This window comes from Corynebacterium aquilae DSM 44791 (assembly GCF_001941445.1).
In the GTDB taxonomy this organism is placed as follows: domain Bacteria; phylum Actinomycetota; class Actinomycetes; order Mycobacteriales; family Mycobacteriaceae; genus Corynebacterium; species Corynebacterium aquilae.
Window position 1 is genome coordinate 57,672 of record NZ_CP009245.1, and the last position, 115,343, is coordinate 173,014.

Sequence of the window (115,343 nt, forward strand, 5' to 3'; positions counted from 1 at the left end):
GGGCGTGAGCTCGCCGAGCGCGGCATCGAACTGGTCTACGGCGGAGGCAATGTCGGCCTCATGGGCGCCTTGGGCACTTCCATCATCGAGGCCGGTGGCACCGCGACCGGTGTGATGCCGCAGCAGCTCGTCGACAAGGAAATGGCGCACCCCGATCTCACCACGCTGGAAATCGTCGACACCATGGCGGAGCGCAAAACCCGCATGGAAGACCTCGCCGACGGCTTCATCGTCCTGCCCGGCGGCATCGGCACCCTGGAAGAACTCTTCCAGGTATTCACCGGCCAGCAGCTCGACCACCATCAAAGCCCCATTGCGTTTCTGAACGTCTCCGGCTTTTATGATCCGCTGGTCAAGTGCCTCTACCGCATGGGTGAGGAAGGCTTTATTCAGGACAAGTATTTAAAGTCCCTCATCGTTGCCGATTCTGTGGCTGATTTGTTTGCCCAGCTGGAAAACTGGCGGGCGCCGGGGCCTAAGTGGGCTGACGCGGTCAGCTAAGGCGTCGCCTTTAAAGGCAGTTTAGCCCCACCGCACAGCCCCCTTTTTGTGGTCGCAAAAGCTAGGGTGCTGCCTAGTGGGTGCTGTGGGTTCCCCACGAAGGATTTTTTGTGGTGTGTGCTGTGCAACAGCTTCTATACTGGTTGCTACTTTCACTAGTCGCCCTGGGAAACAAAGGTGGTTGATCCAATGCACACCGCTGAAAAGGCAGAATATTTCTCCCGCGGGCCGGGCTTTTTTGACTGGTTGCTGTACGCCATCGCCGTGCTGCTGCTTGCGACCGGACTGTATGCGCTGTTTCCGCTGCCGCTGCTTGCCGCCGTGTGGGGTGGCTATCGCCTGCGCAACGCTATAGCGCCGGCGAAGAAGCAATGGGTGGTCTACGTCATCATCGGGGTGGTTTTGGCCATTGTGATGGCGTTGATGTTCCTGCTGCTCACCCCGGTGGGTGTGGAGCAAACCAGCATCGGGTCCACGTCGTGGGAACCGGCGCGCTAAACCTAGCCGGTGAGTAACCACCACTGGGCGCGGGTGGGGGATGAAAATGTGGGGCTGTCGGCATTACAGTGAACACCATGACCGATGTGAACCAGAACACCACCGCGGCGCGTGAGCCCAGCCGGCTCGACAAGGCCTGCGACGACTACATCGCAGACCTGTGCGCCATTGCCCCCACCGCGGCAACAGCCTTCGGAATTCCGGGCTTTGACGACCAGCTTGAAAACTTTAGCCCCGAATTCTTCGATACCCTCGCCACCCGCACCAAGGAGCTGTATGACCTGGCGCGCAGCTACCAGGACAGCGGCGAAGGCGATGCGGTTGACCAGGTCACTGCAGCAGCACTGGTCGATAGGCTCGGGGTTGAGCTCGAATTGCATGAGATGGGCGAGGACGAGCGCTGCCTCAACAACATCGCAAGCCCCCTGCAATCCATTCGCGATACCCTCCTGCTGATGCCGACGGAGACCCAGGAGGATCAAGACAACCTGGCCGCCCGCATCGAAAAAATCCCCGCCGCACTCGATGGATACCAGCAGTCCCTGCTGCTGGCGGCCTCCCGCGGCCACATCGCCCCGGCTCGCCAAATCCGGGAGGTCATCACCCAAGCCAAAGACCTCACCGGCGCGGACTCCATGATCCAGGGTGATGCCGCTCAGCAAGCTTTCGGCGAGTTCGCCTCCTGGCTTGAAACTGAGCTGCTTCCCAAAGCACCCACCCAGGACGGCGTCGGCCGCGAACGCTACCAAGTCTTCTCCCGCCAGTTCGTCGGCGCGGCCGTCGACCTGGATGAGGCATACGAGTGGGCCACCGTCCGCCTGGAGGAAATCACCAACGCCCAAAACGCCATCGCCCGCGATCTCTATGGCGACGGTGTTGACGCGGCGGGAGCGATGAAGCGCCTCGATGAGGAAGAGCGCTACACCCTTTTCGGTACTGACGCGCTGAAAACCTGGATGCAGGAAACCGCCGATAAAGCCATCGCCGATTTGGGCGGCACCCACTTCGACATCGACGAGCGCATCAAAACCATCGAATGCCTCATCGACCCTGCCGGCACCGGCGGTATTTTCTACACCCCGCCCAGTGAAGACTTCAGCCGCCCCGGCCGCATGTGGTGGTCGGTGCCTAAGGGCGAAGACACCTTCCACACCTGGCAGGAACTGACCACCGTCTTCCACGAAGGCGTGCCCGGCCACCACCTGCAGCTCGGTGCCACCATGTGTAACTCCGACACCCTCAACAAGTGGCGCAAACTCGCCTGCTGGAATTCCGGTCACGGCGAAGGCTGGGCGCTTTATGCCGAAGCACTCATGGATGAGCTTGGCTACCACGAAGACCCCGGCACCCGCATGGGCATGCTCGACGCGCAGCGACTGCGCGCCGCCCGCGTCCTCATCGACATCGGCGTCCACCTCGGCAAAACCAACCCCGACGGTGGGCAGTGGACCTATGAGTACGCGGATAACTTCTTCGCCAACAACGTGGCCATGGCGCCCGCCAACCGCCGCTTCGAACTGCACCGCTACTTCGGCTGGCCCGGCCAAGCGCCCTCCTACGCGCTTGGGCAACGCCTATGGCAGCAGCTGCGCGCCGACGCCCAGGCCCTAGGAATGGATACCAAAACCTTCCACGCGAAAGCCCTCGCCCCCGGCTCCTTGCCGATGGGCATCCTGCGCGACGTGGTTATCGGCACCACCAGATAGGTCTTGCTCGACCCCGACACACCCCGGTCACCCCGCACACACCAGGCGTGGGTGGCCGGGGTGTCGCATGGGTGCGGGTGAACTCACACCTTTTTATCTACCCCCGGTATGCATGGCGGGGTGAAAAAGGTGTTTGCCCAGCTCATGGGGGATTATGTGGGCAGGTGGTGGTCGCGCTGGGGGTAGGCGGCAGGGGCGAAAACCCGGCACGAGTGGCTAAGGGGTGGGAATAAAACACCCCGGGTGGTGCTTGTGCCAGGAGGAACACCCACCACCCATTGTTTACTTCACAAGGAGAACCCGATAGTGAGTACCCAGCAGTTTGATGTCGTCGTCGTAGGTTTCGGCAAGGCCGGCAAAACCATCGCCATGAAGCGCGCCAAGGCCGGCGACAAAGTCGCCCTCATCGAGCGGGATCCCCGCATGTTCGGCGGCACCTGCATCAACATTGGCTGCGTGCCCACCAAGAAGCTGCTGACCGAGATGGCCGCCTTCGAGCTGGTCGGCGGCGATAAGGACCAGGGTTTCGCGACCGCCGTTGAGCGCCGCAACGCCCTGATTGAGAAGATGAACGCCGCCAACAAGGGCATGGCCGACAATGCTGGTGTCACCGTCATCGTGGGCGAGGCACGCTTCGTTGGCGCCCACACTGTGCAGGTCACGGGTGGGGAAGATGAGCTGAAGATCAGCGGTGAGACCATCATCATCAACACCGGTGCCACCCCGGTGTGGCCGCCGATTCCGGGCATCGATGGCGAGCGCATCTTCAACTCCACCCAGATCCAGCAGATCGAGCGCCCCCAGCACCTCGTTGTCGTTGGCGGTGGCCCCATCGGTCTGGAGTTCGCCACCCTGTTCAGCGGTTTTGGTTCCCAGGTGACCGTGCTGGATGCCGCGGATCGCCCCTTGGCCCGCTTTGATGAGGACGTGGCAGCTATGGCTGCCGAGCTGATGGAAAAGCGTGGCGTCACCTTCATCAACGGCGCCCAGGTTACCGAGTTCGTTGAGGACGCTGACCAAGTCACCGTGCGCTACGAGGGTGGTGAGGTCACCGCCGATGCGGTACTGGTCGCCATTGGCCGTAAGCCCGCCACCGCCGGCCTTGGCCTGGAGGAAGCCGGCATTGAGCTTAATGAGCGGGGCGCGGTGAAGGTCGATGAGCACTTGCGCACCACCGCCGAGGGCGTGTACGCCGCCGGCGATGTCAACGGTGGCCCCCAGTTCACCTACATCTCCTTCGATGATCACCGCATCATCCTGGCCGACAAGTGGGGTGTGGGTAAGCTGCACTCCACCAAGGATCGCGTCATCCCCACCACCACCTTCCTCGAGCCGCCGCTGTCCACCGTGGGTGTCTCCCGCGCGGATGTTGCCGAGCGCATCGATGCCGGCGAGGTCGTGGAGCGCGTGGTGAAAATCGCCGAGGTTCCGATCCTGCCGCGCCCGAAGATCCTCGGCCAGCCGGAGGGCATGGCCCGCCTGATCGTGGAAAAGGAAAGCGACAAGATCCTGGGCGCCACCCTGTTCTGTATTGACTCCCAGGAGCTCATCAACACCGTTGCCCTAGCGATGCGCCACGATGTGACCGCCACCGAGCTTGCCGAGGGCATCTACACCCACCCGGCGACCTCCGAGGTGTTTAACGCCCTGGGCTAAAGTCCCGCGACGTCCTCTCCCCAAGCGTCGGCCGATCCACTGGATGTGGGTCTGGCCGGCGCTGTTGTGTGTGGTGCCCCTGCGGGGAAGCGAAAGAAAGATCAGGCCACGGCACGCGCGAGCGACACCGGGGGCGCCTATCTTCCTCCTCGGAACCCTCGCCGCCGGCGGCGAGCGGTCGCACAGCGCCGTGCGGGTCGTGGGTGGGGTGGTACTGCGCGCACTAAGTGGGGTGGGTGTGTGGGGTGGGTGTTTGGGGTTTGTCGACTGGTGGGGTGAAAAGATTTTGGGTAATGAGTTTTTGGGCGGTGAGTCTTTTGCGCCCATTTTCGTCACTGTTACTACTGTGGGCTATTTGTGGGGGACTCGACGATCGGCGATGCGGGGCGCCGGCGCGGTCACGCATGCTCACCCCGAGCCGGGCCGCCCCCGGGACTGTGGCCCTGTGGGTCCGAAGAAAGAATCGGAACTATCTCCACTGTGGTAGGTCTCCGTGGCGCAGAAGTTGCGAGAGGGTGTCGGGGGAGTGCTGTGGAGGAGTGCTGTGGGGGAGAGGTTTGGGGTTTTGGGGGGCTGTCTGACGCAGGATGTTCACAAGCAGAATCTTTAAAAAATCGCCTCGATAGGCAGTGAAGGCCTATATAGTGATGGACATCATAGGAGTAACCCGGTCGGGTAACTTACTACCGTTGAGAGGTAGAGCCTATCGCACTCACGGAGCAATCATTTTCAACACACGAACGGGTGAGGTTATGTGCATAGGTCTATGACGTGGGCAAATGTGAGAAAACATTAAGAAACTAAGGATTGCGTGCTCCTAATCATCAGCATTGGGAAACAAATATTCAAGAAAATGCCAGGTTATTGGCAAATTGAACTCAGTTCCCAGGATGGGTGAAACCTGAGAAAAAACCTAATTTTATTTAGGTTTTGTGCCAAGGAATTGCTAAAGTCTCTCCATCTGGAGACCACTGCGTTCGCTGTGGTCGACTGTCAGTGAGAAGGAGTTGACGGACGTGGCCACTACCCCCACGCGTTCGCGAGCGAAACAAAATACCCCCGTAGGTATGCTGCGCGACAGCAAAATTTACTCAGCTTTGGCCCTAGCCCTTGTATTATTAATGGCTTTGGCTGTGACGATGGTGCCTCAGGCGCGGGCCTTCATTCCCGCGACCTTCCCCGAGGCCAAAGTCGGCATGGCACCCACCGCCACCGCTGAACTCACCCACGCTCCGGCAAAGCCGAAGCCGGGGGACAAGGTGACCTACACCGGCACCTACACCGTCCAGAGCGCTGAGAAGGGCGCGGCCGGCTATGACATCAAGATCGTCATCACCGAAAACGCCAACGCCCCCTTCGACTCCGTCGACGCCTCCAAGCTGTCCGTCAACAAGGGCACCGTCACCGGACCCACCAAAGACGGCGACACCTACACCTATGTCGTCAAAACCAACGACATCACCGACTTCGAGGCAACCTTTACTGCTGACGCCACCGTCAAGCAGGACGCCGGCGAGGGCAAACTCGTGATGGCCAGCTCCTCCATCACCGTCACCCCCACCCCGCCGCTGTCCATCGGTGCTGAAACCGTGTCCAACCAGCTGGTCAACTCCGGCGACGTGTGCACCGGCTACGGCGAGCACATCGCGCAGGTTCCCCTGACCAAGCTCGGTGCTTGGCTCGCTGACATCAAGTTCGCCTACGACCCCTCCAAGGTCACCCTCGACGAACTGCCCGACGCCGCCACCCTGTTCGCCAACGGCGATAAGGCCGATGCCCGCAACTCCATCAAGATCGAAAACGTCCCCGAAGACGTCCTGCAGGCCATCAAGGATGGCGCCGTTGTCAAAAACGACGACTCCACCCCGCCGTGGGGCCCGGTCGACCCGACCCTGGCCGGCCTGACCTTCAAAGACTCCATCAACTGGAAGTACGACCCGGCACTGTGGACCGGTGAAGCGTGGCTGCAGCCCACCGCCAAAATCACCGTCCACCGCGGCTACAACTACCGTTCCTGCAAGAACAACATCGCAACCGACTTCGACCCGAACCGCCTGAAGGCCTTCGGCCTGCAGTTCGACCTCGGCCGCGCCGCAGTCGACGTCAACGAAACCACCACCGACACCTTCGTGCTCCCCGGGGAGCGCAAGCCGATTAAGTGGTGTGAAGAGCTCTACTACACCGACCAAATCAAGGGCGGCACCCCGATCGTGACCCCCGTCGGCCAGGTCAAGGTCGTCGACGGTGTTGTCGAATCCTCTGAGAACAACATCGCCTCCATGACCCAGTCCTACGGTGGCCTCGGTATCTCCGAGAAGGTTCCGGAATGGGTGTACTACATCAAGGACACCACCCTGATGCGCGTCCACCTCGGCGACAACGTCACCGAAACCGTCGGCGACACCGGCGCCTACAAGCCGCAGCTGACCTCTATCGCCTTCGATCCCACCGGCACCCTGTGGCACATGAGCCCCAGCGGCCAGCTGTACTACTGGGACAACAACGAAAAGGGTGAGCCCACCGGCTCCGCCATCAAGGCCGCCTACGTGGAACGCCCCGCTTCTTTCGGTGGCTACACCACCAAGGGCTTCGTGCAAGACATCGGCTTCCTCAAGGACGGCTCCCTGGTCTTCGGTACCGGCTACCGCAAGGGTAGGAGCTCCACCAACGTGGTCTACACCGTGCCCTCTAGCGATCTGAAGGAAGGCCGCACCTCCAACCTGACCGAGTGGGGCAACTACCCCCTCGACAACGCCATCCTCGGCATCGCCTTCGCACCCGACGGCAACCTGTACGCCTCCAACGGCTCCACCGCCATCAACACCTCCCGCAACCTCTACAAGCTGGAAAAGGGCGGCGCCGCCGTGCCCGTGGAATTCGGCTCCAACGCCCGCGCCTCCAAGGGCATCCTGGGCCTGACCTCCTGTTCCTTCGGCCCCCCGGACACTGAAGTCCCCGGCCCTGAGGGCGTACAGGTACAAAAGTCCGCCTTCGACCCGGTCACCGGCGGTATCGCCCAGCCCGGTGAAACCACCGCCAACCCGGTCGAAATCCGCCCCGACGGCCGCGTCACCGTCAAGTACGCCGTCACCGTCGCCAACATCGGCGCCGAAGCCAAAGACCCCGGCGAAATCCGTGACGAGTTCACCGCACCCACCGGCTTTAGCATCGTCGACATGTCCGCCCGCAAGGTCGGCGGCGACAAGGTTGACTTCTCCGCCGACAACCCCGTGTTCAACCCGGGCGCGATCGACGGTGAAACCGCAATCACCTACATCGTGACCGTCAACCTCAAAGCCGACAGCGTCGAAGCAGCAGCAACCGTCAACGGCGAATGCGACACCACAGGCGCCGGCAACCCCGGCGGCGGCTTCTTCAACAAGGTCAAAATGGTTGACGACGCCGACGGCGACAACAACAACGACGCCTGCGTGCCGATCACCCCGCTGAAAAAGGGCCACATCAAGCTGATCAAGAAGATCGTCGACCAGGACGGCAACGACCTGTCCGCCCCCGGCGCCGAACTTCCCGAAGGCTTCGACCTGGCCACTGAGCTCGGCAAGTTCCAGCTGACCACCCAGGGCTTCGGCGTTGAGGACAACGCCCCGCTGTCCGGTGCCACCGGCACCGCCGGCGTTGACGGTGTCGCCGTCGATCAGGACGTAGTCCCCGGCCGCTACGAACTGTCCGAAGGCTTCAACGGCCCGAAGGCAAACGATCGCGACTACTACAAGTCCGGCGACTGGGAGTGCTCCGAAGGCGCCTACGATGCCGAAAACGCATCCGTGATCGTCCCGGAAAACGGCCAGGCTGTCTGTACCGTGACCAACACCTACGTCACCCCCCGCGTGCACGTCGAAAAGCTGGCCACCAACCCGACCGACAACCCGCACGTCGGCGAAGCCGTCAACCTCAAGCAGGCTGAAGGCGCCGGCAAAGACGCCCCCTACGTTGGCGAGCTGAAGTACACCATCAAGGTCACCAACGACACCGATGGTGTGGCCAACTCCAGCTTCATCACCGATAGCTTCACCATGCCCGCCGGCCTGAAATGGCAGGAAGGCAAAGACGCTACCGTCGAGTTCCTCACCTCCGGCGGCAACGCCACCATCGAATCCACTAACCTCAGCTACGCGCTGCAGGAAAACCCGGATGCCCCCCAGGTGGACAAGTACATCGCCACCGTTGGTGAAAGCCAGTTCACCGGTGAACTGCGCCTGGCTGACGCGGTGAAAAACCTCGGCCCGAAGGGTTCGACATCTTCCACCGCCACCTTCACCATCACCATCCCCGTGCAGGAAGACACCACCCCGGCCGGCGAGGACTCCACCGCCTTCCTCGAGCACCAGGAGCAGCTGGGCGAATGCACCAGCGAAACCCTGGGCGAAAACTCCAAGGTTGTCGGTGAAGACCAGACCAAGGGTGCCGTCAACGTCATCAAGCTGGACAAGGAATACCCCGGCTACACCGACGTGACCGACCTGCCTGCCCGCGACAACGTTGCGTGTATCCCGGTCACTAAGGACTTCCCGGCTGAGTGGAAGGTCGAGAAGAAGGCCGCCACCGGCGACGGTTTCACCGACTCTGGTGACGCGTCCGTCGGCGCGGAGGTCACCATGACCCGCCTGCCCGATGGTGCCGGCTACCAGGCAGTTGCTACTTACCAGGTGGTTGCTACCAACGTCGGCAAGACCGCGGCTGCTGCCCCGGCTATTAGTGATACCCCGACCCTGCCGGCTGGTTTCACCCTGAACGAGGTGACCTACGCCGCGGAAAACGGTGAGGCTGTCGTGGTGGAGGATGCGAAAAACGGTGAGCCGTTTGCTATCCCTGCCGGATCTTCTGAGAACAAGATTGATCCGAAGGGCACCGTCAGCTACACGGTGACCGTGACCGGCACCATCTCCTTGGAGGCCGCTGCGGCCGCGAAGTGGGATGCCACCTACGGTGACTCCATCAACGACAAGACCCCTGGCCTTGGCGAATGTGAAGTCAAGGGTTCCGGCACCCCGGGTACTGGTTTCTTCAACTCCGTGTCCATCGAGGGCGACGAGGGTGAAGACGGAAACAACGACTCCTGCGTTCCGGTCAAGCCCCCGGCATCTCGCGTGGTGGTGGAAAAGACCGACGACACTGGTATCAACCGCCTCGAAGGCGCAGAGTTCGTGCTGTACAAGGCAGTGTGCTCTGACGGTCAGTGCACCAAGGGCGAGGCAGTTGAGGGTGCTAACCCCATGCCGAAGCTGACTGAGGGAATGCTTCAAGAGCTGCCTGCATCGGCCACCGATGTTTACGGTGCCGACGGCCAGATCGTTGAAGGTGCTGACAAGCTGCTGGGTCGCGCAGTGACCCCGGAGCTGTCGGTCGGCCAGATGTACTACATCCAGGAGACCAAGTCCCCGGGCCAGACCAGCGAAGATGGTCCGAACTACTCGCTGCTCCCGGAGCCGGTGCTGTTCAAGGTCTCCGGTGCGGGTAAGGCTATTCCGGTTGACGGCCTTGGTGATCCGGTTACCGCTGAAGAAGAAGGTATTTACAACGTGTCTGATTCCTTCTACTTCGGTGAGGGCAAGATCAGCGTTCACGATCCTCGCGTTGGTGAGTTGCCGAAGGCTGGTGGCATGGGCCACTGGACCCTGGCAGGTGGCGCAATGCTGCTGATCATGCTCAGCCTGTTCGCGATGTACCGCATGCCGGTAACCCGCCGCAAGGCCTAAGGCACGCAAGCGCCGGCGGTGTCCGATCCCCTCCATCAGCTCCTTGGGGGACCGGATACCGCACAGCGCGTAGCTGGCTTAAATTTTCTTTAAGCAAAACCTTCACAATATTTATGCGGGCCGTCAGGGCTGTGAGTTTGCAGTCCTTTCGATAGCCGACGGGTAGCAAAACTCGTATTGCCAATCGTGGCTACCTTTTAGTCATCTCAATCCGTCCGCAATCGTTGTGAAGCGATGGCCATTTGGTGGGCAACCTGCGGGGTTTAGACTGGTTCACCCAAACGGGTGTAGTGGAATAAACTGTGCGGGAAATCACAAATAGCCTTGCAAAGGGAAATCACTTCCCCAGGGAAACATAGATGTTGCATTGCGGACAAAATATGTAGTTTCGCCGCAGAACTCCCGCTGGCCTGGCACTTTATTAAGAAATCCTGAAAGCGTTTCTAAGCTTCATGAGAGTAGGAGATTAGCTACCTAGCCTTCCGGCTACCCCCACTTCACCCCTACCGCAGGTAGAAGCCAAGTAGCGCCCTTGCTAAACCTGGCATTTTCCTGTGTTGCCATTGTGTGTCGCCTGTTCACCCCAGTTAGACTTGGGACTCTGAACAGGTCATAGACCACATACAAGGAGCTGAAGTACGTGGCCCACACACCGATCAATGGCCGCCATGGCGATGAGCGCACCCCAGGTGCCTCCGCTTTCGGCGTGGCTAGAAGCACTATTTATGCAGCATTCGCACTCGCGGCAGTCCTCATCTTGGCTGTCGCGGTTTTGGCGATTCCGCGGGCGAATGCGTATATCCCGGTCCAGCTAGACGAAGCTGCGGTGGGTGACCAGCCCGCTCTTACGGCTTCTATGACTTACTCTCCTAATGACCCGACCCCGGGCGCAGGTAAGCCGGTCACCTTTACTGGTACATATACGGCCACGGCTCCGGCTGCTGGCAACCCGGCCAGTATCCTCAAGATTTCGGTGACTCAGAGTCCTTATGCACCGTTTAACTCTGCCCCTACTACTTCGAACTTGAAAGTAAATAAGGGGTCGGTCGAATCGGTGGAAAAGGTTGGTGATAACACCTGGGTTTACACCGTTAAGGCCAACGATGTTTCGGGATTTGAAGCAACCTTCACCGGAGAAGCAAAGGTCAAGGAGGATGCGCCGGGCGGGTCAGTCATCTCCGCTGATACTTCCTTCACTTTCGAGCCGGGCACCAACAAGGTCGGCATGACCGAAATTACTAAACAAGTTGTGCCTACGAACGGTGATGTTTGTACAGGTTATGCCAAATACACCTCGAAGATCCCCGCAGATAGCCTTGGCTCCTGGTTGGCGGATCTGAAATTTGCCTACAACCCGGCCGTTGCAACTCTGGATGAGCTCCCCGACAACCTGTCTGACCTTTTCGCTGCGGCCAGCGATCCTAATGCCCGCAACTCCATCAAAGTCACTTTCCCGCCCGCAGTTGCTAACTCCCCGGAGGGTGCTTCTTGGCTCGAGAGCCTGAAGTCCGGCGGTGTGATTGACAAGAACGACACCACCAAGCCTCTGTACGGTGTGGATCCTAAGCTCGACATTCCTGGAATGGTCTTTAAAGACTCCATTAACTGGAAGTACGATCCAAAGGTTTGGACCGGCGTTGATTCTTGGCTGGGCACGGGAGTTACCGTCGAAGTTCACCGTGGCTACAACTATGCGAATTGTAAGAACAATATTGCTACTGATGGCGACGTTTCTCGTCTGAACGCTTTTGGTGTTCAGTACGACATGGGTCGTGCGCAACTCAAGGAACGCGTGAATGCTTCTGGCGCCTTTATTCTTCCGGGCGGGGATAGCCAACAGGGACCCTGGTGTACGGACATTGGTTACGTCTACAAGGCGAACAACAAATACGGTTTGTTCAACACGGAAAAGAAAGCTTCGACGGATCTGGTTACGCCTTCTCCTGCTCCAACCTGGGGTACCACCCTCGGTATGTCATCGAAGTTCGAAAACCGGATGTATTACCTCTATGGCGCAATGCCAGGGGCACCCAAGCTTGCGTACCTCGATACGAAAACCCTTAAGGTCACCGAGTTGGATTGGGATGCATCTGCATTTCCGACGTCAAAAACCTTGATTGGTATGACTATCGATGAAAACGGCATTGCATGGATGCAGCGTCAAGCTGATTATTCGTTGTACCGTGCTGATCTGAACCAGGCAAAGCCGGTCGTCGAGAAAATTGGCACGATCCCGTCGGGGTTGCAAACCTCGTTCGGAACTAGTGTCGCGCAGGTTTCACTCTTGGATATTTCCTCGCTCGGCGGAGATAAGCTCCTCTACTCCTTTAAGTCTTCAGGGAAGCCCAGCGTCGTTGTCTCATATGAGGTGTCAGTAGCGGGTAACACTATGGGTGCCTTTAATAGGGTTTCCGAAGCCTCGATTCCCAATACGGTAAAAATCTACAGTCTTAATGGTCTTGCTTTTGCTAAGGACGGATACGCCTATGTTGCGGATCAAGGACAGCCTCAGCTTAAGCGTTTCCAGCTCATAAAAGACGGAAAATATGTAGCAAAGAGCACGCTTGAAGACTACGTACAGAAATCCGCGATGGTTGACCTCGGTTCTTGCTACTACCCGGATGTGCCGCCGGTAGAAGGCGGTCTGAAGGTTCAAAAGTCTGCGGTCGATCCCGTTACTGGTGAATTACTTGCGCCAGGTGCAGCAGCTGTCAATAAGGTCAAGGTTGCCGCTGACGGCAAGGCTGAAGTGCAGTACGCGATTCGAGTCGTGAACACCGGCACTAAAGAAGCTGAGGTACCGGAAATTCAGGATACTTTCACGGCTCCTGAAGGCTTTGTTATCAAGGAAATGACCGCTAGGTCTGAATCTGGAGTGCCTGTTGAGGGCTTCACCAAGGAAACTCCGGTATTAAACCCCGGAACTCTTGGTGCTGGAACCTTGAAGACTTACTTCGTAACGGTCAAACTGACTGCGCCGAGCTTAGAGGCAATCGCTTCTGCCAAGGGCGAATGCGACGAAATGGGTCAGGGTGCGTCCGCCGGCGGCTTCTTCAACAAGGTTGATATGGAAGGCGATAAGGACGGCAGCAAGAATAACGAGGCTTGTATTCCTTTCGAGAAGCCCAAGACTGCAAAGATCACCCTGATCAAGAAGATCGTTGATCAAAATGGTGCAGAAATCACCGGCTCTGAGCCTGGCTTGCCGGAAGGTTTCAATCTTGAGGCGGAACTCGCAAAGTTCAACCTCGTTGCCACTGGATTCTCTGACGCAGGAGCTCCTTTGTCAGCTGTCTCTGGCGCTGCTCAGGCAAATGGCGTCGCAGTCGATAACGAAACCGTGGCGGCCGGGAACTACAGTCTTGCCGAGTCCATGACTGCACCTAACGATGGTCCGGGTAATGGCTACTACCAAGCTGGTGCTTGGGACTGCGGCGATAAGAAGCTGACTTTGGTGGCAGATCCCGGCGGAGACAATGTTCAACGTCCTCGCCTGGTTCTTCCGGCGGGCGGCTCCGCAACCTGTACGATCAAGAACACCTTCGTTATTCCGCAGGTGCATGTTGAGAAATTCGCAACCAACCCTGCTCTGGCTACGGTTGAAGGAGCTACCGCAAAGCACGTTGGTGAGCCCCTGATTCTCCAGAAGGAAAACGGCGAAGGCCCCGCGAAGGGTGACCTCGTTTACTACGTCCGGGTTACCAATGACACTGAGAAGTACGTCGTCAGCTCAGGACCTGTGCGTGACTACTTCACAATGCCTGCTGGACTGAAGATTCAGGATGGCAAGCAGGTCACCGTCGATTTCTTCAACTCGGTCGATCCGAAGGGCAAAGAACTCGCACCGGAGCAGCCTGGTGGTCTGCCGACCTTCGAGCCGACTCTCGAATACTCTCCCGCAAACGCTCGTCTCATCGTTTCCGGTGAGAATGGCCCGCTGTTGCGGAAGATTGACATCAGTGAATTCGCATACGTTGACTCTGAGAAGCCCGAGGTCAAGGGCGCTCTGCTTGCCGATAACGTGGTGAATTTGGGATCCGCCAAGAAGCCGACTGCTGCTGATAAGTGGGTTCCCAACGAGACGAGTCGCTATGCCTACTTCCGAGTCACTGTGCCTGTCCAAGAGGTCGAGGGCGGCAAGGATGACGTCGACAGCTTTGCGCACAACAGCTCTTCGCTGGGCCAATGTGAGTCGACGGCTGACGGAAGTGTCCCCGGTGTCCAGGACGGTGTCCAGCCGAAGGGTGCGGTGAACTCCGCCAGCCTGACGGATGGCGAGTCTGATTACACCCCCGGTTCCGGGACTAAGGAAACCGACAACAATGCGTGTATCCCCGTGGTGAAGCCTGCCTTCCACATTGAGAAGCTCGCAGCCAACCCGACGAAGAACCCGCACATTGGTATGCCGGTCAACCTTGATGCCAAGGAAGCCGATCAGCGTGTCCTTAAGTACAAGGTCGTTGTCACCAACGACACCGCTGTCGGTGAGAACTCTGACCAGAAGTTCGAAACTGGTCAGGTGACTGACACGTTCAAACTGCCTGCTGGCCTCAAGATGCAGGATGATCAGAACATCAAGGTCGAATTCGAGGCTGCCAGTGGCATCGAGGCTGTCGGAATGAAGAATTCCTACACCGAAGCTGAATTCAGCAGCGGTGCGGTTCTGGCCACCAAGATCACCGGTCTTGCTGGAGCCGGTAAGGAAGGCTCCACTGCTACCTTCGTCATCACGATTCCGGTCGATGCTGATGAGTCTGAAGGAGACGCTGAGCCTTACTTCTCCAACCGTGAAAACCTTGGGCAATGTGAATCTGAATCTGCAGGAGAAGGCTTTATCGTCAAGCCCGGCTCTGAGAAGGGCGCGATCAACAAGGTAACTCTGGTTGAAGAAAACCCGAACTACACCGACGTTCCTGGCCTGGTAGAAAACGACAACGTCGCTTGTATCCCGGTTGAAAAGAAGATTCCCGCGAAGTGGGAGGTCAATAAGACCTCGGCCACGAACGCTGAAGGTACTGAATTCACCAAGCCTGGTGATAACCCCGGTGCCGCGGTGAAGATGGTCGAGCAAGATGGCAAGCTGGTTGCAACTGCTACCTACAAGGTCACCTTGACCAACACGGGTAAGGCGGAGCAGGAACTGACCTCGGTTACGGATACTCCGACCCTCCCCGATGGCTTCAAGATCGATGAAATCACCTATCAGAAGCTGTCCGATGGCGAAGTTGTTTCCGTCCCGAACCCGGCCAACAAGCAGGAATTCACCATCCCCGGTGATCGCGAGGTGAAGGTTCCTTCTCAAGGAACTGTTGAGTACAAGATTGTCGTCAAGGGTTCTATCTCGACTGAAGATGCTGCAAAGCTCCAGTGGAGCGCGTCCGTTGGTGACACCCTCAACGAGAAGACCAAGGGCGTTGACGAGTGTGAATTGACTGGTAACGGCACTCCGGGCACCGGTTTCTTCAACCTCGTCTCTATCGAAGGCGATAGTGACAAGACTGAAGATAACGACGCCTGTGTCCCGCTGATTCCTCCGGCAACCAACATCGTCATCGAAAAGACCGACGACTCTGGCAGCACCCGTTTGACTGGCGCTCAGTTCAAGATCGTCAAGGCAACCGGTGAGCCTAACGCTTACAAGCCCGGCACGGAAGAAGTTTCCCTGGAGGCATTGACCGCAGAGAACAAGAGCCGTGTGCCTGGCGCTGACCTCACCATCAACGATGGCCAGGAAGAGGGCTTCGGACGCTTGGTTTCCGGCAACCTTGAGGTTGGCAAGCTGTACTACATCCAGGAAACGGTCTCCCCGGGCCAGGACAAGAAGGGCGCAAAGTACTCCCTGCTTCCCGAGCCGGTTCTGTTTAAGGTTGTTTCCGCAGGCACCGTTGTTCCGGTCAATGAACTTGGCGAGCCCCTCGAGGCTTGTGGAGACGGCGACCCGAAGTGCCCGAAGGGCAGCTACGAGGTAGGAAAGTCCTTCTACTTCACCGCCGGCAAGATCACCGTCCACGACCCCCGCGTTGGTGAACTGCCGAAGGCTGGTGGCATGGGCCACTGGACCCTGGCAGGTGGCGCAATGCTGCTGATCATGCTCAGCCTGTTCGCGATGTACCGCACTCCCGGTACTCGCCGCAAGGCATAACTAGTCAGTAGCTAGTTCCTAAAGCGCCCGCCCCGAGACACCTCGGCGGCGGGCGCTTTGGTGCGTAAGCAGCGAAATATATGCAAAATATGTAACTCACAAATGGGGGGAGTGCGACATCTGACGTCGCCCGTGCGGGTGGGATGATGCGGGGAAGGTGGTCAATGTCATTGTGGGCAGGCGGAGGGGGATAGGGCGGGACTTCCGGATTGGGGCGCAGCGTAAGTGTCAGGGTTGCTGGCGGAAAAGACACTGAAAAGCGCAGCTAAGAGGCGTTTTTTCTGCGGGAGATACTCGGCGGTAGACCCGCCCAGCCAGGGGAGGGGACTAGTCGAATAGGGGCTTAAGACTCCTTGCCTTAAAAATGCTTTACTTCTCCCTAATGAACACCTATCCCGACAGGTGGTTTTTCAATTAGTTTTTTCCTAGATGGGTCGATGACCTGAACAAAAGGAGCTGATTGACATGGCAACCACGCCCACACGAGACGTTATTGGGGTCACCACCCGCGGGGTGGAACGTGTCAAACGCCAACCCAACAGCACGCTTCGCGCACTACTGGCATGGCTGGCTGTCATCATCCTCAGCATCGCGACAGCTGCCATCCCCCAGGCGCACGCCTACATCGCCGATGAAAGCATCACCCAACCCGCCGTCGATGGGCAACCACAGCTGCACGCTGAAATGACGCATTCGAAAGTCGACGGCCACGAGCCCCGACAGGGCGAGGAATTCACCTACACGGCCACCTTCACCGTGGACAACGCCTACCCGGCGGGGATCGGCACCGAACTATCCATCACCGTTGCCCAAGACCCCAACGCGCCCTTTAGCAGCCCGCCGGAAGCCGGCGACCTCAGCGCGCCCGGCGGCACCATTACCGGCATTACCGCCAACCCGGGCGGCTCCTGGACATACACAGTCACCGTGAAAACCCCCGGAAGCTTTAGCGCCACCTTCACCAAACAGGCACAAGTCAAATCATCCGCGCCCGCCGGCACCGCCATCATCGGCTCCGCTTCCATCGCCGCGAAACCCGCCGGGGTGGTTGACGTTGCCATCGTGCAAGACGACCCCCACATCGACTTCGACGAAGGGCGCTGCGCCGGTGTGGCAGAATTCTCCGCCACCGTCCCCGCCGACCACCTCGGATCCTGGCTGGCCGACATCAAATTCGCCCTCAACCCCGCCAAAGCCCGCTTCGCGCCCCTGCCCAGCAAAGACGACTACTTCGCCGGCACCGACCCCAACAACAGCATCACCTTCACCGGGCTGAGCAGCCAACAACTCCAAACCATCAAAGACGCCGCCGTCATCAACCGCAGTGACACCACCCCGCCGCTCTACGGCACGGACCCCAAACTGCAAAAACCCGGCGTCGGCTTCGTTGACTCCATCAACTGGCCCTACAACCCAGCCATTTTCACCGGCACCGCCTGGATCCCCACCAACGTCCACGTCGTCATCAAACGCCCCTTCAGCTACCTCGACTGCATCCCCGTCCAAACCACCCTCGGGCCCAACCCCGACCGGCTGAACTCCATGGGTGTGCAATTCAGCAACGGGCGCGCCTTCGTCGACGACCGCACCGCCACCACCGACGCCTTCGTACTGCCCGGCGGCACCACCCCCACCCCCAGCTCCTGGTGCCAAGACATCTACTACACCCAACTACCCAGCAATAACGGTGGCACCGCCCTGACCGGACCCATCAACAAATTCCACGTCACCCAAAGCACCGACCCCGACAACCCCAACCCCAACGCCACCGCACCCCAAACCGTGGTGTCCTCCCTCACCGAGGACTACGGCGGACTCGCCCTGAGCCCCTACCTGCCCGACAAAATCTTCTTCTTCTCCAACGGCAACCTCCAATACATCGACAACGGCTCCATCACCACCATCGGGCCCGCACCCCAATACACCCTGTCCTCCATCGCCTTCGACCCCTCCGGCACGCTCTGGCACGTCAGCGCCTACGGGCAAGTCTGGCACTGGAAACAAGACCCCACCACCCACCTGCCCACCGGGCCCGCCATCAAAGGCCCCCAACTGCCCCTCAACGGTAACAGCTACGTCCAAGACATCGCCTTCCTCGACGACGGATCCCTGGTCTACGGCATGAACTACGGCAACACCTTCTCCGTGTACACCGTGCCCGCCAAAGAACTCACCGGCACCAAAGCCCCCCAAACGCAACTCTGGGGCACCTACCCCTTCAACGGGCCCGCCTGGGGCTTCGCCTTCGGCCCCGACAAGCGCCTCTACGTCGCGCCCGGCGTCAACGCCAACAACCCACCAACCACCGTGTGGGAAATCCCCAAAGACGGCCAAGCCATACGAGTGAACTTCGGCTTCAACCTGCCCGGCTTCATCGGCGGACTATCCTCCTGCGACTTCGGCGCACCCCTCAAACCACAGGGCGCCTTCACCGTCGCTAAAAGCGCCGTCGACCCCGTCACCGGCACCGTCGCACCCGCCGGCACCACCGCCCCCAACACCGTCACCTTCGACAGCGCCCACCGCGCCACCGTCTCCTACATCATCACCGTCACCAACAGCACCGACCAACCCGTCGACGCCGGCACCATCACCGACACCATGACCGTGCCCCAAGGATTCACCATCCTGAGCAAAAAAGCCGAAGAAATCGGCGGCAGCCCCATCGACAACTTCCCCGAAAACGGCACTCTCAACCCCGGCACCATGCCGCCCAACAGCATCAAGCAATACCGCATCACCCTCGAGGTCCAAGCCACCGTCGACGCACTCGCCGCCAAAAACAACCTCGAATGCGAAACCAGCGGTGCCGGCACCCCCGGCACCGGACTGTTCAACCTGGTCACCTCACCCGAAGACAAAGACGGCGCCGACAACAACGACGCCTGCATCCCCATCACCCCCGTCGACAAAGCGCACCTAACGCTCATCAAGAAAATCGTCGACCAATCCGGCACGCCCCTGCCCGACCAAAGTGACGCCCAAAACTTCCAACTCGTAGGCTCCCTCCAATCGCCCACCCTCAACACCGGCGTGGCGGGCACAGCCAACCCCGACACCGGAATCGCCGTCGACGAAGACGTCATTGCCGGCACCTACACCCTGGCGGAACAAGGACCCACCGTCGACGGCGACGCCCCCTACTACTACCAAGCCGCCACCTGGACCTGCAGCCCCGGCACCTTCGACCCCGCCACCAGCAGCGTCACCGTGCCCACAGGTGCGACCGCCACCTGCACCGTCACCAACACCAAAGTGCCCAAATTCCACGTCGAAAAACTCGCCACCCACCCAGCGGCCACCGACGAAGGCACCCCACCCAACCCCCACATCGGCGCCCCCGTCATCCTCAACGACGGGCGCGGCACCATCGAATACACCATCGTCGTCAGCAACGACGCCACCTTCGCCGGAAACTCCGGACCCATCACCGACCGCTTCGGCGTGCCCGCAGGCCTCGTGTGGGACAGCACCCGCCAAGCCACCGTCACCTTCAACGGTGAACACGGCTCCACCGCCACCGACCTGCTCACCCACCCCACCGAACAACAACTCGCCAGCGGCGCCACCATCGCCAGCTCCGTGCGCAACATCCCCGGCCTAAGCCCAGGCGCCACCAGCGGCGCAGCCAACAGCGCCAGCTTCACCATCGCCATTCCCATCGCCGCAGACGGCACCAAAAATGCCGGCGGCACCACCGCCTTTGAACAAGCGGAAAAAACCCTCGGGGAATGCACCTCCACCACCGTCGAAAACACCCCCGTCGCCGACGGCACCACCAACAACGGCGTCCTCAACCACGTCTACCTCCCCAACGAATACACCAACGACACTAAAACCCTGTGGAACAAAGACAACGTGGCCTGCGTACCCGTGCGCGAAAACAACATCCACGTCGTCAAGCAAGCCACCCACCACGACGGCACCTCCGGAGTACACGAAGGTGAAATGGTGTCCCTGAAAGCCCCCGCCCCCGGGCAAGATCCCGCCGGCGTGCTCGACTACACCATCATCGTCAGCAACGACGCCCCCTTCACCGCCACCACCGGGCCCCTCAGCGACACGTTCACCATGCCCCCGGGGCTGACCAGCAACGGGGACGCCACCATCACCCTCGAAGCCCCCACCGGGGTAACCGTCACCGGAGCCCCCACCACCGTCCCCATCAACCCCACCGGCGAAACCACAGTCAACCTCGCGGAAGCCATCAGCGGGCTTGCGGCGCGCGACGAAGACGGCCACCAAGTCACCTTCACCATCAGCATCCCGGTGAAAGCCACCGCTGATTTCTCCCGCCACGCCGACGACCTCAACTCCTGCGTGATGCGCAAACTCACCAGCGCCGACGGAAAAGAATCCCTCAACATCGTCAGCCCCGACTCCACCGACGGCGCCATCAACGCCACCACCCTCACCGGGGAAACCGGCGCCTACACCACCATCCCCGACGCGGTGGAAGGCGACAACAAAGCCTGCATCCCGGTCGAACTCCTCCTACCCAAATGGAATCTCAAAAAATACGCCGACAACAGCGGCGAGGCGAACAACGACGGCACCGAATTCACCGCCAACCCCGGCGTGAAAGGTGAAGAAAAAACCCTCACCTTCAACCCCAACACCGGCCGTTACGAAACACTCGTCTGGTTCAAAGTGACCCAAAGCAACGACGGCGATGGGGCAGGACCCGCCCCCGCCGTCACCGACACCATCACCCTGCCCGAAGGGATGCGCATCGACGCCGTCACCGCCGGCGAGAAGGTCCAAACCCTCACCCCACAGCCCCTCGCAGCGGACACCACCAACACCTTCACCTTCACCATCCCCGCCGGTGACACCCCAATCGACCCCGGACAAACCCGCACCTACCTCGTGCGCGTGGCAGCCTCCGTCGACGTCGCCACCGCCAACAGCATGAACTGGGGTAACGCCCTGGGAGAAACCTCCCGCAGCGCCGACGCCACCCTCGGGGCAGGCGAATGCCAAAACGAAGGCGCCGGCACCCCCGGCACCGGCATCTTCAACCAGGTCAGCGCCGACGGCGACGATGGCAGCGACGGCGATAACGACGCTTGCGTGCCCGTGCGGCCCAGCGCGAAAAGGATCCTCGTCGAAAAGACCGACGACACCGGCAAGACGCGCCTGACAGGCGCCCAATTCGCCCTCTACAAAGCCACCTTCGCCGATGGCGGCTGGGTGCCGGAAACCACCCCGCTGCTCGAAGCGCTGCCGGCACTCGATAGCCAGACCGCCCCCAGCGTGCTGCCCGGCTTCAACCCGGACACCGCCACCGAGGAAGACTTTAACGGCCGCTTCATTACCCCGCAGCTCGCAGTCGGGCAGGTCTACCTGCTCAAAGAAACCAAATCCCCGGCGATGGACGGCAAAACCTACTCCCTTTTGCCGGAACCAGTGATGTTCAAAGTGGAAAGCGACGGCAGCATCATCCCCGTCAACTCCCTCGGTGATGAATCCACCGACGGCGTCGAGAAACAAGACGGCACCTACGTGGTGGGCAACTCCTTCTACCTGGCCGCGGGCACCATCACCGTGCACGATCCGCGGGTAGGGGAGCTGCCGAAAGCCGGCGGTGTGGGCCACTGGACGCTGGCTGCGGGCGCCTGGCTGCTCATCGCGGCAAGCCTAGTCTCGCTCTACCGGGCCGGAAGTACCCGCCGACGCGCCCTCTAGCCACCAACCCAAAGGGCATTTGGGCAGCTCATAGGGCCTTAAACTCTCCTATCAAGAGGCGGAGTTTAAGGACCTTGGTGGGTCGGGTGGCAGCTGGGCTGTGTAGTTGCTGCGCAGATAGATAGCCCCCCTTGGGGTAGCGCAGGGGGTATTGGGGATGGATTTCACCCCCACACCACCAACTTATAATAAAAACATTTGTGACAGTTGCGATTGATAGGCTCTAAGCCCTATTGTTTGTCCTCATGACCAACCGCGCCCTCGGCAAAATTGCCGCTCTTCTTCTCGCAGCCACCGCATTCGTGGCCCCCGCCGCCACCGCCCACGCACAAGGCTCCAGCACCGCTGACGGCCTGCCCGCCGGCAACCAACAGTCTGGCAGCAACGCCGTCGACCTCATCGACAGCCTCGGCGCGCCCCAACAATTCGACGCCATCGTCCGCATCGGCAATTGCTCCGGCAGCATCATCGCCCTGCCCGACAGCAAAGACACCGACCCCGCCCTGATCCTGACCAACGGGCACTGCTACAACCTGAAAATGCGCGACGGCGATGTTGTCACCAACATGCCGGTGCGCGAAAAGGCCTACCTGTTCACCGGGCCCAACCCCCGCCGCGTGGGCACCCTGCCCGTCAACAAGGCCCTGTACGCCACCATGACCGACAGTGATATCGCCATCTACCGGGTGGGCATGAGCTACCGCGACATCTACCGCTACTACCGCACCGTGCCGCGCGTCTTAAGTGATGTTGCCCCCACCGTCGGCGATAACCTGCACGTGACCTCCGGGTACTGGAAGCGCACCTGGGACTGCACCTTCGACGGCATTGCCGATAAGGTTCAAGAATCCGGCTGGACCTGGGAGGGCGTGACCCGCATGGTGGGCCCCAGCTGTAAAACCCAGCCCGGTTCCTCCGGCTCCCCCGTGCTCAACGACGCCGGCAAGATCGTCGCCGTCAACAACGCGGGAAACTTCGACGGCGCGGCCTGCCGCAACAACAATGCCTGTGAAAACAACGACGGCAACATCACCGTCATCCCCGGCGCCCGCTACGCCACCCGCACCGACCAGGTGCCCGGCTGCTTTAGCGGCTCGGAAGTAAACATGGCCAAGCCCGAATGCACCCTGCCCGGTGGCGCCGCCTACTCCGGGCACGCGCTCCAGCTGAACTAAACCAGCTCGTGCCACACCCTATCTGGCACCACCTTTTCCACCCCACGCCCCACCGCCACCCGGTTGGGGCGTGGGGTGGCGCCGTTTAACCAGCCACACAACTTTGTTCGGCGCGACTCCCCGCGCCCGCGTGGAATACCCCTGCGAGATGAGTTTTCCGGTAGGTTTTTAGCCACCATGAACCCGCTAACTCAGGCCGTTTTGTCGCAGGCCACGAAACTTCTCACCCGCACCACCGCGGCCGCCCCGCAGGCGCTGGACAGCGCCAGCGAACTCGCCCGTAATCTCACTGGGCGCATCACCCAACCGGCCGCCGAGACCGTCAAAGCCGCCGTCGGCCGCTTCGCGGACCAACCCATCGCCACCGGGCCTTTGGGTCGAATCGATGATGCTGTGTGGCGCTTCGTTGTCTCCCACCGGCCGGCCGGCAGCCCCGGCCCCACCAGTGAGGGACTGTCCCCGGCACACGCCGGCAGCCCCGCCCCCTGGCAGGCCACCACCTTCGCTGACGGCTTCTTCTACACCATCCACTGGGTAGCGCAGCCCTCCATCGTCGTCACCGCCGGCAGCCTGTTCGCACTCACCCAAGGCATTTTGGGCCTAGATCCCGTCCGCCGCCGCATCCTGGCAACCGGCACCAAGCCCGCCTGGTTTTGGGACGTCACCATGGCGCAAGCCATGACCAGCATCGGGGTGGTCGTTACCGCCCAGGCATGCTCCACCGGGTTTAAAAAACTCTTTGGCCGCCAGCGCCCGCCGGAGATGTTCCGCCTGGCTATCGAAAGCGCCCGCTCCTTCCCCTCCGGGCACATGATCGCCGCCGTGGCCGGCTGTGGCGCACTGCTCGCCCTGCGCTACGCCGGGAAGCGTGCCGCGCACGCAAGCGCCATGGCAACCACCGCGCCGGGTGTGCACGAGCAGAACCCAGCCAGTGCGGCGGACTCCCGTCAGGATGTTGCTTCCCGCACCACCCAGGAACAAGTGCCCCCGGCACTCATTGCCGGCTGTGTGGCCTGGTGCCTCATCGTCGGCTACGACCGCCTTTATATGGGCGTGCACTGGCTCAGCGATCTTCTTGGGGGCGCGGCCATTGGCGGTTTTTGGTCTTTTGTGGCCTGGAAGGCACAAGCCCAGCTGCGGCAACACCGCTAAAAAAACCAAGCGCCTGCCCCACGCACAGCGAGCACGCGCATGGGACAGGCAAGTCTGAAATTGTCTCCACCCGCGCTCGCGGGTGGAAGTCGGGTAGAGGTGCGGTGGCCGATGGGCTGTTTAGGCCTCGTCGAAATAGTGCAACGCACGGGAGAGCAGATTGGTTTTCTCGCCGGGAAGATCCAGGATGAGATCGAAGAAGTCCTGCGGAACCTCATCTGAGCCCGGCTGATCGTGCGCGGTCGGCCCCACGGGTGCGGGCGTGACCACGGCGGTGGGCACCTGACAACGACGATCATCGCTCATAAGCCCCACCGTACAGCTCCCACCGGGTGCCGTACAGGGCTTTGGGGCACAAATTTTCAGCAACAACCATAATTGCTTGTGCATATCACCCCCGGGGTGGGAAAACCGCCCCCGTAGAAAAGTTGATATCACTCGTTCGGTGGTGTTCAATCGCCTGGTAGCACACGTTGCACACCCCCACATCGAACCCCACCCGCACCACCACGTGCCGAAAGAACACCCCGCATGTCAGACGACGCCACCACCGCGCACCCCTCCGGCCTTGATGCGCACCCTTGGTGGTTCACCCTTGCCACCCAAGGGCTGTTGCTCATCATCCTGATCGCCACCGTCGTGGAGGCGATTTTGCTGGCCGGGTGGGTCCTCGACCCGGATGCCATGTGGTGGCAGATCGTCATCCTGCCCCAAACCTGGCTGCTGTCCGGCCAGGCGGACGTGTGGGCCGCCATTTTCTACTCGGTGGCCCACAACATCATCGGCACCTCCATGCGCTATTCCAGCGTCATTCAAGTAACTTTCGCGGTGATCCTCACCGTGAAGTTCCTGCTGCTGGTTTATGCGGGCTGGGGGCGCGGCAACAGTGTGTTGATGTCGGCGCTCAAACTGCTGCTGATTCTGCAGGCACTAGCCAATACCTACATCGTGTTCATTCAGAACTTCGCCATCCCCGCGGTGGGATTGCTTTTTGGGGCTGGCATCAACCTGGCGTTTGTGTGGTTTGTGCACGAGGCTGGCAAAACGCCCCGCGCAGCTGAGCTGTAAAAACCTCCGGCGCGGGCCGGGCTGCAGCCACCGGGATGACTCCCACCGGTGATGAAGGGCAGCTAGTGCAGTCCTGCGCGTTTTTTCGTCAAGGAGGTCGCCGGTGCGGTGAAGGGATCATCTGGCCAGGGATGCTTGGGGTAGCGACCCTTCATTTCCTTTTTCACGTCCTGATAGGTGCCGGCGAAAAAGCCGGGAAGATCGGCGGTGACCGCCAGGGGGCGTCCAGCAGGGGAGAGCAGGTGGACTGTCAGCGCAATGCCCGGGGCAATAATCATGGGGGTTTCCGGCGCGGGATCTTTGACCACCTGTGAGCGCCCCACCACGGGGTGCGAGGTGATGCCGAAACACTCCTGCAGCTTCAATGACACCTGCGGATGCTCGCCCGAGTAGTCGATGGGCACCACGCGCCCGGAGGGGGCTTCCCATCCGGCGGGAAGAAGCTCACCCATGACTTGCTGATACTGCCACGGCACCAGGCGACGCACAGCGGCCGTCATGTCGACTTTGGCTAGCGCCATCCCGCCGGCAACGGCCTCGCACTCGGGTGCGAGCCACTGCACGGCATCCGCCGTCAGCGAGTCCTCATCAACAGCCGGCCACAGGCCGCCGAGGTAGTCATGGGCGAAACGCAGACGCGCAAGCAACGCCTGGGTCTCGGCGGAGGAGAAGTCCGGAAACAGTGCCGGGCCTTGCGTAGCGATGGCGTCCTCAAGGGCTGCGGCCAGGGTGTGCGGGGTGAGCTTGACCGGCTGGGAGCTCAACTCGATCGCGCCGATTCGACGCACCGCGCGCCCCCGGATCACCGGTGTGCTTCCACTGGAATCGACCTGGGCCGTCGTGGTGGTCTCAAGGGGCATGATCGCCAAGACGTCACCCTCGTCGATGCGTGCTGCTGCGCGCACCACGGGCAGGCGTGGGGCACCTTGTGTCCCAACACCATCGGCACGATCCACGGAGGCGATGGCCAACCACTGGGCATCCTGCAGGCCCACATCGTGGGGCACTCGCACGCGGGTCCCGCCGGTGGTGAGAAACACCGGCTCACCGCCGGATGCGCCGTGGCCGGTGGTTTCCGACACCCGCCGCGCCAGACGGTGCGGGTAGGCCAGACCGACGACCACACCAGCTGTCGGAGGTAAATTTTCCACCGCGGTGAAACCTTGGGTGCCTTCGCGCAGCTCACGGTAGCGCTGCCCATGCGTGGCAGCCAGACGCGCGAGGCGCTTTTCCTGCGGATGCTTAAGCGCGCGTGCGATATCACCGCGCGGGTCGTCGCCCACCACGGCCGCAATGGGCGCGGCCTTTTCACCCAAAATGAACAGCGCATGCGCTAGGCGTGGATCGACCGGAACCCGCGCCAAAAGCTCGCCAGAGGCAGTCACATGCCCAGTAGCATCCACCGCACCAATTGCCCGCAAAGACTCCTCAGCACGCACCACCGCGCGCTGTGGCGGGGCATCCAACAGCGGCAGGCCTTCCGCGCGTGGAGTTCCCCAGCACGCCCACACCAGCGCCATCTGCGTCAGATCGCTGACCACAATCTCCGGCGTGACACCATCGGCCAGCTTCTGGAAATCCAGGGCCGAAAAACACCGGACCACCACACCAGGCCCCTCACGACCCGCGCGGCCAGCGCGCTGCTCCGCCTGGGGGCGGGCACACGACACGGTGACCAGTCCCGCCATGTCGCGACCGTGGTCGCGGCGCGGCGCGCGGGATAAACCCGCGTCGACTACCGCGCGTACACCGGGCACCGTAACCGACGACTCCGCCACCGCAGTGGACACCACCACACGCGGCTCATCGGTATACATCGCCGCGTCCTGTTCCTGCGGAGTCAACCGCCCGTGCAGCGGATAGGCGTTCACACCCCGGTCGGCCAACGCGTCCATCACGATGCGGATCTCCCGCACACCCGGCACAAACACCAACACCGAATATCCCTGTGCAGACTGCTGCGCAAACTGGCTGGCCGCCTCATGCGCGACGTGCTGTAGGAATTCGCGTGATACAGCCAGCCTGCCAGCAGCCGGACTGTATATCACCTCCAGCGGGTGCAACACCGCCGGAGTATCGATGATTGGTGCGTCACCCATGAGGCGGGAAAACTTCCTTGCATCAATCGTCGCCGACATCGCCACCACATGCAGATCCTCAATCAGCTCCGCGGCTTCCAAGGCGAGCGCCAAAGCAACATCAGTATCCAGCTGACGTTCGTGCACCTCATCGACAATCACCGCCCCCACCCCGTGAAGCTCCGGGTCATCCAACAGGCGCCGAATCAGCACGCCGGGAGTCACAAACGTCACCACCGAACCGGGATGGTTCTCACCGCGCACCTGGTAGCCAACCACATCGCCCAAGGAAGTGTCCGACAGCTGCGCCAGGCGCCGGGCGGCAGCACGCACAGCAACGCGCCGCGGCGCCACAACCACAACCTGCGGGCGCGTGGGCGAACACTGACCAAGCATGTTTGCCACCACGGGCGGAACAAGTGTCGTTTTGCCAGTGCCGGGAGGCGCGGTGATGATAGCGCGCTGGTGCTGGCGGAGATGGGTGGGGATGGAAGAAACGATGCGGGATACCGGGAGCCCGTGTCCAATGTCTTCAACTGGGAAGAGAAATTTCATGAGTGAAGTTTCGGGGGTAATTAACAGACGTGTGCGATTTGTATTGCTACGCATCCCCAACGCTGTTACAGTTATTTCAGCTGCTGCAGTTGCTGCAGTTGATTAGAAAGGATGTTTCCAGATGTCCGCTGTGGAAAATGCTGCTGTCTTTAAGTGTGACACCCTGACTGTCTCAGATGCCCAACGGGCCGCAATCGAACAAATCGTGGGCAAGGATTCCGAACAAAATGAGTTCGCCACCATGGTTCGACACGTCATGCAGATCGTGGAACAGCGTGGTGCCTTCGTCATCGTGGAGGAAGACGGCGAACTGAGCCCGACGAAAGCCGCCGAGTTTCTCAAAGTATCTCGTCCGACCGTGATGTCCTTCATCAAGAAGGGAAAGCTCGAGTGCCGCAAGGTCGGATCGCACTACCGTATCCCAGTGTCCGCGCTCCTTGAATTCAAAAAAGCACAAGATGCCGGCAACAAGTTCACGGCGGAAGCACTCAGCCAACCCCAGCACCTGTCTGTAGAGGATAAACCACTCACGGCTGAGCAGATCGACTTCGCTCGCTCTCTGTTCAACGAAGAGTAATCAGTTTGAGGAACTCCTGAATGGGGCGCCTGTCGTCGCATTCAGGACAAATGGGTAAATCGTGGGTGCGTTCATCTCCGATGGGCACAAACCACTGGCCACATAGAGGCTTAATCGCGGTTTTTTCCACATGCGCCCCCACAAGCTGTGTTTTATCGACATAGTGGAGGTGTGTGGGGGCAGGGGGCTTGTATGTGGGCGGTGTCAGTGACTCTGACGCGATGTCATCAGTGATGCGCGAGAAAAGCTCTGCCGCGTTCACCAACACGATCAAAGTGAACTCTTCCGCGTCTTTGTAGCTGGTCTCGATGAGCGACTGGTCCGGCTGCAAAAATGGAACGATCGTATGCGTCAAGAAACTCAAAACACGATCGTCGGGATGCTTCATCGTGACCGTCAGCGAAAGATTGCCGAGAATATCCGTCGCTTTCGCCGCAGCGTCTGCCTCGGGTGCAGAAAAATCGATATCAACCGTTAAATCAACACACTCCACATCGGGGCCAACCTCGAGGGAGCCAGTTGCCGGTTCGCGGCGTTCCACGACGCTCTGTAAAAGATCGACGGTCAGAACCAAAGCCGCTGTCTTCAACTGTTTGTCAGAGGCATATTTGACGTGGAAGTCATACACTTCCAGGTCATCGGAGGTCGGGCACGACTGCGCCGGAAAAGTATCTCTTACTGTTGCAGGACTGTGAAAAGTGTCGTGTTCTTCCACGAACACACACCAGGCGTCGGGCAGTACTAATTTGCTGTCGGAGCGATCCTCGAGCAACTGACTTTGGATATCTTGTGTCAAAACCATGGCAGCACGCCAGCCAGTATTTTTGTCGCGTAGCTCGTAGACCGAGTGCCCAACCTTTTTTGTCATCGCTGCCTGTTTGTTCGGAAGCGTGCCATCAGCACAATAGCGACGTGCGTCTTTTAGCAATGGATGATGGTCTTCAATCCAGCTCAACGCTTTGTCCAAAGCGGTGAACAAAGGGATCGAACTACCGCCATCCGAACTTGAATTGGCCTGGATTTTCACTTCTTCCGCCAACGACGCAAGTGTGGGGTCGACCCCCCTTTTAACCAGTGTCTTAAAAACCCTCATCGCTGGACGGCAGCTTCGCATCTCATTCACCCCAAAGAATTTCCCAATATTTTCCGATGGAAAAATATTAGCAAAATGTGCCTCGTCCAAGGCCCAACGAACTAACCCCTCAGTGGCAGCGGTGGACACACCGATCAAGGCCACGACCGTGGCCCACCACTGCCGCCTCGAAACGCTACGGCAACCTAGCTGTTCGTATCCTGTGCAGCAACAGATTTCTTTTCCGAAATAGGCACATAAACCTGGTTGCCCTGGGCCTGGAACTGCTGCGACTTCTCCTTCATACCCGCCTCAATCGCCTCCACAGTGTCGAGACCATTCTCCGCCGCATAATCACGCACATCCTGGGAAATGCGCATGGAACAGAACTTCGGGCCACACATCGAACAGAAGTGCGCCGTCTTCGCAGGCTCTGCCGGAAGAGTCTCATCATGGAACTCGATCGCCGTGTCCGGATCCAACGCTAAAGCGAACTGGTCATGCCAACGGAACTCGAAACGCGCCTTACTCAACGCATCATCGCGCTCCTGGGCACGCGGATGCCCCTTACCAAGATCCGCAGCATGCGCCGCAATCTTGTACGTAATCACGCCCGTCTTGACATCGTCGCGGTTCGGCAGACCCAAGTGCTCCTTCGGAGTGACATAGCACAGCATCGCCGTACCAGCCTGACCAATAATCGCCGCACCAATCGCAGAAGTGATGTGGTCGTAACCAGGCGCAATATCAGTTGCCAGCGGGCCCAGGGTGTAGAACGGCGCATCGTGGCACCACTTCTCCTCCCACTCCACATTGACCGCAATCTTGTGCATCGGCACGTGGCCAGGACCCTCAATCATCACCTGGCAACCACGGCTCCGAGCAATGAGCGTCAACTCGCCCAGAGTCTCCAACTCCGCCAACTGAGCCCGATCGTTCGCATCAGCAATCGAACCCGGCCGCAAACCATCACCCAGCGAAAACGTCACATCGTAGGACGCCAAAATGTCGCACAACTCCGCGAACTCGGTGTACAAAAACGACTCCCGGTGCTCCTTCAAACACCACGCCGCCATAATCGAACCACCACGCGACACAATGCCAGTGACACGGTGCGCCGCCAACGGGATATAGCGCAGCAGCACACCAGCGTGCACCGTCATATAGTCCACACCCTGCTCACACTGCTCAATGATGGTTTCCTTGTAGATCTCCCACGTCAACTTCGTCGGATCACCATTGACCTTCTCCAGCGCCTGATAAATCGGCACCGTACCCACCGGCACAGGAGAATTACGCAAAATCCACTCACGGGTCTCGTGAATATCCGCGCCCGTCGACAAATCCATAATGGTGTCCGCACCCCAGCGGGTCGCCCACACCATCTTCTCGACCTCCTCCGCAATAGACGAGGTCACCACCGAGTTACCAATATTCGCATTAATCTTCACCGCGAACTTCTTACCGATAATCATCGGCTCAATCTCCGGGTGCTTGTGATTGGCACAAATCACCGCCCGGCCCGCAGCAACCTCCTCACGCACCTCCTCCGGAGTAAACCCCTCACGATGCGCACAAAACGCCATCTCCGGGGTGATGATGCCAGCCCGCGCCCACGCCAACTGGGTAGGAACCTTCAACTCCGGGTGCTCCTCGGACGCCGGCGCCGGCGCCGGCTTCGGCCACGAATCACGCGTCTTCGGCAACCCAACCTCAAGATTAAGCTCCGGGTTTTCCAACGTGTACGGGCCGGAGGTGTCATACACATCGAAGTGCTCGCCGGTGGTCAGATCGATGCGGCGCGCCGGGATTTTTAGGGTCAGCCCCTCGAAATCGACGTCGTTGTACACCTTGTGGCTGCGATAGATCGGCCCGGTGGTCACCTGGCCCGTCGTCGGTGGGGCAGATTTCAGGTTTTTGGGGGTGCGAGTAACCACACCATCTCCTTCCTACGCCGGCATGATCCGGACAGGTTCTGGCGGTCGGCGTTCCAATCGTTTACGCCCTCTCAGCGACAACAGGTGTCACTCCCGCGAATGGGTGTTGATTACCAACATAGCAACCACCCGGCATGTGAAAGTGTGAAACGTGGGTGAAAACGCAGCACCCCGCCACCCCCAACGCCTGTACAAAGCCGCCCCCAATAACCGCACCGCGCGGCATAGCAACCCCCTGACCAGCAGCCCGCCCACTAGGCACGCTGCGACGGCGGTTTTCCACAGGCGCACACCTGCTGCTAGGCGCGGTGGGCGATATGGGCCCTAGTCTGGCAGCTATGAAAGACAATTCTGCGCAGCCCACAGCCATCCAGCCGGGCCAGAGCTGTCCGGTCACCGGCCTGATCCGTGGCGAGGATGGAGTGTTTCGTCCGGGGTGGGCGAACACGGAAGAGCTGGCCTGCTACTACGACACGGAGTGGGGCATTAGTGCCTGTGGTTCGGGGGCTGCGGCGCTGACCCACCTTTCGGAAAACGCCCTGTTTGAGCGGCTGTGTTTGGAAAGTTTCCAGGCGGGTTTGAGCTGGGCGACGATTTTGCGCAAGCGTCCGGCCCTGCGCCAGGCTTTTCACAATTTCGACGTCGACCAAGTAGCGGCGATGGATGATGATGACGTAGCAAGCCTGATGGACAATCCCGCGATTTTGCGCAATAGGGCCAAGATTCAGGCGGTGATTGGCAACGCCCGCGCCACGATTGCGTTGCGCGCGCACGGCGGGTTGGGGGAGTTTATGGCGCCCTACTGCCCGCCCCCTGCCCCGGCGCCGCGCTGTGTGGATGAGATTGCCTCCCGCAGCGCAGAGTCGGCGGCGCTGGCGAAAGCGCTGAAGGAGAAAGGCTTCAGTTTCGTCGGCCCCACCACCATGTACGCCCTGTTTCAGGCGCTTGGAGTGGTCAATGATCGGGTGCCCGCGCCCTAGGCAATAGTGCCGAAACCGCGGCCTGAGCCGGGGGCGCTTTGTTAGTCTCGATAGTTATGAGCATCACAAAAGACACCCCGAAGGCCACCCGAACTGCGCTGGTAACCGGCGCTTCTAGCGGTATTGGTGAGGCTGCTGCCCGCGCGCTAGCTGCCGATGGCTGGCACGTTATCGTCGCCGCCCGCCGCCTGGACAACCTGGAGCGCATCGCCAAGGACATTGGCGGCAAGGCCATCGCGGTCGACGTCACCGACCAGGCCAGCGTGGACAAGCTGGCTGCCGCCATCGACCGCCTGGACCTGCTGGTCAATAACGCCGGTGGTGCCAAAGGCCTGGACTCCGTGGAGGAAGCCAACCTGGAGGATTGGCAGTGGATGTACGACACCAACGTGCTGGGCACCCTGCGGGTGACCAAGGCGCTTTTGCCACAGCTGAAAGCCACAAAGGGGCAGGTCATTAACATCGGTTCCATTGCGGCGCGGGTGCCGTATGTGGGTGGGGCCGGCTACAACGCCGCCAAGCACGGCATTGCCGCTTTTAGTCGCGTGCTGCGCCTAGAAAACGTCGAGGTGCCGCTGCGGGTGTGCGAAATCGACCCGGGCCGGGTCAAAACCGACTTCTCCCTGGTGCGTTTCAAGGGCGATGAGGACAAAGCGAACGCGGTGTACGCGGACAAGCTGAACCTATCGGCCGAAGACATCGCCGAGGCAATCCGCTGGGTGGCATCCCTGCCCGCACACGTCAACATTGACGAGATGCGCATCATGCCGGCCGACCAGGTCTAAACACCACCAGCATGGCGTTGTTAGGGTGTCCGGCATGACCCTTACACAGCTCGCTGCGCTGCTCAGCGTGTGGGTGGCTGCGATCACCAGCCCGGGCCCGGACACGGTACAGCTGACCCGCCTGGCCGCCAACTCCCGCCGCAAGGCGGTGCTGGGCGCGCTAGGAATCATGGTCGGCAACACCCTGTGGATCGTGCTCAGCCTGGCGGGCATGTCCGCGCTGCTGGCCGCCCGACCCAGCCTCACCCACCTGCTAGAAATCGCCGGTGGGGTGGTGCTGTGCTGGATGGGGCAGGGGGCCATCCGTGGGGGAGTAGCCGCCCGAAAAACACACCAAGCCACCACTGCCACAGCCCAACCTGAAGCCCAACCGGCGCCGGCGGCGCGACCGATAAACGATCAACAAGCGTTTCGCCTGGGCCTGGTCACCAACCTGTCCAACCCCAAAGCGATCATCTTCTTCGGTGCCATCTTCGCCCAATTCCTCAGCCCCGACATGGGGGCCGCATGGACAGTCGCACTGGCACTGATCTTGATCACTACCGGGCTGATGTGGTTCGTCGGCTTCGCGGTCGCCGCCAACCTCATTGCGGCCCCGCTTGCCCGATTCGCCCCCATCATCGACATTCTCGCCGGGATCATCTTCCTCGCCGTCGGCATCACCCTGGTCGCCACCGGCATCCACGCGATGATCTGACACCAAACGCGCCACCAGGCACCACGACCAGCTACCCCCACAGCCCGCGCAGCTGTCACACCCGCTGAGTCACGGTGCGACAACTGCGCGCCTAGCGGTGTTTACAAAACCTTAAAAAGACAAAGCCGGATTCATCACAAAGGGAAGCTCCGGCTGCACCGCTAACAGCTGCGCATCCGCGGTGGCATGACCATCAGCCACCACCACCAGCTGCTTGCCCCCACACGACGTCTGCGTGGCGGCACGCAACGCCTCCCACGCATCCTGCTCACTGACCGACAACAACTCGGCGGCGCGGCGGGCCGTGATCGTGGGGTGCCGGCGCAAGTAGTACAACAACAACGCCAAACGGTGATCGAAAGCGCGATCCGCCGGCACAATATCGCGCACAATATCGACCATGCTGTCGTCGCGACGACCCGTGTCGAAAATGCACTGCACGCCCAAACCCGCACCATAAGGCACCTCAATGAGAGTCGGCGGGGCATAGCCGGCAAAAATCATGCGGTACACCATCCGGTTAATACCACTGACCTGCTTATCCAACAGGTGTAGCTCGCGGAACAAGTCGGTCAACGCCGGCGATTTCGCATCGTGGCGACCCACCGCAGTCTCCGGGGTGACATCCCCATGAAAACCACCCGGGCTGGTCACAATCAGGGCGTGCTCCGCGAAAGTGATCACGGTGGGTTCCTCCACCGACCAATCGCGGTGCACCAGGCCGTTGAGCAGCGCCTCATGGTACGCCGTCACCGGCGCCTGCGGGGCAAGATGATTCAGGTGGGATTCCACAAACTTCAACTGCTCCAGCACCGACATGTTCGGATCCGGAGTAATGGTGGTGTCATCAACCTCAACGGCGACAGCCGCGAACCCCAGCGGGCACAACAACAGCTTCCCGGCCTGAGACAAACGACCATTAGCGTGCACCGCACCGATGTGCCGGATAAACATCTGCGGGCTCATCTTCGCCAAACGGGGCCGCAAACCCCGCGCAATCACCAACGCCTCACCGCGCGCATCCTCCAAAGACGCATCACTCGGGGCCGCCATCGGATCAAACTCGGCAGAATCGCCATGCGCCTGCCACCAGGTGAAACGGTCGGTGATTTTTTCCTCACCGCCCACCCGCCAGGTAACCACCCCATGCGAATTCGACAACGGCAACCGGGACGGCGCAATCACCAAAGACACCACCCGCTGGCCACACACCTCATGCACGTTGGCATGGGCGGTAATCCGGGCGCGCTTTACACCACGCACCAAATACTCATCATCCAACTCGGTGCCAATGATCTGGCCCGTGGAATCTTCCACCCCAATGAGCAACGCGCCCCCACCCGGGGTATTAGCCACCGCGGTGGCCGCATCAATGATCACCGCCCGCGCCAGCGCATTGCGGGGATTGCCAGCAGCAATCAACACCCCAATACGCCGACCCGGCTCCTCCAGGTACGCCACCGGAACCCCGGGGTCATCCACCAGCGGAAGGTAGCCTTCGTCGGCGGCGGCAATAAGGTCAGAAATAGTCGATTCCAACTCCGCGGCGCGGAGGAACAGATCAGGGCGCATGGCTTTAAGGTTAGTCGGTGGGGCATACTAGCGAGCATGGAATTCGACGTGACAATCCGCGATGAGTCAATCAAGCTCGGCCAGTTTCTCAAACTCGCCAACCTTGTAGAGACCGGCGGGGAAGCCAAAGAGGTCCTCGCAGGCGGTCAGGTACAAGTCAACGGTGCCGAAGAAACCCGCCGAGGATTCACCCTCCACATCGGCGACACCGTCACCCTCGGCGGAACCACCGCCACCGTCGCCGCCGCCGGCGACGACGATGATTACTTTGACGAAGCCACCGCCAACGATGACTTCGACCCCGAAAAGTGGAAGAACCTTTAGGAAAAACAATGCCCGCATTTCACGCTGAGGGCGGCATGCCCTACTGGATCGACCTGCTCACCAACGATGTGGCCGCCGCCTCCGACTTCTACGCCAACATCCTCGGCTGGGAGACTGAACAAACCGCCGAAGGCTACCGGCTGGCCCGCGCCCAAGGCCTGCCCGTCGCCGGTTTCATCACCCAACCCGACGACGCTCCCACCGGCGCCACCTGGATCACCCACTTCCTCGTCGACGACATCCACGCCGCCTGCGACAAAGCCCGCGAACTTGGCGGCACCGTCACCACCGAACCCACCGACGTGCAACTCGGCACCATGGCGCTTGTACTCGACCCCGGCGACGGTTTCTTCGGCCTGATTCAAGCCCACAGCTCCGAAGCCTTCGTCTCCGGCGGGGAACCCGGCACCGCCGTCTGGCACGAATTGACCTGCACTTCCAACCTGGAGAAAACCGCCGGATTCTACGAAGAACTCTTCGGCTGGACCACTACCCACACCGACGCCGGCGACGGTTTCTCCTACGTCACCGCCATGGTCGACGGCGCACCTTTCGCCGGCATGTGGACCGGCCCGAACTTCCCCGCCGACGTGCCCAACTTCTGGCAAACCTACCTCGGGGTGAAAAGCATCGACGACACCGTCGCCGCAGTCACCAGCCACGGTGGCCGGATCCTCCGCGACCCCTGGGACAGCGAATTCGGGCGCCTCGCTCTCATCGAAGACCCCACCGGCGGCGCCATGACCATTTGCGAAGTCGAAGAACCGGTCATCGAAGCCCACGAAGGAGATCCCCTCCACGGCATCGACCTGTCCGAATTCCAGTAAAAATCCGGCTTCATACCGCCACCAAATGCCCAAGGCCACACCACCAGGTGTGGCCTTGGCTGGTTTCTACTGCTCCTCGGCGAAGCAAAAACAACGCGCACTCCAAGGGTGCGTCACTTAGATAAACCCAAAAACTCGGCGTAGCATCACCCACCATGACCGCAACTCACGCCACCGGACGGCGCGCACTGATCGCACTAGCCACCGCCGTCGCCTGCATGAGCGCCGCTACCCCCGCGCACGCACTCACCCTGCCCCCGGCGCCCGTCGCCCCGCGCACCCAAATCACCATCATTAACAACGATGGAAGCGTGTCCGCCACCCCCAACAGCGACGCGCCCGGCCCCGCCCTATCCCTAGCGAAGCTGTACCTGGGCTACTGGGTCCTCGCCCACGGTGAACTGGGGGACAAAGGCAAAGTCGTGCCGATGATCCGCTACTCGGATGACGCGATCGCCGCCGACCTAGATCACCGCTACCCGCAGGCCATCGGTGAGATCATGCGTGACTTTGGGCTGGTTCACAGCCACCCCGGCTCGGGGTGGGGATTCGCCACCACGTCAACGTCGGACGTGGCACGTTTCCTCAACGCAGTGCGCACCGATCCGGTGGCAGCCCCCATGATTCAGGCCATGGCCACCGCCGCGCCGGTCGCCGCCGACGGCTACCACCAGAACTACGGCACCTCCCGCATCCCGGGCGTGTGGGCCACCAAATACGGCTGGTCCGATAACGGTGACACCAACGCCACCGCCAGCATCGGCCCCGACTACGTCATCGTCGCCCGCACCTACGGCCCCGCCAACCAGCTCACCAGCGATCTGGGAGGGCTAATCAGTGTGCTGCCAGCCCCGGCGCCCGCCGCGCCACAGGCATCGCAAACCCTGACCATGCCCTGGTTCTTCGGCACCACCCCCGCCGTGACCGGTGAAACCATCCACCAGCGCACCGAATGCGCGGACCCGCTGGGGCTGCGCATGCTGCTGCCCGCCCAAGCACTGGTGCCCACCTTCATCGCGAACCTGCTGCCGCAGTGTTAACCATCCAAGGCCCTCGAGGGCCGAATATCTGGGATTGATCCGGGGCAAGATGCTGCCGTTGCTGAAGTTTCCGGAATGCTTCGCGAATGGAAACTGCCGATCCTCGTGCCCCTGGTGCCATACCAATTACTTTTAATGGTTGCTGCATTCATGCGTAGGACTCAGGTGAACTAAGGCGGCCGATGAGCTTTCGCGTAGGTGAATCTCTGAGACAGTTAATGTGGACTCTTCTGTCCCGATCTCGCGTACATGGTTCCTAAAACCAGAACTTAAACAATGGACAAGGGTGGCAAGGTGAAGGAATCGACCAATTCTAAGGCTGTGTGGCATCAGCTCGGGGCAGTGCTGATGATTATTGCGTTGTCCACTGATAACGGAGTTTCGCCGCTTGTTGGTTCTGTCCTTGAGTCCAAGGGACTAACAGGACTACTCGGAACCCCCATCTACCTTATGGGGCTGGCAGTCGGGCTAATCATTGCGTTCTATTCTCGGATCTTGTCCGTTCGAGATTTGGCAATAATTATGCCTCTCGTTGTGCTTTTTTCCTGGGGAACTGTTGGTGCTGAAGCAGCCTGGGCTGTAGGGATATGCAGACTGTTATTCGGAATCTGCGCAGGCATCATTCTCGGTGGATTCCTCCCGCTGGCGAAATCTACATCGGATCCTGACACCTTCCGTCGCATCGTTGCGCTGTGGCCATTTGCTGGAGGAGTGGCGTCTCTCGTAGTCCCACTGTATGTTCGCCTGCCATTGTTTTCCTCCCATGTGCGCATGCTGTGGCTTGTTGCGCCAGCGATTCTTCTCTTAGGCGTAGGACTTTTTACCGCAACTGCACGTCAAAGGGCAGATACCCCAAGTCGGCCGGTAGTTTCCGCCACTTCTGGGCACAAACAGCAGAAGGGGCACTGGCAGTATTTTGCGCTGAGTCCCGCGATGTTCGTCGGTGTCTTCGCGTCGCTCGTCGCCGCCAGTTCCGCTTTGGTAGCTTCCGGGGCGACGCTGTCAACATCTGCTTTGCCACCGAGTTTTCTTGCCGCTGGAATGATTGCGACGTCAATTATGGTTTCGGTTTTTCACTTAAGGCTATCGCTGGTTCCACTTATGAAAACCGTGGCGGTATGCGGTCTGGGTGTCATCGCATGCGTTGCTGTTGCCATTTCAACTTCGTCCGTCATAGCTGTTCTGGCTGCTCTATTGGTTCTGGGGGTTGTTTTCGGGTTCGCTGTAATGATTCCGGGATTGTATGTCGGCACAATTACGAGTCCCGGATTTGCAAAAAAGGTTTCGTCTGGCTTGATGCTTGGACAGCAAGCTGCTGCGGCGGTGGGGGCAGCGCTTGCGGTTGCAGTGGGCGCAAAAGCTGTTTTTGGCCTTGCTGTGGTGATTGCGCTCATCGCGGTGTCCCTGCTGAGTAAAAAAGTGAGAACATAGCCGCCTGTAGCTTTGAGCTGCTTTGGCGGAATCTATCCGTTTACGATGAGGAGAAAAATATGCAGGCGCCAGATTTCGCTGTGAACGATCATTCAGGTGTAAACAGTGGGGATGACTCGAAGGCATATGAGAATAGCCGTGAAGCTCTCTGCACACTGCTGGATAACTCGGGTCTGCCCCCCGGGGGCGTAGTTGCAATACGTAATCTCGTCCCTGATGTACATGCAGCGACGTTAGCTGAACTTTGGTCACGTGATCTCGTCCCCGCCATACTCGATCCTCATCTTCCAGAAATGCTGCAGCCTGCTCTCCTCACTGAGCTTTGCCCAGCAGCTGTTCTCACGTGGACGACCTCGCAGTCGGAGTCAGCCGGATCTGTGCAACCGCGTCCATTGCTGGATTTGGCAGCTCAAGATTGCCAGCCCCGGATTTTCGGGCGGGCAACACCGTTTGCTTCAGCAAGAGACAATGACATTCCGGCGTACATCGCCTACACGTCCGGCTCAACTGGGACGCCTAAGGGGGTCGTCATCGGCCGGCGTGCGTTCAGGTCTTTTGTTCAATCGACGTGTGATTTGTACGAGTTGACCTCAGCGGATCGTCGATTGTTGCTGTCCAATCCAGCCTTTGACCTAGCCATGGAGCAAGTGGGCACTTCTCTCCACGTTGGTTGCCGGTTGATACCAGCTAATTCGGGACTTATCGCAACGGACCCATTTGCTCTGGCTGCCGAGGTTTGTGCCAGCGGAATCACTGTTCTGAGTCTGCCCACGGGTGTTTTCAACGCTGTTGGAGTGGCTTTGGATACCGATAGTTCCGCAGCGGCAGCATTTTATGAGTCTTCCGTGCGACTTGTGATGGCTGGTGGTGAAGCCCCCGATCCTGCTGCCATCCGTGGTTGGGCCACAGCGCTACCGGAAGCACGGCTGCTCAATGGTTATGGTCCGACCGAATGCACGATTGTGACTTCGTATGGCGATCTTGTCCCAGACGAACCCATTACCGTTGGTGCTCCACTTCCCGGTGTGAGCTATAGCCTGCGAGACGGTGAGCTCATCATTGGTGGAGTACAGGTAGGGCTTGGTTACCTAGGAAGTCGCGTCGGTGGTTTCGCATCAGATACCGGGGATACCTATGCCACGGGAGATGCTGCTCGAGTGCTTGCCGATGGTCGGTGGGTCATCGAGGGTCGACGCGACCGCATGCTCAAAGTATCCGGATATCGTGTCGACCCGACCACGGTGGAAGAGATCGCGACCGCCGTGGAAGGGGTGAGCGCCGCTCATGTTGTGCGTGTTGATGGCGCATTGGGCTGTCTTATTGTTCCTGACACCACACGCAGATCTGAATCCGCAACAAAAGACACCAGCGGTAATAAGGAAATGCTCAAGAGGAAGGTCAGTGATCGTTTCGAGGTAGAGCTTCCCTGGTACGCGGTACCTCGGCTGTTGGGCGTCGCCAGCGAAATCCCCCTAACAGGTCGAGGCAAGCGCGACACTGAAGCGACTGCGAGTCTGCTAAAAAATCTTGTTTGTAGCGTAAAGGGGGGCCCTGACAGCACAGCTGAGGATCTCGGCTCCGCTGTGACTGAGATCTGGAGGCGATATGTAGGTGATCCGGAGGATCTGCGCAGCTTTACGGAATCCGGAGCAGACTCACTCACTGCTGTTTCGGTGCGGGGGGATCTTCTCGAAAAGCTCGATGTCGATGTTCCCTTGCCGGTGATCATCGGTGGCAATGTAAGGGATCTCATTGATGCTTCTCACCGGGTCCGTGCTGGGGTACATGCGGGGCATTTATCGTCAGGTCAAGGACTCGTGCGACTGCGCGGGGCGTCACAAGGCGATCAATCTGCCAAGAACGTGCAGTGGGTGTTTTTGCCTCCGATGTCGGGGGCTGTTACGAGGTACCTACGTTTGTCTCGGTTGCTGCCGGATTCCCATCAGGTCAGCGCATGTGAGACTGCGAGGGCGGATCTAGAAGGCGGCTTCGCAACGGTGGTTTCCGCAATGTCGGACGCAATTGCTGCAGAAATTCCGTTTGATGCAGACTTGCGTCTCTCTGGGTTCTCCCTCGGTGGAGTCTATGCACGGGCGGTAGCTGTCGAGCTCGCTTCCCGGGGATTCACCCGTTGTTCGGCCTATCTCATCGACCCGCCCGATCCTAGTGGCCATGTTACCTCGGAAAGGACGGCGTTCCTCGTATTCGCCCAGGTAGGGCTGGCTATACCTGGTGATGGTGCGCGCTTTCTTCGTGGCCCTGCAGCCACCGGCAAGGTTTCCGAAGTGCGGGGAGAAGACATCGACTGGCATGAACTACTCACTGCTGCTGTGGCCACAGGAATGGCTACGTTCAATGAAGGAACTCAAACTCTGCGTGATGCGTGGGAGGTTTATCGTCTTAATGCTTCGATTCTCAGCTCCTGCGACGCAGATAACCTTGTTGGACAGCTTCCCCCAACGCGAATCCTTGTAGGCGCAACCGGGGAAGATATCGGTTACGACGGCGCCGTCGCAGAGCGAGGGGAGAAAACACAGGCAAAAATCGAGCCTGTAGCGCCGAGTGGAGCCTGGTCCAAGATTTGTCCGGCAGCAACATTTGATCGACTTGGTGTAGATCATTTCGCCCTTTTAGATCCTCCTCATGACGTTGCCGTAGCTCAGTGGCTTACTGGAAACGTGGAGCCATCGACTCCCGGGACTGCCTGAAGAAGACGCAAAAAGTCTTTGATGCTTACCCCGCTAGTTTATGAATCTATGCCCCGTCTGTACTGAGCAACCCAGTGACAGCAGGTAAATCGATGTGTAATTGGATTTCCATGCTTGATGTGGATTTCGACTTGGAATCGATCATTCACATTCGACGGGCGCTCTAAAGCACACACCACTCCTGGGGATTTTCTAGGCGACTAGGCCAAGTCGCGAATAAAGGCCGCTGCGTCTGCCAGTCGTGCGCGCGCTACCTCCGGGGTCAAGATCAGGTGCGTTGCCGGATACACATGCACCTTGTGCGCATGAGCCTCTACCGTCTCGTGGCGGGGCACTCGCTCGTCCTGCTCGCCAACCAGCACACACGTCGCAGGCCACGTTGAGACCGCCTGCTCAGATGTATCGATAGCGAAAGGCGCTGCCACCAGCTTCGACTCCGTGGCCATCGTCGGACGCGACAACACCAAACCATCCAGCGCATGGGCGTGTGCTGCTACCAACACCGCGCCGGCAGAAGCACCCAAACCAACCACGGTGCGATCCGGGTAGGTCTCCCGCACCCACTCAATCACCCGGCCGACAGCGTCGACCTGCTCGGCGATATCGATTCCAATGCGCACCGGATAATCCACATCCACCACCACGGCACCACTAGCCTCCGCGAGGGCTGCCACCACCGGCAACCACGCCATCTCGCGGGCCTGCCCACCGCCACGCACAAAGGCCCCGCCATGAGCGCACACCACCACCGGCGCATCAGCAGCGCACTGCGCCGGAGTGATGACCGTGCCGAAATCCTGCTCCTCCACCCGCAGTTGCGGGCTCAACCGCGACCCCGGCCACGAATGATCCCGCGCCGCCCCCAACATCATCATCGCCGCATGCACCAAACGATCCGGCAGACGCGCAGCCCACGCATCAAACTCATCCGCCAATGCCTGTGCTTCCTCCACACAGTCAGCCTCCGTTGGATTCTTCGGCGCCGGATGATGCTGCTCCACATACCAGCGCAGCTGCTCCAACTGCTCCACATCACTCAACGCATGGTCGGTGCCCCCGACATGGAAATCGCGGCCAGTGGCCTCATCGTGAACAACATCAGGCTGGTGCTCGTCGGATACGGGACGAGAAGAAGAAGTAGTCATAATGCCTCATAGGCTACCGGGCGAACTGACCACGAGATGAACCCCAGTAAGTTGTGTACTCGCACAGCGCGAAGCCCAACGCCACCACAGGGCGGAAATAAACAAGACAAAAACCTGGGCTAGATGTCTGGCACGCACCGATTGCTCAGCCCCCGCCCGGTGTGCTGACATCATCGTTTTCGTTCAAGTGTCATCCTCACAGGCCATGACCCTGGATATGACTGGGGGTGCGATCATTGAGCCCAGCTGTTGCCCAAAACCCCAAGGGGCCGAGCACCCACATCGCAGAGTGTGTTGCGGGTGCGGGGCATTTTCCCCAGATCGTCGACTCCCATGTGGACGTTGCTTGGATCTTCGCCGACGGTGAGCGCTAGCTTTCGGTGGGGTAGAGATAACCAGCCGCGGAAAGACCATTAGCTCCTGTGGCCGAAAATCTTTACTCCGGGTGGTGAATCACCACCGCATTATCCGGGCCCACATCCACCCCAGCAGACGCAAGCCGCGTCGTCACCGCAATCACCGCCTCATCCAAGGCGCTGACGGTATCCAACTGCTGCGAACCAGACCAGAAGCGCACCTCCATCGTCGCAATGCCATCCTCAACTCCCCGCAACACCGCCACCGGCGCAGGATTCGACAACACCGCATCCAAACCATCCAGCGCCTCAACCGCGATGCGGCGCGCCCGCTCATAATCCTCCACCCGACGAATCCGCACCGTAAACGACGTACGAATCCACTCATGGCGGTTTTGCACCGTCACCACCGAAGAATGCAACGTGCCATTGGGCACCAACACCTGCCGGCCATCAAAGGTGCGAATCGTCGTCGTCGACAAATTAATGTCCGTGATCGTGCCGGCGACCTCATCCATTTTCACCTGATCGCCCACCATCGGAGTCTGGCGCATCAAAATCACCAAACCCGCAAACATGTTGCCCAACACCGTCTGGAACGCAATACCGGCAGCCACCGACACCACGCCCAAACCACCAATGATGTTCACCGGGCGGATCGACGGAAACACCACCGTCAAAGCGCCACCAACCCCGATCGCCACCACCACCCACCACGCCAGCTGGCCAAACACCCGCGACGAGGTCTCCGTGCGATGGGTCACCCCGATCAAAAACTTCGGCAACAGCCAACGAATCAGCCACGCCACCGCCAGCGCAACCACCACAATCGCCACACCGCGAACCGCGGAATCCACCGTCACCGAAGGCACACCAGGAACAGAAGAAAACTGCAAGACAACCACCAAATCAGCCACAAAAAATCAGCACAGCACAGTCCTATTCACCATACCGGCCACAACCTGCCGCCCCCAGTCCAGCACGGCCCACCAAAAGCGCAAGGCGGGAGCCAGCCAACCGAGGCCAACTCCCGCCCCAATCACCCCACCCAAGCGCGAATAGATGCGCTCTTTAGCGGTAGATGATTACCAAATGCGGACGCGATCTTCTGCAGGGATCGCCATCGCCCCCACCTCGAAGGTGTCGTAGAAATCATCAATGTTCGCCGCAATCACATTGCAGCGGAACTCCGCCGGGGAGTGCGGGTCAATCGACAACAACTGCGCTGCCATCTCCGGGCGAGTCTTCGAACGCCACACCCGCGCCCAGTTCGAGAAGAACTCCTTCAAATCAGCATCTTCACCGGCGAAGTTCTTGTACGCCACCAGTGCGATACCCAAACCGCCCAGGTCACCAATGTTTTCTCCCAGGGTGAAGCGGCCATTGACGCCCTTAGAGTCAGTTCCCTCCAAGCAGGAGGGGACCAAACCATCAAACTGGTCGACCAGCTTCGCGGTCAGCTGCTCAAACGCGGCCCGATCCTCGTCAGTCCACCAGGAATTCAACATGCCATCACCGTCATAGCGGCTGCCCTGATCATCGAAACCGTGACCAATCTCGTGGCCAATCACCGCACCGATGCCACCAAAGTTCGCCGCATCGCTAGCCTGAGGGGAATAGAACGGGGCCTGCAAAATAGCGGCCGGGAACGTGATGCCGTTGGTGTTCGGGCTGTAATAGGCGTTGACCGTCTGCGGAGTCATGTGCCACTCACTCGGGTCGCTGGGCTGACCAATCTTGCCCACCCCATAGTCATGGTTGAAGGCATGGCACACACGCTCGCACTCCACCAAAGACATCTGATCAGTGATGGTCAGCTCACTAAAGTCGCGCCACTTATCCGGGTAGCCCACGTTCGGGGTGAACTTGGCCAGCTTGTCCAAAGCCTTCTGCTTGGTCTCCTCAGTCATCCACTCCAAGCTGCGGATGCGCTCGTTGTAGGCGCCCAGCAAGTAATCCACCAGGCGCATCATCTCCGCCTTGTGGGTCGGCGGGAAGTGATCCACCACGTACAGCTTGCCGATCTCCTCACCGACGTGCTGCTCCGCGAAACCCACCGCACGCTTCCACCGGGCGCGCTGCTCCTGCGCACCACTGAGCCGGGTGCCATAGAAATCGAAGTTCGCCTTCGAGATCTCATCAGACAAAAGGTGAGCCCGGCTGCCCAGCACCTGCCACACGCTCCACAGCTTCATCTGCTCCAGATCCTCAAGGGACTGCAAAGCCTCCAAGAAGCTGGGGGTGCGGTTGATGATTTTGCCGTGCGCGCCGGCCGCTGTGAGGAAAGCGCGGGCGCGCGCCGGGAGTTCTTCCACGGTGGTGGGGTTGTAGCTCTTGATGGCGTCGCGGGTGTCTTCTTTATCCCAGTGGTGGCTGGCCAGCTCGGATTCAAACTGCACGATCTTTGCGGCAGCTTTGTCGGCGGCGTCCGCCTCGGCGAAGTCCGGCAGGAAGCGCAGCATGCGTGCGACGTGCTGCTCGTAGTCGGCGAGGATTTCGGGGGTGGAGGTGTAGTACTCCTTTTCCGGCAGGCCGAGCCCGGACTGGTAGACGAAGGCGACATCATTGGTGCCCTGGGCGTCCTTGGTGACGTAGAACCCTAGCGGGCCGGCAACGCCGGTGCGGTCCAGCTCGCCGTGGACGCGAAACAGTTCATCGATGCTGTCGGCGGCGGCGATGGCCTGCAGGTCAGGATCCAAATCGTCGATCGTGCCGCGCTGGTTGAGGAACTTTGCAAACAGGGTGCCACCCAGGCCGGTGTCCTTCTTCAACAACTCGTGAACGGCCTTCTCGGACTCGTCACGCAGCTCGTAGAAAGCGCCGTCGCTGGAGCGGTCTGCGGGGATTTCGTGGGTGTCTAGCCAGTGGCCATTAATTTCGCGATATAGATCATCCATGCCTCCCACATTAGGGTGTGTGTCATGTATCGGTTGAAACCACAGGTGACTTACCCCAGATGGGCTGCGTTGATCGGTGGCGTCGCGCTGCTGCTCGCGGGCCCAAACCTCCTGGCGAGCACCATGCCCGAACCCGCTGATCAGCCCCTGATGATGGGCTACGAGTCCACCGATCCGGACAGCAGCGTCGACATGGGTTTGCGGTGCCAGCTGGAGGACATGGGCATGTACCAAAACTACGACTGTGGTGACACCATCGTGCAGACCCTCATGACCTCAAGTTTGCCGCAGGATCCGGACAAGGCGATGCGCCGCATGCAGCGCGCCCTGAGCATCGAAAGCGCCGGCCCGATGCGCTGGACCCACGGGCTGCTCACCCAGAATGTGGTGGCCGACGGGGTGACCGGAAAAGCCGTCAAGGGAGTGGCAGTCGCGGTGTTTCGTGAGGACTCTATGTGGCTATGGGTCTCTTTCGGCACCCAGGCCACCATGTACGCCTCCTATGCGGCGGGCATCTTGGGCGATGACTCCGTGCCCGATGGGCACTTGCCGCAAGTTTTGATCGATGCGGGCGCCCATTCCGAGGCCGCAATCGCCCAGCAAGCCGAGCAGCCGCAGCCAGGCGATGCGCCAGCAGCCCCGGAACAGCCGCCACTGGCGCCCGCGCCCACCCTGCCGGATCCGGAAACCGGCCGCTTAGGCGACGGGGAACTGGAGGACGGCAACGGCGAGCAAGCGCCGGAGCTTGAGGAGCCGGAGCTGCCCCTTCCTGAGGTCCCCATTCCAGTGCCGGTGCCCAATTAGTGCCCGCCGGTGACCTGTGAGGCCTACTAAAAAGAAAAACTGAGTGAAAAGCTGACTATGACTGCTTCGAAATCCTTTGACCAGACCCAGCCGGTGGCGGAACCGCCCGCCGTTGCGTCGTGGGTGGGCGGCAATCTGCCCAGCATGCCTGCCCGCAAAACCGTGGGCGAGTATTTGCTGCTGGGCACGGTTGCGGTGCTGTTGCTTGGTGGGGTGGGCCTGGTGGCTTTCGTACTGTTGGGCCAGGTGCTTGAGGTACCGGACATTGGGGCACTATCGCTGTTGTTCGTGGTGGCCTATGTGGTGGTGCTCTACCTGGTGACGTTTCGTTTTCCGGGTTTTCGTCCCCGCTACGCGCTCTACGGATGGCTGTGGGGTGCGCTGGCGTGCATGGTGCTGGTGACTGCCGGCGGTGACGCTTGGGCGCGGATCACGTCGTCGCTGGGATGGCAGCCGGTGGCCTACTCTTTCGCCGGCGCCTACCCCGAAGAAATCGCCAAAGGTTTTGGGGTGGTGATCCTGCTGTGGCTGTATGGGCGCCGCCCGTGGGAGGGCATGATCTACGGCATGTGGGTGGGCCTCGGCTTTGAGGTGGTGGAAAACTACCTCTACGGCATGAGCGGCGCTTTGTTCGACGTGGACTCCGACGTGCACGGGGTGTTGTGGTCGTGGATGCTGCGCACGGTGGCAGGCCCAGGGCTGCACGTGGTGTTCGTCGGTTTCGTGGGGCTAGGTATCGGCGAGGTGCTGCTGGGGGATAAGTCGAAATGGTTCTATGTGCTGTTCGGCGTGTTTGGGCACTTTGTGTGGAATCTGCAGTGGGATCTGTTTTATCTCAGTTTGGGCGCGGTGGCGGTGGTGCTGTACCCGACGTTTATTTACCTGTTTGTCTCCCGGTGGAAGCAGGCGCGTGCTGATGTGGGGCGGACCTATATGCATCAGTACTTCGGCGCGTGAAAACCCCCGGGTGGTAAATGACAAGCGTGTAAGGTTACCCCCGCTTTGTGCCTGGTCAGTGGGGTTGGCGCCGGTGCGCGCCGGTGCGCTGCGGTGCGGGCTGTAGTGGTTTGACCTGCGGTGATGGGGTTGTGGGGTGGGGGTTTGTTGCCGGGTTGGGGTGGGGGTCGGTGTCTTGGTGCGTGATGTGACCTAAAACTCGTGACAGATGGTGCGCGTGTTAAAGATGTGATTGATGTGAATATCCTGTAGCCTGGCCGGCATGAAGTTCAGAAGGATCGCGGCCATTGTCTTGACCACCGCCCTCGTTGTACCCGGCTACACCTACGTCGCTGACGCTTTCGGCGTCAACGCACCCAGCGGCGTCGATGTGTCCACCTGGCAGCACCCAGGGGATCAGCCCATCAACTGGCATGCGGTGAAGGCGGACGGCCAATCCTTCGCCATCATCAAGGCCACCGAGGGCCTTGGCTACGTCAATAAGCACTTCGCGGAAGACTCCCGCGCAGCCGCCGAAGCCGGCCTGCTGGTCGGCAGCTACCACATGGGCCGCGCCACCAGCGACCCGCGCCTGCAGGCCGCGGAGTACGCAGCGGTGCTGCGCACCCAACCCCAGCCGAGCCTGCCGCCGGTGCTCGACATCGAGTACAACGATGGTGTCTCCCCCGCCGGGATGCAGGCCTGGATCCGCGCCTTCGTCGACGAGCTGCGCTCCCTGACCGGGCGCACCCCGGTGATCTACACCTACCGCTACTTCTGGGAAAACGAAGTCGGAAACACCACCGAGTTCAACGACCTGCCCCTGTGGCTGGCCGCCTACCAGTCCGCCCCGCCGACCGTGCTGCCCGGTGGCTGGGACTACATGACCATGTGGCAGCGCACCGGCTCCGGGCGCGTCAGCGGCATCCCGGTCGATACCGACATGAACCTGTTCAACGGCACCGACAGCCAACTGCAGGACTTCGTCGCCGGCACCCAACTCAACCTCACCCCGGTCGACGTTCCCGGCATCGATGAGCTGGCCGCCTTCGGCCAGGCAAACCCGAAGCTGGTCGGCGCCATCCTCGCCGCCGCCGCAGGTGTCGTCGCCGTCGGCACCATCCTCACCGTCGCCCGCGACATGGGCATCGACATCGGCCCCGCCCAAGCCCTAGTCGAAACCGTCCAGCAGCTCATCGCCGAAGGCAAACTGCCCGTCGGCGACCTGCAGAACATGCTCGCCAACGGCACCTACTCCGTCGGCGACCTGATCATCCTGCTGGAAAACGTCGCGAAGTTCGCCGGCTAAACAAAGCCCCCGTCCTTCTAAACTCACAAAAGCCCTCCAGGGATCCCCTGGAGGGCTTTGCCATGCCCACCCCACACACGGCCCAAACACTCTCCATCACGGCCCGGTGCCCCCACACCCCAGGGCGCGCTAGGCTTTAAGCCCACCCAGGCACAACACCCCCACCCACCCCGGTTAAGCACCGCCGTGCCGTCCCAAGACGAAACACCCTGAGCACATGATTCAAAAAGACATGCCCACCCTCATCTTCGGCAGAGTCGTCCTCCAATCACACTTAACGGGGACAGACCTGTTGATCTTCGCCGAAGATTTTAATTCCTACTATTTTCGCACCGACCCCGCTGCCGAACTAGCGGTACCACTTCAGGACCTTCCCAAACAGTTTCCCGAAGGGCACCTGGAGGCGATGATCAAACAAATCTTTAAAACAGCGCGCCACGAACTCGACGCCTCCTACGACGGTGGCTACGAGCAAGCCTGCGCCGACCTTAAGGCATGGATTTCCAACCCCGACAGATAACCCCCCACCGGGCAGCTTCAGGGGCGCACATACGCAAGCAGCCGACCCCGAAACCGGGATCGGCTGCACGCTTTGGGGGTGACCCCTTAGAACGCCAGGACTAGTCCTTGTTGTCGTCGGAGATCTTCATCGGGCCAGGGTTCCACCAACCGGTCCGCGTGATGTCTTCAACGGTGATTTCGGCCTGCTCCGGGGTCACGCCACGGGAGTTGGTGCGCAAGCGGTAGCGCTCCAGGGAACCCCAGTCGCGACCCCAGTCATCCTTGAGGTAAGCCGGAACCTCAACGGAGGTATTGATCGCCTCGGCGATACCCATCACGCCACCACCGGCGTAGTCCTGCCAGGGCGAGAGGGTGACCTTGCCGGCGTGGTCCGGGGAGATACGGAACTGCGGGGCCTCAGCCACGCCCACATAGTGATCGAAGGGGCGCTGGCAGGGGAACTGCAGGGCGACCGACCAGTCCAGCAGGCCCGGCTGCTCACTGCCGACTACCTCGTTGAGGGACTTCAGCGTCGGCACGCGCGGCGGGGTAAACGCCAACCACTGCTCCGGGTCGAGGGAGTTATCCACCGCCTTGATGCGCACCACGTTGGCGTCCTCGGGGAGGCGATCCAGCGGGAAGCGCAGGTTGCGCCAGCTCGGGGACGGCCCAATATCCAGCGGCTCCAACTGGCCCTCATTGGTGATGGAGGAACCATTCTTCGTGGCGTACTCCAACACCAGCTTCTGACCGTTTTGGTACACGCCGTTGATGTCGTGGTGCTCAATACGGCCGGCGGCGCTGACAATCACCAGCGGCGCATCCTCAGAGCGTGCCGGCAGCTCGTACCAGGAAGTAATCGCCTCGGCGGGGAACTGGGGGCCCTCAGTGTAGGAGCCCAGCATCGGCACCTTCTTGTAGTCCAGGTCGAAGGGCAGGTTCGCGATGGAACCATTCACACCGGCCTCGCGGCGCAAACCACCGGTGGTGCCGGTGTCCTGGCCGGAGGTGTCTCCGCTGGCGGTGTCATCATCGGTGGCGCCCGCAATGGAACCAGCAGACGCCCCGGACGTATCCACCCCGGTGGTGTCAATGAAGCTAGGCACATTGTTCGGGCCGAAACCGCGCACCTCATCCGACTCCAGCGAATCGCCCAAGCTGATGCCATCGATGGGGGTGAGGAAAGAGTCGTTGGTGTTGGTTTCCACCATCGCATCGTTGGCCAGGTTGCAGGAATTACCGGCCAGGGCGCGCACGTTACCAAGCCCCACCGAGTAGGCGGGGTACATGGCGACGAAGCCCTTACCCAGGCTGAGCATGTCGAACACCACCACCAGCGCCAGCACCACGGTGATCGGGGCGGACAGCACCCCGTTGAAACGCATAGAGCGCTTGACCTTGTGGCCGGTCTGATCGGCGACGTCCTTCTGGAAGGACTGGAAGGCACCGAATGCCAGCACCACCAGGGCGATCAGCAGCATCACATTAGTGGCCTCAACGTGGCGGTACTGGATGGTCTTATCCCACCACGGCACACCGAAGGAGGAGATGTACCACCAGCCGTTGATGCCGGCCAAGCTGATGGCCAGCACGAACAGGGTGGCGCCGATGAACAGGGTGCGGTTGCGGGCCGATTTCACCGCGATCGCGCTGACGGACACCGCCGCCAAGGCGGCCAGGCCGGCGCCGATGCCGGCGTACACGCCGAAGTGGTGCGACCACTTCGTCGGGGTGAACATCATGAAGAACATGGTGCCGAAGAACACCATCATCAGCCGGTTGGACGGGCCCACGGCCGCGCCCGGCACCCGGCCGTTGCGCAGCACCGTGGCCAGCACGATCGCCAGGCAGAAGAACATCATCAGCACGGCGAAGCGGCGCGGGAAGGAGCCGTCGACGTTCTGGGTCATCAGGGTCTCGTAGCGAACCCACTCGTCGTACCACACCAGCGAGGGGCCCTTGGCGGAGCGCACCCGGATACTTTCCAGCACGGTCGCCAGGGTCTGGTCGCCGAACACAGCCATGAGGATGGCGGTGCCGGACGCCAAAAACGGCGCGCACATGGCCAGCACCGACCAGGAGCCCACTAGCTCGCGGCGGCGCACCACGATGCGGATCAGGCTCGACAGGCCAGCCAACAGGGCAGCCACTGCCATCAGGCCGGTCGGGCCGGCACCCAGGGAGATGGTGGCGATGATGACGCCGATGGCGGCGGGCAGCAGTCGGGAGGTGGCGATGGCGCGTTCGATCGACACCCAGGTCAACAGCGCACCCATGGCGATGACCGGCTCCGGGCGCAGGCCGTTGTTGTACACCATCCAGAAACCCAGGAAGGAGAACACCGCGGTCCACTGCGCCAGCGGGCGGGCGGCAATCTTTTGCCCCAGGCGGGGCAGCACCTCGCGGGAGATGATCAGCCAGGTGATCACGGCGGCGACCAATTCCGGCAGGCGCATAAACACGCTGGAGGTGCTGATCTGGGCCATCACGCCCAGCAGGTCGTAGTAGGGGGCGCCGAAGGGGGATTCCGGCACGCCGAACCAGCGGTAGTAGTTCGCCATGTATTCGGCATGGTGGCTGACCCGGGCCATGGTCAACAGGTAGCCATCGTCGGAGGTGTTGGCGCCGAAGATGTACCAGTAGCCCAAGCCGCCGAAGACCGCCAGGTCCACGGCGCGCGGCTTGTACCAGCCGGGCGGCAGCATCCGCTTGGTGGTGCGCCCATCAAGCACATCCATGCGGTGCAAAGCCCACAGCGAAATCACCGTCAGCAGGGTGCCCAGGAACATGGCCCCGTACTTGATCAGCGAGGGGGAAGAGGTGAAGCGGGAGTTGATCTCCACATGGGCGCTCAGCCCCGCCTGCTTGGCGGCAGCCACGTCGGACAGTTCGGTGTAGATGCCGGTGAACTGCGGGCGCTCATCGCTGTCGACGCTGCCCTCGAAGTTGGTGCCATCGATGGTGATGGTGGTGGCTTCGTGGGAGGAGGAGATGTGCATGACGGAGCCGGCCGGCAGGTTCTCCAGCTGATTTTTCGTCAGCTCGAAGGGCACCTTGTCGCGGGCGACGACGTCGAGACCCCCGTCGGACACGCGCACGAACAGGCCACGGGTGGTGGCGTCTTTACTGTCCGGCGGCAGGGTACCGAACACCATGGTTTGTCCCGGGTTGAGCTGGCCCGGGGGCAGCGGGATGTCTGCCTCAATGTTTTCCGGAACATAGGAGATCAGCGGGGCGCTGATGCTGCCCATGTTTTCCTGCGGCCAGTCGATGCTGGACTGGTGTTGCACCACGGGAAGAAAGGGGGTCAACACAAACAGCAGGAAACCCGCTATGCCACTGAAAATGGCCACAAATTTGATCTTGGGCAAGCTCACCGAGGGTCCTTCATATGACATACGTACTCGTCGGATCGCCGACTGTTCACCATTTTTCAGGGCACGCAAAACGCCCCGGGGTGAAAAGCCGGGAAATTCATCCCCTCTACAATCTCACGTCCACACCGAAAGCCACGAACCTGCGGCGCGAGTCGGAGCGAAAATCACAGTTTTTGGGTGTTGTGCCCTTGGGCTGTGGGGCATCGGCGTGTGGTGGCGCGGGGGAAGGGGGCTAGCGTTTTTTGGTGACGACGATGAAGGGGCCGATTTGTTTTTCGGTCCACCCTTCGAAGGCGTCGGGGTTGAAGTAGATGCCGCGGAAACGCACGTTGGGATTGTTGGGGTAGAGGTCTTCGGCGAGGTCGTACTTGAAGTCGCGGAAGATGAAGACCTCCGGCGGCTGCCAGTCGAGTTCTTCTAGCCCCTTGTTGAAGGCGCCGGCGCCGTCCCAGGAGGCTTCGGCGAGGTTTTCGATCGCGAGGTTGCGTTTGTCGAATTCGCCGAGCGGGTTGGCGTAGTGGGAGGTAAACGCCTGGAATCCCCGGTAGGGGTAGAAGGACATGAAGTTTTGTTCGTCGGTGAGCACCACGGTACTGCCCGGCTCGAAGCCTAGACCGGTGAGGTAGTTGTTGATTTCGGGGTAGAACTTGCCGGAGTCCGCGGGGTAGCGGTCGGCGCGTTCGCCGTAGCCGTCGGTGTCGGTGTAGGCCAGGTCGATGGCGTCGGCGTTTTTGTTGGGGATGTTTTGGGCGTAGGAGATGCCGCCGAGCGAGAGCAGCGACACCATGATGAAGGTGATGGCGCGGCTGACGCGGGGGCTGATCATGTGGGGGTAGAAGTAGTCGAATCCGACCATGCGCATTTCGGCTATGGCGAACACGCCGGCGGTGGCCAGCTGCAGGGCGATGATGACGTCGAGGCGGAATCCGAGCAGGGTGCCGCCGGCGAGGGTGGCGATCATGGAGGCGATGACCCAGGCGTAGAACACGATCAGGGAGATGCCCATGGCGCGCACGTCGCGGTCTTGGGAGCGCACGACGAGGAAGATGAATCCCAGCAGGCACAGCACGCCCAGCATGGACAGGGAGAACATCGGCAGCGGGATTTGGGTGCCGCTGGGTGGGAGGTAGTGGGTGGCGGAGGCCCCGGAGCGGGGGCGGCCTTGGAGGACGGCCCACAGGTAGGGTCCCCACACAATCAGGGCGATCAGCCCGGAGGCGACGCCGATGAAGATCAGTCGGATGATGGGGGCCAGGGAGCGTTCGACGAACACTGCGGTGGCGGCGGCCACCGCGACGACCGACATGGCGACCACCGCGGTGAATAGGGTGTACATGCTGGCGGAGATCCCGAGGAACAGGATGATGCCGAGCATGGACAGGCGCGCCCCGGAAAGGGCGCGGCGGCCGAGCACGGTGGCGGCGGGGGCGCCGAGCGCGATGACGGCGGCGTAGGGCTCGTCGGAGCTCATCACCAGCACCACGGAGGTGGTCACTAGGGCGACAGCGGTGGCGACGGGCAGGCTGCCGCACAGGCGCTGCCAGACGGGGACGAGCATGCAGCCGACGGCGGCGATGCTGACCAGGGCCCAGGGTTGGAATACTTCCCAGCCGGGGATGCCGAGCAGGTTCGCTAGGCGGCCGCCCATCCAGAACCAGGCGGCCGGATAGTAGGACGGCATGTCGATGTAGTTCATGTCCGTCAGGGCCGTGGTGTTGGCCATGTGGGTCAAGAACTGGGAGCGGAATCCCTGGTCGACGGTCACGCCGTCCATGTAGAGCCGGGTTGCGGCGAGCGGGATGGCGGTGGTGGTGACCACCAGGCCCGCGGGGGAGAGGTAGAACACCAGGTAGCTGATCCAGCGCCGCCAGCGGGGGATGGAGCCGCCGAGGTAGGCGACGACCAGCCACATGACGGTGAGGATGAGCAGCACGGTGGTGCCGGTGGCGACGGCGCGGGACAGCTGCGAGCCGCCGAAGGCCGGCATGTGGGTGTGGCGCAGGATAAGCCATGCGATGAGCGTGGCGAGGCCACCGCCGAAACCGGCCGCGAAGATGCCCAACAGTGAGCGGCCGGCGCTCCACACGTCGTCCGTGTACTCCTCGGCGAGCGGCAAGAATCCATTAGCGGTGTGAGACTCTTGCGGGCTGTCGGTCTCGCTGTCCCGCTTGATTCGGTTCGGCATTGTCGGGCACAAACTCCTAGATAGGCAACTTGCGCATGATAGCGCGCGGGATGTGCTGAAGCACCATCGCGACGTACTGGAAGGCGGGGTGGACCCAGACGACGTCCTTGCCGTCGGCGACGGCCTTGACGACGGCTTTGGCCACGTCGTCGCGGTCGACGGTCAGGGGGGCGTCTTTGAGGCCGTCGGTCATTTTGGTGCGGACCTGGCCGGGGCGCACCACGAGGACGCGGACTCCGGTGCCGCGCAGCGCTTCGCCGAGCTGGGTGTAGAAACCGTCGAAGCCGGCCTTGGTGGAGCCGTAGACGAAGTTGGAGCGGCGCACCTTCACGCCAGCCACCGAGCTCATGGCGACGATGGTGCCGTGGCCTTGGCGTTTCATCAGCTGTCCCAGCAGCGTGCCGACCGATACGGCGCCGGTGTAGTTCAGCTGCGCGGAGGCTACTGCTTTTTGCTGGTCCTGCCAGAGTTCTTCGTTGTCGCCGAGGGAGCCGAAGGCCACGATGGCGACGTCGATGTCGCGTTCGAAGGCGGCGCCGAGCACCTGGGGGTGGGAGTCGAAGTCGGTGGCGTCGAAGTCGATGGTTTCCACGGTGATGCCGCGGCTTTCGAGTTCGGCGGTGGCTTCCTGCACGCGGGGGGAGGATTGGCGGGCGGCGAGGATGACGCGCTCGGGGGAGAATTCGGCGGCGATGGCGCGGCCGATGTCGCTGGTGCCGCCGAGTAGCAGCACGGTGTTGGGTTTTCCTACTGCGTTGAGCATCTAAGGATCACACTCCTTGGGGGTGGTGAGGGCCGTGGGTGGGCCCTGGTGAAAAGTTTTTGGGCGTCTTGTGAGGTGGGCGAGGGGTGTGGTTTTTGTGGTGCCCCTGATTGTCCCCCATCGGGGCGAAGTTGTTGAGGTTTTTCGCCGCGTCTGGGGGAGCCCGTGTGGGTTAGCGCAGTTCGAGGCGGCGCGACATGTCGGAGGCGAAGACCCCGTTGGGGTCGATGGCGTTGCGGGTGTCGAGCCAGCCTTGCATGCCGGGGTACATCTGGTGGAAGGCTTGCGCGGAGGTGCGGGATTCTTTGGCCAGGTAGAGGCGGCCGCCGAATTCCATGACGCGGCGGTCGAGGTCTTCGAGGAATTCGCGCAGTCCGGGCTTGATGGGGAAGTCGACGCAGACGTTCCAGCCGGGCATGGGGAAGGACAGGGGTGCGCGGTTGCCTTCGCCGAACAGTTTGAACACGTTCAGTGCGCTGTAGTGGCCGGAGGCTTGGATGTCGCGGATGATGTCCTTGAAGGGTTCGACGGCTTCGCGCGGCACGATGAACTGGTATTGCAGGAAGCCCTTTTTGCCGTAGCCGCGGTTCCATTCGCCGATCAGGTCGAGCGGCTGGTAGAACTGCGTGAGGTTTTGCACCTTGTTTTTGTATTCGCCGGACTTGAGCCACCACAGTTCACCGACGGCGATCATGGATAGCTTGTTCATGGTGAAGTTGGGGAAGATGTCCGGCACGGTGACCAGCTGGGGGGCGTTGAACTTGAGGGGTTCTTTGGCCAGTTTGGGGGCGAGTTCTTCCAGTTGGGCCAGGGTGGCCAGGGAGCCGCGGGAGATGGCGGCGCGGCCGAGTTTCGGCTCGGGCGAGATGGCGTCGAACCAGGCGGAGGAGTAGGTGTAGTTGGATTCGGAGCCGTCGGAGTGGAACTCGATGGTGGCGTCCAGGTTGGGGGTGAGGTCGCCGTCGGCGATGAAGTAGGCGGTTTCCGTGCGGGTCATTTTGATTTTGGCGCGCAGGATGATGCCGGTCAGCCCCATGCCGCCGACGGTGGCCCAGAACAGGGAGCCGTCGGGGTCGTCGGTGCTGCCTTCGGGTTCGAGGTGGAGGACGCGCCCGTCGGCGACGAGCAGTTCCATGGAGACCACGTGGTTGCCGAAGGAGCCGGCGGAGTGGTGGTTTTTGCCGTGGATGTCGGGGCCGATGGCGCCGCCGATGGTGACTTGGCGGGTGCCGGGCAGGACGGGGACCCACAGCCCGTAGGGCAGGGCGGCTTTCATCAGCTGGTCGAGGGTGACGCCACCGTCGACGTCGACGATGGCGTTGGCTTCGTCGATGGAGTGGATGGTGTTCAGGGTCGTCATGTCGACGACGAGGCCGCCGGCGTTTTGGGCGGGGTCGCCGTAGGAGCGGCCCATGCCGCGGGCGATGATGCCGCGGTGGTAGCCGGATTCTTTTTGCTCAGCGACGGAGGTCACTGCCTTGATGACGTCTTCGGGGTCGTGGGGGCGCAGCACGTCGGCGGTGGACGGTGCGGTGCGCCCCCAGCCGGTCAGGCGTTCGGGTGCGACGTTGAGACCGTGGAAGGTGTTGGTCATGAGTTTTCGTTACTCCTCGTGTTTCCCGTCGCCCGCCAACCGTTTTCGCGGGGCGCGATCCGGTGGAGAAAAATGTCGCAGTCGGCTTGAAGGGGTAATCCTTGGCGGCTGCGGCGGGGATGGGTGAAGGTGGGGTGTGGGTGTTGGCTGTGTGCCGGCGGTGTTTACAGGTCCATCAGGTCTTTGATTTCCTGGGGCAGTTGCTCCTGGGTTTCGATGAGTGGACCGTCGTACTCTTTGAGGATTTCGTAGACGCGGACCCGGGAGGCGCTATCCAGGATGGGTAGTTCCTCGGCCATCATCAGCGTCATGTGGGGGCTTAAAGGAACGTCGGTGCGTTCCGCCGCCTCGTGAGTGGGCGCGGCAGTCTTTTTGAACAAGCCAAACATGCCCTCTACCCTACCCGCGCCGGCGGTGTCCGATCGGGCACCGCCACCAGAAAAGCCCACATTGTCATGCACTCAACACTGCTGGGGGTTCGCGCAACCCTGCTGGGCGCTGGTGTGGGCCTTGGTGTGGGCGTGGTGGGGGAGGGGTAAAAACCCGCAGAAGGATAAGGTGTGGCGCATATCTTACGGGTGGGGTGGGCTGCTAAAAGACCAGTTCGCCGACCCGGTTGCGAAGCCAGCCACGCCGCTTGGCTGGCAAAAGTGTCTACAGTGGGGGACATGAACGCAGCAGGCACCACCGGTTTTCACGGGGCTTCCGCCACCGTTATCGGTGACGCGGAGGTCATCGATCTTGCTGCGCATCGCCGCCGGCGCAGCACCCTGGCCCGCCGGGCGACCCGCCGGCCCCGCACCCTGATCCTGCGGGCCGTGATTGAGGGCGCCAACCCGCCGGCGGTCCGCCAGATCGGCATCAACGATTCCCTCCCGGTCGCCGATTTGCTCTCCGCGCTGGGTATCGCCTTCGGCGCAACGGTGGACGCCCCCTGGTTGCAAGACCCCGGGGTCGGCCCCAACGATTGCATCCACACGGTGCTGCCCACCACCGGCGCCACCGTCTACTGCCACTGGGGATTGTGGCAGGTCACCGTCACCGCGGTCGACACCTACCCGCGCGACGCGGGCACCCCCCAAGCGCTGTGCATCGGCGGTTCCGGCGATTTCTTCGGCGTCGAATTCGACACCGCCCTGATCAATGCCCGGCTCACCGGCGACGACGTCACCACCCAGGTGCTCAACGCCACCCACCCGGACGTGGTGGACATCATCGAACGCTCCGGCATTTTCGACTTTGTCTCCCTCATGCAGGCCCTCGGCATCCCTGAGGCGCACGCCACCAAGCTGGGGCGATCCCGCACGGCCACCGCCTGCCGCTCCGTGGGCGCCCGGGCAGAAGATCCCGGCCAGCTGGCCCGCCCCGCCGGGGTGCCCCACCACCCCTCCACGGCGCGCGACGCCGCCTGGGTCACACTGCTGTCCGCCGCCTGCCTCGGCGACGGTGAAACCACCGGCGACATCTTCGCCGCCACCATGGACTCCCTCGGCTGGGGGCCGATGAGCCTGCAGGAAGGCATCGACCTTGCCCCCGGGATCGGCGACGTGCTCGAACGCATCGACGCCAGCGCCCCCGTCGACCGCATCGTGCTATTCCAACGCCTTTTCCTCAGGCCCTAGGCCACCAGGTTTTCTTTAAACCACCGGGGCTTAAAAACCCCAGGCCCCACCCCCCAAAAAGAGCACTGGGTTCAGCGTGCTCCTAGGAGGACAACACGTCGGTGGGGCCCACCAGCTTCCACCACAGCCACCCAAACGGATACAGCGGCACCTCCACCGTGCCCGCCACAATAGCCAGCGCACTCGTCGCCGTCGCCCACGCCGACTGCGACACCCCCACCTCACCGGCACTATCAGCCGCAGCAGCCACCGGGCTCACCATGGCGCACACACAACCAGCAGCCACCAGGGCAGCAGCACAACGACGACGCATCACAACACCTTCTTCACTAACAAAACTCATTAACACACACGACACGCACCCGCATTAGTTGTGGGGGCGCTCAAAACGCTCACTACGGCCCAACTGGTGCAACTTCAACCACTGCACAAACCCCTTCGGATCCTTGCGCTGCACCAGGAAAAACCACCCAAAGCGGGCATACTCCTGCGGCAACAGCCGGCGCATCCCAGGCTGATTCATCAAATAGCCACGATTGCGGTAGGTGAAAAACCGCTTACCCGCATTATCCGGGTACTGGGTGTGCATCCGCCCACCCAAAATCGGCTTGAACTCATCCGACCCATCCGGATGCACATACGCCGTCGACAAACACGTGCCGAACTTAATGCCACTGCGCACCATCCGGCGGTGATACTCCACCTCATCACCACGAATAAACAAACGATAATCCGGCACCCCGATGCGCTCCATCGCCTGCGCCGAAATCAACGCGCCATTAAACAACGACGCAATCCCCTCCAACAGATCATCCTCCGGATGCTCCGGATCAATCAGCTCCGAACGATACCTGCGCCAACTCACCCCACGCCGCAACGGAAACGCCAAACGCTCCGGATCATCCAAATTGCACACCACCGGCGACACCGCATCCAAACCATGACGCGCCGCACACTCAAACAGCGTGCCCAGCACCTCTTGATCCTCCGGGCGGCCATCATCATCGGCACACCACACCGCATCCGCCCCCAACGCCAACGCCGTCAAAAAACCATAGGCAAAACCACCCGCACCACCCAGATTCGTTTCGCTCGGCAAATACACCCCCCGCTCGCCCGCATAGCGATCCACCAGGTCGCGCACCGCATCCTCGCAGCCATTATCGACCACAATGACCCAATCCACCGGGCGGGACTGGCCAGCCACCACCGCCAGCGACTTCTCCAACAGCTCAGCCCGACGATGAGTCACAATCACCGCCGCCACCGAATCGCCTACGCGCAACATACACACCTCACAGGAGAAGAAAAACAGACAGGAAAAAAGGACAAACTACTCGTCATCATCCACGATCGGCAGGCTCTGGCCATTACGCTCGGCCTCCAAACGCTTCAACAGCCGGCGCACATGATCCGCAGCCCCCTTGCCCTCATAGGACTCCACAATGTCATCCACCGGGCCCACCTCACGGATCTGGCCATGATCCACCCACAACGCCGAATCGCACAGCTGCGCCAAAAAATCATTCGAGTGCGACGCAAACACCAAAATGCCCGAGCGCTCAACCAGCTCCTCCAGGCGCTTACGCGCCTTCGCCATAAACGCCGCATCCACCGCGCCAATGCCCTCATCAAGCAGCAAAATCTCCGGCTCAATCGAGGTCACAACCCCCAACGCCAAACGGATCCGCATACCCGTCGAATACGTACGCAACGGCATCGCCAAATACTCGCCCAGCTCACTGAACTCGGCGATCTCATCCATCTTCTGCTTCATCTGCTTGCGGGTCTGGCCCAAAAACAAGCCACGAATAATGATGTTCTCGTAGCCCGAAATCTCCGGATCCATACCCACACCCAAATCAAACACCGGGGCCACCCGGCCCCGAATATGGGCACTTCCCCGCGTCGGCTCATAAATACCCGACAACAGGCGCAACAACGTCGACTTGCCGGCACCATTATGGCCGACCAAACCCACCCGGTCGCCCTCCTTGAGGTGCAAATTAATGTCCTTGAGCGCCTCAACCACAACCACGTTGTCACTGTTGCGGCCAATCGCACCACCAGCGGCGCCCAAAAACGCCTTCTTCATCGAACGGGACTTCGCATCAAAAATGGGAAAATCCACGCACGCGTTATAGGTGTCAATCGAAACCATGAGTACTTAAACCTTCAATCCTGCGGTTTTCAACAAATTCCTACACCCAATAACTGACGCGGAAACGCCACTGACGCATCGCCACCAACGCCAACAACAAACCCGCAACCGTGCAGCAAATAACCACCACCCAGTTGTAAGCGTGCACCGGCGCACCAATCAACGGGGCACGCACCACCTCCATGTAGTGGTACAGCGGATTCAGCTCAGCGATCTTCGCCCGCGAACTGACCGCACCACCCTGCTCATGCAGCGTCTGCGTGGTCCACACGATCGGAGTCACATAGAACAGCAACTGGGTCAACGCCTCCAACAGGGGAGACACGTCGCGATAACGGGTGGCCACAATGCCGAAAAACATCGACACCCACACCCCGTTAAGCACCAGCAGGCCCAGCGCCGGAAACGCCAACAACACCTGCCACCCCAAATTGCGCGGGAACACCAACATCAAGATCACCCAAATGACCATGTTGTGCGCCAAAAACAACGTCTGCTTCCACACCAGGCGATAACAATGCACCGACAACGCCGACGGCAGCTGCTTAATCAGCCCCTCGTTATCGATGAAAATGTCCGAGCCCTCCTTCATCGCACCAGAGATGAAGTTCCACATGATCAACCCCACCGTCACGTGCGGCAAGAACTCGGCCACCGGAATCTTAAACAGCACCGAATACAACAAACCCAGCGCAATAGCCATCACACCAGTGGCAATGGTGATCCACAACGGGCCCAACACACTACGGCGATAGCGCTGCTTAATGTCCTGCCAACCCAGCTGCAGCCACAGCTCATGCTGGAAAAAGCCGCGCACTAGGTCGCTCCACGCAGCCTTAAACGTCTTCGACTCGCTCGGCGGGGACGCCTCAGCATCGACTGCGGTCATTCGTTGAAAACGAGCCACGTCATCCGGCGACGCAGAAGAACCATTTACGGGAGAGGAAACAGACACAAACAAGTAGCCTAGCTGGTGTGGTGCGGAATATGGCGCAAGCAGGCATACTAAGAAGCCAATTGGGCAACACCACACAACTCGCGCAGCACCCATTTGCGGGCCGCGTGACACAATAGAACAACCGCCAGCGTCACACCTGCTACCACGGGGCGGGCCCCCAACAGCCCCCACCCCGCCAGGCCCGTCACGCAGCACAAACCACCGACCCCACGCGAAGAAAGGTAACCAGCCACATGGGCTATGACGTGTACCGCGTCCGCGGACTCTACGCCTCCCTCGCCGACGGCTGGACCTACCTCAACGGGCACGAACTCGCCCAAATTCCCGAAAAAGTCTCCTCCGGTGTCGCCACCGCCTTCCGCACCAGCCCACTGGTCGCCGCAGTCGAACCCACCCACGGCAACCACTCCCGCGCCCAAGCCGCAGGACTACCCGCCGGCATCGCCCACGACCAAGCCGCCCGCCGGGCCATTGCCGACCTCGTCGGCGCCGACGCCGACCGCGTCGTCCTAGGCCCCAACAAAGAAGTACTGCTGCGACAACTGGCCACCGCACTCACCCCCCGCCTGCGACGCGGAAGCGCAGTCGTCCTCGCCCGCAGCCTCGCCCGCGGCGTCGCCGACATCTTCGCCACCCAAGCCTCCACCGTCCGCTACGCCGAACCCGACCTCGGCACCGGAGAACTGCCCACCTGGCAATTCCACGATATCGTCACCGGCAGCACCCGACTCGTCGTCGTCCCCGCCGCCCACGGCTACATCGGCACCCACACCGACGTCGCCGCCATCGCCGACATCACCCGCCAACACTCCCGCGCCTGGCTCGTTGTCGACGCCACCGACCTCGCGCCCTACCAAAGCATCGACATCGACGCCTGGGGCGCCGACATCGTGCTACTGGACTGCGCCACCCTCGGCGGCCCCCAAATCAGCGCCATGATCATGCGCGACACCTCCATGTTCCCCCGCCTCAAACCACTCAGCGACGGCGAAGGCGCAGCCAGCCTCGAAGTCGGCAAACTATCCATGGGACTACTCGGCGGCGTCGCCCCCACCATCGACCACCTCGCCGACCTCGACGACACCGCCCGTGGCACCCGCCGCAACCGGCTGAAAACCTCCATGAAATCGCTGAACACCTACCTCGCGAAACTCAGCGAACACCTCGTCGACAGCCTCAGCGTCCTCGACCAAGTCCACCTCGTCGGCATCACCGGTGAAGCAGCCGCCCACTCCGCCGCCCACCGCACCCCCCGCGTCACCTTCATCGTCGACGGAGTCGACGCCAGCACCGTGCACGCCCGCCTCCTCGCCAACGGCATCGTCACCGAACAAAGCCCCCCAGACCCACTCCTGGCCGAAATGGGCGCCCTCGACGCCGGCGGCGCAATCACCGTCTCCCTCTCCCCGTTCAACACCACCGGCGACATCGACCAACTCCTCCGCGCCGTCGCCTCCCTGGCCTAAAAACAAAAACCCAAAACGCCGCAGGACCCCACCAAAAAAGGGGAACCCTGCGGCGTTTGCAACCCAACTAGCGGGCCCGCCAAGAAGCCCACCCACCAGTCGGCTGCGCTGCCCGCCAAGCCAGCACCCACCACCACAACGACAACCCCGCCAACACCACCACAGCAATATTACGGGCATTCAACACCCAAACAGCCGCCGGCTGCTGCAGCAAAATCTCGTCATACATCAGCGGATACACCAAACCGGTCAACACCACCAGAGGCACACACAACCACGCCACCACATGAGCCACCCGGCACACACTCACCGCAGCCACCACCACCGCCAACGGCAACACCCAAATCACATACTGCGGCGAAAAGACCTTATTCGTCACAATCACCAGCCACACGATGCTCATCGCACACGCCAACGCCGTCTCATGAGACCACCGCATCGCCGTCAACAACCCCAACCCCGCAGCAAGCAACACCACCGCCACCTGCGCCGCAGTAGCCACCACCAACATCGCACCCACCCCGCCACCAAACACCTCATAGGACATCGACGGCGCAAAATCCACGTGCGTATCAGCCCGCAACAGCAACGGCGCACCAAAAACCGACTCGATCTGCAAACCCCGATCCTGCTGATACAACACCGGCGAAACAGTCCGCTCCACCCCATGGATCGCGACACTCGCCCCCACCAAAGCCGCAAAACCAAGCACAAAACCACCCACACGCCGCCACGAACCCAACAGGCACGCAGCCACCAGCCCCGGCCACAACTTCATCGCAGTCGCCACCGCCAACACCACCGCGGCAGTAGCGGGAAAACTCACCAACAACACGGCACACAACGCCACCGCAGCCGCCGGCAACAAATCCATCCGCGACAACATCAACGGGCCCATCGCCGCAATCAACGCCAGCCACAAAGCAGCAGCCTCACGGCGCTCAAAAAACACACACGCCCACAAAATTGCCGCCTGCACCACCACCAGCAACACCACAAACCCCACCTGCACGTGGTCGCCAAACAACTTCAGCGGCCACGTCGCCACAGTGGGATACTCCGTCAACGGCGTCAACGCGTAGTAATCCAAAGACTCAAAAAAGTCCTTCTGCCGCCAAATCACCGGCTCCTGCCGCACCAGCAGCAGCACAAACACCATCCAGGCAACAGACTTCCACGTCACCCACCGCGGCCACCCAACCGGTGAAAAAGCAGCCCCAGACTGGCGAGCACGCGACGTTGCGGCGCTACGCATCAACCCGCAGAACCAAAGTGCCAGTCACCAGGCCATCAGCCAACATCTGGTGAGCGCGCGCCGCATCAGCAATCGGCAACACCTCATGAATCTGGTGGGAAATCTCCCCACGCTCCAGCATCGGCCACACATTCTCCACCACCGCCGCACAAATCCGAGCCTTATCCTCCAGATCCCGTGCGCGCAGCGCAGTAGCGGAAATAGTGCCCCGCTTCGACAACAACTTGCCGATATTCAGCTCACCCTTCACACCACCCTGCATACCAATGATCACCATGTGCCCATCCGGCGCCATTGCAGTGATGTTGCGATCCAAATACTTCGCCCCCATGATGTCCAAAATGACATCCGCCTGATTCTTCACCACCTCCGCAAAGTCTTCCTCGCGGTAATTAATCAGCACATCAGCGCCCAAGCGGCGACACACCTGCAGCTTATCTTCAGAACCAGCAGTCACCATGACCTCACAGCCCATGGCCTTAGCCATCTGGATGGCGAACGTGCCAATGCCGCCCGCACCACCGTGAATCAGCACCTTCTGGCCTGCACGCATCCCGGCGAGCATCACCAAATTGGAGTACACCGTGCACGCCACCTCAACGATGGACGCGGCCTCCTCCGGGGAATAGCCCTTCGGCAAAGGCATCACCTGGCCTACCGGCACCGCCACGTACTCCGCGTAGCCACCGCCGGCCAACAAACACGCCACCGGATCGCCCTGTGCGAAGTCGTGGCCGTTGGGATCCTCAATCACCCCCGCGCACTCCAGGCCCATGATGTCGCTAGCGCCAGGCGGCGGCGGGTAGTGGCCGGCAGCCTGCAGCAGATCGCCACGGTTAATGCCGGCGGCCTGCACCTTGACCAAAACCTCTCCAGCAGCGGGAGTGGGGGTTTCGACCTCGGTCAAGGCGAGCGATGTTTTATCGGAAGGATCAGACAGAGTAATTGCTTTCATATTGAGACAGGGTACGCGTTACACTGACTCCGCTGGCGCACTTCGCGGCGAAAACTGGGAAAAGATCTAGCCCCAATTCTTCGCCCCGGCGATGCTATGTAATAGCATGAGTGCACGCATGGAGATATGGCAGAGCGGCCGAATGCACTCGCCTTGAAAGCGAGCGTCCCTAACCCGGACCGGGGGTTCAAATCCCTCTATCTCCGCATTGTCGCAGCCCCTGGTTTAATAGCCAGGGGCTGCGGTTTTGAGTGCTAAAAGTGCAGCCTGTGGTGGGTTTTAGGTACTTTCGTCAATCTGCCTGAGGTCGCTAGTAAAGGTTATGAAGTTTTCGGACACACTTTTTGTCCTATAGGTCCAACCTGCTTTCCTGTTTACCCCGTTGGGAGCGGGCCAGAGGGGGCCGTCTAGGGGTCGGTGTTGGGGCGCTTTGGGGTGGGTTGGGGTGCTGGCACGCAAAGCTATTTGGGCTGTTCACTGTATGGTTTTTAGCTTTTTCTTAACCGTTTTGTGCGGTCCTCGCATAGGATGGTTGGAACTTGGCACCATTGTGGGTGCCGCCATCAGGACGCCGCCGGCAGACTGTGGTGTCTGTCAGGCCGAGAAATGTTTGGGCCTGGCGGTGAGAAGACGTTGCACGACCTGATGGAAGAACAATTGTTGCGAAAGATTGAAACGACGAATGGATAACGACACTGCCGTTTCCCCCATGATTCATCAGCGCTTGGCTGCGCTGAAGGGTTGCGCTGACGAGGGCGATTATGTGGCCTTCACTGTTGAGGGGCAGGAAATGTACGCCCGCTTTGATGACCAGGCCGACACTGTCACGGTGTGGGGTTTCTGGGATCGCCCCTTGACTCCGGCCGATATGCCTTTGGCTAAAGCGATGGCGAACCGGATCAACACCGGCGAGCTGGCCCCGCGCGTGAGCTTGTACACCTCCAAGGCGGGAGTGAAGCACTTGCTGTGTGACATGGCGGTTTCTACTGCTGTGGGCATCACTGATGATCAGTTGGATGTGTTCCTCCACAACATTGGTAGTGCAACCGCTGCGGCTGTTGCTTTCTTTGACGAGACCTACCGCACCGAAATGGGTGGCACTACCGTCACCGCAACCGAGCAGGAGTCTGAGTAAGCCATGACCGCACCTACTATTACTGCCAACCGTGTGCTGGAGATCGCTGCTGCCCGTGGGTGGGAGATGACTGAGGATCCGGCCCAGAACGCGCTGATTGCTTCAATGGAGGGCGTCACCACGGTGATTCCCACTGATTTTGGCGAATATTTCACGGTGTTGACTGTGGCCAGCGATCTGGAGATCGATCCGGTTCGTATGGATGACATTGTTGAGCATGCTCTCGCGAAGCATGGCGACACCTATTTCGGCACCATTGGTGTGCATCAAATGCCTAATGACACGCTGCGTGTGGGTTGTTCTGTGTCGATGCCGGCGGGTGCTGGCGCGACGGATGAACAGCTGGATCACTGGCTTGAGGTGTGCGTCGCGTGTGCGGCTGAGGGGCTCCGTGGGACGGTAAACAGCCTCAACCTTTCGAACTACCGAGTCTAATAGGTTAGTTTTTTCAGTAGGGGTGCGTCTACGCTTGACGCAAAGACATCGGCGACGTGGCTAAACGTGGCCGGCTTTGATGGCAGAAGAATCCTTATTCGTGGCGATTCTCGCGCATTTCTACTCTGCGATCACTGGCTGTTCAAGCAACCACTGAGCAAGGGCTCCGCCTGGGGCGGTGCAGGAAACGCGAAGATTGTTCGCGAAATGCACCGTGTTTTCCCGGCGGAGCCTTCGTGGTTTTCGGACCGGGTGGGTGTGGACGTCGTTTTTCTGCTGTGAGCATTATTTTTTAAAAAATTTCATGGGGAAGAGGTTGAAGCTTCCATGACATCTACTTCGCGTAAAACTCCACCTGTTTCATCGGATGCTGATCAGGTCACTGATGAGCTAGCCGCTAAGTATCCCAATCGCTGGAAAGCGTTGTGGGTTCTGGCGTGTGGTCTGGCGTTGATCGTTATCGACGGCACCATTGTTGGTGTCGCGTTGCCGGACATTATTTCCAAGCTGAATTTGGACCTGACTAACGCCCAGTGGGTCAATTCTTTGTATTCGGTCGTGTTTGCCGCGTTGCTGCTGTCCACGGGCCGTTTGGCTGACCGTATTGGTCGCCGCAAGGTGTTTTTCGTGGGCATTGTTGTGTTTGCGTCTGGCTCTGTGGTGGCGGCGTTGTCGCATGGGGTGGCGCAACTGATTTGGGCTCGTGTGATTCAGGGCGTGGGTGGCGCGATGATTCTGCCGAGTACGTTGTCGACGGTGAATGCGATTTTCCGCGGCAAGCAGCGTGCGGCTGCCTTTGGTGTGTGGGGCGCGGTCATGTCGGGTGCTGCCGCCTTGGGCCCGCTGTTGGGTGGCTGGTTGACCAGTTCGTTTAGCTGGGAGTGGATCTTCTGGGTGAATGTGCCGATCGCCGTTGCGGTGTTTATTGCCGGGGTGCTGTTCGTTCCGGAGACCCGTGGTGATAGTTCTCGTCGCGGTGTTGACGTGGATGGTTTGCTGCTGTCGGCTATTGGTTTTGGTTTCTTGGTGTTCGGCATCATCGAGGGCCCGAAGTTGGGCTGGTGGAAGATGATCGGCGATTTCCACATTGGTTCGTGGAAGTGGTCTGCTGCGCTGTCGCCGGTGCCGTTTGCTTTGGCGATCGGTGTGGTGGGCTTGGTGCTGTTCGTGCTGTGGGAGCGTCACCGCGCGGGCAATGGCCGCGATGCGATTTTGGCGTTGGGCCTATTCAAGCTCCCCACGTTCACGTGGGGTAACGTGGCCGCGTTTGCGGTTGCTGTGGGCGAGTTCGGCATCGTGTTCGTGTTGCCGTTGTACTTGGTGAACGCGCGCGGTTTGTCGGTGATGGATGCCGGCTGGATTTTGTCGGCCATGGCTTTGGGTGCTTTTGGTTCTGGTGCTGCTGCCCGCCACTTGGCTGCGGCGGTGGGTGCCACGAATACGGTCATCATTGGTCTCGCACTGGAGGTCATTGGTGTGGTGACGGTGGCGATGGCGATTGAGAAGTCGCCGCTGCTGGTGTGCGCCCTGCTGGTTATTTATGGCTTGGGCTTGGGTCTGGCGTCTGCCCAGCTGACCTCGACTGTGTTGAAGGATGTTCCGCAGGCGGAGTCTGGTCAGGGTTCTGCCACGCAGTCCACGGTGCGTCAGGTGGGTGCTGCTGTGGGCGCTGCGGTTGCTGGCGCGGTGTTGTCGGGCGCGTTGGCGCAGACCTTGCCGAAGGCTGTGGAGGATGCTGGTTTGCATGCCCCGCAGCAACTGGTGGATGCGGTGCGGATGTCTGCCGGTGGCGCCTTGCACGGCTTGGATGGCCAGCCGTTGGGCGAGGCCCTCGCGCATGGTTTCGCGACGGCTGTGGGCTGTTCCTTGTATGCGGCGGCAGTGTTTTTGCTGTTGGGCTTTTTCGCGGCGTTTATGGTTCGTGCCAGCGATAAGAAGCATCAGCAGACCGTCGGCGCTGACGCCGAAGTCGCTGCAAAAAACTAACCGGTTTGTGACCTGGTAAATAGGAAAATGCTCGGCACCCTGGTGGGTGTCGAGCATTTTCTGGTGTGCGGGGGTTAGACGCGGGCGGGGTTGACGGTGTTCCATGCTGTGAGCAACTGGTCGGCTTCTTCCGCGGTGGTGATGGTGATGCGCATGCCTTCGGGGAAGACGCGCACGAGGACGTTTTCGGCGGCGAGTGCTTCGGCGGTGGCTCGTGCGTCAGCTAGATCGGGGACCCACACGAAGTTGGCTTGGGAGGGCACCGCGCCGATGGCTTCGGCGACGCGTTGGCGTTGCTCGACGACCTCGTCGGTGCGGGCGAGGATGGTGTCGCGCAACTCCAGTGCTTTCAGTGCGCCGGCTTGGGCTGCCACGTTGATGCCGAAGGGGATTTGGACCTTGTTGACGGCCTCGATGATGGTGGCGTCACCGTAGGCGTATCCGACGCGGGCGCCGGCCAGGCCATAGGCCTTGGAGAAGGTGCGCAGGATGACGAGGTTTTTGTGCTGCTTGAGCAGTTCTAGCGCGTTGACGGCGTCGGCGTCGCGGACGTATTCGATGTAGGCCTCGTCGAGGGCGACGATGCAGTCGTCGGGCACCTTGGTCAGGAAGTCGGCGATGGCGGCGTGGCTGTGGGTGGTGCCGGTGGGGTTGTTGGGGTTGCACACGAACACGATGCGGGCGTCCTGGGCGGCCGCGGCCAGGGCATCGAGATCATTGCGGTGCTCAGCGTCGAGGGGAACCGGGACTGCGGTCGCGCCCACCACAGCGGCGAAGATGGGGTAGCCCTCAAAAGAGCGCCAAGGGAAGACGCACTTGTCGCCGGGGGTGCAGGAGATCTGGACCAGCTGCTGGCACAGGGCGGAAGACCCGATGCCGATGGCGACGTTGTCGATGCTCAAGCCGGCGTTTTCGGCAAGAGCCTGGCGCAGTTCGATAGAGAACATGTCCGGGTAGCGGTTGGCGTGGGCGGTGGCCTCGGCCATGGCGGCCGCGACATCCGGCAGGGGCGCCTGGGTGACCTCATTGGAGGACAACTTGAGGGCGCCCTCGGCGCGGACGCCGGGAACATAGGCGGGAAGCAGGTTGAGATCTTTGCGCAACATGTGGGCAAGCTTAGTCCAGGGTTGTGACTCGGCTCATGGGAATCGTTGCCACTGCCCGGTTTGCGGGCGGTGCTCTGAGGCGAAGAAAGGGGCACCTGCACGTGGTATGCGCGCGACGTTTGCTTGATAACGGGTTGTGCGGGTATCATTTCCTGCCAGCACCGCGGACAGTCTTTTTAGACTGCCTGTGTTGTGTGGAGGCGTGCCAGAGCGGCCGAATGGGACTCACTGCTAATGAGTTGTCTTCAGAAATGAGGACCGGAGGTTCAAATCCTCTCGCCTCCGCTCCCTCGAATTATCGAGGGTTATGCGCCCGTAGCTCAACGGATAGAGCATCTGACTACGGATCAGAAGGTTAGGGGTTCGAATCCCTTCGGGCGCACCAAACACCACCCCAGCATCCCAGGAACATCCTCGGGGGCTGGGGTGTTTGCGTACCCCCAAAAAGGAGTCCAGCATGAGCGCTCGCCGCCCACCCCAGCAGTACCCTTTTGCCATCGCCCACGCAGAAACCGACCTTGGACATTTCGGAGTGTGCGCCCTGGGGGGATTGATCACCCAAATCGTGCTGCCCGGCGACAACGAGCCCACCAGCACCGGGCAGCCGACCGCTAGTGATCGGGAACTCGCCGGCCACGGCGCAGCGGCGCTGACCCAGTTCATCCACGGCAACCACCACATCGACTGGCCCCCATATAACCCCCGGGTACTGGTCACCGCCCCCTTTTATCGCAAGGTGCTCGCACAGCTGAGCTTCGTGGGGCCGGGGGAGACCGTCACCTATGGCGAGCTGGCGCGCCGGGCGGGAAATCCGCGTGCGGTGCGCGCTGCTGCCGGGGCGTGCGCGGCTAATCCTTTGCCGATCATTATTGGCTGTCACCGGGTGCTGCCGGCCACGGGCGGCACGGTTGGTGGTTATCGGGGCGGGCAGGAGCTGAAAAGGGCGCTATTGGCGCGTGAGGGCTACCAGGAGGGCTAGGCCATGGGTGGGGTGAGCTTGGGTGGCCTGGCCCTGGCGGCGTTGTGCGCCGGGTGGGTGGATGCTGTCATTGGTGGCGGTGGGCTGATTCTGGTGCCGGTGCTGCTGGCTTTTGTGCCTGGGATAGCGCCGGTGGGGGCGCTGGCCACCAATAAGGCGGTGGGGGTGACCGGAACGTTGTCGGCGGCGGTGCGTTTGCTGGCGCATACCAGGCCGAAGGGGAAACTCCTTCCGATCCTCGTGGTGGTGGCGGGGCTTGCTGCGGCAGGTGGGGCACTAGTGGCGGGCCTTTTCCCCGCACACCTGATGCGTCCCATCGTGATTGTTTTGCTGCTGTCGGCGGGAATCGTGGTGGTCATGCGCCCACGTTTTGGGCAATCAGCCTGCGTGAAAACACCGACCGTTCTTGCGTTGCTGGGTTTGGGTGCTGTGGTGATGGCGCTGGGTTTTTATGACGGTATTTTCGGCCCCGGCACCGGCATGTTTCTCATCATGGCGCTCACTGCCGTTTTGGGTGGGGACCTGGTGCGCAGCGCGGCCATGACCAAAGCAATTAATGCCGCCACCAACCTGGGCGCGCTGGCCGTGTTTATTGCTGGTGGGCATGTGGTGTGGAAGCTGGCGTTGGTGCTGATGGTCGCCAATATTGTTGGGGCGCAGTTGGGGGCGCGCACGGTGATTGCCGGTGGGGCGAGGTTGGTTCGGGTGGCGTTGCTGATTTTTGTGGTGGTGATGGCTAGCTATTTGGGGTGGATGCAGTGGGGCAGTGGGGTGATGGGCTGAGGGGATTTGTGTTGGGGAGCGTGCCTGTTAAGTGGGTGCAGAAAGTGGGTTTGAACTGTGAGTTTGTGCCTTGCGTTGGGTGCTGTGTATAGTACTAATTCGTGCTTGTGAGCATCGCCGGGCCAGGTGATGATGAGCAAAAAGCACACTGCGCCCGTAGCTCAACGGATAGAGCATCTGACTACGGATCAGAAGGTTAGGGGTTCGAATCCCTTCGGGCGCACAGAGTGAAACCTCCGAATCGCATCTCGCGGTTCGGAGGTTTTTGCAATGCGGCGGTATCCATGTTGGGGGTGTTGGGGTTTGCGGGTCGACAAGTACAACGCTGGTTCGAACCTAGTAAAAGCGGGCTTGGGGCAAGGGGCGCAAGGCGGGCTATAGGACAAAATGTGTGTCTGCACGGCGTGTCGTGGATATAGGACAAAAAGTGTGTCCGGTTTTAGCGGGGTTGGCCTTTTCGGATTCCTATAGAGTGGGTCTAGCCGGTGTCGATACCGGTGTCGTATTCGGCAGGAGCTCCAGTGGGGTTGCTGTCGGTTAGTGCTTCGGTGACTGTTTTAACTTTGGCGAGTTCGTGAGTCCCGAAGTCGTGTTGCCTGGCGATTTCTATGAGGTCGCCAGGCTTTTTCGTTCTGCTTAGCAGCCACCATTCGCAGAGTTTTCTTTGGCGTTCTGCGGGTAGTCCTCTGTGTGCGTGCAGCAGTGCTTTCAAGGGGCTGTTGATGCCGCCTTCTAGGCTGTTGGTGCTGGATTGGTAGATCGCCTCGTAGATGGTGTCGGGGCTGTCGGTGTCTGTGCCGATGACCGCGATGGATTGTTCGATGAAGGCGAACAGGTGGTTTCGCCGGGTTTGTTCCATCAGGATGCGGTGGGCGCTGCGTGCACGGTCGTGGGTGTACCAGTAGTGCTTGTTTTTCCTTTTGTTGTTGGGGATAAGCACTTTGGGGCAGCTGTCGATGTAGGTTTTTTCATCCAGCCAGTCGCGGTATTGGTTGCTGACCTGGTGAAAGAGAGTGACCCATTGTGCTGCTTGTTGGTTGTTGGTGACTTTCAGCAGTTTTAGCGATAGGGCGCGTAGGGCTTTGCCGCAGTTGGATTGGGGGCGTGTTGTGACGTATCGCTGGACGTTGCGTTTGATGTGGATCAGGCAGCGTTGGATGTGGGTGTGGGCTTGTGGGGTGGCTGGATCGTTTGGGAAGACGTCGTTGATTGCTGATAGTGCGGCATTGCACCCATCTGTGGTGATCAGTCGGGGGCGTTGGATTCGGTGGAGGAGGTGTTGGTATGCCCGGGTGTTTTCGCTGTGCGACCAGTGCCAGGTCAGTACTTTGTTGGTGGTTGATGCGATGAGCAGGCATTGCTGTTTGTTGAAGTAGGTGGCGTCGATAAAGACTTGTTCGTCGTAGTTGTTGTCGCCTGTGGGGGTGGGGATGGGGATGAGCCAGAAAGGTTCGAACCAGCGTTGTAGTGTGCGTCGGCTGAGTTGGTGGTGGCGGGCGAAGTCTGCCAGTGATTGGGTGGATTGGACCCAGGACAAAAACAGTGTGAAGCGAACGAGTTGTGTGTGGGCTGTATTTGTTTGTGTGAAGGAGTGTCCGCAGTGTTTGCAGCGCCATCGTTGGCGGTTTTTGCTGGTTGAGCCGTTTTTCTTTGTGGGTGATTGGCAGATGGGGCAAGTAGGTGATGTTGGCATTTACCCCGCATACCACATGTTGTTTGAAAAACGGGGATATTTGACCTGAGGCTGGTTTAGCTCCTTGTCAGGAGATGAAAAACGCCTTTATCGCAGGTCAGCACCTAAAAAAACGTACTTACAGACACACTTTTTGTCCTATAGCCCGCAAGGCAAAACATCGCTGAGTTTGTTCTCTTAGACCGCTATAGTTTTGGCTAGAAAGGAGGCGAGTAATTTGGCAGTCGAAGTAACGATTCAGCCGGAAGTCCTGGAGTGGGCATTGGGGCGGTCTGAACTTTCTGAAAACGAGGTTGAGAAACGTTTCCCTAGGTTGTCGGAATGGAAGTCAGGGGCTAGGAAGCCCACGCTTCCGCAAGCTAAGAAAATTGCGGAAGCTGCTCGTCTGCCACTTGGCCGTCTTCTTCTGCCAGTGCCGACTCCTGATGAAATTGCGATCCCGGACTTTCGTACTGTTCGAAATGCAAGGATTCATTCAATCGGTGCCAATCTGCGTGAAGTTATTCAAACTGCCGAACAGCGTCTTGGTTGGTATGCCGAATACGCTGCCGAAAGTGGTATTGAGCCGCCCGAGGTTCTCGGGATCGCATCGCCTTCAGCGACACCTGAGGAGGCCGCTGAAAGCGCCAGGAAAGCCTTGGGGTGGGAGTGCGCCGGCCACCCAAAGGGCACGGATAAAGTCATGGACCTCGTTAATCGAATGGAAGATAACGGTCTGCTCGTCATGCGAAATTCCATAGTGGGAAATTCGACCGCGCGGCGACTGGATGTGCACGAATTCCGAGGGTTCACTCTTCGCGAAGGGTCTTATGCGCTGGTATTTGTGAATACTTCCGATAGTAAGACGGCCCAGCTTTTTAGTCTGGCTCATGAGCTAGGGCACGTTGCGAAGGCAGTTCCGGGCCTGTCAGGTGATCAGGGGAAAAACAACGCTGTCGAGCAGTGGTGCAACAAGTTTGCTGCGACTCTTTTGATCCCCGAGGTGGCTATTAGAAAAGAGTCTTTCGATGCTGATGCCCTGGAGGAGCAGCTTGCAGCAACTGCAGTTCGGTTTGGCGTAAGTAAGGAGGCATTGCTTTGGCGCCTGGTTGAGTTGGGGTTGGTTCGCAACAAGGATGCTGAACGTATTGTTGGCCTGGTTAAGGGCAAAGATGTTGCGCAAGACGCAAAATCAACTGGTGCGCCCCCGTTCCCCGTTTTGGTGCGTTCGCGAGTTGGACGCAGATTCCTGACCACCGTCACCGAGGCAACGCTGTCTGGAGATTTGCCGGAACCTGCAGCCGCTGAATTCTTGGGGGTGCGTAACAAGGAGACCTTGCACAAGGTAATGGCACTGGTAGATGAGGCTGTTTAGCATGTACCTCATTGATTCGAACATAGTGATTGGTACATGGAATACTTATCCGCCTGCAATTTTTCGAACATTATGGGATGAGTTCGCTGATCTCATTCCGGGTGGTGATTTGTACTTCCATAAAGAAGTGGAAAAAGAGGTCACCGCTTGGTCTTCTGAGCAGAGCGCATGGTTCACTCGGCATGTTCCGGGCGATCGGGTGCTAGTGCCTACCCAGGTGGAAGTTGAAAAATATATTGAAGTCGCGCAGTGGGCGCAGCTCGAGAGAACTCCGAAATTCAAGCAGAAAGCTGTGGATGATTTTCTCAATGTTGCAGACTCCTGGTTGGTCGCTTGCGCCATGGCGCATGGCGCAACCATTGTGTCTGATGAAAAATCTGCGCCTCAGAGCACTTCGAAAGTGAAGTTGCCGGACGCGGCCGAACATTTTGGTGTGGAGTATTTGGATTTCTTGGGATTTCTCAGGGTGAAGAATCTGTCCTTCTGATCGGTAATGCGCTAGCTAACCGCCTTGAGTGGGGAATGGTGGTGTGCTGGGCGTGAAAATCAATAGCCTGGCATGGAACGGGTGATAGGTGCGTTGGGATAAGTATGGAAGGCGTGAGGGGGCTGGGGGCCATGTATCGCAAGGGTGTTTGGGTGCCTGCGGGGGAGGTGGGAATTTGACTGGCTGGTGCTGTTTGTGCTGTGTAAGAAACTAGATTGTGCGGGGCTGTGAGGTGGGGTTTTTCGGCAGTCTGGATGGTTTCATGTGAGCTAATTCAATTGTTGGGGGCTGATGTGACATGCTAGGTAAGTTCATAGGGTGCCCCCGTTGGGGGTGCCCGAAAATGGGATGCGTCTGCGTGGGGGAGTTCCCACGCCGGCGCCCGTGCGTAAAGGAGTCGCCACCATGAATCTCGGATGGCTAGCTGCACCCCCTGCGGCCCCGCGCAGGCCGCAGGAAGAAGTGGACAGGATGTACCCGCGCCTGCGTTTCCAGGTGTTTATGGGTATCTTCATCGGCTACGCCGGTTTCTACCTGGTCCGCAACAACGTGTCCCTCATCGCCCCGCTGCTGTTCGACAGCAACGGCATCGACAAGGTCGGCGTCGGCATCATCGCCAACGCCGTGCTGTTCGCCTATGGGTTGTCGAAGTTTTTCTCCGCGATGATTTCCGACCAGTCCAACGCCCGCTACTTCATGCCGCTGGGCTTGGGTTTGTCCGCACTGGTCAATATTGCTCTGGGCACCATTCCGCTGCTGTCGGCATCGGTGGGAGTGTTCGCGTTGGTGATGTTCATCAACGGCTGGGTGCAGGGCATGGGCTGGCCGCCGGCCGGCCGCGTGCTGGTGCACTGGTACTCCACCAATGAGCGCGGTTGGAAGACCTCCCTGTGGAACACCGCCCACAACGTCGGCGGTGCGGCACTGCCCGCCCTGGTGGGTATTGGTTTGGCCCACTACACCGACCAGTGGCAGGTTGCTTTCTGGCTGCCCGGCGTGGTGGCCCTGGGCGTGGCCCTGCTGGGTTTGATCCTCATCCGCGACACCCCGGAGTCGATGGGCCTGCCCACCATCGAGGAATACCGCGATGACCCGGCCAAGGTGGAAACCGTCCACGACGATGGGCTGAGCACCTGGCAACGCATCCGCAAGCACGTGCTCACCAACCGCACCATCGTGATGCTGGCCGTGGCGAACGTGTTCGTCTACGCGCTGCGCTACGGCGTGCTGAACTGGATCACCGTGTTCCTGCATGAGAAGCACAACGCGGAAATCGGGTCCGGCATGGTCGGCTTCGCTGCCTTTGAGCTCGCCGGCATCCTCGGCACCATCCTGTGCGGCTTCCTGTCTGACAAGCTGTTCAAGGGCTACCGCTCCGGGGCGGGCATGCTGTTTACCGCCGGCACCGCCGCCTGCATCGCCGTCTACTGGCTGCTACCCGTCGGCACCCCCATGTGGCTGCTGATCCTGTTCGTCGCCCTCATCGGCGGCCTGATCTACGGCCCCGTGATGCTGATCGGCCTGCAGGCCATCGACCTGTCGCCCCACAACGTTGCCGGCACCGCGGCCGGTTTCACCGGCCTGTTCGGCTACCTGCTGGGCGCCACCCTGGCGTCTTCCGGGGTGGGCCTGGTGGTGCAGAACTTCGGCTGGAACGTCACCTTCATCGTGTTCCTCGCCTTCGCCGTCGCAACGGTGATCCTGTTCGCCATCGTTGGCCGCGACGAGCGCCAGCTCATGGCCTCCCACGCCGAGCGCGCCGCCGCCCGCCAGGCCGCAGGCGCTGCCGCGGAACACGACAACTAACCCCCTCCTTCTAACCCCTCTGTTAGATCCTGTTTGTCATCGCCCCCACCGCATGGGGGGAAGCGATTTTAGGGCACCACGACACCACGGCCCGCACCCCAGCAACACGCAAGGGTGCGGGCCGTGGTGTGTGTGGGGGTTGTGTGAGGGAATGTGTGTGGGGGGATGGGTGGGGAAACTGAGTGCGCTTTAGCTCACCAGGCTTATCACCACGGTGCCCAGCAACGGAAGAAACGACAACAGGGCAAGCGTCAAGGTGGTGGCCCTATGGTCGCGGCACACCGCCACAAACTCCCGCAACACCGCACACGGCCAGTAATACCGCGCCACCGGCGCGCCCACCGCAATGCCGGCAACATTCATCTCACGCAGCAGCAACGCCGCCCGAAAAGCGTGATAGTTAGACGTCACCACCGCCACCCGCGCATCAGCGGGCAACAGCTGCTGCGTAAACCGCACATTCTCCTCCGTCGTGGTCGAGCGCCCCTCCTGCAAGATCTCTCCCACATAGCCCTGCGCCTGCGCATACTGGGCCATGGCAAAAGCCTCACTGGTCGGCTCATCCGGGCCCTGCCCGCCAGAACACACCAAACGGGCATCCAGCCGGGTTGCCCACTGCATACCCACCGAAATGCGAGACGCCAACAGCGGCCGCACCCCATGGGCCACGCCCGCGCCCAACACCACCACGTGGGTAATGCGCCCGGGGCGCAACCGCACCAACCGGTCATAGCCGTAGGCCCACCCGATATAGGCAACCAAAGAAAACGCGGCCAACACGATCGGAAAAATCAGCACACATAGATACATCACCAGCTGCACGTTTCCGCTAAAAGCCGCCACCAGCCCCACCGCCACATACGCCGTGATCCCCACCCCCAACGCCAAAGACAACACGTGTGCGGCGGCCAGTCCCTCCCGCCGGATCATCACCACCCCATTGATCAGCAACATCACGGTCAACACCGCCACAAACAACAGCGCCGCGCCAAGCATGGTCACACTCCACGCCATCGCCACCATGGAATCAAGGCCAAAAACAGCGCGCAGCTGATCCCCAAAACCGCTCATAATGGTGCCGGTCAAAGACAACGCCGCAAACAACAACACAAACCCGATCCGCACCCGGCGGGGCTCGACGGCAATCATGCGGGCAGCAACCGCCACGCACACCAAGGAAACAACCACAGAACTCACCCCACCACCCTAGTCGCGGCAAACCCCCACCCCCGCCCCCACCAAGACAAGTGAAACCCATAGTCAACTGCGCTTGACCCCGGTAAGCTGCCACCATGAACACCACTTCCCGCGCCCGCAACCTTAGCCGCGCTGCAATCGCGGCGCTCACCGCCGTCGCCCTGGCCGGCTGCGGCAACGTCATCACCACCAGAGTCGCCGGGCAAACCGGCCTCAACGTCAACTCCGACGGCGACATCATCGCCCACATCCAAGCCTGCGACATCCCCGTCGACAGAATCTTCATCAGCCTCAAAGAACTATCCCCCGATGGCCAGTGGGTTCCCAACGACGAGGAAAACAGTTGGGAAATCAGCTCGGCCACCGCCCACACCGGCTACTTCACCGTTAACCTCACCCACCCGGATGCCGAATGGGACAACCCCACCGGGCGCATCCTGGAAGTACAAGACGACAAACGCTACGGCATTGGTGTCTTTTCCTCCGCCGAAGACGCAGAAGTCAAAGGCCTATCGATCCTCACCAACACCCTCACCAGCCCCGACGACAACTCCGTGGCCGTCAGCCTGTTTGGCGGACAATCCGCAGAAGATGTCCACCAAGAAACCCCCAACGACTACGGCGAAGTCGGCCTCATCACCCTTGAGCAGCTGAAAGGCACCTGCACCCCCGCTAGCGCGCACTAAAACACATAACCCCTTCACGCGCAGCCACACATCCCCTGCCACGGCAGATCCATGCGCGGTACAAGGCGCTGACGCGGTCCATCGCGGTCAGGAAACACGACGGGTTCGGGTACCCGTTGGGCCGCCTAAGCAACGATCACTGCGCCCGATCGATCGCAGCATCTTGCTGCTTGGGGGCGCGCCCCTTAGCCACCCGCCGGGCAAGAACGGCTGCGCACACAACGCCAATGACGGAAAAAATAAGCAATTCCACCGGCCCCAGGTTCGCCCCCAAAAGCGTAGCCACGAGCAGCGCTGAAACAATGGTTATCACAGGCGCGGCGACAAGGAAGACGAGAATTCCCACCGACCACGTCGGATAGTTATCGCGGTGATCTTTCATAACATTCTATCCTTGTCCGAAGTCGAATCGCGGTCCGGCGTCCGCACGGTAACGGTAGCCTCCGTCGGGAAACATGAGGAACTCAATAGTGGGGTGATCTACACGAACTTCAGTTCCACCGGGCAAGAAATTCGTCACTTGATACCGTTCAATTGCTCGCCAGTTGGGGAACTCTTGGTGTGCATCTTTGAATTTACTACCACCGTCTTTGTGCATGAGAGTCAATTCATCCAGCCAGCTGCGATGGTTGTACACACGAAAAACGTATCGTCTGGGCAATAGGCTGTCAACGAAAAAGACGTCCCAATGGTCTGTTCATACGCACACCCACTTGGCGCATGTTGTGCACCTTAAAACAACCGCGCCCAGCGACCTTTAGCGCGTGACGGGGCGAGTTGCCAGTGCCTATCAGCCTAAAACACGTCCACCCGGGCGCCTACATCCTCCGCATGCAACAGCTGCTGCACCCAACCAGCCTGGCCCGGGCGCACCCGCAACACCGGGCGGCCACCCTTGCCCAAACTGCGCGCCTCATAACGAATGCGGGAACGATAACCCGCATCCACCAGCTCTTCCACGCTCGGGGAATCTGCCACCAAATTCGCCCGCGCATCCTGCAGCAACGCCAACGCCTCATCCAAGGCCGTCAGCAACGCCTCATGGTTGGTCTCACACATCGCGCGCACCAACGACGGCGCAGAACCAGCCACCCGGGTGCCATCCCTAAACGAGCCGGCCGCCAACGACAACGTCAACGCGCCGCCATGGTCACCCACAATCGCCAAGGTCTCCGCCAACACGTGCGGCAAATGCGAAATCCGGGCCACCGCCTTATCGTGCGCATCCACCCGCGCCGGAATGACCTGCGCGCCCACCATCGTCGCCAACAGCGCGACATCCACCCACAAATTCACCCACTCCTGGCTCGGCTCACGCTCCACCGCATGGTCGAAAGTCACCACCCACGCGGCACCCTTAAACAGCCCCAACTGGGCGGCCGACCACCCAGAATCGGCAGTACCCGCCATCGGGTGGCCACCCACATAGCGATCCTCCATCCCCCGCTGCTTAATCAACTCCCACACCTGAGCCTTCACGGACACCACATCTGTCACCCCGCAATCCGGGGCCAGGCGCACAATGTCATCCAACAAGCTCGCCACCGCGGGCATCGGCACCGCCAACACAATCAACGCGCCCACTTCCTGTGCGCGCAGCAGCGTCGCCTCTAAATCGTCGGAGACATCAAAGCCCTCATCCCGGGCCGCCTGCGCCCCCGAAGGCGAGCGATTAAAACCAAACACCGACGCATCGCACGCCGCCACATCGCGCAACAGCGAACCGCCAATGAGGCCCAAACCCAAAATGCATACCGGACGAGAAATAGATTGCGTAGTCACCCGGCAATTTTCGCACAACTGCACTACCGTAGGAAGACATGAGCAAGGAAACAGCAGGCACACGCGCCGCCGACCGCGACAACTGGGCCAAAGACACCGCAGTACTGGTCGTGTGGACCGACAACGAGTGGGCCGTCAACCGTTTCCCCATCCCCAATACCGTCGAAGAAGCCGCCAGCCGCGTGCGGGCACTGCGCGCCGAAGGCACCGCATTCGCCGTTGTCACCATCGCCAACGAATACTTCACCATCGTCCGGCCCACCCCGCGCGGGATTGAGGTTTTCATCTCCGACGGCTTCGCCGCCCTCGACGACGATTTCGGCACCGACGCGCTTGCCCACATCGACGAGCTCGACAGCACCGAAGACGCCTACGACGAACTCGACGATGAAGACGACGGTGACCCCTACCCCATTGGCAACTTCGGCATTCTCGCCGACATCGGTGTCGCCGAACCCACCCTCACCGTCATCGCCGACGACCCCGACATGTGGGCCACCGAACAACTCGCCGCCATCGCCGAGGACCTCGGCTGCGACACCCCCTGGGCATAAACACAACAATGCCCCACCCCCACATCGGCCACGGGCTGCCGCAACCCCACTGGCTGCGCGACGCCGAAACCCTGATGGGGCGCGCCCTCGACGTCGCCCGCAGCACCCCCGCCCGCGACGTGCCCGTCGGCGCGATCATCCTCAACGCCGACGGTGAAGAAATCGCGGCCGCCACCAACCGGCGAGAAACCGACCAAGACCCCACCGCCCACGCAGAAGTCCTTGCCATCCGCCAAGCCGTGAAAAACCACCACGATGGCTGGCGGCTCGGCGACTGCACCCTAGTGGTCACCCTCGAGCCCTGCGCGATGTGCGCCGGCGCCATCCTCGGCGCCCGCGTCGGCCGCCTCTACTTCGGCGCCTACGAACCCAAAACCGGCCACGTCGGCAGCGTGCACGACACCCTGCGCGACCCGCTAGCACTGCACCGGGTCGAAACCCGAGGCGGAATCCGCCAACAAGAATGCGAAAAACTGCTGGCAGACTTCTTTTCCCCACTCCGTGGCCGGTAGCACAATCACAGCCGACTATTTTCAGGCAGAATGAATAAGGTGTGCATTTAGCACCGTGGCGGTGCCTCACACACCACCACCCCACAAAAACATCGCGCCCCACCACCCGGCGGGGCAAGACAAGGAGAACACCATGGATCTCGGCAAGCTCGGCGGCCTCGGCGACAAACTGCGCGAAAACGAAGAAGCAATCAAAAACAAGGTGCAGGAAACTGCCGACAAGCTGATCGACTCCAAGCTCGACGGCGACAAAGCCCAAAAGGCCAAGGACGCGGTCCGTGGCGGCCTGGATAAGGGCGTAGACGAGGTGGAGCGCCGCCTGGGCGTCAACCACGAGACTCCCCAAGCCCCCGAAACCCCGGAAGCACCCGCACAGTAACCCCGCGGGCTCACCAACGGTTTTTTCAAGCCCCACCCCACGCGCTGCCTAAAGAACAGCCCGAGGACATGTTTTTCTCGAGCTTTCCCGCGCGGGCTGGGGTTTTTCGCTACCCTGGGGCACACAGCGCGCAGGAAACTGCGCACATAAACCAGATGTGGCGCCCAGTCGCGCAGACACATCACAACGAAGAAAAGGAGATGACACCATGGGTGACATCGAGAACAAGGCAGAAGAGCTCGGCGGCAAGGCAAAGGAAGCTTTCGGCGAGGCAACCGACAACGAGCGCCTGGCCGACGAAGGCCGCGCTGACCAGGCCAAGGCTGACCTCAAGGGCGCTGTTGAGCACGTCGAAGACGAGGTCAAGCACGCAGCCGAAGAAGCCGGCGACGCCATCAAGGGTGCCGCCAACAAGGTCATGGGCGCCTTCAAGAAGGACTAGAAGCCAATTTGGCTGACCGCGTGTTAGCGGTTAGTCTGGTCGGCGGTAGCGTGTCCGAGCGGCCGAAGGTGCTCGCCTCGAAAGCGAGTGTTGGGTTACCCCCAACCGCGGGTTCAAATCCCGCCGCTACCGCCAATATTTTTCAAGACCCCGTCGCGATGTATTAACTGCATTGCGACGGGGACTTTCATTTTTCATCCCGCCTCCACCCGAAAGGGTGGATAAGGTGGGCAGCGTTGTGGGTGTTGCTGTGGCTGGGTCGGGGGTGACTTTTCCCTCCCGCTAATCACTTCAGTAACATCTGTAACAAGTTTGTGCTTTTTTCACATACATACTGTGGGAGTCCCGCACGCCGCGCTTTTCAGCGACGCGCCCCCACCACGTACATTTTCCTCTACGCCAAGGAGCCGTAGGTTGGCCACTGTGCTCTTCCGCCTCGGGCGGAACTGCTACCGCCATAAATGGCTAGTCATCATTGCATGGGCACTGGTGATGGCCAGCATGGGCGGCGCTGCGGCGACCCTACAAAAAGGCTTCAGCGAAAACTTCGCCATCCCCGGCACCCCCTCAGAAGAAGCCGTCAACCTTCTTCTCAAAAACTTCCCCGACCAGAAAAACCCCGTCGACGACGCTGGCGTGACCGTGGTGTTCGCAGCACCCCCCGGCAAGCGCCTAGCCGACGAACCCTACATGTCGGACGTTAACCAGGTGATTCAACAACTGGAAGACACCGTCCCGGGAATCACCGACACCCTCCGCTTCGGCAACCCCGTCACCGTCGACGAAAAACTCCGCGACATGGTGATCAGCCAATCCACCGAAGCGGGACTGCCCGAATCCACCGCCCGCGCCGACGCCGCCAACGTCAGCGTGCTCAGCCCGGACGGGCGTATCGGGTACACCACCTTCTCCCTGGACGTACCCACCGCCAGCGAAGTCACCGAGGAACAACGCGAAGCCATCCAAAAAGCCCTCGACAAAGGCAACGAGCTCGGCGTCCAAACAGAAGCCGGCGGCGCAGCCTTCGGCGAACCCATCGACATTAAAAGCACCTCCGAAGTCGTCGGCCTCGGCGTCGCCTTCATCGTGCTCATCTTCACCTTCGGCTCCGTCGTCGCCGCCGGACTCCCCCTCGTCAGCGCCGTCCTCGGCGTCGGCATCGGCTCCACCGCCATCGTGCTCGCCACCCGGTTTGCCGCGCTGAACAACACCACCCCGGTGCTCGCCGTCATGCTAGGCCTGGCCGTCGGCATCGACTACGCCCTATTCATCCTGTCGCGCTACCGCACCGAATACCGGCGCATGCCCCGCGACGAAGCCGCCGGCATGGCAGTAGGAACCGCCGGCTCCGCCGTCGTTTTCGCCGGACTGACAGTCATCATCGCACTGGTCACCCTCTCCATCGTCCGGATCCCCTTCCTGACCTACATGGGCCTGGCAGCAGCCTTCACCGTGCTCGTCGCCGTCATGGTGGCCCTCACCCTGATCCCCGCACTGCTCGCCGTCGCCGGCAAATACGCCTTCGGCGTCAAAATTCCCGGCACCGGCGGCAACCGGCTGCGCCGCACCGTCCGCGACGGCGCCCAACCCGCCCCCCAACGCCGCTCCAAAGGCCGCGCCTGGGCGCGATTCATCCACCGCTACCCCGCACTCGTATTCACCGTCGTGGTCCTCGGCCTCGGCGCCCTAACCCTGCCGGCAGGACACCTCCAACTATCCCTGCCCAGCGACAACCTCTCCGAAAAAGGCACCACCCAACGCGCCTCCGCAGACCTCATGCGCGAAGGCTTCGGCATCGGCACCTCCTCCCCATTCCTCGTCGTCGTCGACGCCCACGACGTCAACCCCCGCGCCGAAGCGCTCGAACCGTTGGTCAAAGCCCAACGCGAGGAAGCCGAACGCGCCGGGGAGCCCTTCGACGCCAAACAGGCAGCCGCCCAGGCGTCCTTCATGTACACCGTGCAAAACCTGTCGACCAACGCCGACGTCAAACACGTCCAAATCGTTGACGCCTCCGCCGACGGCCAAGCAGCCCAGCTGCTGCTCACCCCGCGCACCGGCCCCCACGATCCGGCCACCACCCAACTGCTCGGCAGCCTGCGCGCCCAAGAACGCCACATCCAACAAGCCACCGGCATCACCCTCGGCATCACCGGCCTGACCCCCATCCAACAGGACGTGACCAACAAACTCTCCGACGCCATGCCGATCTACCTGGCAATCGTCGTGGGCCTGGCGGTGCTCCTGCTGCTCATCATCTTCCGCTCCATCATGGTGCCCCTGGTCGCCGGCTTCGGGTTCCTGCTCTCGGTGGGCGCAGCCTTCGGCGTCACCGTGCTGTTCTGGCAAGACGGCCTGTGGGGCATCGTCCAAACCCCCGGCCCGCTGATCTCCTTCATGCCGATCTTCCTCATCGGCGTCACCTTCGGCCTGGCCATGGACTACCAAATGTTTTTGGTCTCCCGCATGCGCGAGCAATACGTGCTGGGCCGCAAAAAAGGCATCGCCCCCGGCTACAACCTGGTGGAATCCTCCATCATCGAAGGCTTCACCCTGGGCTCCCGCGTGGTGACCTCCGCCGCCCTGATCATGATCGCCGTGTTCGTCGCCTTCATCGACCAACCACTGCCCTTCATCAAGATCTTCGGCTTCGCCCTCGGCGCCGGCGTCCTGTTCGACGCCTTCTTCATCCGCATGGGCCTAGTACCCGCCAGCATGTTCCTCCTGGGGCGCGCCACCTGGTGGATTCCCCGCTGGCTCGAACGCATCCTGCCCACCCTGGATGTGGAAGGCGCCGCCCTCGAAGCCGCCTGGGAACGCAAACACCGCGCCCAGGAACAACACGACCAGATCGTCGTCGACGACCTCATCGACAAAGCCCACGCCGACAACCCCACGGCCACCTAAGGCCCCCACCCCAACCGCCCCACCCGCCCGGCGCACACCACCCGCCCGCTAGTCTGGTGCATGGAACAATCCCACACGCACCGGGTCCTGGCCAACCGCCACCGCCCGGAGCCCACGTTTGGAAGAGCACCTGTACACGCATGACGCAGCAACACGCCGGACACACCGACACCAGCTTCACCCTGGAAACCCACCTCGACGCCCCCGGACACGGGCGCGCAGGCACCATCCACACCCCCCACGGTGACATCCAAACCCCGGCATTCATCCCGGTCGGCACCAAAGCCACCGTGAAAACCCTCACCCCGGAACAGATCAAAGACACCGGCGCCCAGGCCGTGCTCTCCAACGCATACCACCTCTACCTGCAGCCCGGCCCCGACATTGTGGACGAAGCCGGCGGCGTGGGAGCATTCGAAAACTGGGACGGCCCCACCTACACCGACTCCGGCGGATTCCAGGTAATGAGCCTCGGCGTGGGATTCAAAAAAGTCCTCGCCATGGACACCGCCGGATTAAAAGAAACCGACATTCGCGCCAAATCCGGCGAACGCCTGGCCAAAGTCGACGAAGACGGCGTCGACTTCCGCTCCGTCATCGACGGCTCCCGACACCGCTTCACCCCAGAGGTGTCCATGCAGATCCAGCACCAGCTGGGCGCAGACATCATCTTCGCCTTCGACGAACTGACCACCCTGGTCGACACCCGCACCTACCAAGAACAATCCGTCGCGCGCACCCACCGGTGGGCACGGCGCTGCCTGGAAGAACACAACCGCCAAACCCAAGCGCGCGCGGACAAACCCCTGCAATCCCTGTGGGGTGTGGTCCAAGGCGCCCAATACGAAGACCTGCGCCGCCAAGCCACCCGCGGGCTGATCGACCTGTCGAAAGAGTTCGAAGACAGCGGGCAGCGCGGCTTCGGCGGCTTCGGCATCGGTGGAGCCCTAGAAAAAGAAAACCTCGGCACCATCGTTGGTTGGGTCTGCGAAGAACTACCGGAAGAAAAACCCCGCCACCTTCTGGGCATCAGCGAACCCGATGACCTGTTCACCGCAGTCGAAGCCGGCGCCGACACCTTCGACTGCGTGGCCCCCACCCGCCTGGGCCGCCGCGGTGGGGTCTACACCCTCGACGGTCGCATGAACCTGATGGCCGCCCGCTTCAAACGCGACTTCAACCCCATCGACCCCGAAGTCGGCGGATACGCCAGCGACAATTACTCCCGCGCCTACATCCACCACCTCCTCAAAGCCAAGGAATACTTGGCCGGCACCCTGTGCACCATGCACAACCTGCACTTCATGATCCAACTGGTCGACAACATTCGCGCCAGCATCATCGACGGCACCTACCAGGAATACAAGGCAGAATTCATGGGCCGCTACTACGCCAACAAGAAGTAGCCATCAACAAAACGAAAGGCACCGCCATCCCGTCAGTGGGAGGCGGTGCCTTCGGTTGTTGATGTTCAGTTCATGAAGTTGTGGCGATTAGTGGACGCCGGGGTAGTTTTCGCGCTTTTTCACCCACGCGATGACCATGTAGGTCACGGGCATCATGACGACCTCCACCAAGGTCTTCCAAATGAAGCCGACGACGGTGTAGTTCACCGTGTCACCGAAAGTGGTGATACCGATGACGGGCGCTGCGATCAGGCAGAACACCAGGGTATCGCCGAACTCGCCGACAATGGTGGAACCCAGCAGGCGGGCCCACAGGGACTTCTCGCCGGTCTTTTCCTTGATCTTGACCAGCGCCCAAGAGTTCAGCAGCTGGCCCACCAGGTAGCCGGCAAGTGATGCAAAGACAATGCGGGGAACCAGGCCAAGAACCTCAGCGAAAGCGGGCTGGCCCTCATAGAAATCGGCGGCGGGAAGAGCGATAGCGATATAGAAACTCACCACCGCAAGCAGCATCACGCCAAATCCAGTCCAAATAGCCCGGCGGGTGGCCTTAAAGCCATAGACCTCGGCAAGCACATCACCGATCACATAGGCGGCAGGGAACAAGAAAAATGCGCCATCGGTGATGAGGAATCCGAGCGAAACCCCCTTAGTCGCCGTGATATTCGAAATCACAAAAATAGCGACAAACAGTGCCACAAGCACCGGGTATGCGGATTGGTTGACAGGAACGAAACGGGCTTTACCGGACGACACGGCCGCAGCGGTGTCGCCCTGCCCAGGTGCAAGACGATTAGACATGCGAAATATGCTGCCATACTGAAGTATTCACGCACGAACTAGCCCTCGAACTGCCTGCCAAAGCGTCCGACCACACTGAGGGCTGGATAGGGTGGAGGGCATGACAGTACAACCCCAACCACCCACCTGTGGTGCCGGCCGTTATGCGCCCAGCCCCAGCGGAGACCTACACTTCGGGAACCTGCGAACCGCGGTGCTGGCATGGTTGTTTGCCCGCCAGAGCGGGCGGGCGTTTTATCTGCGGGATGAAGACATCGATACCGGGCGCAGCCGCCCGGAGTTCGCCCGCCGCCAGGAAGAAGACTTGCGCGCCCTGGGGCTGACTTTCGATGGGGACACCACCCACCAAACCGATCGCTTTGGCGCCTACGCGAAAGCGTTGGAATCCTTGCCCCACTACGAGTGCTACTGCAGTCGTAAGGACATCCAGGAGGCATCTCAGGCGCCCCACGCTATTCCCGGGCACTATCCGGGAACCTGCCGCAACCTGACGGAAAAAGAACGCGAAACTAAACGTGCGCAACTGCGCGAGCAGGGACGCGTGCCAGCGCTGCGATTGGCGGCAGAGGCCGATCACTTCACCGTTGTTGACGAACTTCACGGCGAATACACCGGCGAGGTGGATGATTTTATTTTGCGCCGCGGCGGCCAGGTGCCGGATTGGGCGTACAACCTTGCGGTGGTCGTGGACGATGCGTACCAGGGGATTGATCAGGTGGTTCGCGGCGATGATCTGCTCAGCAGCGCGCCCCGGCAGGCGTATTTGGCGCAGTTGCTAGGGGTTGAGCCGCCCACCTATGCGCATGTGCCGTTGGTGCTCAACGCGCAAGGCAAACGCTTGGCGAAGCGGGATGGGGCGGTGACCTTGAGGCAAATGTTGGACGGCGGGATGACAACACAGCAGGTGCTCTCCCAGCTGGGGGAGAGCATCGGTATCGCAGGTGCTTCGACGGTGCAGGAGCTGTTGGAGGGCTTTGATCCGGACCGGGTGCCGCGCAAGCCTTTTATTTGGGCATAGTAAATGGGGTTTCTCGGTGGCGGATGTTGCCTGCGAGAAACCCCATCTGTGCTAGTCCGGATAGGTCAGTACGCGGTGGTGGCTAGTGGCTGACGGCCTTTTCCACACCCACACCCGTCAAGGAGCGGACCTCCATCTCCGCGGTCTTCAGCGGGAATTCGTCGGCCTTTCCGAGGAAAGTGCCGATGATGCCCATCAGGAAGCCTGCCGGGATGGCGATGATCGACGGGTTGGTCAGCGGGAACCAGGCGAAATCTACGCCTTCTCCGAGGAAGGAGTTCGGAGCGCCGGACACGGCGGGGGAGAAGATGATCAGCACCACGGAGGTCAGCAGGCCACCGTAGATGGAAAACAGCGCACCGGTGGTGTTGAAGCGCGGCCAATACAGGGAGTACAGGATGGTTGGCAGGTTCGCAGCGGCGGCAATGCCAAGGGCCAGGGCCACCAGGAAGGCGATGTTCTGACCGATGGCACCGATGCCGAGCACGATGGCCAGCACACCGATGACGACCACGGTGATGCGAGAAACGCGCACCTGCTCTTCTTCGGTGGCTTCGCCGTTGCGGATGATGCTGTTGTAGATGTCGTGTGCCACCGATGCGGAGGCGGTGATTGCCAGGCCGGCGACGACGGCGAGGATGGTGGCGAAGGCGATGGCGGAGATGATGGCCATGAAGTAGGTGGAGCCGACAGCGGATGCGAGCAGCAGCACTGCGGAGTTCACGCCACCGGGTGCGCTGAGGATTTCTTCCGGGCCGACCAGTGCGGCAGCGCCGTAGCCCATGACAACGGTCATGAGGAAGAAGAAGGCGACAATTCCGATGGTCCAGGTTGCGGAGCGGCGTGCTTCCTTAGCGGTGGGCACGGTGTAGAAACGCATCAGCACGTGCGGCAGGCCGGAGGTGCCGAAGCCGCAGGCGAGACCCAGGGAGATGAAGTCGATTTTGGTCAGATCGTTCTTGCCGTATTTCAGACCTGGGCCGAGAACATCCGCGCCGTCGTAGGCGGTGCGGAAGTTTTGTGCAGATTCCAACACGGCATTGAAGCCGCCTTTGATGCTCCAGAAGGTCAGCAGGGTGATGGCCAGTGAACCGCCGACCAGCAGGACGGCTTTGATCATTTGCACATAGGTGGTGCCCTTCATGCCGCCGACGAGGACGTAGACGATCATGAGCATGCCGACGACGGCGACGACTGCGGCTTGGGCTTTTGCACCTGAAACTCCCAACAGCAGGGCGACCAGGCCGCCTGCACCAGCCATCTGGGCAATTAGGTAGAACAAGCACACACTCAGGGTGGATAGGGCGGCGGCCATGCGGACGGGCTTTTGCTTCATGCGGAAGGACAAAACGTCGGCCATGGTGAATTTGCCGGTGTTGCGCAGCGGTTCGGCGACGAGCACCAGGGCGATCAGTAGGGCGATCAAAAAGCCAATGGAGTACAGGAAGCCGTCGTAGCCGTAGACGGCGATAGCACCGGTTACGCCCAGGAATGCGGCGGCAGAAAGGTAGTCGCCGGAGATAGCCAGTCCGTTTTGCCAGCCGGGGAAGGAGGCGCCGCCGGTGTAAAAGTCGGTGCCCTTTTGGCTGGTTTTGCGGGTCACCTTCACGACGACAGCCATGGTGGCGACGATGAATAGGGCGAAGACGCCGATGTTGATCAGCGGGTTGCCCGTGGCGACGTGCTGGGATTGCGCTAGCAGTGTCATGGTCATGGTGGGTTCCTTTTAGGGGCTGCCCGCGTGGGAGGCGGTGGTGGACGTGGTGGGGTATTCCATCTCTTGGCGGATGGTGGCGGTCTCCGGGTCGAGCTTGTTGTCGGCGAAGCGGACATAGGCCCAGGTGACCAGGCCGGCGGTGGCGAATTGGGCTAGGCCCAAGATCATGCCGACGTTGATGGCGCCGTAGACGGGTCGGGAGACGAAGTCGACCGCGAAGGTGGCGGTGACGATGTAGAACACGTACCAGCCCATGAAGGCCACGGTCATGGGGAAGGCGAAGCCGCGGAAAGTGCGGCGCAGGTGTTGGAACTCGTCGGATTGCTGGACGCTGAGGAATTCTTCGGGGGTGGGGACGTGTGGGGCACGTTCGGGGTTGGTCATGAGGTTGCTCCTCGTGTGATGGTGGTTCAGGCTTGTTCTTTGGGGGTGGCGAACAAGTGTGGTGCGACGCTGATCACCCTGATTGAGGTGGTGTGAGCCATTACACGGGATGCGGTGAGTGCTGGTCTAGCGTTTGGGTGAATTTGGTGGAGAAAAATTTTGGACACTTTCGGCCGCGGTTGCGAGGTGTGGGCCGTTGGTGGGTGGTTGGTTGGCGGCTATTCGCGCATGTGAGCGCCGATTTATGTCGCACATCACAAATTGTGAAAATGCGCAGGTCAGATGTTTAACGTGTGACCCCGTGTGGGGGTGAACAATATATATCTCAGGTGGGGGAACTGCTCATCCAGTGAGAAAACTTTGGGGTCATCCCATGGTCCGGAACGTGGTATACGTGCGCGGTGTTGGTGGTGGATATGCCTGCGCCCCACGCGGCGGGCGTGGGGCGCAGGCGAGCTGGAGGGTGGTTAAACCTTGGGCCGGTAGGGATCTTTTCCGGGGCGGGCGATGGGCTTGGTCAGCGGCCGGTTTTTGAGCATTGTGGTCGGCAGTGGGGGAGCGGGTAGCCAGGCAGGCCCGTCGGGGCGGTGCCCCTGGTAGCCGGTGACTGTGCCGAAGCGCGAGTCGCGTTCGTTCCATAATTTTTGGAATTGTCGAATTTCTTCATCGTTGCGGCCGATGAAGTTCCACCACATCACAATTTCTTCTTCAAAGGGGGTGCCGCCAAGGAACATCAGGCGTGCGGTGTCTTCGCTGGTGTTGGTGATATGGATGGTGGTAGCCCCGGTTCCGGTGTAGGCCAGTTCTGTGCGTTGCACCGGGGTTCCTTCCACGGTGATCGCGCCGGTGTCCACCAGGATTCCGTGCTCAAATGTCTCATCGACGTCAATCGCGAGTGAGGCGTGAGGGTCGAGTTGGATTTCGGCGCCGACAAGTGGGGTGAAAGTCTCGATGGGGGAGGTGGATCCGAATAAAGAGCCGAGAAAAACTAGCGCGCTTGCCCCTTGTAATTTGATGGGTTGGGGCGCGTAGTGGTCGAATCGTCGCTCGCCGTTGCGGGCGTGCTCCGGCAGGACGGTCCATAGCTGAACCCCATGCAGTTGATCTGTGTCGCTGGTGCTGACTTCTGAGTGGCAAATACCCCGCCCTGCGGTCATGAGGTTGACTTCTCCTGGGCGGACGATGGCGTGGATGTCGTTGGAGTCGTCGTGTTGAAGCGCCCCGGAAAAGAGCCAGGACACTGTCTGGAGTCCTGTGTGCGGGTGTGGTGGCACGTCCATCCCGCCGGTGTGGGATACGGGGTCGGGGCCGTAGTGGTCGATGAAGCACCACGCCCCAATGAGGCTGCGTCGGCGCTGGGGAAGTGTACGGTGCACGGTCATGGCGCGCGGGCCGCCGAGGGGGACATCACGGGCGGTGATGATTTCAACAGCAACGGTTGATTCGCCCGCCGCGCACACCATGTTTTCGGGATGCGGATCGGTGACTGTCATGAGTCCACTGTAGTAGTGGGTGTTGGTAGGTGGTTGTGCCAAAGCGTGGCGAAATGACCAGGGGTTTTCGATGGGTGCGGCCGCGGACTCTGTTAGATCCTCAGAGCGGCCACGGTGTCCCAGAACGAGGCCGCTGGGCTCTAGTCATGTGGGGCTGGCGTGCAGCCGGTGCTGGCTAGCCATGCCAGCGCAGCCTTTTCGACCTGTGCCGGATCGCCGTCGACGAGTTCATCCGGCGGGATGGGGTCATCGCTGAACACCTCTCCTGTGCGGGCTTCGTCGTTGGCCACGGTCAGTTGGATGCCACCCCTGTCGGGCATCAGGATCAGCGAGTTCGCTGATGCGTAGCCGGCTGTTGGGGTGCCAAAGCTGCGGGTGTTGTCGAGTCCGCGGAAGGCGAGCAGTGTGGCTTCTGCCGACGAGGCTGTGTCGCCATCGGTGAGAATAGCCACCGGAACATCACGCTTGCCTCCCGAGGTTGCTGTCGGGGACCCGCCGCCGGAAACACTATTGCCGGTGAGATTCACGGTTGAGGTGAAGGCGCCACCCACGAAGCGCAGCAGCACTCCGTCGGGAAGCAGCGGGGAGACCCCAGCCACCATCGGCCCCATATCGCCACCATCATTACCCCGTAAATCAACGATGGCCCCGCACTGGGCATGCTCCAAAAGCCCTTGCGTGACAATGTCGGCGTAGGTTTGCCCGAACTCACCTTTGCCCAGGGAGGGCAGTCGAACGATCCCGATGTTTCCAGAAGACTCGACAGTGGGGGCCACGCTATTTTCCGCAGTGGAAGGTTCAGTCTTTTCCGGTGGCAGGAAAGACGAGTGTTTGCCACCAGCGGCTTTCATCGCCTGGTTCAGCGGTTCATAAAGGTCTTCATAAGAGCTGGCGCTTTTAATGCGGGGCTTGATCTCCTCTTTGACCCGCGCGTAGTTCTCGCTGTCGCTATCAATGGCCATGTAATCGGCGATCCTTAACACATCGGCCGCATATTTCTGTGGGGAAGGCTTGATCACATAGCGTGGTTGCCCGGTGGTCATTGCGGTGATCGCCGGGCCGTAGACATATCCGAGACCGGCAAGAATCACGCCGGTGACGGCAAAGATCGACCCGCAACCGATCGCCCATTTTTGCCCCGCTGAGCGTTTGCCCGTCTTTTCGGGAAAACCATCAACTGGGGTGGGGTTGTCCTGCTTTCGGGGGTGCTGGTGCTCCATAACCTCACCCTACAAGCGCGAGCCCAGCTGGGGAGGGTTGTTTCAGGTGGGGTGCCCCGCTTGCGCTATCCGGCGGGCCGGCAGTTTTCCCGACCCGCCGGCTCTCCATCAAAATCCCTGCTATGAAAGCCTTGTAGCCATGCTTCTGTTAGCGACAACTGGTGGAAGTGGCGTGGTTTTCTTCTCTCACCCACCTGAAGTTTTTCAGTGGCCGTTAGGGTCTGGGTCAAACTCGCACATGTTGTGGCAACCGCTTGAGCCTGCCCGCTTCAGGCCGGAGTCAAACCGGGCCCATTGGCGCAGTGTGGCACCTCCCTTTTTCTTCCGCTTGCTTTTGCGGGTGGGTGTGTTGGTGTGTCGTGAGGGCTGGGCGTGGCGTGTGCATGAAAAGTGCCCGGAAGCCTGTTTTACTTCCGGGCACCTTTGACGCTATCGCGTTCGCGGTTTAGTGGCGCTCTTTGGCCTTTTTGCTGACGCTAAGGCCTGCGAATGCGGCGAGGGGAGTGGTTGCGAACACAGCTATCGCGATAGCGGAGATGCTCTTGTCGAGCGTTATTGGAGTCCACTGGTTAATTGCGTAATAGAGGGCGAATCCGATGGCGAGAAAAGCCAAGCTGGTGGCTATGACCGTTATCCAGTCCTTCATTTTTTCTCCTAACAGTTGACGAGGCTGTCTCCTACATCACTGGGAAATCCTTCGATTGTGCCGCCGAGGGCGCCTGCGGGGCGGTGGCCTCTGCAAAGAGTCCGCCCAGTAATTCGATGACGGTTCCGCTTGCCACGCCGGCGCCGGTTGCTGTCCCGGTGTTCTTGGCTGTGTGTGACCAGCTGAAGTGTGCGGTGAAACAGGAGGTGGGTTCGGAAAAGCTCCCAACCGAGGCTGGGTGAGATTAGGACTTTCGCGTGATGCGTGCCACTTATCAAGGGGGCAGTTGCCACCATAGGGGTTTTTCCTGAGAGTCTCAATCGATGCTTTATGGGGTGGGGCAGGGAAGCTGGTGGAGGGATTTTCTATCTTGCGGTCGTGCGCTTGGGTTTTGCGAACGTTAATGCATGCTGAAAGTATCCTTTTGGAACCACCCCCACTACCCACCCCGAATGTGACCTGCATAACTTAATTTCTGGTGCCTTATTTTACGTTCGCCCGTTGGACTCCGACCCTGCTGTGTCCTCGCTCTATTTCAAGATTTTGCGTGAATATGTAGATACTCAAGGATTGAATCACTTGAACGTCCACGATATGTCCCAACTCCCCTTAAGCCCGCTTAAACGAAGAGTGTGTCAAGTTTTTTGTGTGTGAACTTCGGCTTACAGGTAAGGCTCGAACCGATCCGGGTAATGTGCTGACAGCTGATTGATGGCCGCAACCCACCCAGTCACACGCACCCCCTCAACAAACCGGCTCGTTCCCGCACGGGCACGCCCGGCCTTCTTTTTCGTTTTCTCCGCCTGCCGGTCCTCGATGTGGCAGATCATCAACCACAACGCCTTGACCGCGGCAGCATCATTAGGAAACTGCCCCCGATTCCTTGTCGCTTTACGCAACTGCGCATTCATCGACTCGATCGCATTCGTGGTGTAGACAACCTTCCTCGCCTGCGGCGGGAACTGCAAAAACGGTATGAAACGCTCCCACGCATCCCGCCAAGCCTTCACCGCCTGCGGATACTTCAGCCCCATGTCGCTGGCATCAAACTCGTCCAAAAACGCAAGCGCCTGCTCTGCCGTTGCAGCGGTGTAGATCTTCTTCAAAGCAGCCGCGACCGCGCTACGGTCCTTTGCCGCCACCCACCGCAGTGCGGTGCGGATCAGGTGCACCACACAGGTCTGCACCATCGCATCAGGCCAGGTGGCCTGCACCGCCTGTTCGAAACCTTTCAGCCCATCACAGCAGACGATGAACACATCTTTGACCCCACGGTTAGCCAACTCCGCACAGACCTGGGCCCAAAACGCCGCGCCCTCATTGTTTGCGATCCACAGCCCCAAGATCTGCCGGGTACCCTCCATGGTGATGCCGACCGCCATATAGCAGGCCTTGTTGACGACCCGGGCACCATCACGGATTTTGATGCGCAAAGCATCCAGGTAGATCACCGGGTAGAACTCCTCTAAGTCCCGGTGCTGCCAGGCAAGTACCTCATCTAGGACCTGGTCGGTGATCTGGGAGATCGTCTCATGCGACAAATCCACACCCAACGTGGTGGCCAGGTGGTGCTGGATGTCACGAAGGCTGGTGCCTGCGGCATACAGAGAGATGATCAGGTCGTCGACATCGGTGATCCTGCGGGCTCCTTTGGGCACCATCCGTGGGGTGAAGCTGCCGCTGCGATCCCTGGGCACGGTGATGTCGATAGGCCCGTACTGGGACTGGACGGTTTTGTTGTAGGAGCCGTTGCGGTGATTGTCGGCCGTGCCGTGGCGGGCTTTGCCTGTGCGGTCTCCTGCTTGGTAACCGAGGTGGGCGTCCATTTCGGCTTGCAGTGCGGTGTTGATCCCGGTCTGGATCATCGAACGCACCATGTCGTTGATGTCGGTTGATGATGTGGCGAACTCTTTGAGGATCTCGGCGAGTTCAGGGCTGGACATCAGTCGCTTCTCTAGTTGTTTAAGCCGGGCTTTGTCTTGCGGGTCGCGGGTGGTCATGGTGGTCATTGTGGAGCATCCTCCTCGATGGGTGGTGATTTAACACGTCACACACAAACCATCTGACACTCTCTAAACGAATTCGAACAGGCATATCTGCAAGCATGGACAATCTTGAGCGAGGATCCAGGAAAGGGCTTGGAAGAAGGTAGCCACCAATCGTGGCTACGATCGACGATTTCTCAACAGAGTTTGGGTAAGAGGTCCTCGTGCGCACAGAACGCGCATTCGTGGATTATCGAGCCTTGAAATTCGCCCTGAATGAACTTCACTGGGACGAAACCCGTTTCCCCGGATCTATTCGAGCAACCATTCACCAAAAGAAAGAGCCCGTACTGGGGCTCCGAGTTTATCCGGAATACAAGAAGAGTTCTCGCCTATTGCCATACCATGGCGTAGCAGTCGTTAGGCGGAACCCTCATGGAAAACCTGTCATGCGGATTGAACCTGAAATCAGCGTCGCTGAGCGGAGTCGCTTCAATCGCTTCACGCTGTCAACGGGTATGACAGATGTATATTTCGATACCACCACTATCAACACCCAGTGAGTTATCCCATGAAATTAAAAAGCTCCCCCAAATTCAACACCATCCGTTTTGGGGTTGCTTATGCATTGGGGCTGTTTGTTGCAGGTGTAGATCTGTCGATATCCGTGCGGGCAGGGGAAAATCTGACCGGAAGCTCGATAGGCGGAACTGCAGCTTATGTGCTGATAGCTCTCGGCACAATAGTCGCTGCTCGAGTAGGTGCACCGTGGTTGCAAAGAATTGGCCCCAGGAAAACCTACCTGGGTGCGGGAACGGTTTGTATTCTATCCGGGCTTGCGACCACCTATGCGGCCTACACCCATAGCCCACCGCTGTTTTACGCAGGGATGCTTCTCGTCGGTATCTTTATGGGCCTGTCAAACTTCCATAGGCTGCTGGTTAAGGACTACTCGGACACCCCTAACGTCTGGGATACGAGTCTCGTTCTACTGAGTGGAATAGCTGGTTCGATTCTAGGGCCATGGGCAGCAGGAATCCTTGCAGGATCCGTCAGTGAATTCTATAAGGCGTATCAGCTGGTGATCATGGCAGGAATTCTGACACTTTTCACCTCATTCATGCTGCCTGAACACTCTAGAGCGCGTGAGCGGGTCGAACGTGAAATCAGCGATTTTGACGATCGCTCAACCCTTTATCTGGGTGGAGTAATCGGCATGCTTGGCTATGTCGTAATGACCCTTATCATGACTGCAATTCCGCTTGAGGCGCAGCAACAAGGATTAAGTGGTCGCGAAATATCGCACTTGACCGAGGTGCACATGGTGGCTATGTATCTGCCCATCGTGATAGTGCCTCTTTTTCTGGCAAGATACACTCCCCGCCGAATTGCGACATGGGCATTAGGGCTTGGCGGGTTTGGGACCTTTGGGGTGTTGGTCAGCAATTACCACGTTGGGAAAACTGGTTTGACCATTTTGATGATTGTTGCAGGTGTGATTTGGGCATTCTCATACACGGCAGCATCCAATATGGTGGCGTCGAGCCTATTTGGAAAGACTCACCCGTCTGCAAGGGGCTATGTTGAAATGTTGCCGCCTATAGGGATGGTAATAGGGTCGCTACTTGCCGGTTTGCTACTCGAATACGCGGGATTTATTTGGGTCGTCTCAGCTTTTATCTTTATTTCTATAATCGCTGTTCCAACCCTGATCCTCATGGGGCGTGCGGGACATATTAACAACGACAACTAAAAACGCGTCTGGCTATGTATCCGGTGTTTGGGCTTAGTCCACCATCCAAGCCAAACACACCTTGACGCGACGAAATATCCAAAACGCACCTTTTCGGGCCTAGCTACCAAACCCCGCGCTGAGGCCTAAACGCCAAAACTCCTGCCGGCGCGTAGGAAGATCCGCCACCGGGGCCGAGATCCGCGACAGAAAATAGAAATGTAGCGCGACACTGTCTAGACAATGTCGCGCTACATCGCAACTGCGGAGGATAGGGTGTCTGATTGCAGCACATAGTTCCGCTATGTCTCACCACATACTTCCGCCCCCACACCCCACCACCAGCACCAACACCCAGACCCACACCCCAAACACAAAACACCCCACACCAAAAAATTCACCCAACCCCCACAACCGATGTAGCGCGACATAGTTCCGGCCACCATGAACACATGGTCAACAACGCAAACACCAACCGCCTCATCGTCGAGATGGTCCTTGAAGCCCACCTGACACAACAGCAAGTCGCCGAACAATTCGGAGTCAGCACCCGTTGGGTACGCACCCTGCTAAAGCGATACCGCACCGGCGGACTCGAAGCCCTCGAACCTGCATCCCGCGCACCAAAAAATCGGCCACACGCCACTCCCGATCACATCGAAAAAGCCATCTGCGACATTCGAGAACAACTCACCACCATCGGCGCAGATGCAGGTGCAACCACCATCGCAGCACACCTCGAAACCCAAGGACTTACCCCACCCGCATTAAGCACCGTCCACAGAATCTTGCGCCGACATGGATACGTCACCGACCAACCCCACAAAAGGCCACGTAGCTCATGGAAACGCTTCGAAGCCGACCTACCCAATGAAACCTGGCAACTTGACTTCACCAGCTGGCAATTAGCCTCCGGTAAAGAAGTACCGATCCTGTCAATCCTCGATGACCATTCCCGCTACCTGCTGTGTTGTAAAGCATGCACCCGAGCTGATGCCCCCACCCTGATCAGCACATTTATCGAAGTAGGCAACACCTACGGCTTTCCCCAATCCACACTCACCGACAACGGGCGAGTCTTCACCACCCGAATCTACCTGGCAGAAGCAAAAAACGGATTCGAACAGCTCCTTGCAGAAATGGGCATCAAACAGAAAAACGGCAAGCCCTACCACCCCCAAACCCAAGGAAAAATCGAGCGCTTCCACCAGACACTCAAACGATTTCTCAAAGCCAGAAAAACCGCAAACAACCTCGGCGAACTCAACCAACAGCTTGCAGAAATCCGTGAGTATTACAACAATCAACGTCCCCACAGAGCCGTACACCGAAAAACACCACACCAGGCTTACAACGCCGCACCCAAAGCCCAACCCGAAGGCGTACCCCTTGGAAGCGACAACAGGCTACGACGAGACATCGTCGACCCCACCGGGAAAATAACCCTCCGATGGAGAGGAAAACTCCGAAAGCTAGGAATCGGTCGGAAACACTCCGGCATTTCCGTCATCGCGATCTGTACCGGCCCCCATATCCGAGTACTGAACCCACGCACAGCCGAACAAATAGCGCGCTTCGAACTTAACGAATCGAAGACTTACCACCCCAACCTAGACCGGCTACAAGGCTTCAGAAAATAGAAATGTAGCGCGACATTGTCTGGAACAATGTCGCGCTACATGACAACTGCGGAGGATAGGGGATTTGAACCCCTGAGGGATTGCTCCCAACACGCGTTCCAGGCGTGCGACATAGGCCGCTAGTCGAATCCTCCAGTGAACAGTAACCAGACACGGGGAAAACCCGGGCTGTGTTCGGCTTAAGAGATTACACACCCACACCGGGCTGTGCAAACTGGCCCGCCGTCCACGCCCGAGCGGTCCCATATGGAAGGTGCGTGACAAACCCAGTGGCAAGCAAGTAGTGCCAGGTCACGCCAGCGAAGCCCGGCCGGCGGCGCAGCCCGCATCGAAGCGTGCGGGTAGGTGCTCACAGCTGGCGCGGTAGCCCGTGCCGGCGCGCGATGTGCGGGGGCTAGTCGGCGATGGTTCGACCCGGCCCGCCCCATGCGCTATAGTTTCGACCTAGACCCCGTGCGGCGTTTATCTTGTGAACTCCCCCAGGGCAGGAATGCAGCAAGGGTCAGCGAGCTCTGACGGGTGCGCGGGGTCCCTAAACTATTTCACCTCATCCCACATGCACGTGGGATGAGGTTTTTTCTTTGTCGCCCCCACCTGGGATCCACACCGTCGCTACGATGCGGCGGTTATGGTTGTCCGCCGGGGCGCCTGGGGTGTGTGCGGGGGAGTTGAAAGGTGGGCGTTTCCTTTTTCGACTCTTTGTGCCATGTAGTGGTATGCAAACGAAACTTTTGCCACTAGAGTGGCAGGCGTAACACACGCCCGTGTGGCGGCACCGTCGTGCCACCACGCCCCGCGTATCCCGCGGCGGGCGTATTCCTACCCCCAAGGTTTTTAGGCGGCGCCACAGATGACCATCAACGACCTTTCTCGCGAAGAACTTGCAGCCTTCCACGAGGAGATGACCAAGGCCTACCAGGAGCTCGTCTCCAAGGGCCTCAAGCTTGACCTCACCCGCGGCAAGCCCTCCTCTGAGCAGCTGGACCTGTCCAATGAGCTGCTTGCGCTGCCGGGCGCCGAGTACAAGGCGGCCGACGGCACCGACACCCGCAACTACGGCGGACTGACCGGCATCACCGACATCCGCCGCATCTGGGCTGACCTGCTCAACATCGACGAGTCCCTGGTGTACGCCGCCGATGCCTCCTCGCTCAACATCGAGTTCGACTGCATCTCCTTCGCCTACACCTTCGGCACCCAGGACTCCCCGCGCCCCTGGGGTGTCGAAGACGACATCAAGTGGATCTGCCCCGTGCCCGGCTACGACCGCCACCACACCATCACCGAGCACTTCGGCTTCGAAATGATCCCCGTGCCGATGCTGGAAGACGGCCCCGACATGGATGCGGTCCGCGAACTGGTCAAGGACCCGGCCGTCAAGGGCATGTGGAACGTGCCGGTGTTCGGCAACCCCACCGGTGTCACCTACAGCGAGCGCGTTTGCCGCGAACTGGCAGAAATGGACACCGCCGCACCGGACTTCCGCATCATCTGGGACAACGCCTACGCCGTCCATACCCTCACCCCCTCCTTCCCGGAGATCTACGACGTGATCGGCATGGCTGCCGCGGCCGGCAATCCCAACCGCTTCTGGGTGTACACCTCCACCTCGAAGATCACCTTCGCCGGCGCCGGCGTGTCCTTCTTCGCCTCCTCCGCCGACAACCTCAAGTGGTACTCCAGCCACGCCAACGTCCGCGGCATCGGGCCGAACAAGGTCAACCAGCTCGCCCACGCCAACTTCTTCGGCGACGCCGACGGCGTCCGCGCCCACATGCGCAAACACGCCGCCTCCCTCGCCCCGAAGTTCAGCCGCGTCCTCGACATCCTCAACGAACGCCTCGGGGATAAAGGCATCGCCACCTGGACCACCCCCGAAGGTGGCTACTTCATCTCCCTCGACGTCGTCGACGGCACCGCCGCCCGCACCGTCGAACTGGCCAAGGAAGCCGGCATCGCCCTGACCGCCGCCGGCTCCTCCTTCCCCCTGAAAAAAGACCCCAACGACCGCAACATCCGCCTCGCCCCCTCCCTGCCGCCGATCTCCGAACTCGAGACCGCCATGGACGGCGTATGCACCTGCGCACTGCTCGCAGCCTGCGAAAAGGCGCTAAACTCATAAGCGTTGTTACAGCACACAAGCGCCCGCACTCCACCCCGGATGCGGGCGCTTGTGGTTGCACCACAAAACCCCAGCTCAACACAGGTGCGACACCACCACCATCAGGGGACGTACCCTAGAAAGCAACCACCAGCACGCACCCGATGCGCGCCCCCACACGACGCCACGCGGCCCCCATCACCGCGGCCGGCACCGCCGAAAAAGGAGCACCGATGAACATCGCAGAAACCACCCACTGGTACGACCTGCTCCTGCCACACACCACCACCGACGACGGCATCGACATCCCCGGCCTCACCGCCCCCGTCTACCGCACCCTCGGCACCACCACCTGCCGCGTCCACAACCTCAACAACCAACTCGTCTACGCCACCTGCAACCTCAGCGACCACCCCACCGGCATGCGCACCACCGCCGCCCACCTCGGACTCGACGGCGACAACCCCCACCGCGAATTCGACGCCCACGTCGAAATCATCACCATCGCCAACGACAACGCCGGCGACCACCTCGACGCCGCCCTCACCGAAATCTCCACCCGCGCCCACACCACCGACATGCCCCAACCCGGCACCACCTACGAAAACCTCATCACCCCCACCACCAACACCAGCCCCCGCCACGGGCTGATCATCATGCCCTACCTGTGGGAACAAGGTGCTCCCCGCATCGCCAAAGAAGCCCACGAAATGGGCCGCACGGACGGCGTCGGCGAAGTCACTCTCCTGGCACAACTCATCCTCATCACCGACACAGAACTCGAACTCCTCCACAGCGACGGACTCGAAGCCCTCCAACAAAACATCATCACCCGCGGCATCGACCTCAACGACCTCCACCGCACCCACTAAACCCCGGCGAAAGCAACAACCACCATGCGCACCATCAACGTCATCGGCATCGGCGCCGGCAGCCCCAAACACATCACCCTCGAAGCCATCGAAGCCCTCCAACACAGCGACGCCGTCATCGCCCTCGACAAAGGCGACACCAAACAAGACCTCCTCGCCCTGCGCCAAACCATCGTCGACACCCACGCCCCCGGCACCCCCATCCACGCCGTCACCGACCCCGAACGCGACCGCAACCCCACCAACTACCGCCAAGAAGTCGCCCGCTGGCACAGCGCCCGCGCCCAACTCCTCGCCGACACCATCCGCACCAACACCACCGACAACAGCACCATCGCCTTCCTCGTCTGGGGCGACCCCAGCCTCTACGACTCCACCCTGCGCATCATCGAACGCATGCGCCGCGAATGCCACCTCGACGCCCACGTGCACACCATCCCCGGCATCACCGCCATCCACGCCCTCACCGCCGCCCACAACATCCTCATCAACCGCGTCGGCGAAGCCATCCACATCACCACCGGCCGCAACCTCCCCAACGAAACCCCCAACAACCGCCGCAACATCATCGTCATGCTCGACGGCGGCACCGCCTGGCAAGACGTCGCCGGCGACAACACCTACATCTACTGGGGCGCCTACCTCGGCACCGAACACCAAACCCTCCGCCACGGCTGGGCCCGCGACATCGGCGAAGAACTAGCCACCCTCAAACAACAACTCCGCCAACAACACGGCTGGATCATGGACACCTACCTCCTGCGCGAAATGGACCACCACACCCAACCCACCGCCACCACCTAACCCACCACACTAAGTGCAAACCACCCCACCCGACCGGTAAAGTTTGGCGACGTGGCCCTCTATCGCAAGTACCGTCCAGCAACCTTCTCAGACGTCGTCGGACAAGACCACGTCACCAAACCCCTGTCCACCGCACTCGACAGCGGGCGCATCAACCACGCGTACCTATTCTCCGGGCCCCGCGGCTGCGGCAAAACCTCCTCCGCCCGCATCATGGCCCGCTCCCTCAACTGCGTCCAAGGCCCCACCAGCACCCCCTGCGGCGTGTGCCCCTCCTGCATCTCCCTCGCCCCCGGCGGGCCAGGAAACCTCGACGTCACCGAACTCGACGCCGCCAGCCACAACGGCGTCGAAGACATGCGCGAACTCCGCGACCGCGCCTTCTACGCACCCGCCGAATCCCGCTACCGCGTCTTCATCATCGACGAAGCCCACATGATCACCAACGCGGGCTCCAACGCACTACTCAAAATCGTCGAAGAACCCCCAGAGCACCTCATCTTCATCTTCGCCACCACCGAGCCCGAAAAAGTCATCGGCACCATCCGCTCACGCACCCACCACTACCCCTTCCGCCTACTCACCCCAGGCGACATGCGCGGACTCCTCGAACGCACCTGCGCCGCCGAAGGCGTCACCGTCGACCCCGACGTCTACTCACTCGTCATCCGCGCCGGCGGCGGCTCCCCCCGCGACTCCCTATCCATCATGGACCAACTCCTCGCCGGCGCAGGCCCCGACGGCCTCACCTACGACATGGCCATCCCCCTCCTCGGAGTCACCGACACCACCCTCATCGACTCCACCATCAACGCCCTCGCCGAACCCGCCGCCGACAAGCTCTACACCACCATCAACTCCGTCATCGAAGCCGGCCACGACCCCCGCCGCTTCACCACCGACCTCCTCGACCGGCTGCGCGACCTCATGATCCTGCAGACCGTCCCCAACACCTTCGAACTCGGCCTCGTCGACGCCCCCGCCGACTACCAACAAACCCTCACCGACCAAGCCCACGCCTTCGCGCCGGGCCACCTCGCCCACCTCGCCAGCCTCGTCAACGACGGCCTAGCCGACATGCGCGGCGCCACCTCCCCGCGCCTCCTGCTCGAAATCATCGCCGCGCGCATGCTGCTGCCACACACCCACGTTCTGCCCGCGGCCACCACCGCCCAGCAGCCCGCAGTCGCCACCCCGACCCAACCCGCCCCTACCGCGAAGGGCGAAGTGTACGTCCGACCCAGCCAGCGCGCCGCCCAAGCCGCCGCTCAAGCTGCCGCCCGCGCGACGCAACCCGCCCCGGCACCCAAACCGCAACCGGCTCCAGCGCCCCAACCCCAACAGCCGCAGGCCCCCACCCAGCAGGCTCCTGCCAGCCCCGCGCCCGCACAGCCCGCCCAGCAGGCGCAACCTGCTCCAGCTCAGCCGGCACCGGTGGCGCAGCCCACCCAACCCGCGCAACCGCAGGCACCACAGGCCTCGCAGCCCGCACCCGAGCCAGCAGCCGCGGCGCTAGCTGCCGCGCAGCAAGACCCGCAGCCCACGCCGGCACCCTCCGGCGTGGAGGCCGCCCCAAGTGGCGCGACCGAAGAGCAGCTCGCGGAAGCGATCGCAGCCCGCTGGATCGAGGTGCGCCGCATGGTGTCCAAGAAGAGCCCCGTGGCAGGCGTGATGCTCACCGAGGCGCGCGTACTGGGAGTACGCGACAACACCGTGGTCATTGGACATAACACCGGCGCCCTGGCAGCCCGGCTCAATGCCGAGGCCAACAACCAGGTGCTGGTTGACGTCATCAAGGCCATCTTCGGCCGTGATATGCGCGTTCACTGCGAGGTGGGACTAAACCCTAAAAAAGCGGGGTTCGCACCGGCCGCGAACCCCGCAACTACCGCCCAGCCGGACGCCTCCGCACAACCCCCGGCGCAAGCAGTAGATGCGACCGAACCTGCTAACACGGCAGAGCCCCTAGTGCCCAGTGCAGCAGAGGGCGAGCAGCCGGCTGCACAGCCGGTCGAAACCACCGCAGCTTCCGGCCCCGATGGGGGCGCCGAAGCGGTGGGGGAGCAGTCCGGAACTGACATGGTCGGAATGACACAGGCGGAGGTAGCTGTCCCGCACAATGCTGTGGCAGATGCGGTGCACGCCGCCGAAGACAACGCCGACCCGGCTGCCGACACGGCCGAGCAATCGCGCAGCATCCCTGCAGGATCCGCGGCTTTCCAGACCGATGAAGCCCAGGCCGTGCCGGGCTTCAAACACGTCATGGCAACCCCAGTAGCCGTCGCCGGCATCAGTGCCGATACAGCAGATGCGCCCGCCCCGGAGCAGCCACACCAGCAGGAGCACACCCCGCACACACCTAGCGATACGCCGCAGCAATCCCTCGCTCAGCCGGACCAGTCCGCAGCGCCAACCCAGCCGGCAGTAGAACACGCCGCTGCCCCGGCAGCCGACAACACTCCGGATACCCATCCAGCCCCGCCAGCCTCGGAGGCGCAGGACACTGCTGACAGTGGTTGGGACACCCCAGCACCACTGGGTGGGCAATCGGCGAAAGAATCCGCTGATCAGCCCGCGGAAGAACCCCCGGCCCCACAGGCCGACGCTGGGTGGGATGCGCCCCGCCCGCTGGGTGGGATGCAGCAGGATAAACCCGCGACGACTCCTCCGCCAGCGCCGGCGGAAAAGCCAGCCGCTACTGAGTCTTCGCCGGTGGTCCAACCCCAAGCCCAAACCCCGGTGGCCGAAGACGGTCGTCCCTTGGCCCGCTGGGAGATCGCGGCCGCCCGCGGTCGCAAAGCCCTGGCGGAGCGGCCTGAGTTTTCCGACGGGGTTCCGCTGCCCCCCGAGCCCGGCTTGCCGGACTACGACGATGGTTTTGGTGGGGCACCCGAACCACCCCCAGAAGACGTTCCCCCGCCGGCAAGCGATGGCCTGCCCGCCGACCCGGCAGAGCACGCCCTCGAGCAAGCGCCCGCCCAGCCGGCAGTGCCGGCCCCGGCACCTCAGCCACAGCCACAGCCACAGCCTCAGGCGCAGCCCCGCAAGCCCGATGGCATGGGTCGCGCTATGGCGGCTGCGGCGGCAGCCAAGAACAACCCTTCCGCCTACCAGGCGCCAGTAGCGCGCACCCAGGAGGAAGAAGAGGAAGAAATGCTGGCGGCGGCTCGTGCGGAACCCGGCAGTTTGGACCACCGCGATGCCACCACCGTCGCGATGGAGCTTCTGGCCGAACACCTGGGTGCCCGCCCGATTTAGGGTTGTCCACAGCCGCACCCCCACCAACTCGCCCACGACGGTCTCACATTGACTACAGTGGGTGGGCAGAACGAATCACTACCTCGCCGGGGGTTACACCCCGACGAGAAACATCATGAAAGGTGTCTGACACTCCATGACTCAGCCCGATATGAACCAGATCCTCGCCCAGGCCCAGGAGATGCAGGCCAAGTTCCAGGAAGCACAGCAGGCCATCCTGGACACCACCATGACCGGTGAGGCCGGCAATGGTCTGGTCAAGATCACCATGCAGGGCAATGGCTCCGTCACCGACGTCAGCATCGACCCGCAGGTCGTTGACCCCGAGGACGTTGAGACCCTGCAGGATCTCGTCGCCGGCGCTTTCGCAGACGCCCACAAGAAGATCGGCGCCTTCGCCGAGGAGACCATGGGCCCGCTGTCTGCTGGCCTGAACGATCCGCTGGGCAACATCTTCTAAGAAGACCCCTGTTGCGTCGCCACCGAATGCCTTTAGGCGGGGTGGCGCGAAACTTTCCAGTCGGGCGCACGCCCCGCATCACTGTGGTGCGTGGCGGTGCCCGACTGTTGTCATGTTCAGCGACTGTCCCCACCACTTTTATTGCAAAGGAGCCCGGCCGTGTTTGAAGGGCCAGTTCAAGACCTCATTGATGAGTTCTCCCGCCTGCCTGGCGTCGGGCCGAAGTCTGCCCAGCGTATTGCCTTCCACCTGCTGACCGTGGAGGAAGAAGACATCGATCGGCTGATCCGTGCGCTGGGTGCGGTCAAAGGCGGGGTGGCGTTTTGCCGGATTTGTTGCAACATCTCCCGCGACGAGGTCTGTCGCGTGTGCGCGGATTCGGGCCGCGACAAGACCACTATTTGTGTGGTGGAAGAGCCGAAGGATATTCAGGTCATTGAGCGCACCGGCGAGTACACCGGCCGCTACCACGTGCTGGGCGGGGCTCTCGATCCGCTCAACGGTGTGGGGCCGAAGAATCTGACGATTTCGACCCTTTTGCAGCGCATCGGTGGGGTGTTGCCGGATAAGGAGTTGGCTGATTCCACCCCGGATAGTCGCCAGTACGCGGAAACCCCCACCATCAGTGAGGTGATCATCGCGACTGACCCGAACACCGAAGGGGAGGCGACGGCGTCCTATCTGTCGCGCCTGTTGAAGGATTTTCCGGGCCTGGTGGTGTCCCGTTTGGCTTCTGGTATGCCCTTGGGCGGCGATTTGGAGTTCGTCGACGAGCTCACCTTGTCGCGCGCGCTGGCGGGACGCCTGACGCTGTAGGCGCAGCAAACAGCCTCCCTCGTCCACGAACTGTGGGGCGAGGGAGGCTTGTGCGTTCTGGGCTGCTTAGTCTTAGTCGGCGTTTTTGCCGAGGCGTTCGCTGCGCAGCTTGGAGACTTCGGCGATCTCTAGCGGTTCTAGATCGGAGAGCTTTTTACCCAGCGCCTGTGCCAGCAGCAGGTCGGCTAGTTGGGGGTTGCGGGCGAGTGCGGGGCCGTGCATGTAGGTGGCGATGACGCTGCCTTGGACGGCGCCTTCCGCGCCGGCGTGGGCGGGGTCATCCGTGTTGCCGATGCCGCGGGTTTTGGTGCCCAGGGGGCGAGCATCGGGCCCGAGGATGGTGGAGCCCATGTGGTTTTCGAAGCCGGTCAGCGGGCTGGTGAGTTGTCCTGCCCAATCTTTGGCTGCGACCGGGGTGGTGGCGACTTCACCGATGGCGCGCTTGTTGAGCCCGCCGGTGGTGGCGTCGATCAGGCCGAGACCGTCGATGGTCCGGCCGCCGGCGCGGAAGGTGTGGCCGAGGACTTGCAGGCCGGCGCAGATCGCCAGGATGGGGCGCCCGTTGTCGGCGGCGCGGTTGAGTCCGCCGTCTTTGGCGAGGTGGGCGGTGGCCAGGATTTGGGCGGTGTCTTCGCCGCCGCCGAGGGTGTAGACGTCGAGGTCATCCGGCACGGCGTTGCCGTAGGTGATGCGGATGATCTCGGCATCCATGCCGCGCATGCGGGCGCGTTGGCGAAGCACTAGCGCGTTGCCGTCGTCGCCGTAGGTGCCGAGCACGTCGGGCAGGACCAGTCCGATGCGCAGCATTATTTCTCCTCCGGGGTGGTCTGGTCGTCGGTGGTGGTGGCGCGTGCGAGCGCTTTTTTCAGGTCGCGGAAGGCGGTGTAGTTGGCGAGCACTTCGACGCGTCCCGCGGGGCAGGCTTCGATGGCGGCGAGGGTGTCGTGGACGAGGGTGTGGGTGATGTCCGCGTAGGTGAGGCGCACTCCGAGGTCGGTGCCGCGTTCGCCGGCGGCGACGACGTCGAGGTTGTCGAAGTCTTCGAAGCGGACGTCCCACAGCCAGGAGAGGTCTTCGCCGTCGGCGACTTGGCCGTTGACGGCGATGACGAGCCCATCGGCGCTGCGGTCGACCATGGAGAGGGCTTCTTGCCAGCCGGCCGGGTTTTTGGCGAGCAGGAGGTGCACGCGGCGGCCTTTGTATTCGACGGTGGAGTAGCGTCCGGCGACGGAGTCGACCTCGGATACGGCGTGGACGGCGTCGTCGGGGACGATGCCCATGGTGATGGCTGCGGCGATGGCTTGTGCCGCGTTGCCGCGGTTGGCGCGGCCGGGCAGTTTCAGCTCGAAGGGCCATACGTGGCCGTCTGTGTGGCGGATGAGTCCGCGTTCGTCGACGGTGTAGTCGGGGGTGGGGCGGCGGAATTCGCGGCCGTCGGCGAGTTTTTTGGTGGCGTACCAGTCGTCGCCGTCGCGCACGATGTGGGATTCGGTGCGGGGGCAGGAGGTGGAGTCGCCGACCCAGCCGGCGCCGGCGGATACCCACACGACGTTGGGGTGGTCGTAGGCGACCGAGGTGACCATGACGTCGTCGCAGTTGGCGATGATGGTCATGGTGGGGCGGGTGGCGACGGCGGCGCGCAGGCGGCGTTCAATCATGTTGATTTCGCCGACGCGGTCGAGCTGGTCGCGCGACAGGTTCAGCAGCACTAGGACGCTGGCGTCGAGTTTGTCGGCGGCGTTGGGGACGTGCAACTCGTCGACTTCCAGCACGATGTGGGAGGCAGACCGCCCGGCGAGCAGCGCGGAGATAATGCCGGCGTCCATGTTGTCGCCGCCGGTGTTGGTGCACACGGAGTATTTTGTGCGCACCGCGGCGGCCGCCATGCGGGTGGTGGTGGATTTGCCGTTGGTGCCGGTGATGATCATGGTGGGGCGGGATCCGGCGAGGTTTTCCATCAGGGATGGGTCAATCAGGCCGGCCACCAGGCCGCCGATCATGCCGCCGGCTCCGCGGCCGGTTTTTTGGGAGGCGAACGTCGCGGCCTGCGCGGCGCTGACCGCCACTTGGGTGCGGGCCTTTTTCAGGCCCTGTTGTGCAGGTTCCGGCAGCACGCGTGCGCCGAAATCACCCGCCTTCTTTGCGGCTTGTTGCGCGGCTTTCACCGCGCGCTGTGCAACGTCGAACATTTTTTACAGTGTAGTGGCTGTCGCTTCCCTCCCGGGCGCAACATTACGAGCTAACTGCAAAAACTCCACGTCACTGACCCGCGGGATCCCTTTGCGGTCCCCGTGCATGGCTTTGCCCTGCAGTTTGTCCGGGTCGGTGACGTTGCACACCACCAGGGAGGTTTGGCGGGATAGTTTCTCCGAGTAGGCCATCCCGTTGTCCATGATCGCCGCCACCACATCGTTGGGATCAACGGTGATTTCGGGGGCGATCACGATCTCCATTCCCTGCACCAGCTGGCCGTCGAAGATGCCGGGGTTGTCGAAGCGGCGCCTGGCGGTGGCGGCTTTCACCCGGCGGGTGGTGCGCTGCAATCCGAACTTGTCGCGGCTTAAATCGTTGGGGTGCCGGATGGATAAGGTGCCGGGGCCTAGGATGCCGCCCGGGTGCGGCACCTGTGACACGGGGTGTGTGGCTTGGTGGGGGTTCGCTTCGGGGGCGGGCGCCACAAACACTGGCTGCTGGGGTTTGACTGCCTGCGCTGCCAGGTCTGCGGGGGTTGGCATCCGGTGTGCGGGCGGTGCGGCCGGGGCTTGTTTCGGCGCAGGTGGGGCGGGCGCTGCTGCGGGCAGCAGCTGCATGCCTTGGGGGGTGGGCACCGCTTCGGTGCCGGCGAAAGGATGTTCCGGGTCGAGTTTTGCGGTTGCCCGCCGAAACAGCCACCACACCATCCACGTGTTGGCTCGCGCGAGTTGTTGCGCGGACTGTTCGGCGCGGGCGGCAGATGCGGTCGGGTCCACATCCAGGCCTAGGCTGCGGGCGCAGCCGGCAATGCGGGTGTCGCTCAGTTCGATTCCTTGGCGGCGCAAACTCGCCAAGGTATCCACGATGGTATCTGGGGCGAAACGCTTCTGGGGGCGCACCCGCCTGCGGCCCCGCCGCCGGTGGCGGGCGGCATCCGCCGCCCGGTGCGCCTCAGTGCACAAAAATCCCCAGGTGCGCGGGCCGTTGTGCACAATCAACGTTGATCCGTCGATGAGCTCCGCCAGTTCGGACTGAATCGAGGCGAACTTCTTGGCCCGCCCCACCTGGGCCGGGGTGAGGGAATGCAGATGCACTGGCCCGATGTCCTCGCCGGGGTTGACCACCGCGAAAAAGTCGGAAATCAGTTGGCCGTGGCTATCAAAGCGCAAGGCATCGACACCCACCACCCGGGAGGTCGATGGGTGGATGCCGGTGGTCAACAAGGTCACGACGGTGAAAGGGGAGTGAAGCTGCACGCATTAGAGCCTACCTATCGCGCCCCACCCGCAGCCGGTGACGCACCCAAGCTAGGAGCCGGAAGGCTGCCCGGTGGTGCCCGTCAAAAATTGGCCCACGTCGATCTGGACTGCCTGATAGTTCGCCCGCCGCGGCAAATCATTGTTTTCAATCGTCACCCGATCGCCGGGGGCAAAGGCGGTCGTGAACTTCACGTCGGCCGCGGTGAAACCTTCCGGGGCCGGCATCGACGCTGTCGGGGTTTCCGCACTGCTTGCTTCTTCAGCATCCGGGGCCTCGCTGGTGGTGGCGGCTTCCGGGTCCTCGTCTGTCACGAAATACGTCACCCTCGCCGAGTGATTATCCAGCCGGGTGACCCCACCCACCCGGGGCAGCAAAATCGGGTGCGGATCATTGACCGGGGTGCCATAACGGAACCACACCACCCCTTCGCGGTCGGTGTCGGCAATAGCTTTCCCATCCTGGCCCTTGCTGACCGCATGGCCGCCCAACACCACCCAACTCAGTGGGCTGCACGGATCGAACTCGTCAGAAACAATCCGGTAGCTAAACACCGCGGGCCCGATAGCTTTCGGCGACAGTACCGGCACCGAGGACTCTTTGAGCAAAGGATTCGGCAGCATTGGATCGCACTGCCCATGCGACTGGTCATCCGATAGGGGCTCAATGGTGCGCACCGTTTTACCCGCCGAGGAAGGCGCCGGTTCGCGGGCCGTCAGCGACGGGGCGGGAGAAGATGCACCGCACGCGGACACCAGGCACACGCCCCCCACGGCGATCGCCCCCACCGCGGCGCGCGCAGCGTGACGCCACGGCCGTGGCGGCACGGGAGAACAACACTCCTTAATACGCGCGCATAAAGCTTTGCCCCTATACATACCGACAAACCCTAGTTTCTTTTCCGCGAAAAGGAAACGGCAACACAGCCACCCGGTCCAGACCAGCCGAAGAAAACCCCACCCCTGCCCGCCAAAGCCCACCCCGCGATCCGCGCACAGCGTTTCCCCACCACCCACCACCCACACGCAATGCGCAAGCAGCAACGCACAACGCCCCGCCCGCACCACCGCAGTGGCGCGAACGGGGCGACAATGCACAGCCCACAGCCCACAGCCCACAACGAGCTGCACAACATGCTGCACGTACCAGCGCAACCCGGCCAAGCGCACGCCCGGCCACGACAACGCTAGCTCAACGCGCGGTTGATGGAGCTGGTGACAGCCTTCAAGGACGCGTAGGTAATCGAACCGGCGATACCCACACCCCAGCTCTTTGCGCCATTGACCTCAGCCAGAATGTAGGCCGCAGCCTCAGCATCATCGCCAGCGGTCCGGGCGTGCTGAATGTACTCCTGGATCTCCACATCAATGCCCAAAGACTCCAGCGCGTTCGCATACGCCGCCAACGGGCCATTGCCCTGGCCAGTGACCTGCTTTTCCTCCCCGCCCACAATCAGGCTGGCAGTCACCGTCGCGTGATCATTTTCCGTCTGCGCAGCATCCACCCGAATGGCGATCTGCTCCACCGGGGAGGTGTGGTTCAGATACTCCACAGCGAAAATGTCCCACATCTGCTTCGACTCGACCTCGCCACCTTCAGCATCGGTGACGGCCTGCACCACAGAGGAGAACTCCACCTGCATCGGGCGCGGCAAATCCAGGCCATGATCCGTCTTCATGATGTAGGCGACACCACCCTTGCCGGACTGGGAATTCACCCGAATCACAGCCTCGTAGGAACGTCCCACATCCTTCGGGTCGATCGGCAGGTACGGAACCTCCCACTGCTCTTTGCGCATTGCCTCCGCGGGCACCGCACTGTGGGTCGCACCCGGAGACACCTTCGCCGCCATCGCATCCAGGCCCTTGTTGACCGCATCCTGGTGCGAGCCGGAAAACGCGGTGAAAACCAAGTCGCCACCATAGGGATGACGCTCCGGGACCCGCAGCTGGTTGCAGTACTCCACCGTGCGGCGAATGTAATCAATATCGGAGAAATCAATCTGCGGATCCACCCCCTGGGTCAGCATGTTCAGGCCCAAGGTCACCAGGCACACATTGCCGGTGCGCTCACCATTGCCGAACAGGCAGCCCTCGATACGGTCCGCGCCGGCCATGTAGCCCAACTCCGCGGCCGCCACACCAGTACCCCGGTCGTTGTGGGGGTGCAGCGACAAAATGATCGAATCGCGGCGGTTCAGATTGCGGCTCATCCACTCAATGGAATCCGCGTACACATTCGGGGTGATCATCTCCACCGTCGACGGCAAGTTGATGATGATCGGATTCTCCGGCGACGGATCCATCACCTCAACCACCGCGTCGCACACCTCCTTGGCGTACTCCAACTCGGTGCCGGTGTAGGACTCCGGCGAATACTCCCACCGCCAATTCGTCTCCGGATAATCCTTCGCGATCTCCTTGATCAACTCCGCAGCATCGGTCGCCAGCTTCTTCACGGCCTCACGATCCTTGCGGAACACCACCCTGCGCTGCAGAATCGACGTCGAATTGTAGAAGTGAACAATCACATTCTTCGCGCCCTGGCAGGCCTCAAAAGTACGGCGAATCAAATGCTCACGCGCCTGCACCAACACCTGAATGGTCACATCGTCCGGAATGCGATTTTCCTCAATAATGTGGCGCACGAAATCGAAATCGGTCTGCGACGCCGACGGGAAACCAACCTCGATCTCCTTGTAGCCCATATCCACCAGCAGGTCGAACATGCGGCGCTTACGCTCCGGGGACATCGGATCAATCAACGCCTGGTTACCATCGCGCAGATCCACCGCACACCACTGCGGGGCACGGGTGATCGTCTTATCCGGCCAGGTGCGATCCGGCAGGCTGATCTTCTCAACCTCCTCAAAAAACGGCTGGTAACGATTCACCGGCATCGAAGAATTACGCTGCTGATTCCACGCCGCCTGCCCCTCGGCACGAGGGCCACGAGGAGTAGTGATGGAAGCCGGAGCGGAGAAAAAAGTATCAGGGCTGGTCATGAGAAAAAATCCTTAGAAAAAACAACAGCGCGGCCGCGCTTGAGGGATACAACAAGGCACAAAACAAAACCTCCACGCCCGCACCAACGACAGCCACCACGGTTCCCTGAAACATCTTGGTCGCTGACAAGACCACCCGCAGC

Annotated in this window: 86 protein-coding genes, 6 tRNA genes, 1 other RNA gene and 1 riboswitch (1 of these 94 only partly in view); of the genes, 56 read left to right on the forward strand and 37 right to left on the reverse strand. The window is 61.0% G+C overall.

Annotated elements, in window-relative coordinates; translation table 11 throughout:
- From CAQU_RS00240 to CAQU_RS00280, 9 genes are all read left to right on the forward strand, one after another.
- Positions 1-501, forward strand: partial view of a TIGR00730 family Rossman fold protein gene (locus CAQU_RS00240; RefSeq protein WP_075724209.1) — the 3' end only. 543 nt of this gene lie to the left of the window's left edge; 501 of the gene's 1,044 nt are visible here — the last part of the coding sequence; its start codon lies off the left edge, out of view; its stop codon occupies positions 499-501.
- A 189-nt stretch (positions 502-690) separates the two neighbouring features.
- Entirely contained in the window at positions 691-999 is a 309-nt protein-coding gene (locus tag CAQU_RS00245) for a hypothetical protein (protein WP_075724210.1), read from the forward strand.
- A gap of 77 nt (positions 1,000-1,076) precedes the next feature.
- Complete coding sequence (locus CAQU_RS00250; RefSeq protein WP_211276122.1) at positions 1,077-2,705, forward strand: DUF885 domain-containing protein; 1,629 nt, start codon at positions 1,077-1,079, stop codon at positions 2,703-2,705.
- A gap of 306 nt (positions 2,706-3,011) precedes the next feature.
- Entirely contained in the window at positions 3,012-4,361 is a 1,350-nt protein-coding gene (locus CAQU_RS00255; protein WP_281247998.1) for an FAD-dependent oxidoreductase, read from the forward strand.
- Positions 4,362-5,500: 1,139 nt separating this feature from the next.
- A complete protein-coding gene (locus CAQU_RS00260) occupies positions 5,501-10,078 on the forward strand; it encodes an isopeptide-forming domain-containing protein (protein WP_075724212.1) in 4,578 nt (1,525 codons plus the stop codon).
- 640 nt (positions 10,079-10,718) lie between these two features.
- Positions 10,719-16,220, forward strand: a complete 5,502-nt coding sequence (locus tag CAQU_RS00265) for a SpaA isopeptide-forming pilin-related protein (protein ID WP_157108828.1) — start codon at positions 10,719-10,721, stop codon at positions 16,218-16,220.
- A 465-nt stretch (positions 16,221-16,685) separates the two neighbouring features.
- Positions 16,686-21,908, forward strand: coding sequence for a SpaA isopeptide-forming pilin-related protein (locus CAQU_RS13140; protein WP_075724216.1), 5,223 nt, complete (start codon positions 16,686-16,688; stop codon positions 21,906-21,908).
- Positions 21,909-22,153: 245 nt separating this feature from the next.
- Positions 22,154-23,083, forward strand: a complete 930-nt coding sequence (locus CAQU_RS00275) for a S1 family peptidase (RefSeq protein WP_075724218.1) — start codon at positions 22,154-22,156, stop codon at positions 23,081-23,083.
- Between the two features lie 177 nt (positions 23,084-23,260).
- Entirely contained in the window at positions 23,261-24,235 is a 975-nt protein-coding gene (locus tag CAQU_RS00280) for a phosphatase PAP2 family protein (RefSeq protein WP_075724220.1), read from the forward strand.
- Positions 24,236-24,355: 120 nt separating this feature from the next.
- On the opposite strand, the gene CAQU_RS00285 is transcribed toward CAQU_RS00280, so the two are convergent.
- Positions 24,356-24,541, reverse strand: a complete 186-nt coding sequence (locus tag CAQU_RS00285) for a hypothetical protein (RefSeq protein ID WP_075724222.1) — start codon at positions 24,539-24,541, stop codon at positions 24,356-24,358.
- Between the two features lie 225 nt (positions 24,542-24,766).
- Between CAQU_RS00285 and CAQU_RS00290 the strand changes: the two genes are divergently transcribed.
- Complete coding sequence (locus CAQU_RS00290) at positions 24,767-25,303, forward strand: hypothetical protein (protein ID WP_075724224.1); 537 nt, start codon at positions 24,767-24,769, stop codon at positions 25,301-25,303.
- A gap of 62 nt (positions 25,304-25,365) precedes the next feature.
- Here the strand turns inward: CAQU_RS00290 and hrpB are convergent, their stop codons facing one another.
- Positions 25,366-27,936 carry an ATP-dependent helicase HrpB gene (gene hrpB, locus CAQU_RS00295; protein WP_075724226.1) on the reverse strand — a complete coding sequence of 857 codons (2,571 nt, stop codon included), beginning with the start codon at positions 27,934-27,936 and terminating at the stop codon, positions 25,366-25,368.
- Positions 27,937-28,057: 121 nt separating this feature from the next.
- Between hrpB and CAQU_RS00300 the strand changes: the two genes are divergently transcribed.
- Positions 28,058-28,513, forward strand: coding sequence for a helix-turn-helix domain-containing protein (locus CAQU_RS00300; protein WP_075724227.1), 456 nt, complete (start codon positions 28,058-28,060; stop codon positions 28,511-28,513).
- Here CAQU_RS00300 and CAQU_RS00305 read toward each other — a convergent pair.
- Both CAQU_RS00305 and thiC read right to left on the reverse strand, forming a co-directional pair.
- A complete protein-coding gene (locus tag CAQU_RS00305) occupies positions 28,500-29,750 on the reverse strand; it encodes a DUF3039 domain-containing protein (protein ID WP_075724229.1) in 1,251 nt (416 codons plus the stop codon). The two genes, CAQU_RS00300 and CAQU_RS00305, sit on opposite strands and share 14 nt — an antisense overlap.
- 41 nt (positions 29,751-29,791) lie before the next feature.
- On the reverse strand, positions 29,792-31,522 hold the full coding sequence (gene thiC, locus CAQU_RS00310) for a phosphomethylpyrimidine synthase ThiC (RefSeq protein WP_075724231.1): 1,731 nt from the start codon (positions 31,520-31,522) through the stop codon (positions 29,792-29,794).
- A riboswitch (TPP riboswitch) is annotated at positions 31,515-31,629 on the reverse strand. (Overlaps the previous gene by 8 nt.)
- Positions 31,630-31,860: 231 nt before the next feature.
- Between thiC and CAQU_RS00315 the strand changes: the two genes are divergently transcribed.
- The 3 genes from CAQU_RS00315 to CAQU_RS00325 are packed head-to-tail and all read left to right on the forward strand — an operon-like array spanning position 31,861 to position 33,984.
- Positions 31,861-32,502 carry a DNA-3-methyladenine glycosylase I gene (locus tag CAQU_RS00315; protein WP_075724233.1) on the forward strand — a complete coding sequence of 214 codons (642 nt, stop codon included), beginning with the start codon at positions 31,861-31,863 and terminating at the stop codon, positions 32,500-32,502.
- A gap of 56 nt (positions 32,503-32,558) precedes the next feature.
- Positions 32,559-33,287, forward strand: coding sequence for an SDR family NAD(P)-dependent oxidoreductase (locus CAQU_RS00320; protein ID WP_075724235.1), 729 nt, complete (start codon positions 32,559-32,561; stop codon positions 33,285-33,287).
- A gap of 34 nt (positions 33,288-33,321) precedes the next feature.
- Entirely contained in the window at positions 33,322-33,984 is a 663-nt protein-coding gene (locus CAQU_RS00325; RefSeq protein ID WP_075724237.1) for a LysE family transporter, read from the forward strand.
- A gap of 111 nt (positions 33,985-34,095) precedes the next feature.
- Here CAQU_RS00325 and CAQU_RS00330 read toward each other — a convergent pair whose 3' ends face one another.
- Positions 34,096-35,556, reverse strand: a complete 1,461-nt coding sequence (locus CAQU_RS00330) for a DUF5635 domain-containing protein (RefSeq protein WP_075724239.1) — start codon at positions 35,554-35,556, stop codon at positions 34,096-34,098.
- Between the two features lie 36 nt (positions 35,557-35,592).
- Between CAQU_RS00330 and CAQU_RS00335 the strand changes: the two genes are divergently transcribed.
- The 5 genes from CAQU_RS00335 to CAQU_RS00355 all read left to right on the forward strand — a co-directional run bounded on the left by CAQU_RS00335 (position 35,593) and on the right by CAQU_RS00355 (position 41,886).
- On the forward strand, positions 35,593-35,880 hold the full coding sequence (locus CAQU_RS00335; protein ID WP_075724241.1) for an RNA-binding S4 domain-containing protein: 288 nt from the start codon (positions 35,593-35,595) through the stop codon (positions 35,878-35,880).
- 8 nt (positions 35,881-35,888) lie between these two features.
- On the forward strand, positions 35,889-36,707 hold the full coding sequence (locus CAQU_RS00340) for a VOC family protein (RefSeq protein WP_075724243.1): 819 nt from the start codon (positions 35,889-35,891) through the stop codon (positions 36,705-36,707).
- A gap of 155 nt (positions 36,708-36,862) precedes the next feature.
- Entirely contained in the window at positions 36,863-37,747 is an 885-nt protein-coding gene (locus CAQU_RS00345; RefSeq protein ID WP_075724245.1) for a hypothetical protein, read from the forward strand.
- 294 nt (positions 37,748-38,041) lie between these two features.
- Positions 38,042-39,178, forward strand: a complete 1,137-nt coding sequence (locus CAQU_RS00350; protein ID WP_157108829.1) for a hypothetical protein — start codon at positions 38,042-38,044, stop codon at positions 39,176-39,178.
- Positions 39,179-39,237: 59 nt separating this feature from the next.
- Positions 39,238-41,886, forward strand: coding sequence for an AMP-binding protein (locus tag CAQU_RS00355; RefSeq protein ID WP_075724249.1), 2,649 nt, complete (start codon positions 39,238-39,240; stop codon positions 41,884-41,886).
- 200 nt (positions 41,887-42,086) lie between these two features.
- On the opposite strand, the gene CAQU_RS00360 is transcribed toward CAQU_RS00355, so the two are convergent.
- Complete coding sequence (locus CAQU_RS00360) at positions 42,087-43,031, reverse strand: alpha/beta hydrolase (protein WP_075724251.1); 945 nt, start codon at positions 43,029-43,031, stop codon at positions 42,087-42,089.
- A gap of 236 nt (positions 43,032-43,267) precedes the next feature.
- On the opposite strand from CAQU_RS00360, the gene CAQU_RS12525 reads away from it, so the two are divergent.
- Complete coding sequence (locus CAQU_RS12525; RefSeq protein ID WP_157108830.1) at positions 43,268-43,405, forward strand: hypothetical protein; 138 nt, start codon at positions 43,268-43,270, stop codon at positions 43,403-43,405.
- A gap of 62 nt (positions 43,406-43,467) precedes the next feature.
- Here CAQU_RS12525 and CAQU_RS00365 read toward each other — a convergent pair whose 3' ends face one another.
- Positions 43,468-44,283, reverse strand: a complete 816-nt coding sequence (locus CAQU_RS00365; RefSeq protein WP_169836011.1) for a mechanosensitive ion channel family protein — start codon at positions 44,281-44,283, stop codon at positions 43,468-43,470.
- A 189-nt stretch (positions 44,284-44,472) separates the two neighbouring features.
- Positions 44,473-46,284, reverse strand: a complete 1,812-nt coding sequence (locus tag CAQU_RS00375) for a M13 family metallopeptidase (RefSeq protein ID WP_075724257.1) — start codon at positions 46,282-46,284, stop codon at positions 44,473-44,475.
- Positions 46,285-46,329: 45 nt separating this feature from the next.
- Between CAQU_RS00375 and CAQU_RS00380 the strand changes: the two genes are divergently transcribed.
- From CAQU_RS00380 to CAQU_RS00395, 4 genes are all read left to right on the forward strand, one after another.
- Positions 46,330-47,088 (forward strand): hypothetical protein, encoded by a 759-nt coding sequence (locus CAQU_RS00380; protein WP_157108831.1) that lies wholly within the window; start codon positions 46,330-46,332, stop codon positions 47,086-47,088.
- Between the two features lie 57 nt (positions 47,089-47,145).
- Positions 47,146-48,045 carry a PrsW family intramembrane metalloprotease gene (locus CAQU_RS00385; RefSeq protein ID WP_084562623.1) on the forward strand — a complete coding sequence of 300 codons (900 nt, stop codon included), beginning with the start codon at positions 47,146-47,148 and terminating at the stop codon, positions 48,043-48,045.
- A 262-nt stretch (positions 48,046-48,307) separates the two neighbouring features.
- Positions 48,308-49,333 carry a glycoside hydrolase family 25 protein gene (locus tag CAQU_RS00390; protein ID WP_075724261.1) on the forward strand — a complete coding sequence of 342 codons (1,026 nt, stop codon included), beginning with the start codon at positions 48,308-48,310 and terminating at the stop codon, positions 49,331-49,333.
- 217 nt (positions 49,334-49,550) lie between these two features.
- On the forward strand, positions 49,551-49,853 hold the full coding sequence (locus CAQU_RS00395) for a hypothetical protein (RefSeq protein ID WP_075724263.1): 303 nt from the start codon (positions 49,551-49,553) through the stop codon (positions 49,851-49,853).
- A 100-nt stretch (positions 49,854-49,953) separates the two neighbouring features.
- Here CAQU_RS00395 and CAQU_RS00400 read toward each other — a convergent pair whose 3' ends face one another.
- From CAQU_RS00400 to CAQU_RS00420, 5 genes are all read right to left on the reverse strand, one after another.
- Positions 49,954-53,232 (reverse strand): arabinosyltransferase domain-containing protein, encoded by a 3,279-nt coding sequence (locus CAQU_RS00400; RefSeq protein WP_075724265.1) that lies wholly within the window; start codon positions 53,230-53,232, stop codon positions 49,954-49,956.
- 211 nt (positions 53,233-53,443) lie between these two features.
- A complete protein-coding gene (locus CAQU_RS00405) occupies positions 53,444-55,396 on the reverse strand; it encodes a galactan 5-O-arabinofuranosyltransferase (RefSeq protein ID WP_084562625.1) in 1,953 nt (650 codons plus the stop codon).
- Between the two features lie 16 nt (positions 55,397-55,412).
- Complete coding sequence (gene dprE2, locus CAQU_RS00410; protein WP_075724267.1) at positions 55,413-56,159, reverse strand: decaprenylphospho-beta-D-erythro-pentofuranosid-2-ulose 2-reductase; 747 nt, start codon at positions 56,157-56,159, stop codon at positions 55,413-55,415.
- Between the two features lie 172 nt (positions 56,160-56,331).
- Positions 56,332-57,753 (reverse strand): decaprenylphosphoryl-beta-D-ribose oxidase, encoded by a 1,422-nt coding sequence (gene dprE1, locus CAQU_RS00415; RefSeq protein WP_075724269.1) that lies wholly within the window; start codon positions 57,751-57,753, stop codon positions 56,332-56,334.
- A 164-nt stretch (positions 57,754-57,917) separates the two neighbouring features.
- Positions 57,918-58,142: a hypothetical protein gene (locus CAQU_RS00420; protein WP_075724271.1), complete on the reverse strand. Its 225-nt coding sequence runs from the start codon at positions 58,140-58,142 to the stop codon at positions 57,918-57,920.
- Positions 58,143-58,421: 279 nt separating this feature from the next.
- Between CAQU_RS00420 and CAQU_RS00425 the strand changes: the two genes are divergently transcribed.
- On the forward strand, positions 58,422-59,375 hold the full coding sequence (locus CAQU_RS00425; RefSeq protein ID WP_084562627.1) for a hypothetical protein: 954 nt from the start codon (positions 58,422-58,424) through the stop codon (positions 59,373-59,375).
- Between the two features lie 82 nt (positions 59,376-59,457).
- Here CAQU_RS00425 and CAQU_RS00430 read toward each other — a convergent pair whose 3' ends face one another.
- Genes CAQU_RS00430 through wzm form a run of 4 tightly spaced genes read right to left on the reverse strand, consistent with a single transcriptional unit; the run spans position 59,458 to position 62,425 of the window.
- Complete coding sequence (locus tag CAQU_RS00430; protein ID WP_075724273.1) at positions 59,458-59,688, reverse strand: hypothetical protein; 231 nt, start codon at positions 59,686-59,688, stop codon at positions 59,458-59,460.
- A gap of 54 nt (positions 59,689-59,742) precedes the next feature.
- Entirely contained in the window at positions 59,743-60,663 is a 921-nt protein-coding gene (gene glfT1 / locus CAQU_RS00435; RefSeq protein WP_075724275.1) for a galactofuranosyltransferase GlfT1, read from the reverse strand.
- Positions 60,664-60,708: 45 nt separating this feature from the next.
- A complete protein-coding gene (wzt, locus tag CAQU_RS00440) occupies positions 60,709-61,536 on the reverse strand; it encodes a galactan export ABC transporter ATP-binding subunit Wzt/RfbE (protein WP_075724277.1) in 828 nt (275 codons plus the stop codon).
- Positions 61,537-61,576: 40 nt separating this feature from the next.
- Positions 61,577-62,425: a galactan export ABC transporter permease subunit Wzm/RfbD gene (gene wzm, locus CAQU_RS00445; RefSeq protein WP_075724279.1), complete on the reverse strand. Its 849-nt coding sequence runs from the start codon at positions 62,423-62,425 to the stop codon at positions 61,577-61,579.
- A 302-nt stretch (positions 62,426-62,727) separates the two neighbouring features.
- Between wzm and CAQU_RS00450 the strand changes: the two genes are divergently transcribed.
- Positions 62,728-63,960 (forward strand): aminotransferase class V-fold PLP-dependent enzyme, encoded by a 1,233-nt coding sequence (locus CAQU_RS00450; protein ID WP_075724281.1) that lies wholly within the window; start codon positions 62,728-62,730, stop codon positions 63,958-63,960.
- A gap of 67 nt (positions 63,961-64,027) precedes the next feature.
- On the opposite strand, the gene CAQU_RS00455 is transcribed toward CAQU_RS00450, so the two are convergent.
- Together CAQU_RS00455 and CAQU_RS00460 are read right to left on the reverse strand one after the other, a co-directional pair.
- Positions 64,028-65,143 (reverse strand): glycosyltransferase 87 family protein, encoded by a 1,116-nt coding sequence (locus CAQU_RS00455; protein ID WP_169836012.1) that lies wholly within the window; start codon positions 65,141-65,143, stop codon positions 64,028-64,030.
- 64 nt (positions 65,144-65,207) lie between these two features.
- Positions 65,208-66,170, reverse strand: a complete 963-nt coding sequence (locus CAQU_RS00460; protein ID WP_075724285.1) for an NAD(P)H-quinone oxidoreductase — start codon at positions 66,168-66,170, stop codon at positions 65,208-65,210.
- Positions 66,171-66,290: 120 nt separating this feature from the next.
- On the opposite strand from CAQU_RS00460, the gene CAQU_RS00465 reads away from it, so the two are divergent.
- The 4 genes from CAQU_RS00465 (at position 66,291) to CAQU_RS00480 (ending at position 69,726) form a co-directional block, all read left to right on the forward strand.
- Positions 66,291-66,376 (forward strand) — tRNA-Ser (locus CAQU_RS00465).
- A gap of 476 nt (positions 66,377-66,852) precedes the next feature.
- Complete coding sequence (locus tag CAQU_RS00470; protein ID WP_075724287.1) at positions 66,853-67,305, forward strand: YbjN domain-containing protein; 453 nt, start codon at positions 66,853-66,855, stop codon at positions 67,303-67,305.
- Between the two features lie 3 nt (positions 67,306-67,308).
- The gene (locus CAQU_RS00475; RefSeq protein WP_075724289.1) at positions 67,309-67,740 is read left to right on the forward strand and encodes a type III secretion system chaperone family protein; all 432 of its coding nucleotides are present in this window, start codon (positions 67,309-67,311) and stop codon (positions 67,738-67,740) included.
- Between the two features lie 327 nt (positions 67,741-68,067).
- A complete protein-coding gene (locus tag CAQU_RS00480; protein WP_084562629.1) occupies positions 68,068-69,726 on the forward strand; it encodes a DHA2 family efflux MFS transporter permease subunit in 1,659 nt (552 codons plus the stop codon).
- 74 nt (positions 69,727-69,800) lie between these two features.
- On the opposite strand, the gene hisC is transcribed toward CAQU_RS00480, so the two are convergent.
- On the reverse strand, positions 69,801-70,832 hold the full coding sequence (gene hisC / locus CAQU_RS00485) for a histidinol-phosphate transaminase (RefSeq protein ID WP_075724293.1): 1,032 nt from the start codon (positions 70,830-70,832) through the stop codon (positions 69,801-69,803).
- A 196-nt stretch (positions 70,833-71,028) separates the two neighbouring features.
- On the opposite strand from hisC, the gene CAQU_RS00490 reads away from it, so the two are divergent.
- From CAQU_RS00490 to CAQU_RS00510, 5 genes are all read left to right on the forward strand, one after another.
- Positions 71,029-71,117: transfer RNA gene (locus tag CAQU_RS00490), tRNA-Ser, on the forward strand.
- Between the two features lie 24 nt (positions 71,118-71,141).
- Positions 71,142-71,217: transfer RNA gene (locus tag CAQU_RS00495), tRNA-Arg, on the forward strand.
- A 72-nt stretch (positions 71,218-71,289) separates the two neighbouring features.
- Positions 71,290-71,811: a methylated-DNA--[protein]-cysteine S-methyltransferase gene (locus CAQU_RS00500; protein WP_075724295.1), complete on the forward strand. Its 522-nt coding sequence runs from the start codon at positions 71,290-71,292 to the stop codon at positions 71,809-71,811.
- 3 nt (positions 71,812-71,814) lie between these two features.
- A complete protein-coding gene (locus tag CAQU_RS00505; RefSeq protein WP_075724297.1) occupies positions 71,815-72,594 on the forward strand; it encodes a TSUP family transporter in 780 nt (259 codons plus the stop codon).
- 150 nt (positions 72,595-72,744) lie between these two features.
- Positions 72,745-72,817: transfer RNA gene (locus CAQU_RS00510), tRNA-Arg, on the forward strand.
- 255 nt (positions 72,818-73,072) lie between these two features.
- On the opposite strand, the gene CAQU_RS00515 is transcribed toward CAQU_RS00510, so the two are convergent.
- Entirely contained in the window at positions 73,073-74,287 is a 1,215-nt protein-coding gene (locus tag CAQU_RS00515; protein WP_075724299.1) for an IS1249 family transposase, read from the reverse strand.
- Between the two features lie 217 nt (positions 74,288-74,504).
- Here CAQU_RS00515 and CAQU_RS12980 point away from each other — a divergent pair, with 217 nt between their 5' ends.
- The 3 genes from CAQU_RS12980 (at position 74,505) to CAQU_RS00530 (ending at position 77,934) form a co-directional block, all read left to right on the forward strand.
- Positions 74,505-75,641, forward strand: a complete 1,137-nt coding sequence (locus tag CAQU_RS12980; RefSeq protein ID WP_075724301.1) for an ImmA/IrrE family metallo-endopeptidase — start codon at positions 74,505-74,507, stop codon at positions 75,639-75,641.
- Position 75,642: 1 nt separating this feature from the next.
- Positions 75,643-76,128, forward strand: coding sequence for a DUF4411 family protein (locus CAQU_RS00525; protein WP_075728188.1), 486 nt, complete (start codon positions 75,643-75,645; stop codon positions 76,126-76,128).
- A gap of 405 nt (positions 76,129-76,533) precedes the next feature.
- Positions 76,534-77,934, forward strand: a complete 1,401-nt coding sequence (locus tag CAQU_RS00530) for an MFS transporter (RefSeq protein WP_075724303.1) — start codon at positions 76,534-76,536, stop codon at positions 77,932-77,934.
- A gap of 189 nt (positions 77,935-78,123) precedes the next feature.
- Here CAQU_RS00530 and CAQU_RS00535 read toward each other — a convergent pair whose 3' ends face one another.
- Positions 78,124-79,131, reverse strand: a complete 1,008-nt coding sequence (locus CAQU_RS00535) for a YdcF family protein (RefSeq protein WP_157108833.1) — start codon at positions 79,129-79,131, stop codon at positions 78,124-78,126.
- 95 nt (positions 79,132-79,226) lie between these two features.
- Here CAQU_RS00535 and CAQU_RS00540 point away from each other — a divergent pair, with 95 nt between their 5' ends.
- Complete coding sequence (locus CAQU_RS00540) at positions 79,227-79,817, forward strand: hypothetical protein (RefSeq protein ID WP_075724307.1); 591 nt, start codon at positions 79,227-79,229, stop codon at positions 79,815-79,817.
- A 136-nt stretch (positions 79,818-79,953) separates the two neighbouring features.
- On the opposite strand, the gene CAQU_RS00545 is transcribed toward CAQU_RS00540, so the two are convergent.
- Both CAQU_RS00545 and CAQU_RS00550 read right to left on the reverse strand, forming a co-directional pair.
- The gene (locus CAQU_RS00545; protein WP_075724309.1) at positions 79,954-80,199 is read right to left on the reverse strand and encodes a hypothetical protein; all 246 of its coding nucleotides are present in this window, start codon (positions 80,197-80,199) and stop codon (positions 79,954-79,956) included.
- Positions 80,200-80,612: 413 nt separating this feature from the next.
- The gene (locus tag CAQU_RS00550; protein WP_075724312.1) at positions 80,613-81,599 is read right to left on the reverse strand and encodes a prephenate dehydrogenase; all 987 of its coding nucleotides are present in this window, start codon (positions 81,597-81,599) and stop codon (positions 80,613-80,615) included.
- Positions 81,600-81,637: 38 nt separating this feature from the next.
- On the opposite strand from CAQU_RS00550, the gene CAQU_RS00555 reads away from it, so the two are divergent.
- From CAQU_RS00555 to tgt, 7 genes are all read left to right on the forward strand, one after another.
- Positions 81,638-82,153, forward strand: a complete 516-nt coding sequence (locus tag CAQU_RS00555; protein WP_084562635.1) for a tRNA adenosine deaminase-associated protein — start codon at positions 81,638-81,640, stop codon at positions 82,151-82,153.
- An 8-nt stretch (positions 82,154-82,161) separates the two neighbouring features.
- Positions 82,162-82,665 carry a nucleoside deaminase gene (locus tag CAQU_RS00560; protein ID WP_075724314.1) on the forward strand — a complete coding sequence of 168 codons (504 nt, stop codon included), beginning with the start codon at positions 82,162-82,164 and terminating at the stop codon, positions 82,663-82,665.
- Between the two features lie 133 nt (positions 82,666-82,798).
- On the forward strand, positions 82,799-83,044 hold the full coding sequence (locus CAQU_RS00565) for a hypothetical protein (RefSeq protein WP_075724316.1): 246 nt from the start codon (positions 82,799-82,801) through the stop codon (positions 83,042-83,044).
- A 208-nt stretch (positions 83,045-83,252) separates the two neighbouring features.
- Positions 83,253-83,486, forward strand: a complete 234-nt coding sequence (locus CAQU_RS00570; RefSeq protein WP_075724318.1) for a CsbD family protein — start codon at positions 83,253-83,255, stop codon at positions 83,484-83,486.
- Positions 83,487-83,530: 44 nt separating this feature from the next.
- Positions 83,531-83,621: transfer RNA gene (locus CAQU_RS00575), tRNA-Ser, on the forward strand.
- A 279-nt stretch (positions 83,622-83,900) separates the two neighbouring features.
- Positions 83,901-86,393 carry an MMPL family transporter gene (locus tag CAQU_RS00580; RefSeq protein WP_075724320.1) on the forward strand — a complete coding sequence of 831 codons (2,493 nt, stop codon included), beginning with the start codon at positions 83,901-83,903 and terminating at the stop codon, positions 86,391-86,393.
- A gap of 140 nt (positions 86,394-86,533) precedes the next feature.
- Complete coding sequence (gene tgt, locus CAQU_RS00585) at positions 86,534-87,799, forward strand: tRNA guanosine(34) transglycosylase Tgt (RefSeq protein ID WP_075724322.1); 1,266 nt, start codon at positions 86,534-86,536, stop codon at positions 87,797-87,799.
- Between the two features lie 87 nt (positions 87,800-87,886).
- On the opposite strand, the gene CAQU_RS00590 is transcribed toward tgt, so the two are convergent.
- Entirely contained in the window at positions 87,887-88,600 is a 714-nt protein-coding gene (locus CAQU_RS00590; protein WP_075724324.1) for a queuosine precursor transporter, read from the reverse strand.
- Positions 88,601-88,700: 100 nt separating this feature from the next.
- Here CAQU_RS00590 and gluQRS point away from each other — a divergent pair, with 100 nt between their 5' ends.
- Complete coding sequence (gene gluQRS, locus CAQU_RS00595; RefSeq protein ID WP_075724326.1) at positions 88,701-89,618, forward strand: tRNA glutamyl-Q(34) synthetase GluQRS; 918 nt, start codon at positions 88,701-88,703, stop codon at positions 89,616-89,618.
- A gap of 82 nt (positions 89,619-89,700) precedes the next feature.
- On the opposite strand, the gene CAQU_RS00600 is transcribed toward gluQRS, so the two are convergent.
- From CAQU_RS00600 to CAQU_RS00625, 6 genes are all read right to left on the reverse strand, one after another.
- On the reverse strand, positions 89,701-91,326 hold the full coding sequence (locus CAQU_RS00600; protein ID WP_075728192.1) for a solute symporter family protein: 1,626 nt from the start codon (positions 91,324-91,326) through the stop codon (positions 89,701-89,703).
- A gap of 18 nt (positions 91,327-91,344) precedes the next feature.
- Positions 91,345-91,719, reverse strand: coding sequence for a DUF485 domain-containing protein (locus CAQU_RS00605; RefSeq protein ID WP_075724328.1), 375 nt, complete (start codon positions 91,717-91,719; stop codon positions 91,345-91,347).
- 467 nt (positions 91,720-92,186) lie between these two features.
- Complete coding sequence (locus CAQU_RS00610) at positions 92,187-93,212, reverse strand: pirin family protein (protein WP_075724330.1); 1,026 nt, start codon at positions 93,210-93,212, stop codon at positions 92,187-92,189.
- A 140-nt stretch (positions 93,213-93,352) separates the two neighbouring features.
- Entirely contained in the window at positions 93,353-94,432 is a 1,080-nt protein-coding gene (locus tag CAQU_RS00615; protein WP_084562637.1) for a S41 family peptidase, read from the reverse strand.
- A 445-nt stretch (positions 94,433-94,877) separates the two neighbouring features.
- Positions 94,878-95,078 carry a hypothetical protein gene (locus tag CAQU_RS00620; protein ID WP_075724332.1) on the reverse strand — a complete coding sequence of 67 codons (201 nt, stop codon included), beginning with the start codon at positions 95,076-95,078 and terminating at the stop codon, positions 94,878-94,880.
- A 662-nt stretch (positions 95,079-95,740) separates the two neighbouring features.
- Positions 95,741-97,087: an IS256 family transposase gene (locus CAQU_RS00625; protein WP_075724155.1), complete on the reverse strand. Its 1,347-nt coding sequence runs from the start codon at positions 97,085-97,087 to the stop codon at positions 95,741-95,743.
- A gap of 547 nt (positions 97,088-97,634) precedes the next feature.
- Here CAQU_RS00625 and CAQU_RS00630 point away from each other — a divergent pair.
- Together CAQU_RS00630 and CAQU_RS00635 are read left to right on the forward strand one after the other, a co-directional pair.
- Positions 97,635-98,816: an MFS transporter gene (locus CAQU_RS00630; RefSeq protein ID WP_157108834.1), complete on the forward strand. Its 1,182-nt coding sequence runs from the start codon at positions 97,635-97,637 to the stop codon at positions 98,814-98,816.
- A gap of 431 nt (positions 98,817-99,247) precedes the next feature.
- Entirely contained in the window at positions 99,248-100,435 is a 1,188-nt protein-coding gene (locus CAQU_RS00635; protein ID WP_075724336.1) for an IS481 family transposase, read from the forward strand.
- Between the two features lie 49 nt (positions 100,436-100,484).
- Here CAQU_RS00635 and CAQU_RS00640 read toward each other — a convergent pair.
- A tRNA-Ser gene (locus CAQU_RS00640) sits at positions 100,485-100,569 on the reverse strand.
- Between the two features lie 308 nt (positions 100,570-100,877).
- On the opposite strand from CAQU_RS00640, the gene ffs reads away from it, so the two are divergent.
- The 7 genes from ffs to recR all read left to right on the forward strand — a co-directional run bounded on the left by ffs (position 100,878) and on the right by recR (position 108,746).
- An RNA gene (gene ffs, locus CAQU_RS00645) (signal recognition particle sRNA small type) lies at positions 100,878-100,976 on the forward strand.
- A 309-nt stretch (positions 100,977-101,285) separates the two neighbouring features.
- The gene (locus CAQU_RS00650) at positions 101,286-102,557 is read left to right on the forward strand and encodes an aspartate aminotransferase type Ic (RefSeq protein ID WP_075724338.1); all 1,272 of its coding nucleotides are present in this window, start codon (positions 101,286-101,288) and stop codon (positions 102,555-102,557) included.
- Between the two features lie 212 nt (positions 102,558-102,769).
- The gene (locus CAQU_RS00655; RefSeq protein ID WP_157108835.1) at positions 102,770-103,408 is read left to right on the forward strand and encodes a hypothetical protein; all 639 of its coding nucleotides are present in this window, start codon (positions 102,770-102,772) and stop codon (positions 103,406-103,408) included.
- 24 nt (positions 103,409-103,432) lie between these two features.
- Positions 103,433-104,212, forward strand: coding sequence for a precorrin-6A synthase (deacetylating) (cobF, locus tag CAQU_RS00660; RefSeq protein ID WP_075724342.1), 780 nt, complete (start codon positions 103,433-103,435; stop codon positions 104,210-104,212).
- Between the two features lie 51 nt (positions 104,213-104,263).
- Entirely contained in the window at positions 104,264-107,470 is a 3,207-nt protein-coding gene (locus CAQU_RS13255) for a DNA polymerase III subunit gamma and tau (RefSeq protein ID WP_075724344.1), read from the forward strand.
- Positions 107,471-107,606: 136 nt separating this feature from the next.
- The gene (locus CAQU_RS00670; RefSeq protein ID WP_075724346.1) at positions 107,607-107,930 is read left to right on the forward strand and encodes a YbaB/EbfC family nucleoid-associated protein; all 324 of its coding nucleotides are present in this window, start codon (positions 107,607-107,609) and stop codon (positions 107,928-107,930) included.
- Between the two features lie 159 nt (positions 107,931-108,089).
- Positions 108,090-108,746: a recombination mediator RecR gene (gene recR / locus CAQU_RS00675; RefSeq protein ID WP_075724348.1), complete on the forward strand. Its 657-nt coding sequence runs from the start codon at positions 108,090-108,092 to the stop codon at positions 108,744-108,746.
- A gap of 72 nt (positions 108,747-108,818) precedes the next feature.
- On the opposite strand, the gene CAQU_RS00680 is transcribed toward recR, so the two are convergent.
- The 5 genes from CAQU_RS00680 to leuA all read right to left on the reverse strand — a co-directional run bounded on the left by CAQU_RS00680 (position 108,819) and on the right by leuA (position 115,200).
- Positions 108,819-109,553, reverse strand: coding sequence for a type 1 glutamine amidotransferase (locus CAQU_RS00680; protein ID WP_075724350.1), 735 nt, complete (start codon positions 109,551-109,553; stop codon positions 108,819-108,821).
- On the reverse strand, positions 109,553-110,935 hold the full coding sequence (locus CAQU_RS00685) for a MurT ligase domain-containing protein (RefSeq protein ID WP_084562641.1): 1,383 nt from the start codon (positions 110,933-110,935) through the stop codon (positions 109,553-109,555). Before CAQU_RS00685 ends, CAQU_RS00680 begins: the two co-directional genes overlap by 1 nt.
- 3 nt (positions 110,936-110,938) lie before the next feature.
- A complete protein-coding gene (locus tag CAQU_RS00690) occupies positions 110,939-112,195 on the reverse strand; it encodes a hypothetical protein (protein WP_075724352.1) in 1,257 nt (418 codons plus the stop codon).
- Positions 112,196-112,246: 51 nt separating this feature from the next.
- A complete protein-coding gene (locus tag CAQU_RS00695) occupies positions 112,247-113,023 on the reverse strand; it encodes an LppP/LprE family lipoprotein (RefSeq protein WP_169836013.1) in 777 nt (258 codons plus the stop codon).
- 359 nt (positions 113,024-113,382) lie between these two features.
- Entirely contained in the window at positions 113,383-115,200 is a 1,818-nt protein-coding gene (gene leuA, locus CAQU_RS00700) for a 2-isopropylmalate synthase (protein WP_075724356.1), read from the reverse strand.
- Positions 115,201-115,343 lie beyond the last annotated feature (143 nt).

What these genes read in the sequence shown, in the direction of transcription:
- CAQU_RS00430 (WP_075724273.1), bottom strand. Translation starts at nt 59,688, where the DNA reads ATGCGTCGTCGTTGTGCTGCTGCCCTGGTGGCTGCTGGTTGTGTGTGC.
- CAQU_RS00345 (WP_075724245.1), top strand. Translation starts at nt 36,863, where the DNA reads ATGACCGCAACTCACGCCACCGGACGGCGCGCACTGATCGCACTAGCC.
- CAQU_RS00670 (WP_075724346.1), top strand. Translation starts at nt 107,607, where the DNA reads ATGACTCAGCCCGATATGAACCAGATCCTCGCCCAGGCCCAGGAGATG.
- CAQU_RS00420 (WP_075724271.1), bottom strand. Translation starts at nt 58,142, where the DNA reads ATGTTTGGCTTGTTCAAAAAGACTGCCGCGCCCACTCACGAGGCGGCG.
- CAQU_RS00280 (WP_075724220.1), top strand. Translation starts at nt 23,261, where the DNA reads ATGAACCCGCTAACTCAGGCCGTTTTGTCGCAGGCCACGAAACTTCTC.
- dprE2 (WP_075724267.1), bottom strand. Translation starts at nt 56,159, where the DNA reads ATGCTCAACGCAGTAGGAAAACCCAACACCGTGCTGCTACTCGGCGGC.
- CAQU_RS00530 (WP_075724303.1), top strand. Translation starts at nt 76,534, where the DNA reads ATGAATCTCGGATGGCTAGCTGCACCCCCTGCGGCCCCGCGCAGGCCG.
- CAQU_RS00360 (WP_075724251.1), bottom strand. Translation starts at nt 43,031, where the DNA reads ATGACTACTTCTTCTTCTCGTCCCGTATCCGACGAGCACCAGCCTGAT.
- CAQU_RS00605 (WP_075724328.1), bottom strand. Translation starts at nt 91,719, where the DNA reads ATGACCAACCCCGAACGTGCCCCACACGTCCCCACCCCCGAAGAATTC.
- CAQU_RS00450 (WP_075724281.1), top strand. Translation starts at nt 62,728, where the DNA reads ATGGGCTATGACGTGTACCGCGTCCGCGGACTCTACGCCTCCCTCGCC.
- CAQU_RS00300 (WP_075724227.1), top strand. Translation starts at nt 28,058, where the DNA reads ATGTCCGCTGTGGAAAATGCTGCTGTCTTTAAGTGTGACACCCTGACT.
- CAQU_RS00400 (WP_075724265.1), bottom strand. Translation starts at nt 53,232, where the DNA reads ATGTCATATGAAGGACCCTCGGTGAGCTTGCCCAAGATCAAATTTGTG.
- glfT1 (WP_075724275.1), bottom strand. Translation starts at nt 60,663, where the DNA reads ATGTTGCGCGTAGGCGATTCGGTGGCGGCGGTGATTGTGACTCATCGT.
- CAQU_RS00285 (WP_075724222.1), bottom strand. Translation starts at nt 24,541, where the DNA reads ATGAGCGATGATCGTCGTTGTCAGGTGCCCACCGCCGTGGTCACGCCC.
- CAQU_RS00275 (WP_075724218.1), top strand. Translation starts at nt 22,154, where the DNA reads ATGACCAACCGCGCCCTCGGCAAAATTGCCGCTCTTCTTCTCGCAGCC.
- CAQU_RS00335 (WP_075724241.1), top strand. Translation starts at nt 35,593, where the DNA reads ATGGAATTCGACGTGACAATCCGCGATGAGTCAATCAAGCTCGGCCAG.
- CAQU_RS00355 (WP_075724249.1), top strand. Translation starts at nt 39,238, where the DNA reads ATGCAGGCGCCAGATTTCGCTGTGAACGATCATTCAGGTGTAAACAGT.
- CAQU_RS00635 (WP_075724336.1), top strand. Translation starts at nt 99,248, where the DNA reads ATGGTCAACAACGCAAACACCAACCGCCTCATCGTCGAGATGGTCCTT.
- CAQU_RS00460 (WP_075724285.1), bottom strand. Translation starts at nt 66,170, where the DNA reads ATGAAAGCAATTACTCTGTCTGATCCTTCCGATAAAACATCGCTCGCC.
- CAQU_RS00260 (WP_075724212.1), top strand. Translation starts at nt 5,501, where the DNA reads ATGGTGCCTCAGGCGCGGGCCTTCATTCCCGCGACCTTCCCCGAGGCC.
- wzt (WP_075724277.1), bottom strand. Translation starts at nt 61,536, where the DNA reads ATGGTTTCGATTGACACCTATAACGCGTGCGTGGATTTTCCCATTTTT.
- tgt (WP_075724322.1), top strand. Translation starts at nt 86,534, where the DNA reads ATGACGCAGCAACACGCCGGACACACCGACACCAGCTTCACCCTGGAA.
- CAQU_RS00570 (WP_075724318.1), top strand. Translation starts at nt 83,253, where the DNA reads ATGGGTGACATCGAGAACAAGGCAGAAGAGCTCGGCGGCAAGGCAAAG.
- CAQU_RS00475 (WP_075724289.1), top strand. Translation starts at nt 67,309, where the DNA reads ATGACCGCACCTACTATTACTGCCAACCGTGTGCTGGAGATCGCTGCT.
- wzm (WP_075724279.1), bottom strand. Translation starts at nt 62,425, where the DNA reads ATGACCGCAGTCGATGCTGAGGCGTCCCCGCCGAGCGAGTCGAAGACG.
- leuA (WP_075724356.1), bottom strand. Translation starts at nt 115,200, where the DNA reads ATGACCAGCCCTGATACTTTTTTCTCCGCTCCGGCTTCCATCACTACT.
- CAQU_RS00320 (WP_075724235.1), top strand. Translation starts at nt 32,559, where the DNA reads ATGAGCATCACAAAAGACACCCCGAAGGCCACCCGAACTGCGCTGGTA.
- CAQU_RS00245 (WP_075724210.1), top strand. Translation starts at nt 691, where the DNA reads ATGCACACCGCTGAAAAGGCAGAATATTTCTCCCGCGGGCCGGGCTTT.
- dprE1 (WP_075724269.1), bottom strand. Translation starts at nt 57,753, where the DNA reads ATGACCAACACCTTCCACGGTCTCAACGTCGCACCCGAACGCCTGACC.
- CAQU_RS00545 (WP_075724309.1), bottom strand. Translation starts at nt 80,199, where the DNA reads ATGAAAGATCACCGCGATAACTATCCGACGTGGTCGGTGGGAATTCTC.
- CAQU_RS00315 (WP_075724233.1), top strand. Translation starts at nt 31,861, where the DNA reads ATGAAAGACAATTCTGCGCAGCCCACAGCCATCCAGCCGGGCCAGAGC.
- hrpB (WP_075724226.1), bottom strand. Translation starts at nt 27,936, where the DNA reads ATGAAATTTCTCTTCCCAGTTGAAGACATTGGACACGGGCTCCCGGTA.
- CAQU_RS00610 (WP_075724330.1), bottom strand. Translation starts at nt 93,212, where the DNA reads ATGACAGTCACCGATCCGCATCCCGAAAACATGGTGTGCGCGGCGGGC.
- CAQU_RS00290 (WP_075724224.1), top strand. Translation starts at nt 24,767, where the DNA reads ATGTCAGACGACGCCACCACCGCGCACCCCTCCGGCCTTGATGCGCAC.
- CAQU_RS00560 (WP_075724314.1), top strand. Translation starts at nt 82,162, where the DNA reads ATGCCCCACCCCCACATCGGCCACGGGCTGCCGCAACCCCACTGGCTG.
- CAQU_RS00505 (WP_075724297.1), top strand. Translation starts at nt 71,815, where the DNA reads ATGGGTGGGGTGAGCTTGGGTGGCCTGGCCCTGGCGGCGTTGTGCGCC.
- CAQU_RS00525 (WP_075728188.1), top strand. Translation starts at nt 75,643, where the DNA reads ATGTACCTCATTGATTCGAACATAGTGATTGGTACATGGAATACTTAT.
- CAQU_RS00405 (WP_084562625.1), bottom strand. Translation starts at nt 55,396, where the DNA reads ATGCCGAACCGAATCAAGCGGGACAGCGAGACCGACAGCCCGCAAGAG.
- CAQU_RS00655 (WP_157108835.1), top strand. Translation starts at nt 102,770, where the DNA reads ATGAACATCGCAGAAACCACCCACTGGTACGACCTGCTCCTGCCACAC.
- CAQU_RS00625 (WP_075724155.1), bottom strand. Translation starts at nt 97,087, where the DNA reads ATGACCACCATGACCACCCGCGACCCGCAAGACAAAGCCCGGCTTAAA.
- CAQU_RS00565 (WP_075724316.1), top strand. Translation starts at nt 82,799, where the DNA reads ATGGATCTCGGCAAGCTCGGCGGCCTCGGCGACAAACTGCGCGAAAAC.
- CAQU_RS00425 (WP_084562627.1), top strand. Translation starts at nt 58,422, where the DNA reads ATGAACGCAGCAGGCACCACCGGTTTTCACGGGGCTTCCGCCACCGTT.
- CAQU_RS00650 (WP_075724338.1), top strand. Translation starts at nt 101,286, where the DNA reads ATGACCATCAACGACCTTTCTCGCGAAGAACTTGCAGCCTTCCACGAG.
- CAQU_RS00600 (WP_075728192.1), bottom strand. Translation starts at nt 91,326, where the DNA reads ATGACACTGCTAGCGCAATCCCAGCACGTCGCCACGGGCAACCCGCTG.
- CAQU_RS00540 (WP_075724307.1), top strand. Translation starts at nt 79,227, where the DNA reads ATGAACACCACTTCCCGCGCCCGCAACCTTAGCCGCGCTGCAATCGCG.
- CAQU_RS00250 (WP_211276122.1), top strand. Translation starts at nt 1,077, where the DNA reads ATGACCGATGTGAACCAGAACACCACCGCGGCGCGTGAGCCCAGCCGG.
- CAQU_RS00340 (WP_075724243.1), top strand. Translation starts at nt 35,889, where the DNA reads ATGCCCGCATTTCACGCTGAGGGCGGCATGCCCTACTGGATCGACCTG.
- hisC (WP_075724293.1), bottom strand. Translation starts at nt 70,832, where the DNA reads ATGTTGCGCAAAGATCTCAACCTGCTTCCCGCCTATGTTCCCGGCGTC.
- CAQU_RS00555 (WP_084562635.1), top strand. Translation starts at nt 81,638, where the DNA reads ATGAGCAAGGAAACAGCAGGCACACGCGCCGCCGACCGCGACAACTGG.
- CAQU_RS00630 (WP_157108834.1), top strand. Translation starts at nt 97,635, where the DNA reads ATGAAATTAAAAAGCTCCCCCAAATTCAACACCATCCGTTTTGGGGTT.
- CAQU_RS00480 (WP_084562629.1), top strand. Translation starts at nt 68,068, where the DNA reads ATGACATCTACTTCGCGTAAAACTCCACCTGTTTCATCGGATGCTGAT.
- CAQU_RS00685 (WP_084562641.1), bottom strand. Translation starts at nt 110,935, where the DNA reads ATGTTCGACGTTGCACAGCGCGCGGTGAAAGCCGCGCAACAAGCCGCA.
- CAQU_RS13140 (WP_075724216.1), top strand. Translation starts at nt 16,686, where the DNA reads ATGGCAACCACGCCCACACGAGACGTTATTGGGGTCACCACCCGCGGG.
- CAQU_RS00375 (WP_075724257.1), bottom strand. Translation starts at nt 46,284, where the DNA reads ATGGATGATCTATATCGCGAAATTAATGGCCACTGGCTAGACACCCAC.
- gluQRS (WP_075724326.1), top strand. Translation starts at nt 88,701, where the DNA reads ATGACAGTACAACCCCAACCACCCACCTGTGGTGCCGGCCGTTATGCG.
- CAQU_RS00325 (WP_075724237.1), top strand. Translation starts at nt 33,322, where the DNA reads ATGACCCTTACACAGCTCGCTGCGCTGCTCAGCGTGTGGGTGGCTGCG.
- CAQU_RS00680 (WP_075724350.1), bottom strand. Translation starts at nt 109,553, where the DNA reads ATGCTGCGCATCGGACTGGTCCTGCCCGACGTGCTCGGCACCTACGGC.
- CAQU_RS00515 (WP_075724299.1), bottom strand. Translation starts at nt 74,287, where the DNA reads ATGCCAACATCACCTACTTGCCCCATCTGCCAATCACCCACAAAGAAA.
- CAQU_RS00395 (WP_075724263.1), top strand. Translation starts at nt 49,551, where the DNA reads ATGATTCAAAAAGACATGCCCACCCTCATCTTCGGCAGAGTCGTCCTC.
- cobF (WP_075724342.1), top strand. Translation starts at nt 103,433, where the DNA reads ATGCGCACCATCAACGTCATCGGCATCGGCGCCGGCAGCCCCAAACAC.
- CAQU_RS00470 (WP_075724287.1), top strand. Translation starts at nt 66,853, where the DNA reads ATGGATAACGACACTGCCGTTTCCCCCATGATTCATCAGCGCTTGGCT.
- CAQU_RS00330 (WP_075724239.1), bottom strand. Translation starts at nt 35,556, where the DNA reads ATGCGCCCTGATCTGTTCCTCCGCGCCGCGGAGTTGGAATCGACTATT.
- CAQU_RS00620 (WP_075724332.1), bottom strand. Translation starts at nt 95,078, where the DNA reads ATGAAGGACTGGATAACGGTCATAGCCACCAGCTTGGCTTTTCTCGCC.
- CAQU_RS00590 (WP_075724324.1), bottom strand. Translation starts at nt 88,600, where the DNA reads ATGTCTAATCGTCTTGCACCTGGGCAGGGCGACACCGCTGCGGCCGTG.
- CAQU_RS00385 (WP_084562623.1), top strand. Translation starts at nt 47,146, where the DNA reads ATGACTGCTTCGAAATCCTTTGACCAGACCCAGCCGGTGGCGGAACCG.
- CAQU_RS00500 (WP_075724295.1), top strand. Translation starts at nt 71,290, where the DNA reads ATGAGCGCTCGCCGCCCACCCCAGCAGTACCCTTTTGCCATCGCCCAC.
- CAQU_RS00615 (WP_084562637.1), bottom strand. Translation starts at nt 94,432, where the DNA reads ATGGAGCACCAGCACCCCCGAAAGCAGGACAACCCCACCCCAGTTGAT.
- CAQU_RS00390 (WP_075724261.1), top strand. Translation starts at nt 48,308, where the DNA reads ATGAAGTTCAGAAGGATCGCGGCCATTGTCTTGACCACCGCCCTCGTT.